Origin of the sequence: Sphingomonas rhizophila, assembly GCF_014396585.1 — a bacterium.
GTDB lineage: Bacteria > Pseudomonadota > Alphaproteobacteria > Sphingomonadales > Sphingomonadaceae > Sphingomicrobium > Sphingomicrobium rhizophilum.
In genome coordinates, this window is the sequence record NZ_CP060717.1 from 1847976 (window position 1) to 1960818 (window position 112843).

General features: G+C 66.1%; 104 protein-coding genes, 2 tRNA genes and 12 pseudogenes (1 of these 118 running past the window's edge). 62 read left to right on the forward strand and 56 right to left on the reverse strand.

All coding sequences use genetic code 11. The features are described 5' to 3' along the window. Positions 1-397: 397 nt before the first annotated feature. Both H9L12_RS09465 and H9L12_RS09470 read right to left on the reverse strand, forming a co-directional pair. Positions 398-1609: a tyrosine-type recombinase/integrase gene (locus tag H9L12_RS09465; RefSeq protein ID WP_343060342.1), complete on the reverse strand. Its 1212-nt coding sequence runs from the start codon at positions 1607-1609 to the stop codon at positions 398-400. Between the two features lie 136 nt (positions 1610-1745). Next, positions 1746-1832, reverse strand: a tRNA-Leu gene (locus H9L12_RS09470). 151 nt (positions 1833-1983) lie between these two features. On the opposite strand from H9L12_RS09470, the gene H9L12_RS09475 reads away from it, so the two are divergent. From H9L12_RS09475 to H9L12_RS09490, 4 genes and pseudogenes are all read left to right on the forward strand, one after another. After that, positions 1984-2928, forward strand: coding sequence for a complex I NDUFA9 subunit family protein (locus tag H9L12_RS09475; RefSeq protein WP_187541533.1), 945 nt, complete (start codon positions 1984-1986; stop codon positions 2926-2928). Further along, positions 2928-3748 (forward strand): annotated as a pseudogene (locus tag H9L12_RS09480) (undecaprenyl-diphosphate phosphatase). Before H9L12_RS09475 ends, H9L12_RS09480 begins: the two are co-directional and overlap by 1 nt. Positions 3749-3805: 57 nt before the next feature. Further along, positions 3806-4237 carry a hypothetical protein gene (locus H9L12_RS09485; RefSeq protein WP_187541534.1) on the forward strand — a complete coding sequence of 144 codons (432 nt, stop codon included), beginning with the start codon at positions 3806-3808 and terminating at the stop codon, positions 4235-4237. A 56-nt stretch (positions 4238-4293) separates the two neighbouring features. After that, positions 4294-4964: pseudogene (locus H9L12_RS09490) on the forward strand (glutathione S-transferase family protein). A 288-nt stretch (positions 4965-5252) separates the two neighbouring features. Here H9L12_RS09490 and H9L12_RS14485 read toward each other — a convergent pair. Next, on the reverse strand, positions 5253-5507 hold the full coding sequence (locus tag H9L12_RS14485) for a DUF6894 family protein (RefSeq protein WP_425506774.1): 255 nt from the start codon (positions 5505-5507) through the stop codon (positions 5253-5255). A 172-nt stretch (positions 5508-5679) separates the two neighbouring features. Beyond that, the gene (locus H9L12_RS09495; protein ID WP_187541535.1) at positions 5680-5862 is read right to left on the reverse strand and encodes a hypothetical protein; all 183 of its coding nucleotides are present in this window, start codon (positions 5860-5862) and stop codon (positions 5680-5682) included. A gap of 348 nt (positions 5863-6210) precedes the next feature. On the opposite strand from H9L12_RS09495, the gene H9L12_RS09500 reads away from it, so the two are divergent. Next, entirely contained in the window at positions 6211-6618 is a 408-nt protein-coding gene (locus H9L12_RS09500; protein ID WP_187541536.1) for a DUF6334 family protein, read from the forward strand. Positions 6619-6673: 55 nt separating this feature from the next. Here the strand turns inward: H9L12_RS09500 and H9L12_RS09505 are convergent, their stop codons facing one another. Beyond that, positions 6674-6973, reverse strand: a complete 300-nt coding sequence (locus H9L12_RS09505; RefSeq protein WP_187541537.1) for a hypothetical protein — start codon at positions 6971-6973, stop codon at positions 6674-6676. A gap of 232 nt (positions 6974-7205) precedes the next feature. Between H9L12_RS09505 and H9L12_RS09510 the strand changes: the two are divergent. After that, positions 7206-8245, forward strand: a pseudogene (locus H9L12_RS09510) (rod shape-determining protein). On the opposite strand, the gene H9L12_RS09515 reads toward H9L12_RS09510, so the two are convergent. Then, positions 8242-9363, reverse strand: a complete 1122-nt coding sequence (locus H9L12_RS09515; RefSeq protein WP_187541538.1) for an acyltransferase family protein — start codon at positions 9361-9363, stop codon at positions 8242-8244. The pseudogene H9L12_RS09510 and the gene H9L12_RS09515 sit on opposite strands and share 4 nt — an antisense overlap. Beyond that, a complete protein-coding gene (ubiG, locus tag H9L12_RS09520; RefSeq protein ID WP_187541539.1) occupies positions 9360-10142 on the reverse strand; it encodes a bifunctional 2-polyprenyl-6-hydroxyphenol methylase/3-demethylubiquinol 3-O-methyltransferase UbiG in 783 nt (260 codons plus the stop codon). Before ubiG ends, H9L12_RS09515 begins: the two co-directional genes overlap by 4 nt. Before the next feature lie 94 nt (positions 10143-10236). Between ubiG and H9L12_RS13950 the strand changes: the two are divergent. The 10 genes and pseudogenes from H9L12_RS13950 to H9L12_RS09565 form a co-directional block, all read left to right on the forward strand. Next, positions 10237-10509: pseudogene (locus H9L12_RS13950) on the forward strand (aspartate kinase); the annotation flags it as partial. After that, positions 10491-11456, forward strand: a complete 966-nt coding sequence (locus H9L12_RS09525) for an aspartate kinase (protein WP_281399812.1) — start codon at positions 10491-10493, stop codon at positions 11454-11456. The pseudogene H9L12_RS13950 and the gene H9L12_RS09525, both read left to right, overlap by 19 nt. Beyond that, positions 11453-12511 carry an NAD(P)H-dependent flavin oxidoreductase gene (locus H9L12_RS09530; protein WP_425506775.1) on the forward strand — a complete coding sequence of 353 codons (1059 nt, stop codon included), beginning with the start codon at positions 11453-11455 and terminating at the stop codon, positions 12509-12511. Before H9L12_RS09525 ends, H9L12_RS09530 begins: the two co-directional genes overlap by 4 nt. A 1-nt stretch (position 12512) precedes the next feature. Next, positions 12513-13094, forward strand: coding sequence for a YdeI/OmpD-associated family protein (locus tag H9L12_RS13660; RefSeq protein WP_187541540.1), 582 nt, complete (start codon positions 12513-12515; stop codon positions 13092-13094). 72 nt (positions 13095-13166) lie between these two features. Beyond that, positions 13167-15430: pseudogene (gene ptsP, locus H9L12_RS09540) on the forward strand (phosphoenolpyruvate--protein phosphotransferase). A gap of 85 nt (positions 15431-15515) precedes the next feature. Further along, positions 15516-16415, forward strand: coding sequence for a helix-turn-helix domain-containing protein (locus tag H9L12_RS09545; protein ID WP_187541541.1), 900 nt, complete (start codon positions 15516-15518; stop codon positions 16413-16415). Positions 16416-16484: 69 nt separating this feature from the next. Continuing rightward, complete coding sequence (locus H9L12_RS09550) at positions 16485-17408, forward strand: tetratricopeptide repeat protein (protein WP_187541542.1); 924 nt, start codon at positions 16485-16487, stop codon at positions 17406-17408. Between the two features lie 4 nt (positions 17409-17412). Beyond that, a complete protein-coding gene (tilS, locus tag H9L12_RS09555; RefSeq protein WP_187541543.1) occupies positions 17413-18363 on the forward strand; it encodes a tRNA lysidine(34) synthetase TilS in 951 nt (316 codons plus the stop codon). 99 nt (positions 18364-18462) lie between these two features. Further along, a complete protein-coding gene (ftsH, locus tag H9L12_RS09560) occupies positions 18463-20403 on the forward strand; it encodes an ATP-dependent zinc metalloprotease FtsH (RefSeq protein WP_246450333.1) in 1941 nt (646 codons plus the stop codon). A 68-nt stretch (positions 20404-20471) separates the two neighbouring features. Continuing rightward, positions 20472-20849, forward strand: coding sequence for a hypothetical protein (locus tag H9L12_RS09565; protein WP_187541545.1), 378 nt, complete (start codon positions 20472-20474; stop codon positions 20847-20849). On the opposite strand, the gene H9L12_RS09570 is transcribed toward H9L12_RS09565, so the two are convergent. Beyond that, entirely contained in the window at positions 20846-21898 is a 1053-nt protein-coding gene (locus H9L12_RS09570; RefSeq protein ID WP_187541546.1) for a DUF3667 domain-containing protein, read from the reverse strand. The genes H9L12_RS09565 and H9L12_RS09570 overlap by 4 nt on opposite strands. A gap of 74 nt (positions 21899-21972) precedes the next feature. On the opposite strand from H9L12_RS09570, the gene H9L12_RS09575 reads away from it, so the two are divergent. The 10 genes from H9L12_RS09575 to H9L12_RS09620 all read left to right on the forward strand — a co-directional run bounded on the left by H9L12_RS09575 (position 21973) and on the right by H9L12_RS09620 (position 30296). Next, positions 21973-22596, forward strand: coding sequence for a nicotinate-nucleotide adenylyltransferase (locus H9L12_RS09575; protein ID WP_187541547.1), 624 nt, complete (start codon positions 21973-21975; stop codon positions 22594-22596). Positions 22597-22655: 59 nt separating this feature from the next. Continuing rightward, on the forward strand, positions 22656-23012 hold the full coding sequence (gene rsfS, locus H9L12_RS09580) for a ribosome silencing factor (protein ID WP_246450719.1): 357 nt from the start codon (positions 22656-22658) through the stop codon (positions 23010-23012). A gap of 16 nt (positions 23013-23028) precedes the next feature. Continuing rightward, the gene (locus H9L12_RS09585) at positions 23029-23451 is read left to right on the forward strand and encodes a 23S rRNA (pseudouridine(1915)-N(3))-methyltransferase RlmH (protein WP_187541549.1); all 423 of its coding nucleotides are present in this window, start codon (positions 23029-23031) and stop codon (positions 23449-23451) included. Continuing rightward, entirely contained in the window at positions 23451-24629 is a 1179-nt protein-coding gene (locus H9L12_RS09590; RefSeq protein WP_187541550.1) for a murein hydrolase activator EnvC family protein, read from the forward strand. Before H9L12_RS09585 ends, H9L12_RS09590 begins: the two co-directional genes overlap by 1 nt. A gap of 40 nt (positions 24630-24669) precedes the next feature. After that, on the forward strand, positions 24670-26004 hold the full coding sequence (locus H9L12_RS09595; protein ID WP_187541551.1) for a S41 family peptidase: 1335 nt from the start codon (positions 24670-24672) through the stop codon (positions 26002-26004). Between the two features lie 17 nt (positions 26005-26021). Next, entirely contained in the window at positions 26022-26510 is a 489-nt protein-coding gene (locus H9L12_RS09600) for a disulfide bond formation protein B (RefSeq protein WP_187541552.1), read from the forward strand. Further along, positions 26507-27040 (forward strand): demethoxyubiquinone hydroxylase family protein, encoded by a 534-nt coding sequence (locus tag H9L12_RS09605; RefSeq protein WP_187541553.1) that lies wholly within the window; start codon positions 26507-26509, stop codon positions 27038-27040. Before H9L12_RS09600 ends, H9L12_RS09605 begins: the two co-directional genes overlap by 4 nt. Before the next feature lie 51 nt (positions 27041-27091). Continuing rightward, on the forward strand, positions 27092-27499 hold the full coding sequence (locus H9L12_RS09610) for a hypothetical protein (protein WP_187541554.1): 408 nt from the start codon (positions 27092-27094) through the stop codon (positions 27497-27499). Between the two features lie 72 nt (positions 27500-27571). Continuing rightward, the gene (locus H9L12_RS09615; RefSeq protein ID WP_187541555.1) at positions 27572-28816 is read left to right on the forward strand and encodes a putative DNA modification/repair radical SAM protein; all 1245 of its coding nucleotides are present in this window, start codon (positions 27572-27574) and stop codon (positions 28814-28816) included. Between the two features lie 16 nt (positions 28817-28832). Continuing rightward, positions 28833-30296: a UdgX family uracil-DNA binding protein gene (locus H9L12_RS09620; RefSeq protein ID WP_425506776.1), complete on the forward strand. Its 1464-nt coding sequence runs from the start codon at positions 28833-28835 to the stop codon at positions 30294-30296. On the opposite strand, the gene H9L12_RS09625 is transcribed toward H9L12_RS09620, so the two are convergent. Together H9L12_RS09625 and H9L12_RS09630 are read right to left on the reverse strand one after the other, a co-directional pair. Further along, complete coding sequence (locus tag H9L12_RS09625) at positions 30293-30979, reverse strand: Fe2+-dependent dioxygenase (RefSeq protein WP_187541556.1); 687 nt, start codon at positions 30977-30979, stop codon at positions 30293-30295. The two genes, H9L12_RS09620 and H9L12_RS09625, sit on opposite strands and share 4 nt — an antisense overlap. A 9-nt stretch (positions 30980-30988) precedes the next feature. Next, a complete protein-coding gene (locus H9L12_RS09630; RefSeq protein ID WP_187541557.1) occupies positions 30989-33190 on the reverse strand; it encodes a TonB-dependent receptor in 2202 nt (733 codons plus the stop codon). Between the two features lie 128 nt (positions 33191-33318). Here H9L12_RS09630 and H9L12_RS09635 point away from each other — a divergent pair, with 128 nt between their 5' ends. Continuing rightward, positions 33319-34428, forward strand: a complete 1110-nt coding sequence (locus H9L12_RS09635) for a PepSY-associated TM helix domain-containing protein (protein WP_187541558.1) — start codon at positions 33319-33321, stop codon at positions 34426-34428. A 1-nt stretch (position 34429) separates the two neighbouring features. Here H9L12_RS09635 and H9L12_RS09640 read toward each other — a convergent pair whose 3' ends face one another. From H9L12_RS09640 to H9L12_RS09655, 4 genes and pseudogenes are all read right to left on the reverse strand, one after another. Next, positions 34430-35773 carry a cytochrome P450 gene (locus H9L12_RS09640; RefSeq protein ID WP_187541559.1) on the reverse strand — a complete coding sequence of 448 codons (1344 nt, stop codon included), beginning with the start codon at positions 35771-35773 and terminating at the stop codon, positions 34430-34432. Next, entirely contained in the window at positions 35770-39189 is a 3420-nt protein-coding gene (locus H9L12_RS09645) for a chromosome segregation SMC family protein (protein ID WP_187541560.1), read from the reverse strand. The genes H9L12_RS09640 and H9L12_RS09645 overlap by 4 nt, the downstream gene beginning before the upstream one ends. A 31-nt stretch (positions 39190-39220) precedes the next feature. Beyond that, complete coding sequence (locus H9L12_RS09650) at positions 39221-39976, reverse strand: thioredoxin domain-containing protein (protein WP_187541561.1); 756 nt, start codon at positions 39974-39976, stop codon at positions 39221-39223. Then, a pseudogene (locus H9L12_RS09655) lies at positions 39973-40543 on the reverse strand (DUF721 domain-containing protein). Before H9L12_RS09655 ends, H9L12_RS09650 begins: the two are co-directional and overlap by 4 nt. 27 nt (positions 40544-40570) lie before the next feature. On the opposite strand from H9L12_RS09655, the gene H9L12_RS09660 reads away from it, so the two are divergent. From H9L12_RS09660 to H9L12_RS09675, 4 genes are all read left to right on the forward strand, one after another. Further along, positions 40571-41584: an A/G-specific adenine glycosylase gene (locus H9L12_RS09660; protein WP_187541562.1), complete on the forward strand. Its 1014-nt coding sequence runs from the start codon at positions 40571-40573 to the stop codon at positions 41582-41584. Continuing rightward, positions 41574-42437, forward strand: a complete 864-nt coding sequence (nudC, locus tag H9L12_RS09665) for an NAD(+) diphosphatase (protein ID WP_187541563.1) — start codon at positions 41574-41576, stop codon at positions 42435-42437. The genes H9L12_RS09660 and nudC overlap by 11 nt, the downstream gene beginning before the upstream one ends. An 80-nt stretch (positions 42438-42517) precedes the next feature. Further along, complete coding sequence (locus tag H9L12_RS09670) at positions 42518-43210, forward strand: c-type cytochrome (RefSeq protein ID WP_187541564.1); 693 nt, start codon at positions 42518-42520, stop codon at positions 43208-43210. 12 nt (positions 43211-43222) lie between these two features. Next, a complete protein-coding gene (locus H9L12_RS09675; RefSeq protein WP_187541565.1) occupies positions 43223-43681 on the forward strand; it encodes a DUF1801 domain-containing protein in 459 nt (152 codons plus the stop codon). Here the strand turns inward: H9L12_RS09675 and H9L12_RS09680 are convergent. Genes H9L12_RS09680 through sdhC form a run of 4 tightly spaced genes read right to left on the reverse strand, consistent with a single transcriptional unit; the run spans position 43678 to position 47169 of the window. Then, the gene (locus H9L12_RS09680) at positions 43678-44544 is read right to left on the reverse strand and encodes an LOG family protein (RefSeq protein WP_187541566.1); all 867 of its coding nucleotides are present in this window, start codon (positions 44542-44544) and stop codon (positions 43678-43680) included. The genes H9L12_RS09675 and H9L12_RS09680 overlap by 4 nt on opposite strands. Positions 44545-44585: 41 nt before the next feature. Then, on the reverse strand, positions 44586-46385 hold the full coding sequence (gene sdhA / locus H9L12_RS09685; RefSeq protein ID WP_187541567.1) for a succinate dehydrogenase flavoprotein subunit: 1800 nt from the start codon (positions 46383-46385) through the stop codon (positions 44586-44588). Then, positions 46382-46777, reverse strand: coding sequence for a succinate dehydrogenase, hydrophobic membrane anchor protein (gene sdhD, locus H9L12_RS09690; RefSeq protein ID WP_187541568.1), 396 nt, complete (start codon positions 46775-46777; stop codon positions 46382-46384). The genes sdhA and sdhD overlap by 4 nt, the downstream gene beginning before the upstream one ends. Beyond that, positions 46774-47169 (reverse strand): succinate dehydrogenase, cytochrome b556 subunit, encoded by a 396-nt coding sequence (gene sdhC, locus H9L12_RS09695; RefSeq protein WP_187541569.1) that lies wholly within the window; start codon positions 47167-47169, stop codon positions 46774-46776. Before sdhC ends, sdhD begins: the two co-directional genes overlap by 4 nt. 142 nt (positions 47170-47311) lie before the next feature. On the opposite strand from sdhC, the gene H9L12_RS09700 reads away from it, so the two are divergent. The 6 genes and pseudogenes from H9L12_RS09700 to H9L12_RS09725 all read left to right on the forward strand — a co-directional run bounded on the left by H9L12_RS09700 (position 47312) and on the right by H9L12_RS09725 (position 52021). Next, positions 47312-48670 carry a methyl-accepting chemotaxis protein gene (locus H9L12_RS09700; RefSeq protein WP_187541570.1) on the forward strand — a complete coding sequence of 453 codons (1359 nt, stop codon included), beginning with the start codon at positions 47312-47314 and terminating at the stop codon, positions 48668-48670. A 13-nt stretch (positions 48671-48683) separates the two neighbouring features. Then, on the forward strand, positions 48684-48845 hold the full coding sequence (locus H9L12_RS09705; RefSeq protein WP_187541571.1) for a hypothetical protein: 162 nt from the start codon (positions 48684-48686) through the stop codon (positions 48843-48845). Positions 48846-48890: 45 nt separating this feature from the next. After that, a pseudogene (locus H9L12_RS09710) lies at positions 48891-49597 on the forward strand (SDR family NAD(P)-dependent oxidoreductase). Continuing rightward, entirely contained in the window at positions 49587-50504 is a 918-nt protein-coding gene (bla, locus tag H9L12_RS09715) for a subclass B3 metallo-beta-lactamase (RefSeq protein ID WP_187541572.1), read from the forward strand. Before H9L12_RS09710 ends, bla begins: the two are co-directional and overlap by 11 nt. Then, on the forward strand, positions 50501-51394 hold the full coding sequence (locus tag H9L12_RS09720; RefSeq protein ID WP_187541573.1) for a 50S ribosomal protein L11 methyltransferase: 894 nt from the start codon (positions 50501-50503) through the stop codon (positions 51392-51394). Before bla ends, H9L12_RS09720 begins: the two co-directional genes overlap by 4 nt. 48 nt (positions 51395-51442) lie before the next feature. Further along, positions 51443-52021 carry a hypothetical protein gene (locus H9L12_RS09725; protein WP_187541574.1) on the forward strand — a complete coding sequence of 193 codons (579 nt, stop codon included), beginning with the start codon at positions 51443-51445 and terminating at the stop codon, positions 52019-52021. On the opposite strand, the gene H9L12_RS09730 is transcribed toward H9L12_RS09725, so the two are convergent. The 8 genes and pseudogenes from H9L12_RS09730 to yajC all read right to left on the reverse strand — a co-directional run bounded on the left by H9L12_RS09730 (position 52018) and on the right by yajC (position 60985). Further along, positions 52018-52833: a c-type cytochrome gene (locus tag H9L12_RS09730; protein ID WP_187541575.1), complete on the reverse strand. Its 816-nt coding sequence runs from the start codon at positions 52831-52833 to the stop codon at positions 52018-52020. The genes H9L12_RS09725 and H9L12_RS09730 overlap by 4 nt on opposite strands. 25 nt (positions 52834-52858) lie before the next feature. Then, positions 52859-54882: pseudogene (gene ligA / locus H9L12_RS09735) on the reverse strand (NAD-dependent DNA ligase LigA). Next, the gene (locus tag H9L12_RS09740; protein WP_187541576.1) at positions 54879-55559 is read right to left on the reverse strand and encodes a dienelactone hydrolase family protein; all 681 of its coding nucleotides are present in this window, start codon (positions 55557-55559) and stop codon (positions 54879-54881) included. Before H9L12_RS09740 ends, ligA begins: the two are co-directional and overlap by 4 nt. Then, entirely contained in the window at positions 55556-57208 is a 1653-nt protein-coding gene (recN, locus tag H9L12_RS09745; RefSeq protein WP_187541577.1) for a DNA repair protein RecN, read from the reverse strand. Before recN ends, H9L12_RS09740 begins: the two co-directional genes overlap by 4 nt. Continuing rightward, positions 57120-58010, reverse strand: coding sequence for an outer membrane protein assembly factor BamD (locus H9L12_RS09750; RefSeq protein ID WP_187541578.1), 891 nt, complete (start codon positions 58008-58010; stop codon positions 57120-57122). The genes recN and H9L12_RS09750 overlap by 89 nt, the downstream gene beginning before the upstream one ends. Before the next feature lie 62 nt (positions 58011-58072). Continuing rightward, positions 58073-59035: a protein translocase subunit SecF gene (secF, locus tag H9L12_RS09755; RefSeq protein ID WP_187541579.1), complete on the reverse strand. Its 963-nt coding sequence runs from the start codon at positions 59033-59035 to the stop codon at positions 58073-58075. A 13-nt stretch (positions 59036-59048) separates the two neighbouring features. Beyond that, on the reverse strand, positions 59049-60638 hold the full coding sequence (gene secD / locus H9L12_RS09760; protein WP_187541580.1) for a protein translocase subunit SecD: 1590 nt from the start codon (positions 60636-60638) through the stop codon (positions 59049-59051). Continuing rightward, complete coding sequence (gene yajC, locus H9L12_RS09765) at positions 60638-60985, reverse strand: preprotein translocase subunit YajC (RefSeq protein ID WP_187541581.1); 348 nt, start codon at positions 60983-60985, stop codon at positions 60638-60640. The genes secD and yajC overlap by 1 nt, the downstream gene beginning before the upstream one ends. 166 nt (positions 60986-61151) lie before the next feature. On the opposite strand from yajC, the gene H9L12_RS09770 reads away from it, so the two are divergent. Next, positions 61152-61228 (forward strand) — tRNA-Pro (locus H9L12_RS09770). Positions 61229-61245: 17 nt separating this feature from the next. On the opposite strand, the gene H9L12_RS09775 is transcribed toward H9L12_RS09770, so the two are convergent. The 4 genes from H9L12_RS09775 to H9L12_RS13665 form a co-directional block, all read right to left on the reverse strand. Then, positions 61246-63735: a glycoside hydrolase family 3 protein gene (locus H9L12_RS09775; RefSeq protein WP_187541582.1), complete on the reverse strand. Its 2490-nt coding sequence runs from the start codon at positions 63733-63735 to the stop codon at positions 61246-61248. 81 nt (positions 63736-63816) lie between these two features. Beyond that, positions 63817-64995, reverse strand: coding sequence for an MFS transporter (locus H9L12_RS09780; protein WP_187541583.1), 1179 nt, complete (start codon positions 64993-64995; stop codon positions 63817-63819). Then, a complete protein-coding gene (locus tag H9L12_RS09785) occupies positions 64992-66062 on the reverse strand; it encodes a LacI family DNA-binding transcriptional regulator (protein WP_187541584.1) in 1071 nt (356 codons plus the stop codon). The genes H9L12_RS09780 and H9L12_RS09785 overlap by 4 nt, the downstream gene beginning before the upstream one ends. Before the next feature lie 9 nt (positions 66063-66071). Next, entirely contained in the window at positions 66072-66518 is a 447-nt protein-coding gene (locus H9L12_RS13665) for a glycoside hydrolase family 16 protein (RefSeq protein ID WP_246450336.1), read from the reverse strand. A gap of 591 nt (positions 66519-67109) precedes the next feature. Between H9L12_RS13665 and H9L12_RS09795 the strand changes: the two genes are divergently transcribed. Continuing rightward, the gene (locus H9L12_RS09795) at positions 67110-67760 is read left to right on the forward strand and encodes a TIGR02117 family protein (protein ID WP_187541585.1); all 651 of its coding nucleotides are present in this window, start codon (positions 67110-67112) and stop codon (positions 67758-67760) included. Here the strand turns inward: H9L12_RS09795 and hslU are convergent. From hslU to H9L12_RS09825, 6 genes are all read right to left on the reverse strand, one after another. Then, on the reverse strand, positions 67748-69046 hold the full coding sequence (gene hslU, locus H9L12_RS09800; RefSeq protein WP_187541586.1) for an ATP-dependent protease ATPase subunit HslU: 1299 nt from the start codon (positions 69044-69046) through the stop codon (positions 67748-67750). The genes H9L12_RS09795 and hslU overlap by 13 nt on opposite strands. 8 nt (positions 69047-69054) lie before the next feature. Then, entirely contained in the window at positions 69055-69594 is a 540-nt protein-coding gene (hslV, locus tag H9L12_RS09805; protein WP_187541587.1) for an ATP-dependent protease subunit HslV, read from the reverse strand. Between the two features lie 32 nt (positions 69595-69626). Beyond that, the gene (locus tag H9L12_RS09810; RefSeq protein ID WP_187543246.1) at positions 69627-69962 is read right to left on the reverse strand and encodes a DMT family protein; all 336 of its coding nucleotides are present in this window, start codon (positions 69960-69962) and stop codon (positions 69627-69629) included. A gap of 5 nt (positions 69963-69967) precedes the next feature. Next, positions 69968-71440 carry a phospholipase D-like domain-containing protein gene (locus H9L12_RS09815; protein ID WP_187541588.1) on the reverse strand — a complete coding sequence of 491 codons (1473 nt, stop codon included), beginning with the start codon at positions 71438-71440 and terminating at the stop codon, positions 69968-69970. A 74-nt stretch (positions 71441-71514) separates the two neighbouring features. After that, positions 71515-71928, reverse strand: a complete 414-nt coding sequence (locus tag H9L12_RS09820) for a holin family protein (protein ID WP_187541589.1) — start codon at positions 71926-71928, stop codon at positions 71515-71517. A gap of 51 nt (positions 71929-71979) precedes the next feature. Beyond that, on the reverse strand, positions 71980-72546 hold the full coding sequence (locus H9L12_RS09825) for a glycoside hydrolase family 108 protein (RefSeq protein WP_425506825.1): 567 nt from the start codon (positions 72544-72546) through the stop codon (positions 71980-71982). A 116-nt stretch (positions 72547-72662) separates the two neighbouring features. On the opposite strand from H9L12_RS09825, the gene H9L12_RS09830 reads away from it, so the two are divergent. Then, the gene (locus H9L12_RS09830; RefSeq protein WP_187541590.1) at positions 72663-73970 is read left to right on the forward strand and encodes a M20/M25/M40 family metallo-hydrolase; all 1308 of its coding nucleotides are present in this window, start codon (positions 72663-72665) and stop codon (positions 73968-73970) included. Between the two features lie 150 nt (positions 73971-74120). Next, positions 74121-75968 (forward strand): autotransporter outer membrane beta-barrel domain-containing protein, encoded by a 1848-nt coding sequence (locus H9L12_RS09835; RefSeq protein ID WP_187541591.1) that lies wholly within the window; start codon positions 74121-74123, stop codon positions 75966-75968. Positions 75969-76025: 57 nt separating this feature from the next. Here H9L12_RS09835 and H9L12_RS09840 read toward each other — a convergent pair whose 3' ends face one another. Continuing rightward, complete coding sequence (locus tag H9L12_RS09840; RefSeq protein ID WP_187541592.1) at positions 76026-76586, reverse strand: hypothetical protein; 561 nt, start codon at positions 76584-76586, stop codon at positions 76026-76028. A gap of 112 nt (positions 76587-76698) precedes the next feature. Between H9L12_RS09840 and H9L12_RS09845 the strand changes: the two genes are divergently transcribed. Then, the gene (locus tag H9L12_RS09845) at positions 76699-77172 is read left to right on the forward strand and encodes a hypothetical protein (RefSeq protein WP_187541593.1); all 474 of its coding nucleotides are present in this window, start codon (positions 76699-76701) and stop codon (positions 77170-77172) included. Positions 77173-77367: 195 nt separating this feature from the next. Here H9L12_RS09845 and uvrB read toward each other — a convergent pair whose 3' ends face one another. Continuing rightward, entirely contained in the window at positions 77368-79563 is a 2196-nt protein-coding gene (uvrB, locus tag H9L12_RS09850) for an excinuclease ABC subunit UvrB (RefSeq protein ID WP_187541594.1), read from the reverse strand. Between the two features lie 57 nt (positions 79564-79620). On the opposite strand from uvrB, the gene H9L12_RS09855 reads away from it, so the two are divergent. From H9L12_RS09855 to H9L12_RS09870, 4 genes are all read left to right on the forward strand, one after another. Continuing rightward, the gene (locus tag H9L12_RS09855; RefSeq protein WP_187541595.1) at positions 79621-80232 is read left to right on the forward strand and encodes a CPBP family intramembrane glutamic endopeptidase; all 612 of its coding nucleotides are present in this window, start codon (positions 79621-79623) and stop codon (positions 80230-80232) included. A gap of 71 nt (positions 80233-80303) precedes the next feature. Continuing rightward, on the forward strand, positions 80304-80705 hold the full coding sequence (locus H9L12_RS09860) for a DUF3617 domain-containing protein (protein ID WP_187541596.1): 402 nt from the start codon (positions 80304-80306) through the stop codon (positions 80703-80705). Positions 80706-80905: 200 nt separating this feature from the next. Beyond that, a complete protein-coding gene (locus tag H9L12_RS09865) occupies positions 80906-81394 on the forward strand; it encodes a DUF3617 domain-containing protein (protein ID WP_246450721.1) in 489 nt (162 codons plus the stop codon). A 32-nt stretch (positions 81395-81426) separates the two neighbouring features. Beyond that, positions 81427-82320, forward strand: coding sequence for a diacylglycerol/lipid kinase family protein (locus tag H9L12_RS09870; RefSeq protein ID WP_187541598.1), 894 nt, complete (start codon positions 81427-81429; stop codon positions 82318-82320). A gap of 56 nt (positions 82321-82376) precedes the next feature. On the opposite strand, the gene H9L12_RS09875 is transcribed toward H9L12_RS09870, so the two are convergent. Further along, on the reverse strand, positions 82377-83093 hold the full coding sequence (locus H9L12_RS09875) for a PEPxxWA-CTERM sorting domain-containing protein (RefSeq protein ID WP_187541599.1): 717 nt from the start codon (positions 83091-83093) through the stop codon (positions 82377-82379). A 583-nt stretch (positions 83094-83676) separates the two neighbouring features. Here H9L12_RS09875 and H9L12_RS09880 point away from each other — a divergent pair. The 5 genes and pseudogenes from H9L12_RS09880 (at position 83677) to H9L12_RS09900 (ending at position 88312) form a co-directional block, all read left to right on the forward strand. Further along, a pseudogene (locus H9L12_RS09880) lies at positions 83677-85553 on the forward strand (ribonucleoside-diphosphate reductase subunit alpha). 156 nt (positions 85554-85709) lie between these two features. Then, entirely contained in the window at positions 85710-85898 is a 189-nt protein-coding gene (locus H9L12_RS09885) for a hypothetical protein (protein WP_187541600.1), read from the forward strand. A gap of 64 nt (positions 85899-85962) precedes the next feature. Beyond that, positions 85963-87027 carry a ribonucleotide-diphosphate reductase subunit beta gene (locus H9L12_RS09890; RefSeq protein ID WP_187541601.1) on the forward strand — a complete coding sequence of 355 codons (1065 nt, stop codon included), beginning with the start codon at positions 85963-85965 and terminating at the stop codon, positions 87025-87027. A 507-nt stretch (positions 87028-87534) separates the two neighbouring features. Then, complete coding sequence (locus H9L12_RS09895) at positions 87535-88116, forward strand: HNH endonuclease (protein ID WP_223177110.1); 582 nt, start codon at positions 87535-87537, stop codon at positions 88114-88116. A 43-nt stretch (positions 88117-88159) separates the two neighbouring features. Then, the gene (locus H9L12_RS09900) at positions 88160-88312 is read left to right on the forward strand and encodes a DUF1993 family protein (protein WP_246450722.1); all 153 of its coding nucleotides are present in this window, start codon (positions 88160-88162) and stop codon (positions 88310-88312) included. On the opposite strand, the gene H9L12_RS09905 is transcribed toward H9L12_RS09900, so the two are convergent. Both H9L12_RS09905 and H9L12_RS09910 read right to left on the reverse strand, forming a co-directional pair. After that, on the reverse strand, positions 88309-88464 hold the full coding sequence (locus H9L12_RS09905) for a hypothetical protein (RefSeq protein ID WP_187541603.1): 156 nt from the start codon (positions 88462-88464) through the stop codon (positions 88309-88311). The genes H9L12_RS09900 and H9L12_RS09905 overlap by 4 nt on opposite strands. A gap of 91 nt (positions 88465-88555) precedes the next feature. After that, positions 88556-88870, reverse strand: a complete 315-nt coding sequence (locus H9L12_RS09910; protein WP_246450724.1) for an HNH endonuclease — start codon at positions 88868-88870, stop codon at positions 88556-88558. A 124-nt stretch (positions 88871-88994) separates the two neighbouring features. On the opposite strand from H9L12_RS09910, the gene H9L12_RS09915 reads away from it, so the two are divergent. Next, complete coding sequence (locus H9L12_RS09915) at positions 88995-89567, forward strand: DUF1993 family protein (protein ID WP_187541605.1); 573 nt, start codon at positions 88995-88997, stop codon at positions 89565-89567. Between the two features lie 55 nt (positions 89568-89622). Beyond that, a complete protein-coding gene (locus H9L12_RS09920; protein ID WP_187543310.1) occupies positions 89623-89835 on the forward strand; it encodes a hypothetical protein in 213 nt (70 codons plus the stop codon). Between the two features lie 10 nt (positions 89836-89845). Here H9L12_RS09920 and H9L12_RS09925 read toward each other — a convergent pair whose 3' ends face one another. From H9L12_RS09925 to H9L12_RS09950, 6 genes and pseudogenes are all read right to left on the reverse strand, one after another. Continuing rightward, positions 89846-90676, reverse strand: coding sequence for a hypothetical protein (locus H9L12_RS09925; protein ID WP_187541606.1), 831 nt, complete (start codon positions 90674-90676; stop codon positions 89846-89848). A gap of 51 nt (positions 90677-90727) precedes the next feature. Further along, the gene (locus tag H9L12_RS09930; RefSeq protein ID WP_246450339.1) at positions 90728-91090 is read right to left on the reverse strand and encodes a DUF2200 domain-containing protein; all 363 of its coding nucleotides are present in this window, start codon (positions 91088-91090) and stop codon (positions 90728-90730) included. A gap of 114 nt (positions 91091-91204) precedes the next feature. After that, positions 91205-91789 carry an ABC-type transport auxiliary lipoprotein family protein gene (locus H9L12_RS09935; RefSeq protein ID WP_246450342.1) on the reverse strand — a complete coding sequence of 195 codons (585 nt, stop codon included), beginning with the start codon at positions 91787-91789 and terminating at the stop codon, positions 91205-91207. Further along, positions 91786-92737, reverse strand: a pseudogene (locus H9L12_RS09940) (MlaD family protein). The gene H9L12_RS09935 and the pseudogene H9L12_RS09940 overlap by 4 nt, the downstream one beginning before the upstream one ends. An 8-nt stretch (positions 92738-92745) precedes the next feature. Then, a pseudogene (locus H9L12_RS09945) lies at positions 92746-93567 on the reverse strand (ABC transporter ATP-binding protein); the annotation flags it as partial. Next, the gene (locus H9L12_RS09950) at positions 93564-94667 is read right to left on the reverse strand and encodes an ABC transporter permease (RefSeq protein ID WP_187541607.1); all 1104 of its coding nucleotides are present in this window, start codon (positions 94665-94667) and stop codon (positions 93564-93566) included. The gene H9L12_RS09950 and the pseudogene H9L12_RS09945, both read right to left, overlap by 4 nt. A gap of 136 nt (positions 94668-94803) precedes the next feature. Here H9L12_RS09950 and H9L12_RS09955 point away from each other — a divergent pair, with 136 nt between their 5' ends. Genes H9L12_RS09955 through H9L12_RS09965 form a run of 3 tightly spaced genes read left to right on the forward strand, consistent with a single transcriptional unit; the run spans position 94804 to position 97321 of the window. Beyond that, positions 94804-95892 (forward strand): CDP-alcohol phosphatidyltransferase family protein, encoded by a 1089-nt coding sequence (locus H9L12_RS09955; protein WP_246450344.1) that lies wholly within the window; start codon positions 94804-94806, stop codon positions 95890-95892. After that, a complete protein-coding gene (locus tag H9L12_RS09960; RefSeq protein ID WP_187541608.1) occupies positions 95889-96656 on the forward strand; it encodes an NTP transferase domain-containing protein in 768 nt (255 codons plus the stop codon). Before H9L12_RS09955 ends, H9L12_RS09960 begins: the two co-directional genes overlap by 4 nt. Next, positions 96653-97321 carry an HAD family hydrolase gene (locus tag H9L12_RS09965; protein WP_187541609.1) on the forward strand — a complete coding sequence of 223 codons (669 nt, stop codon included), beginning with the start codon at positions 96653-96655 and terminating at the stop codon, positions 97319-97321. Before H9L12_RS09960 ends, H9L12_RS09965 begins: the two co-directional genes overlap by 4 nt. A gap of 47 nt (positions 97322-97368) precedes the next feature. Here the strand turns inward: H9L12_RS09965 and H9L12_RS13955 are convergent, their stop codons facing one another. The 7 genes from H9L12_RS13955 to lgt form a co-directional block, all read right to left on the reverse strand. Beyond that, positions 97369-99258, reverse strand: a complete 1890-nt coding sequence (locus H9L12_RS13955; protein ID WP_281399783.1) for a calcium-binding protein — start codon at positions 99256-99258, stop codon at positions 97369-97371. A gap of 141 nt (positions 99259-99399) precedes the next feature. Continuing rightward, on the reverse strand, positions 99400-100692 hold the full coding sequence (locus H9L12_RS09975; RefSeq protein ID WP_187541611.1) for a cystathionine gamma-synthase family protein: 1293 nt from the start codon (positions 100690-100692) through the stop codon (positions 99400-99402). Between the two features lie 112 nt (positions 100693-100804). After that, complete coding sequence (gene pgeF, locus H9L12_RS09980; protein WP_187543252.1) at positions 100805-101524, reverse strand: peptidoglycan editing factor PgeF; 720 nt, start codon at positions 101522-101524, stop codon at positions 100805-100807. Positions 101525-101568: 44 nt separating this feature from the next. Continuing rightward, on the reverse strand, positions 101569-101790 hold the full coding sequence (locus H9L12_RS14195) for a GNAT family N-acetyltransferase (protein ID WP_343060346.1): 222 nt from the start codon (positions 101788-101790) through the stop codon (positions 101569-101571). Continuing rightward, positions 101787-102083 carry a GNAT family N-acetyltransferase gene (locus H9L12_RS14200; protein WP_343060347.1) on the reverse strand — a complete coding sequence of 99 codons (297 nt, stop codon included), beginning with the start codon at positions 102081-102083 and terminating at the stop codon, positions 101787-101789. The genes H9L12_RS14195 and H9L12_RS14200 overlap by 4 nt, the downstream gene beginning before the upstream one ends. Before the next feature lie 153 nt (positions 102084-102236). Next, positions 102237-103058 (reverse strand): SAM-dependent methyltransferase, encoded by an 822-nt coding sequence (locus H9L12_RS09990; RefSeq protein WP_246450346.1) that lies wholly within the window; start codon positions 103056-103058, stop codon positions 102237-102239. Positions 103059-103088: 30 nt separating this feature from the next. Beyond that, complete coding sequence (gene lgt, locus H9L12_RS09995) at positions 103089-103967, reverse strand: prolipoprotein diacylglyceryl transferase (RefSeq protein ID WP_187541612.1); 879 nt, start codon at positions 103965-103967, stop codon at positions 103089-103091. A gap of 68 nt (positions 103968-104035) precedes the next feature. Here lgt and H9L12_RS10000 point away from each other — a divergent pair, with 68 nt between their 5' ends. The 6 genes and pseudogenes from H9L12_RS10000 to H9L12_RS10025 all read left to right on the forward strand — a co-directional run bounded on the left by H9L12_RS10000 (position 104036) and on the right by H9L12_RS10025 (position 109915). After that, positions 104036-105703, forward strand: coding sequence for a class I adenylate-forming enzyme family protein (locus H9L12_RS10000; RefSeq protein ID WP_187541613.1), 1668 nt, complete (start codon positions 104036-104038; stop codon positions 105701-105703). 2 nt (positions 105704-105705) lie between these two features. Then, positions 105706-106959 carry a molybdopterin cofactor-binding domain-containing protein gene (locus H9L12_RS10005; protein ID WP_187541614.1) on the forward strand — a complete coding sequence of 418 codons (1254 nt, stop codon included), beginning with the start codon at positions 105706-105708 and terminating at the stop codon, positions 106957-106959. 214 nt (positions 106960-107173) lie between these two features. Then, a complete protein-coding gene (locus tag H9L12_RS10010) occupies positions 107174-107839 on the forward strand; it encodes a molybdopterin cofactor-binding domain-containing protein (RefSeq protein ID WP_187541615.1) in 666 nt (221 codons plus the stop codon). Next, positions 107836-108845, forward strand: a pseudogene (hemH, locus tag H9L12_RS10015) (ferrochelatase). The gene H9L12_RS10010 and the pseudogene hemH overlap by 4 nt, the downstream one beginning before the upstream one ends. A 31-nt stretch (positions 108846-108876) precedes the next feature. After that, the gene (gene phbB / locus H9L12_RS10020) at positions 108877-109599 is read left to right on the forward strand and encodes an acetoacetyl-CoA reductase (protein WP_187543253.1); all 723 of its coding nucleotides are present in this window, start codon (positions 108877-108879) and stop codon (positions 109597-109599) included. 73 nt (positions 109600-109672) lie between these two features. Beyond that, positions 109673-109915 (forward strand): ribbon-helix-helix domain-containing protein, encoded by a 243-nt coding sequence (locus tag H9L12_RS10025; protein WP_187541616.1) that lies wholly within the window; start codon positions 109673-109675, stop codon positions 109913-109915. On the opposite strand, the gene H9L12_RS10030 is transcribed toward H9L12_RS10025, so the two are convergent. Then, positions 109883-110737 carry an ATP-grasp domain-containing protein gene (locus tag H9L12_RS10030; RefSeq protein ID WP_187541617.1) on the reverse strand — a complete coding sequence of 285 codons (855 nt, stop codon included), beginning with the start codon at positions 110735-110737 and terminating at the stop codon, positions 109883-109885. The genes H9L12_RS10025 and H9L12_RS10030 overlap by 33 nt on opposite strands. An 8-nt stretch (positions 110738-110745) precedes the next feature. Continuing rightward, positions 110746-112843: the 3' end of an NAD-glutamate dehydrogenase gene (locus H9L12_RS10035; RefSeq protein WP_187541618.1), read on the reverse strand. 2534 nt of this gene lie beyond the right edge of the window; 2098 of the gene's 4632 nt are visible here — the last part of the coding sequence; its start codon lies beyond the right edge, outside the window; the stop codon is at positions 110746-110748.

Here is a 112843-nt window from a genome sequence, read left to right on the forward strand (position 1 = left end):
GCCAATGTCCGCAATGGGTCGAAAGCGGACGTTAGATGCCTTAGCGAAGTGACCCTGCGTCGACCTCGTCCGATCCCATATGTTTCACGAAAGCATTGCGGATGCTTCTCCGATAGCCTTGCGCAGTTACACCGCTAGGGTCCCATCCTTCGGCTCGTAACACCGCATCAACAAACTCTTCTGCGCGAACCGGTCCGTGTTGGGGAAGGTACACTTCTACCTTCGTGGGCTCGCCGTCGATGACAGACCCGCAGAACCCCAGGCCAACACAGACCTCCTGCATTAGCTTGTCGTATCCTTTGCTCATGCGGGCAGTCTAGCGTTAGCACTAATGTCCGCAATGGGTCGCTATTGGACGCGGCGGGGTTAGAGCGGAAGCAGTGTTGCGACCCCCAATTCAGTCAACTCCCACTTGAAGTCCGTCCAGGTAGTCGCTCCACCACTGCGCCATTTGAACGCGTTCTTCCCAGTGTGCCCCTCGATGGTACGCGCCCCGAATTGCATCACGGTCCTTGTGGGCCAAAGCTCGTTCAATCGCATCCGGTGACCACCGACCAGACTCATTGAGCAAGGTGCTCGCCATGGACCGAAATCCGTGCGCACTCATCTCCGAACTTTCAAATTTGAGACGCCTGAGTGCCCCATTAATTGTGTTCTCTGACAATGGTCGATCGCGTCGTGCAAATGCTCCAAAGACGTACCTTTGATTGCCAGTGAGAGCTTGCGCCTCCCGCAAGATCGCGACGGCTTGCTTGGAGAGCGGGACAGCATGATCTCGCCTCATCTTCATCTTCTCGGCTGGAATGCGCCAGACGGCCTTCTCGAAGTTGATCTCCGACCACTCGGCCCGTCGCAACTCGCCGGGCCGCAAGAAGACGTGCGGGCTCAGCTTCAATGCCAAAATCGTTGAGGGCTGTCCCGAGTATCCTTGAATTGCCCGCAGCAACTCGGCTGCGCGCCTTGGATCTAGGATTGCCGCCAAGTGCTTGGGCCTGGGGGAAGCGATGGCCTCTGCCAACAATGCAGCCGGGTCTGACTTCGCCCTTGCCGTAACAACAGCGAACCTAAAGACTCTGCTCGCAAAGGCTCGAACGCGCCGTGCTGTTTCCAGTTGGCCCTTCCGTTCCAGCGAACGCAGCACATCGAGAATTTCTTGGGGCTCGATCTGCTCAATCGGCCGATGTCCGATCGAAGGAAGGAGCCAGTCCCTTGCCCACTCTAATTTCGAGATCGTCGCGCTGGATTTTCCCGCGCGCTTCGCTTTGTCGATCGCTTCGTCCGCGATACCGGAGAAGGTCGTACCGGCCGCCGTTTTGCGAAGCGCTTTCTCTCTTCGCTTAACGGTAGACGGGTCGATCTTGACGGCGATCGATTGCCTCGCGCTATCACGAGCTTTCCTCGCATCGCCCAACGACACATCGGGGTAGCGTCCCAAGGCGAGCTTCCGCTCGATCCCATCGATCCGATACTTTAGCCGCCAGAGTCGACCGCCGGCCGTCGTGACAAGCAAGTAGAGACCGCCGCTGTCGGCAAGCTTGTACGCTCTGTCCCTTGGCTTTGCGTTCCGAACAGCGACATCCGTCAGCGCCATATCGAGCCTCTCGGTCACGAGGCCCCCACAAAGGCCCCCAGATTCAACTGACTGCTCGCGTGCGATTGCGAACGTCTGCGGTCAGCCCAAGGTGAGAATCTACAGGAATCAGGGGTTTCTGTCGACTGATGGCGAACGTCGATGAACAGAAAGATGGTGCCCAGGAGAGGACTCGAACCTCCACGGCCTTGCGACCGCCAGCACCTGAAGCTGGTGCGTCTACCAATTCCGCCACCTGGGCACAGGTGCATGATCTGCAGGTAGGCGGCGGCGCTTAGAGGGCGGCCCGTCCTCCTGTCAACGCCCCTGTTCCAAGAATCTTCGGACCCTTGCGCGCCGGTCGGGGTTGGGACAAGGACACCGCGTCCTTTCTTCCACGCAGGTCCTGTCCGATGAGCTTCCCGCGCGACACCAAGATCGTCACCGTCTTCGGCGGAGGAGGCTTCGTCGGCCGCTACGTCTGCGAAGCGCTGGTCAAGGCGGGCGTCCGAGTGCGCGTCGCCCAGCGCGACCCCCGCCAGGCCTTCTTCCTCCAACCGCTGGGATCGGTTGGGCAGATCGGCTTCGTCGCCGCCGACATGCGCAAGTCCACTTCGATCGAGCATGCGATCGATGGAGCCTCGGCCGTCATCAACCTGGTCGGGGCCTTTTCCGGTGACCTCGACAAGGTCCACGCCGCCGGACCGCGGCTCGCCGCCGCCACTGCCAGGGCCAATGGCGCTTCGGCCTTTGTCCACGTCTCGGCCATTGGCGCCGATCCGGGCTCGTCATCGGACTACGGCAGGACCAAGGGTGAGGGCGAAACGGCGGTGCGTTCGGAATTCCCCGGCGCGACGATTATCCGGCCGAGCCTTGTGTTCGGGGCCGAAGACCAGCTGACCAACCGCTTTGCGACGATGGCGCAGCTGCCGTTCATGCCGGTCGTCGCCGGGGCGCGGCGATTCCAGCCGGTCTATGTCCGTGACCTGGGCCAGGCCATCGCCATGGCGGCGCTCGATCCAGCCCGCTTCGGCGGCAAGACCTTCGACATCGCCGGTCCCGAGGTCATGACGATGCGCGAGATGCTGGAGCAAATCGCGCGGATCGCCGGCCAGTCGCCAAGCTTCGTCGACGTGCCGGACCCGATCGCGGCCCTGATCGCCAATTTCGGATTTCTGCCCGGTGCGCCACTTACCCGCGACCAGTGGCTGATGCTCCAACACGATAATGTCGCCGACGCGTCGCACCCGGGCCTCGACGCCTTCGGCATTGCGCCCACGGCCCTCGCCGCCGTTGCACCGGAATGGCTGAACCGGTTCCACAAGGGCGGGCGGTTCGCGCCGCGGCAAGCGGCCTGATGCCCGTCCTATTGCTGGTCATCATCCTCGGCATCGTCGAGGGTCTGACCGAATATCTGCCAGTTTCCTCGACCGGCCACCTGATCCTCGCGACCGAACTGCTGGGATATGACGCCGAACGGTGGGCGTTGTTCAACGTCGCGATCCAGCCGGGGGCCATCCTCGCCATCGTCGTGCTTTATTGGCGCACCTTTCGCGACGTGCTGGTCGGCATGTTCCAGCGCGAGCCAACCGCGTGGCGCTTCGTCCGCAATCTCTTGATTTCCTTCTTTCCGGCGGTGGTCCTAGGCCTGCTGCTCGGCGACCAGATCGATGCGCTGCTGGAAAATGCGACCGTCGTCGCGTGGGCGCTGATCGTCGGAGGCATTGCAATCATCGTCATCGAACGCCTGATCAAGGTCAGCCCGTCCCCCGCTGTCGAGCATCCGGCGGAAATGGTGGCCGCGGTCAGCTTGAAGCAGGCGGTGATGATCGGCCTGGTCCAGTGCCTGGCGATGATCCCGGGCGTCAGCCGTTCTGGCGCTACGATCATGGGCGCCGTCGCGCTCGGCATCGACCGCAAGACGGCCGCCGACTTCAGCTTCTTCCTGGCGGTGCCGACGCTGACCGGCGCGACGGTGCTGCAAATGGTCAAGCACCACGACCAGCTGGCGGAGGGGATGGGCACCAATATCCTGATCGGCGCGCTGGTGTCGTTCGTGGTCGCGATCGTCGTCGTAAAGCTGTTCGTGGCGTTCGTTCAGCGCCACGGCTTCACCCCTTCGGATGGTACCGGATCGTTGCCGGTGCGGCCGCGCTGGTGTGGCTTGGCCTTCGCTAGATTTGACGAAGACCGCTTGAGGCGCGATTCTGCGCAGCGAATCACGGAGTAGAAGTGATGCGCCTCTTTCTAGTCACTGGCGCGGCGCTGATGGCCGCCGCCCCGGCCCAGGCCGAACCATCCCGGGTTCCGCCGGCGCCGAAAATCCTCACCGATCCGGCGATGGCGGACCAGCTCGGCAAGATGATGGGGGCCCTGACGAAGGCGGTGATGGACATGCCGGTCGGCGAGCTTGAAGCCGCCATCGAGAACAGACCGGTGACCGGCGCGGACCGCAACCGCCGGGTGCGCGACGTCACGACCGGCGGCGATCCGGCCGTCGAGCGGCGCGTTGCCGAGGGCGCGGAGCGTTCCGGCCGCCAGGCGCAGGCGATGGGCCAGGCGATGATGAGCGCGCTGCCGTCGATCATCAAATCGCTGGATGAGGCCGAAGCGGCGGTCGAACGCGCCGTTTCCAACATGCCGGACCCGACCTACCCCAAGCGCTGAATTTCTTTTGCGCTGCCGGTGGACTGGCGGGGCACGGGCGCTAAAGCTGCCCGGCCATGTGGCAACTGTTTCAATTTCCCCTCTGCCCTTCTCCCGCAAGGTTCGCCTTGTCCTGGGAGAAAAGGGCGTCGCGCACGAACTGGTGCGCGAAAACCCGTGGGAACGCCGCGACGAGTTCCTCGACCTCAACCCGGCGGGCGAAACGCCGGTGCTGGTTGAAAAGGACGGCAGCATCGTCCTGATCGGCAGCCAGCCGATCGTCGAATATTTCGACGAGACGGTCGACAAGATGCCGATGATCCACGGCAACGCGCCGGCACGCGCCGAAATCCGCCGCCTGGTCGAATGGTTCGACGAGAAGATGTACCGCGAGGTGGTCGAGCCGTTGATGCACGAACGGATGCGCAAGCGCTTGGTCAGCCGCGAATCGCCCGACACGCGTGTGCTTCGCGAGGCGATGCGGATCGCCAACGGCCACCTCGACTATCTGGATTACCTCCTCGATAACCGCCGCTGGATGGCGGGCGCCGGCCTCAGCCTCGCCGACTTCACCGCCGCCGCCCATTTGAGCGTGATTGACTATCTCGGCGCGCTCGACTGGCGCGGGCACAAGCAGACCAAGGACTGGTACGCCGTGATGAAGAGCCGGCCGTGCTTCCGGCCCCTGCTGGGCGAGCGGATGGAGGTCATCGTCCCGCCGACCCACTACGACAAGGTGGATTTCTAAGCGGAGCGGCCGAGCGCAGCGGAGCGATTGCGCAGCAATCGGGAGGCAGCGCGGAGAGCCAGCGAACGCCGGCCGGCCTGCGCGCCAGCGACAGGACCGACGGCGCGGCTCCGCCGCGACGCCCACGCCTTAAGCTCGCAAGGGTCGTGGAAAGCGGCGCCTTTTTCGATCCGATCTGCGAACCTAAACAATCTGGACAAGCGGAAGGTGAGACGTCGCGACTTGTTCGACTTTCGAAAGGACCAGCGGGAGGGCCGCACTTCCTGCGCCTGTAGGACAGCGAATTCGCTAATGTCCGCTTTGGGTGGAAAGCGGACGCGAAGTGGACAAGCTAGCCGGTTTGGCGATGCGTGGGTTTGCTATCGTAGCAACGACACCGCTCGCATTCCGCACTCTAACTTCCGTCGGGTTCCAGCGCCCTGTTAACTGGGCGGCGACATACTGAGCAACCTCAAGCGCAGCTTGCTCGTCGCGGACCAATATTCCCTCGTGATCGTCGCTTCGATTGCCGCGTTGCGAAATGTCAAAAAAGTAGCGGGGCACGAACAATCTCCTTCACCCGCGCGGAATGTTTTGCGATGCGGCTCGTTCCCGACAGATTCAAAATCTGAGGGACTGTGCTTCAAAGTCCGCAGCCGGTGGAGCAGTCGCGGATGTGCCGCTCGCCAAGCTGGCGCGCACGAGGCGCGGTTGACGGAGCGCCTAAATGGGTTCGTTAAGCCTCAGGCTGATCCGGAACGGCGCTGATATCCTTAGGGGACAGCCGAAGCACGACTGCCTCGTAGCGCCGCGCCAGTTCCGTATGAATTTCGCGCACCCTGTCGTCTTCGGCGCCTAGCGCCCGTTCGCGTTCCGTGATTGCGCGCTGGCGACAATAGCTCGCATCATCCTCGGTCATTGCCCGCCCTAGCTTACAAGCGAGCGCGACGAATCGCGCACAAAACGCCGGGACAGTTATGACAGGTCAAACGAAAATGGCGAGACCTGGCCACTTGCACCGGTCTCGCCATTTTTACGCAACTAGGAGGAGGGCCCTCTGGGTTAAAACAGGCATAGGCCTAGATGTTTCCCCGGTTGCTCAGATGTCCCCAAACGAGACTCCATCGCTCGGTGCTCGATTGACTAGTGGGACTAGGCGAAGAGTGAGCAGTAATGTCCGATTTGGGTCGAAGTCGGACGCTAACCGCTCGTGTCTCGATCGTCGGCCTGAGGTTGGCTTCTCCCCCGGCGTTTGTAGCTACTGCCTATGGAAAAAGAGTTCACATGCTTGAGGTTCGATTGGGGAATCGTCAACGGGGAGATTGTGCGCTCTGTTGTTGGCGAGCCTGCTGACGGATGTCATTATTGGCGCGTCGCGATACCCACCGACAAAGGCACCGTCGTGATCGCGGTCGACGAAGATACGGACCAAGTGTGGGTGTCGCTGACTGACGAGGACCTCAAAACTGAAGCCTGGAAGCCCGTCCCGTTTCTGCAAGACTGGGTCAACGTCGAGTTGGGATGGTGCTGGGTCGGCATCAATTATCTAGGTTACAAGGACACTTTCTCTCTCTCCTGCGACGCCCCTTTGCCGCAATGGGCATTCGTAGGGGAAGGATCCTCGTTGACCTGCTACCAGATGAGAGGACCAAGAGAATCCGTGCGCGGGACTTAATACGAGCGTCCGCTTTGGGTCGATAGCGGACGGGACGAAGTACGGAATTGAGCCGCTATTTCGCTTCTTCGATGGCATCGGCAAATCCGGGAAGTGATCGAGCCTCTCGCTCGGCATCTTCCAACGTGGCGAAAAGCCCGGGAAGGGGATCGATGCCCTCGCCTTCATAAAGAGCCTCCCGGTCGTAATCATTATGAGTCCAGCGACGGTCTCGAACGGGCTCAACATGAAATGCAATCTGAGTTTTCAGATCCCAACGCCAATGTTCGTATAAGCAGTAGCGGCAATCATCTCGGCGAACGATGGCGATGCGCCCATACCCGTCCGGTGTAATAAGAACTTTCTGCTCGTCCACGCTGGCGAATATGCATCCTGCGCTAATGTCCTCATGGGTCGTTATCGGACATTAGCGCCCCACCCCTTCGCCCTGTTATCTCCGCCGTTGTCGCCCAACCGCCCGCGCCGTGCGCCCAGTCGAACTCGACGCTTCTTTGCGCGCCCGTTAACCCTCTTGATCGTCAGCGAAAAATCGATGCGTGACGGGTGCCGCGGGGGCTTCCGGTCGATCCTGACCATTGGGGTGGGCCATGGGTGTCAGTCTGTTCAATTTCTGGTCGCGCGACCTTGCGATCGACCTCGGGACGGCCAACACCGTCGTTTACGCCCGGGATCGCGGCATCGTCATCAATGAGCCGTCGGTGGTGGCGCTGGAATATGGCAATGGCCTGCCGCGCGTCCGCGCCGTCGGGGCCGACGCCAAGCTGATGCTGGGCAAGACCCCGGCCAACGTCCGCACCATTCGCCCTTGCGCAGCGGGGTCATCGCCGACCTCGAGGTCGCCGAGCAGATGATCAAGCATTTCATGCAGAAGGCGATCGGCGGCCGCACGCGCCTCAGCAGCCGCGCCCAGGTCGTCATCTGCGTGCCGTCGGGATCGACCAACGTCGAACGCCGCGCCATCCGTGATGCCGCGACCAACGCCGGCGCGACGCAGGTCAGCCTGATCGAAGAGCCGATGGCGGCGGCGATCGGCGCGGGACTCCCGGTGGTCGATCCCATCGGGTCGATGGTCTGCGACATCGGTGGCGGCACGACCGAGGTCGGCGTCATTTCTCTCCAAGGGCTGTCCTATAGCCGGTCCGTCCGTATCGGCGGTGACAAGATGGACGAGGCGATCATGTCCTACGTCCGCCGCACCCATAACCTCCAGATCGGCGAAGCGACGGCGGAGCGGGTCAAGAAGGACTATGGCTCCGCCCGGCCGCCAGTCAGCGGCGACGGCGACATTGCGGTGGTCAAGGGACTGGACGTCGAGAAGGGTGTCCCCAAAGAGATCAAGCTGACCCAGGCCGAGCTCGCCCATGCGCTGGCGGAGCCGGTTGCGCGGATCGTCCACGCCGTCCGCGAGGCGCTGGAGCACACCGCGCCGGAGATCGCCGCCGACATCATCGAGGAAGGCATCACCATGACCGGTGGCGGATCGCTTCTCAACGGCATCGACGCCGTCCTCGCCGACGAAACCGGCCTTCCCGTCCGGATCGCCGAAGACCCCATGCAATGCGTCGCCCTCGGCGCCGGCCAGACACTCGAAGACGAAGTCTTCAAGGGAGCGCTGCAGCCCGCCTAGGCGCGGGACATTTTGGTTCCTGTCGCGCTTCGACGTGCGCGCAGCTTCCCGGTTAGCCAGCGGCGGACGGGCTCGTCGTATAGCTTTAGCGCGATCCAAGATCCGAAGATCGTGGCGGCCGACGTCGTGACAATCAGGACAACCGGGTCATCGATGAATCTTCGGACAACGAAGCCGGTCGCGCGCGAAAGCGGGAGATGGAGCAAGTAAAGGGGATAGGACAACCGCCCTATCCAGTCGCAAACACGCCGCGTTGCGGAGGACATGCTCGCCTCTGCGCCAGCGCAGATAATCAGCGGAAACGCCACGAGGATAAAAGCCAGTTCCACCGTCGGAGATGTCGGCCGAGGGGTGAGCAGTAACAGGCTCAGGACCAGCGCGACGACCCAGAATGGTACCGGCGGAGAACGGCGATACACTGCCGTCCGGTAGAGCAGGACGCCGATGGTGAAGGGAACGAAGATCCTCAGGAAGCCGCCACAAAAGATGATGAGCCCCTGCACCCCGAGGCCGCCGATCGAGCCGTCCCAGTATGCTAAAGTCGTAATCCCGATGAGAGAGACGACAAACATCGGGACCAGCACAATCGGCTTGGCATTGCGGAGACGGGTGGCGAAAACGGCGCTCGCTACGATCTCGAAGAACAAAGACCAAACGGGGAAGTTAAACGCAAACGCATACGGCGTTCCGAACGGAAACTCGGGCTTGGCGAACAGGAGGCCGGTCGGCAGCAGTGCCAGCGCCGGAAGCAACATATAGGGCCGTTCGTCGGCGATGGGCACGCCTTCGATATACTGCTTGGTAAGAGACACCAGCGCCCCAAGCAGTATGCCGGCAAGAAGCAAGGGATAAAGGCGCACTAGGCGCATTTCCATGAATCGTCGCCAACTCAGGCCAGTGTCCAGCTTGTCAAAATAGGCGTAGGCGAGGACGAAACCGCTGAGCATGAAAAACATGTCGACAGCGAGGAAAGCAGGAATCGGCGGGTCGACATTCGGCAAGTAGAGCCCAACGAGATGCATGATCATAACCGCGATCGCCGCAACGCCGCGGAGTCCGTCGAGGCCCACGAAATGAACCTTGTCGTTCACCACCGCTCGCGTTTCACCGAGCGTCATGCGAACTGCCTCAACCCATTCAAGCGTTTGCTCCCCCTACTCAAACAAGACGTATCAGGCGGGGCGCGGCGGCAAGAGACCAGATAGTTGAGTCGGGTGTCTTCGCTGAGGTGGAGGCCGCGGGTCGGGGAGAAGGCGATGCCTTCAACGTCGATCACTTCCATGCCCGCCTTGGCGAGCAGGCCGCGCATCTGGTCCGGATCGATGAACTTGCCGTAATCATGTGTGCCGCGCGGGATCCGGCCGAGCCCCTCGGCGAGCGTGATCGTCAGCAGCTTCGACCATCCGGTGCGGTTGGGAGTCGAAAGCAGGAGCAGGCCGCCGGGCGCCAGCCGCGCGACCAGCGCTTCGACGAAGGCTTGCGGGTCGACGACATGTTCGATCACTTCCAGCGCGGTGACCAGGTCGAACTGCCCGTCCAGGTCCTCGACCCCGATCGAGCGGTAATCGATGTCGAGGTGGCCGCCGAACGCATGAGCCTTGGCGGCCTCGATCAATTCGGGCGCGGCGTCGATCGCGGTCACGCGCGCACCTAGCCGTGCCAGCGGCTCGGCCAGCAAACCAGCCCCGCAACCGACATCCAGCGCGGTCTTCCCCGCAAGCGGCCGAAGCGAATGTTCGTCCAGACCCCAAAGCTGGTCGACCTGGTCGCGGATGTAGCACAGCCGCACCGGATTGAGCTTGTGCAGCATCGCCGACGCGCCGTTCGGGTCCCACCAATCGCCGGCCATTGCACCGAAGTGCGCGGCCTCGCTTGCCACGATACTTGTCTTCGCCATGGCCCCCTCCTAACAGGGCGCCGCCCGTCAGCCCAAGAGGAAAGCGCGCTCGAATCCTATGCCCCGCATCGTGATGAAATTCGGCGGAACGTCGATGGCCGGGATCGAGCGAATCCGGGCCGTCGCCGCGCGGGTCAAGCGCGAGGCGGATTCCGGAAACCAGGTCGCAGTGGTGGTGTCGGCGATGGCCGGCGAGACCGACCGGCTGGTGCAGCTGTGCCGCGAGGCTGCCGCGCTCTACGACCCGCGCGAATATGACGTCGTCGTCGCCAGCGGTGAGCAGGTCACCAGCGGCCTGCTGGCGATCACCCTGCAGGGCATGGGCCTCAACGCCAAGAGCTATATGGGCTGGCAGCTGCCGATCCGCGCCAGCGGGCACACGGCCGCGCTGATCGAGGGGATCGACGTCGACGTGCTGGAACGCGTGTTCGACGATGGGGGATCGCGGTCATCCCGGGTTTCCAGGGCGTGACCAGCGAGGGTGCCGTGGCGACGCTCGGCCGTGGCGGGTCAGACACTTCGGCGGTGGCACTGGCGGCGGCGATGAAGGCCGACCGCTGCGACATCTACACCGACGTCGACGGCGTCTATACCACCGACCCGCGCATCGTCCCGGCGGCCAAGAAGCTCGACCTCGTCACCTATGAGGAAATGCTCGAGCTGGCGTCGGTCGGGGCCAAGGTCTTGCAGACCCGCTCGGTCGGGCTGGCCATGCGCTACAACATGCCGCTGACCGTGCTGTCGAGTTTCGAGGACAAGCCCGGCACGATGATCGTCGGCGACGAGGAAATTGAGGGAAGCACGATGGAACGCGACATCATCACGGGCATCGCCCACGACAAGAACGAGGCGATGATCACGCTGACCGGGCTGCCCAACGTGCCCGGCACGGTCGCCAAGATATTCGGCCCCCTCGCGGACGCCAACGTCAACGTCGACATGATTGTCCAGAGCGTGCCCCACGGTGGCGAGGCAAGCACCCTGACCTTCACCGTGCCCAAGGCGGCCCTGGCCCACACGACTGCGGTGCTCGACAAGTGCAAGGAAGTGGTCGGCTTCGACGAAATCCTGACCGGTACCAACATCGTCAAGGTCAGCGCCGTCGGCGTCGGCATGCGTTCCAACGCCGGCATCGCCGCGAAGATGTTCGAGACGCTCGCCGAGCGGGGCATCAACATCCTCGCCATCACCACCAGCGAGATCAAGGTCAGCGTCCTGATCGCCGAAGAATATACCGAGCTTGCGGTACGTGTTCTGCACACCGCCTACGGGCTCGATGCGCCGCGAGAGAGCGTAACGGAGGACTTGGCATGAGCGGCGAGGGAATGATTGCCGAGCCGCGCGCCGTCCACGGCGATGCCGGCCGGCTCCGCCTGAAGGAGTTGATGCACCGCGGCACCGATTTCCTCGGCACCGACCTTGCCATCCTCGGCGGCGCGATGAGTTGGGTCAGCGAGCGCAACCTGGTGTCGGCGATCAGCAACGCCGGCGGGTTCGGGGTGATCGCGTGCGGGGCGATGACGCCCGAACTGCTCGACCGCGAAATCGCCGAGACCAAGGCGCGGACGTCGAAACCGTTCGGCGTCAACCTGATTACGATGCATCCGCAACTGTCCGACCTGATCGGTGTCTGCGCCACGCATGGCGTCGGCCATGTCGTGCTGGCCGGCGGCCTGCCGCCGGGCGGCGCGATCGAGGCGATCAAGGGCAATGGCGCGAAGCTGATCGCCTTCGCCCCAGCCCTGGCGCTGGCCAAGAAGCTGATCCGCAGCGGCGCCGACGCGCTGGTGATCGAGGGGATGGAGGCCGGCGGCCACATCGGGCCGGTGTCGACCAGCGTGCTGGCCCAGGAGATCTTGCCGGAGGTCGCGCACGACGTTCCGGTATTCGTCGCCGGCGGTATCGGCCGAGGCGAGGCGATCGCGGCCTACCTCGAAATGGGCGCGGTCGGTGTCCAGCTGGGCACCCGCTTCGTCTGCGCGACCGAAAGCATCGCCCACCCCAACTTCAAGCGGGCCTTCATTCGCGCCTCGGCCCGCGATGCGATTCCCTCGGTGCAGATCGACCCGCGCCTGCCGGTGATCCCGGTGCGCGCGCTCAAGAACCGCGAGATGGAGAATTTCGCGGCCAAGCAGCGCGAGGTCGCCCAGAAGCTCGACGATGGTGCCATCGAAATGGCCGAGGCCCAGCTGCAGATCGAACATTATTGGGCGGGGGCGCTGCGCCGTGCGGTGATTGACGGCGACGTCGAAAGCGGCAGCGTCATGGCCGGCCAGTCGGTCGGCATGGTCAAGAAGGAAGAGCCGGTCGCCGACATCCTCGCCGAACTGGTGGACGAGGCAGCGGCGGCGCTCGGCAGCCGCGGCTGACGTGACCGAGCAGCGTGCCGGCCTTCCGATCCTCGCCTTCGAGGACATGGATCGCTGGCTCGATTGGATTGCCAGGCAGCCTGAGGGCACCAAGGGACTTTGGCTGAAAATTGCCAAGGCCGGCAATGCGCGGTCGCGGCTGACCAAGGCGCAGGCGATCGACGGGGCGCTGATCCACGGCTGGATCGACGGCCAGCTCAATCCGTATGACGGCGACTGGTACCTGATCCGCTTCACCCCACGCAAAGCGCGCAGCAAATGGTCACAGAAGAATCGCGAGCGAGTGACCGAATTGATCGGCCAAGGCCGGGTCACGGAGCGCGGGATGGCCGAGGTCGAAGCCGCGAAGGGCGACGGACGGTGGGACGCAGCTTATGCGCCCGCGTCCACGGCCACGGTTCCCGACGATCTCGCGGCGGCGTTGGAAGCCAACCCCGCCGCCCGTGCCTTCTTCGATGGCCTGAACGGTGCCAACCGCTACGCCATCCTCTATCGGATCGGTGACGCCGAGAAGCCGGAAACCCGCGCGGCCCGCATCGCGAAGTTCGTCGCCATGTGCGCCGAGGGAAAGACCGTCCACTGACGATCGCACGGTCCAGGCCTGGGCTGCTCTTCCCGTTGGCAAGCGCCGCGCGCTTCTGTTAGCTCAGCCTTCATGCCGACCAGCGCCGCCACCTCCGCCCGCGAAATCCTGACCGGGCTACACGAAGTCATGGCCAAGCGGGGGTCGGCGCAGGCCAAGCTGGATCGCGTCGTCGACCTGATCGCCGAGGCGATGAAGAGCGAAGTCTGCTCGATCTACCTGATGCGCGACAACATGCTGGAGCTGTTCGCGACACATGGTCTGCGCAAGGAAGCGGTTCACGTCACCCGCCTCGCGCTCGGCGAAGGACTGGTCGGCACGATCGCCGAGGAAGGGCGAATCCTCAACCTTGCCGAGGCCGCTAATCATCCAGGGTTCGTCTACCGGCCGGAAACGGGCGAAGAACGGTTTCACAGCTTCGCCGGTGTCCCGGTCATCCGCCGCGAGAGCCCGATCGGCGTCCTCGCCGTCCAGCACGCCGAGCCGCGCCGCTACGAGGATGTGGAGATTGAGGCGCTGCAGACCGTGGCGATGGTGCTGTCGGAACTGCTTGCCAGCGCGCGGCTGGTCGACGCCGCCCGCGGGCGGGGCGGGAAAGCGGTACGCAGCGCCTCGTCGGGTTGAAGCTCGTCGCCGGCATGGCCAAGGGCGTCGCCGTGTTCCACCAGCCGCGCGTCGTGGTCGAGCACACCGTCGCCGAGGACATCGAGGCCGAACGCGCCCGGGTCTATTCGGCCTTTCGCAAGATGCGCGAGCAAATCGACACGATGACTCGCGAGGCCGAATTCGGCACCGCCGGCGAGCATCAGGAGATCCTCGAGACGTACAAGATGTTCGCCTACGACGAAGGCTGGTCGCGGCGGATCAACGAGGCGATCGACAGTGGCCTGACGGCCGAAGCGGCAATCGAACGTGTCCAGCAGCGGACCCGGGCGCGGATGCGGGAAATCGACGATCCGCTGCTCCAGGAGCGGATGCACGACCTCGAGGACCTGTCCAACCGGCTGATGCGGATCGTCAGCGGCCGGTTCGGGACCGCAGCGCAAACCGGCCTTGCAAAGGACGCCATCCTGATCGCCCGCAACCTTGGGCCCGCCGAACTGCTTGAATATGACAAGCGCCGCCTGAAGGGCGTCGTCCTGGAGGAAGGATCGCTCACCGCGCACATGACGATCGTCGCGCGCGCCATGGGCGTGCCGGTCGTCGGGCGCGTGGAGGATATTCGCCACATCGTCAGCGAAGGCGAGCCGCTGTTGGTCGACGGCGACCTCGGGCTGGTGGTCGTCCGGCCGACCCGGACGATGACGCAAAGCTTCGACCAGCGCATGGCGGTGGGGCAGAAGCGCCGTGCCGAATATGCCGCGCTCAAGAGCAAGCCGGCAGAAACGCTCGACGGGCAACGCATCACCTTGATGGTCAATGCCGGACTTGCCGAAGACGCGGCAATGCTCGACGCCTCGGGCGCCGAGGGCATCGGCCTGTTCCGCACCGAATTCCAGTTCCTGATTTCCGCGTCCCTGCCGGGGCGCGAGAGCCAGCAGCGGCTGTACAAGTCGGTGCTCGATGCCGCCGCCGGAAAGCCGGTGGTTTTTCGCACGGTCGACATCGGCGGCGACAAGGCCCTGCCCTATCTGATGGACGAAAAGGACGAATCCGAAAATCCGGCCATGGGCTGGCGCGCGCTGCGCCTGTCGCTCAGCCGCTCGACGCTGATGAAGGCGCAGGCCCGGGCGCTGATCGAAGCGGCGGCCGGGCGTACGCTGTCGGTCATGTTCCCGATGGTCAGCGAACCTTGGGAATATGAGGAGGCCCGCGCCCTGTTCGACGAACAGCTGGCCTGGTGCCAGTCTTCGCGCCGGGCGGTGCCGTCGAAGATCGAGTATGGCGCGATGCTGGAGGTGCCGAGCCTCGCCGAGATGCTCGACGAACTGTTGCCGCGGATCGATTTCCTGTCGATCGGCACCAACGACCTTACCCAGTTCCTGTTCGCGGCCGACCGCGCCGATCCGCGGCTGGCCGACCGTTACGACTGGCTGAGCCCGGCTATCCTACGGTTCCTGAAACGGGTCGCCGACAAGGTCGAGGGCAGCGGCGTCACGCTTCGGCTGTGCGGTGAGATGGGTGGCCGCCCGTTGGAAGCGATGGCGCTGATCGGCATCGGCATCCGCAATTTTTCGATCACCCCCGCTGCGGTCGGCCCGATCAAGGCGATGGTCCGTTCGATCGACGCCGGTCAGGTGACCCACAAAATGACGGCGATGCTGGCCAGACCGCCGCGCGAGTTCCGCAAGGCGCTGGCCGATTGGGCGAGGCGGCATCGGGTTGCGTTGGGCTGAGCAAAGCTTGCGGCCAAGCGGTTGACAGCCCCGCCGACGACCCCGACAACGGCAGCAATCTGGTGGGGGCTCGTCGGGAAAAATCATGGACGAATTCGAGCAGCATTCGGTGCAGACTGTTGGCGAAAAGCTGCGCGCCGCGCGTGAGGCGCAAGGCCTGTCGGTCGAAGAAGTCGCGGCCGCAACACGCATTCCGACGCGGCACCTGGTCAGCCTTGAGACCAGCGACTGGGCTTCGCTTCCGGCGCCGACTTATTCGATGGGCTTTGCCAAGAATTACGCCGGTGTCGTCGGCCTCGACCGAAGCGAAATTGCCGACCAGCTGCGGGAGGAAATGGGCGGGCTTCGCCCAGCCTACATGCAGACGTCCGAAGTGTTCGAACCCGCCGATCCCAAGCGGGCCATGCCCAAGGGCCTAGTGCTTGGGACGCTCATTGCCCTTGCCATCGTCGCCCTTGGATTGAGCTGGCTCAGCAACCGGCAGCTTGCCGGCGATGACGCCGCGCCGGCCACCGCTAACGAACAGGCTCCCGTTGCGGCCGCGGCGCCGGTCGCGCCGGTGGCGGCCCCGGTCGTCATTACCGCCAATGAAGCGGCGTGGATCGACGTTCGCGACGGCGGAACCGTTCTTCGCCAGGGCGAGCTTGGCCCGGGCCAGAGCTTCGAGGTTCCGACTTCCGCCGTCGCGCCGACGCTGACCACCGCGAAGCCGGAAGCGCTGCGGATCTCGGTCGGCACCGCCGATGCGCCGTCCATCGGCCCGGCCGGCAAGCGCGTGTCGAACGTTTCGTTAAAAGCCGCCGACCTGATGCGGGCCCCAGCCGCGGTTTCCGCGCCTTCGCCGTCGCCAGCCCCCGTACCGGTCCGGCGCACGGCCCGCCCGGCGCCTCAGCCATCGACACCCGCCGCACGCACCCCCACGGCGAGCGAACCCGCGCCGACGGCTCCCGCCGCGCCTGCCCCCGCCACCAACACCACCCAATAACAGTTCAGCCGCGCGTCAGGCCGTTCGCGGCAGGATCGCGCCAGCCAAGGACCCACCCAAGGATTGACCATGCGATTCCGTCTTGCCCTCCCCCTCGCGCTGACCGGCGCGATCGTCCTCGCCACCACCCCGATCCAGGCCCAGCGCCAACAAACTCCCGAACAACGCATCGGCCGGCTGGAACGGCAGGTCCGCCAGGTCCAGCGTCAGGTTTTTCCCAAGGGCCAGCCTGCCGACACCGCCGGATTTTCCGATGACCCCGCCGCTACGCAGGCGTCGGTCGTCGCGCTCAGCGGGCGGCTCGATGCAATCGAGCGGCAGATGGCGGAGATCGTCCGGGCCAGCGAGGAGAACGGCAACCGCCTGTCGGTGATGGAAGCCGAAGTCGCCCGGCTTCGTGCCGAACAGGACCGTCGTTTCCGCGCTCTCGAGAACGGCGCGGTTGCCGCCGGCAGCGGGTCGGGGGAAGCCGCCGCGCCGGCCGATGAATTCGTGGCGCCGACCCCGCGCACGACGCCGCAGGACGGACCGCCGCCGGCGCCGCAGCCGCGTTACGAAAATGCGGCACCCGCGACACCACCCCCGGCGGCAATCCCTGCCGCCGCCGGCGACGAGGCCGCTTACGACGCCGGTTTCCGCCTGTGGGAGGCCAAGCGCTACGATGACGCGATCCGCTCGCTGAATGCGATGATCGCACAATACCCCAATTCGCGCCGGGTCAGCTGGGCCCAAAACCTCATCGGCCGCAGCCTGCTGGACAAGGGCCAGCCGCGCGCTGCCGCGGAGGCCCTGCTCGCCAATTATCGCCGCGATCCCAAGGGCGAGCGGGCGCAGGACAGCCTCTATTACCTCGGTCAGTCGCTGATGAGGCTCAACCAGGCCAGTCAGGCCTGCAAGGCCTACGCGGAACTCGAGGAGGTTTACGGATCGAACGTCCGGCCGCAGCTAAAGTCGCTGCTTCCCGCTGCCAAGTCACAGGCGAAGTGCAGCTAAACCCATGACTCCCGGCGCGGAGGAGGTCCGGCGCTTCGCCGACGACCTCGACGCGCTGCTCGCGCCCGACGCCCGGCTCGGCCTTGCCGTGTCGGGCGGTCCCGACAGTCTCGCGCTACTCCTGCTGGCCGCTGCCGCGCGACCCGGCCTCGTCGAGGCCGCGACCGTCGACCACGGCCTTCGGGCGGAGAGCGCAGCGGAAGCACAATCGGTCGCGGACCTCTGCCGTTCGATCGGCGTGCCCCATTCGATCCTGACCGCGCACTGGGACGAGAAGCCGGCGACCGCTATCCAGGCCCTTGCACGTGACGCCCGCTACTCCCTGCTGATCGACTGGGCGCGGGATCGAGGCCTCGCCGCGATCGCCACTGCGCATCACGCCGACGACCAGGCGGAAACGCTGCTGATGCGCCTCGCGCGAGCGGCGGGGGTCGGCGGCCTCGCCGGCATCCGGGCCCGCCGCGAGCAAAGCGGCATCGCCCTTTTCCGGCCGCTGCTCGACTGGCGCCGCGACGAGTTGCGCGCCGTGGTGGAGAGCGCGGGCGTGCAACCCGTCGACGACCCCGCCAACCGCGACCCGGCCCACGAACGCACCCGGGCGCGCCAGTTCCTCGCGGGAGGTGAATGGCCCAATCCCCGCCAGCTTGCCGCCAGCGCCCGCCACCTCGCCGACGCCGAAGACGCCCTCGCCTTCGTCGCCGAAGCCTTGTTCGAAGAGCGGGCTTCGCGCGCCGGCGATGGCTGGTCGATCGATGCCTCCCGCCTGCCTGTCGAGTTGCAGCGAAGATTATTGCTCCGCCTGTTTTTTGAGGCGGGAGACGTCGCGCCCCGCGGCCCCGACCTCGACCGCGCAATCGCCTCGCTGCGCGCCGGAAAGCGGTGCACGCTGGGCCGGCTAATGCTGACTGGCGGCGAGAGGTGGCGCGCCGAGCCTGTCCCGCCGCGGCGCACCTGACAAACGGATTGCCGCCGTTCCATTGTCATTAAGGCGATTGCGCCTATTTTAGGCAGCTAGAGATGGGCGCCTCTTCCCGCGCCCCGGATGAAAGACGCGATGGACGAGAAGAAGCCCGGCAATCCCTGGACCAAGTCGCTGCTGATTTGGGTGGCAGTACTGTTCGGCCTGGTATTGGTCATGCAGATGGTTGGCGGAGGCCGCAGCGCGGCTGGCGCGGCCATGCCCTATTCGCAATTCGTTCGTGAAGTCGACGAGGGCAATGTGAAGGCCGTCACCATGGCGGCCGCCTCTTCGGGCAATTCCGCGATCGCCGGGACGACCACCGACGGCAAGAGCTTCACCACCATCGCCCCGCCCGACACCAACGTCGCCGACCGCTTGATCGCGAAGGGCGTCGCGGTGCAGGTCAAGGCGGAAGAACAGTCCAGCTTCTGGATGATCATGCTCTACCAGTCGCTGCCGTTCCTGCTGATCCTGGGCATCAGCTTCTTCGTCATGCGCCAGATGCAGAAGAACGCCGGTTCGGGCGCGATGGGCTTCGGCAAGAGCCGCGCCCGCATGCTGACCGAAAAGCACGGCAAGGTGACCTTCGCCGACGTCGCCGGCATCGACGAGGCCCGCGAGGAGCTTCAGGAAATCGTCGAATTCCTGAAGGACCCGGGCAAGTTCGCGCGCCTGGGCGGCAAGATCCCCAAGGGCGCGCTGCTGGTCGGCAGCCCCGGCACCGGCAAGACGCTGCTCGCCCGCGCCATCGCGGGTGAGGCGGGCGTGCCCTTTTTCACCATCTCGGGTTCGGACTTCGTCGAGATGTTCGTCGGCGTCGGCGCCAGCCGTGTCCGCGACATGTTCGAGCAAGCCAAGAAGTCGGCGCCGTGCATCGTCTTCATCGACGAAATCGACGCCGTCGGCCGCCATCGCGGCGCGGGCCTCGGCAACGGCAACGACGAGCGAGAACAGACGCTCAACCAGCTGCTGGTCGAAATGGACGGTTTCGAGGCCAATGACGGCATCATCATCGTCGCGGCGACCAACCGCCCCGACGTGCTCGACCCCGCGCTGCTCCGTCCGGGCCGCTTCGACCGCCAGGTCGTCGTTCCGCGGCCCGACATCGACGGCCGCGAACAGATCCTTGGCGTTCACATGAAGAAGGTGCCGCTGGCGCCTGACGTCGACGCCCGCGTCATCGCCCGCGGCACGCCGGGCTTCTCCGGTGCCGACCTTGCCAACCTCGTCAACGAAGCCGCCCTGCTCGCCGCCCGCAAGGGCAAGCGGCTGGTCGCGATGCAGGAGTTCGAGGAAGCCAAGGACAAGGTGATGATGGGCACCGAGCGCCGCTCGATGGTCATGACCGAGGACGAGAAGCGGATGACCGCCTATCACGAGGCCGGTCACGCCATCGTCGCGCTTCACGAGGAAGCGTCCGATCCAATCCACAAGGCGACGATCATCCCGCGCGGCCGTGCGCTGGGCATGGTGATGCGCCTGCCGGAGCGGGACAACTACAGCTACCACCGCGACAAGATGTACGCGAACCTGGCCGTTTCGATGGGCGGCCGCGTCGCCGAGGAAGTCGTGTTCGGTTACGACAAGGTGTCGTCGGGCGCTTCGTCGGACATCAGCTATGCCACCGGCCTCGCCCGCGACATGGTCACTCGCTGGGGCATGTCGGACGAGCTTGGTCCACTGCAATATGCCGAAGCCGACGAGGAAGTGTTCCTGGGCTATTCCATGAACCGGCAGAAGAACATGTCGAACGAGACCGCACAGGCGATCGACAAGGAAATCCGCCGCATCGTCGAGACCGGCTACGATCGCGCCAAGCAACTGCTTACCGACCACCGCGACGAGCTGGAGACGTTGGCCAAGGCGCTGCTGGAGTATGAGACGCTGTCGGGCGACGAGATCAAGACAGTCCTTGCCGGCGGACCGATCGACCGCGGCGGCTCGCACAAGCCGTCGCTGCCCGCGGCGGGATCCTCGATCCCGAAAGCGCGCCGCCCGCAGGGTCTCGGCGGGCCCGCCACCGCCGGCGCCTAGCCACGATACGGCCATAATGCCCGCTCACCCACCGGTGGGCGGGCATCGTGCCCCGCGAGGAGGCACTGTTGCGATCGACCCCAATCCTTGCCGGGCTCGCCGCCCTGTCGCTGGCCGCGCCCGCGAGTGCCGCCATGAACGCTGATGTCTTCTACCGGCGCGCGCTGGCGTTGAAGGCGAAGGGGCCGATGGCCCTCTTCTCTGGCGACCTCAAGAAATTGAAAGCCGAGGGCGCAGCGGCGGGTGAGTCTGCCCGCGCCGAGCGGCTCGCGGCGGCGAGGACCGGCCGCAAGCCGCGTTACTGCCCTCCAGCCGATGTTCGCGGCATGCCAGCGACCGAATTCCTCGAACGGCTAGGCGAAATCCCCGCCGCCGACCGTCGCCGCATCGACATGAAAGAAGCGACCGCCCGCATCCTTGCCGGAAAATATCCCTGCAAGTCCTAGTCGAGGACGCCGAGTGCGACCATGCCCAAGATGAAGATGATCAGGACAATGAGCGACACGACCAGCAATGCCGACGTTCGCCAAATCGCGCCCCAGCGACCGAGCGCGTAAGCCCCGCGAAGCTGGCGGTACATGTGGATCGGGGGGATGAAGAGCAGTGGCGCCGCGATCGCGCTGAACCCGGCATAGGAAGTCGCGCTTCCGATCACGACCAGCAACGACATGAACGCGAGCGAATAGGTCACGAACACGACATGGTCGTAAAGGCGGAAACGGCGGCTGAAGGGGAATAGCAGCCATAGGAACGGGACCGACAGCGGGATCAGCGTCCAGCTCCATTTGTAGCTGTTGCTTTTCAGCTTGTAGATCAGCAGCTGCGGGTTTTCCTTGGCCTTCTTGTAGGCCTCGGCAAACGCCGGAACGTCGGTGTTGATGGTCGCGTCCGGACTGGTGAGCACTGCCGACGTGATGCCCTGGCTGCGCATGGTCCGGATTACCTGAAGCTCGGCGCGACTGTTCTTGATGTCGCTGTCAATTTCCGCCGTCGGCCGGTTCGCCGCGACCGCCGTTGCACGCTTCGCCTCAAGCTCCTTCAACTCGGCGGTCGCGTTCTGCTCCGCCTTGGCAAGGTCCTCCTTGGTGGAGAAGTTGGGATTGAGATTGCCCGTGGCACTGACGACCGCGAACATCAGGAAGACCGAAAAGAGGAACAGCGCCATCGGCGACACGAATTTTGCGCGCTCGCCGTCGATATAGCGTCGCGTCAACTCGCCCGGACGCCAGGCAAGCAACGGCAGGGTCCTCCAGATCTTCCCCTCGAAGTGCAGGACCCCGTGCGCGACATCGTGGAAAAAGGCGCTCAGCGTCCGGTGGACGTGCGCCCGCTGTCCGCAGCCGTGGCAGAACTCCCCCGTCAGCACGGTCTCGCAATTGAGACATTTGCGCTCGGTCGTGTGGCCATCGGCCCCGACTTCGCCCGCCTTGGGCTCGAGCGCACGCGCGATCATCGTCCCGCTGACCAGATCGCCGACCGCCCCGACTTCGCTCATCTTCGTCCCCCGAGACCCTTCTAATCGCCAGTGGTGGCTTCGGTCGAGGGGGGATGCTAGCCGTTCGCCGAAACATGCGGCGCATCGGTCTTCTCGGCGGAAGCTTCAACCCCGCCCATCGCGGCCACCGCCGCATGAGCCTCGCCGCGATCGACGCGCTGGGCCTCGACGAATTGTGGTGGCTGGTGTCGCCGGGCAATCCGCTGAAACCCAGGAAGGGCATGGCGCCCTTCCCTGCCCGAATGGCCTCCGCGCGGGCGATGGCCAGACGCAGCCGGATCCGGGTCAGCGATTTCGAAGCGCGGGCCGGCACGCGTTATACCGTCGACACCATCCGTGCGATCAAGGCGCGCTATCCAGCCGATCGCTTCGTGTGGCTGATGGGCGCCGATACTGTGGCCCAATTCCATCAGTGGCGGAAATGGCGACAATTGGCCGCAAGTGTCCCGATTGCGGTGCTTTCTCGCCCGGGCTATGATGGTCCGGCCCGAGCGGCACGCGCAATGGGCTGGCTTCGGCGGTTCGTCCGCCCCGTCGCCAGGGCAAGGCACTGGACGGACTGGAGTGCACCGGCGATCATCTTCCTTCGCCTGCCCCCCGACCCGACTTCCGCCACACGCCTGCGCGCGCTCGATCCCGATTGGCACCGCCGCTTCTCCGAACGGCGCGGCGCGCCCGTCACCCTTCACAAGGAATGAACTTGTCCGAACCGAATGCCACCCCTGCCGACACGCCCGCCGCCAAGACGCCGGCCGACGTGGAGGCGCTTCATGCCCTGGTGCTGAAATCGCTTGATGACGATCAGGCGGTAGAGATGGTCAGCATCCCGCTGGCAGGCAAGTCGTCGATTGCCGATCACATGGTGATCGCGTCGGGCCGTTCGTCGCGCCAGGTGGCGTCGATGGCGACCAAGCTGGCCGACAAGATCAAGAAGGAGCTGGGCCGGCTGGTCCGGATCGAGGGCCTGCCGACGGCCGACTGGGTGCTGATCGACGCGGATGACGTCATCATCCACCTGTTCCGCCCGGAGGTCCGCACCTTCTACAACCTGGAGCGGATGTGGGCGTTCGGCGACGACCAGGCGCCTTCCAAGACCGCCACCACGAACGCCTGATCCGGACCGGGCGGCGGTGCTGCTGCACATCATCGCCCGCGGCAAGATCGGACGCACCAGCGAGGCGGAGCTGGTCGACCGCTACCTGAAACGCATCAGCTGGCCGACCAGGGTCAGCGAACTGCCCGACCGCGGCGGATCCTTGCCCGAGGCCGCGTCCAACGCCGTGAGCGTCGTCCTCGACGAAAGGGGCCAGGCGCTGTCGTCGTCGGCTTTCGCCAGGAAGCTGGAGGGCTGGCGTGACACCGGCCGGCGGGAGGCGCGGTTCCTGATCGGCGCGGCCGACGGCCATGACGAGGGGCTGCGCGAAAAGGCGGACCTGCTTTACAGCTTCGGGCCCGCGACCTGGCCGCACATGCTGGCGCGGGCGATGCTGGCGGAACAGCTGTTCCGGGCGACATCGATCCTCGCCAACCACCCCTATCATCGCGAGGGGTGATGCGCGCCGTCATCATCCCCCTGATGGCGGCGCTGGCCCTCGCGACGACCGGAAGCGCGCAGGTTGCCGGTGCGCCGTCGCCGGAGAGCGCGCTCGCCCTCGCGCGGGCCGAGGCGGCGGCCGCCAACAAGCGGGTCCAAGCCCTCAACGCCGAAGTCGGCCGTGCCGAGGGCGAAGCGGCGCGGCTGCAGTCGGAGCAACTTGCCGCCGCTGCCGAGATCGAAGCCGCCGAGGCGCGGATCGCCGTGGCTGACGCGGCGCTCGCACATGCGCAGGCCGAATTGGCGCAGCGGCAGGAGGCCCTCGCCCGGAAGCGCGCGCCCACCGCGGCGCTGTTGGCCGGAGTCGCCACCATGGGGCGCCAGCCGCCCCTGCTGGCGATTGCCGACGGCACTTCGATCGACGAAATCGTCCGGGTCCGTGCCCTGCTCGACACGACCATGCCGGTGATCGCGCGGCGGAGCGCGGCGCTGGCCGCCGAGGTCCGGGACAGCGAGCGTCTCGCCAAGGCGGCAACCGAAGCTCGCGCCGACATCGCCGCCAGCAAGCGCGATCTCGCGCAACGCCAGCGACGCTTTGCCGCGCTGGAGCGGCAGGCGACGGAGCGCGCGGCGCAGCTATCGGGTAAGGCCTTCGGTGCCGAGGACCGGGTGCTCGCGGGCGGAGAGAATGTCGCCGACCTCGCCGGCGAAGCGAAGGCGGCCGCGTCTGCTCGCGCCAACGCCCGGCGCCTCGCCGTGCTCGGTTTCTCCCCGCCACGGCCTTTCGCCGGAGAAGGCCGTACCCCTCGGCCCCTCCCCTACTCCCTACCAGCCGAGGCTCCGCTGATCGAGGGCGTCGGTTCCGTCAGCCCGTTCGGCGTCGAAGCGCGCGGTATCCGGCTTGCCACCCGCCGCGGGATGCCAGTCATCGTCCCCGCCGACGGGAGGATCCTGTTCGCCGGCGCTTATCGCGACCATGACGGGGTGGTGATCATCGACCATGGCCGGGGGTGGACGACGCTGATGACTGGCGTCGTCACCTCTTTACCCAAGGGTGCCCGCGTCCGCCGCGGCGAGTCGCTTGGCCGGGCCTTGGATGAGGTGGCCGTCGAACTGCGCTCGAACGGCCGTCCCATTTCGGCAGCCCTCATCGCAGGTTCATCTGCGCCGCTGTCAAATCCCCCCGAGAATCGCTAGGATCAGCTCAATCCCTTATGCTCCAAGGACTGTCCGCATCATGAAGCGCCTCGCCAAACTCCTTCCGCCCCTCGCGCTGGTTGGCGCGCTGGCCCTGCTTCCGGTGACCACCAGCAGCGTCGCGGCGGCCGATGCCGACACCTATCGCGAACTCGAAACATTCATGTCGGTGTTCGAGCGGGTCCGCGCCAACTATGTCGACAAGGTCGACGACCATACGCTGATCAAGGGCGCGATCGACGGCATGCTGAATGCACTCGATCCGCATTCCAGCTATGCCGAAGCGTCGGACTTCACCCAGCTGAAGACCACCACCGACGGCAATTACGGGGGCCTGGGCCTCAGCGTCTCGACCGAGGACGGCACCGTCAAGGTGATCGCCCCGACCGAGGATACGCCGGCCGACCGCGCCGGGATCAAGGCCGGCGACTACATCACCCACATCGATGGCAAGTTCATCTACGGCTACACGCTGGACGAGGCGGTGGAGCAGATGCGCGGCGCGCCGGGCACGTCGGTCAAGCTGACCATCGTCCGCCCCGGCCGCGACGCCCCGTTCGACGTCGCGCTGGTGCGCGAGCGGATCGAGTTGAAGCCGGTCAAGTGGAAGGTCCAGGACCGCGTCGGCATCATCAACATCAACGGCTTCTCGGCGCAGACCGGCGCGATGACCCGCGAGGCGCTGCTCGGCATCGACAAGGCCGTCGGCGGCCGCCCGCTCGGCTACATCATCGATCTTCGTTCGAACCCCGGCGGCCTTCTTGACCAGGCGATCGAGGTCAGCGACGCGTTCCTGGAGCAGGGCGAGATCGTGTCGGAACGCGGCCGCGATCCGCGAGACATCGACCGTTTCTATGCCAAACCGGGTGACATGGCCCACGGCCTGCCGGTGATCGTGCTGGTCGACGCCGGTTCGGCTTCGGCGTCGGAAATCGTCGCCGGTGCGCTCCAGGATCACCGCCGTGCGCTGGTGATGGGCGAACGCTCGTTCGGCAAGGGTTCGGTCCAGACCGTTCTCCAGACCGGCCCACAGTCGGCGCTGCGCCTGACGACCGCGCGCTACTACACTCCGTCGGGCCGATCGGTGCAGGCAGGCGGGATCGACCCCGACATTCCCGTTCCGCAGTTGAGCGACGAAGACTACAAGAAGCGCCCGCGCTTGCGCGAAGCGGACCTTCGCCGCCACATCATCAGCCAGTCGGGCGTCAAGGACGACGTTCTGGAATCCGACAGCGCCACCGATCCGCGGTTCACGGCCACCGCCGCGCAGCTCGAGAAGCGGGGGATCAAGGACTTCCAGCTCGACTACGCAATCAAGACGCTGACCCGGCTTTCCGGGCCGGCACCGGCCAAGACCAGGGTCGCGGCGCGCTAGGCGTGCTGGCACCGGCCATGTCCGTAACCGCCCGAACCCAGGCCGCTCGTGCGCGCGCCGTCGCGCTTGCCGTTCCGCTAGCCCTCCTTGGAGGCGCGCTCCTGTCCGAACATGTCGGCGGGCTTTGGCCTTGCGAGATGTGCTGGTGGCAGCGGTACCCGCATGCAGTCGCGATCCTGCTTTCGGCGGCTGCGTTCACCGCGCCGGCCGAGACGACGCGGTCGCGCACCCTCACCCTACTGGCCGCGCTGGCGATCGCGATCTCCGGCGCGATCGGCGTGATGCACGTTGGCGTCGAGCAAGGCTGGTGGGAAGGGATCACCACCTGCACGACCAGCGGCGCGACCAGTCTTGAAGACATCATGCAGGTTCCGCTCGTTCGTTGCGACGAGGTGCAGTGGTCGTTGTTCGGGATTTCGCTGGCGGGCTTCAACGCCATTTTCTCGCTGGGCGGTGCGGCGCTGGTGGCGGTCCTGCTCGGCAAGGCGCGGAAGGCAGCACGATGAGCTGGAAGCCCGGCGACCGCCCTGCCGACACGGAATCGATGCTACGCGTGAACCAGGCCGGCGAATATGGCGCGGCCCGGATCTACGCGGGACAACTGGCCGTGCTCGGCAAGGGAACGGCGGCCGCTCACCAGGTCGCGCGGATGGCGCAGCAGGAGCAGCGCCATCTCGACCGCTTCAATGCGCTCATGGCGGAGCGGGGCGTTCGCCCGACCGTCCTGCAACCGTTGTGGGATGTCGCCGGCTTCGCGCTTGGCGCGGCGACGGCGCTGATCGGCGAAACGGCCGCGATGGCCTGCACCGACGCTGTCGAGACCGAGATCGACCGCCATTATGGCGAGCAGCTCGATGCTCTGGGCGATACCGATCCGGAACTGGCCGCCGACATCGCCGAATTTCGCGCCGAGGAGCTGGAACATCGCGATACGGCGCGCGCGCACGGCGCAGCGGACGCCCCGGCTTATCCCTTGCTGACCGGCGTTATCCGCGCCGGATGCCGGGTGGCGATCGAGTTATCGAAACGAATTTGACGGAACCCGGGCGGACGGCAAGCGCTGACCGGCCAAGGAAAGGATGAGTTGATGTCCAAGCTGTCCCTGATCGCCGCCGCCGGTGGAGCCGCAGTCATCTTGACCGCGCTGCTTCCAGCAGCACCCGCTTCCGCGCAGCGTCGCGAGATCAGCGAAATCGAGGTGTTCGGCAACGATCCCTGTCCGCGCTCGACCGATGACGAAGTCGTCGTCTGCGCGCGCAAGCCCGAGAGCGAGCGCTTCCGCATTCCCGAAAAGCTTCGCCAGGGCGGCACGCTCCAGCAGCGCCAGTCCTGGGCCAACCGCGCCACCGCGATCGAAACCTACGGCCGCACCGGCATCAACAGCTGTTCGCCGGTCGGACCGGGGGGCTGGACCGGCTGCACCGAGCAGCTGATCAACCAGGCGTTCCGCGAACGCCGCGAGCAGGATGAGGGCGACACCGCGCCCGAACAATAAGCGGGCGCGCAAGCGCAAGTCACTGAAAAATAAGCACTGGACGCGCCGCTTGCGGGAACATAGAGTGAACGCATGGCGCAACTCGACACTCGCGAAAAGCTGGCGATTCTCGCCGATGCAGCGAAGTATGACGCATCCTGCGCGTCGTCGGGAACGGTCAAGCGCGACAGCCGTGGCGGCAAGGGCGTCGGTTCGACCGAAGGCATGGGGATATGCCATGCCTATGCGCCCGACGGCCGATGCATTTCGCTGCTGAAAATCCTGCTGACCAACAGCTGCATTTTCGACTGTCACTATTGCATCAACCGCAAGAGCTCGAACGTGCGGCGCGCCCGCTTCACGGCGCAGGAGGTGGTCCACCTCACCCTCGCCTTCTACAAGCGCAACTATATCGAGGGGTTGTTCCTGTCGTCGGGGATCATCCGGTCGTCCAACTACACGATGGAACAACTGGTCGAGGTCGCGCGGGCGCTGCGCGAGGACCATGATTTTCGCGGCTACATCCACCTGAAGACCATTCCCGACGCCGATCCGGAATTGGTGCGTCAGGCCGCCCTTTATGCCGACCGGGTGTCGATCAACGTCGAGCTTCCGACCGTCAGCGGTCTCGAACGGCTCGCGCCGGAAAAGAGCGCGACGCGCATCGAAGGCGCGATGAAGGACATGAAGCTGGGCATCGAGGATGGGAAAGATGCCCGCAAGAAGTATCGCTCGGCGCCCAAATTCGCGCCGGCGGGCCAGTCAACCCAGATGATCGTCGGCGCGGACGCCGCCAATGACGGCGATATCGTCATGCGCGCCAGCCAGCTCTACGACCGCTTTGCGCTTCGACGCGTCTATTATTCCGCCTTTTCGCCGATCCCCAGCCCGAGCGCGGTGCTTCCGCTAAAGCGGCCTCCGCTGATGCGCGAACACCGGCTCTACCAGTCCGACTGGCTGATGCGTTTCTATGGGTTCAAACCCAGGGAAGTGGTCAGCGCGGCCGGTGACGATGGTATGCTGCCGCTCGACATCGATCCCAAGCTCGCCTGGGCGCTGAAGTTCCGCGACAGCTTTCCGGTCGACGTCAACAAGGCGCCGCGCGAACAATTGCTGCGGGTGCCAGGCCTCGGCACCAAGGCGGTCAAGCGCCTGCTCCAGTCGCGCCGTTGGCGGGCGATCACGCTAGACGATGTCGCGCGCCTCACCGTGTCGATCGCCAAGGTGCGGCCATTCATCACGACATCAGATTGGCGGCCCACTTTGCTCACCGATCGCGCCGACCTCAAGACGCTCGTCACCCCGCGCGAGACGCAACTGGACCTGTTCGCGGGCTGAACCGTTGCCTTTGCCGATGGCCGACCCCGCCGATATCGCCATGCTTCGCGACGGTCCCATGATCGGCGCCCACCATGTCACCTTGGCCTCCGAAGATGATTTCGACGGCTGGCGCGATGCCGCGCGTGGCCTGGCAGAAGCCGGCGTTCCGCCCAGTGCGATCGCCTGGCAGGTCGACGGCGGCGAACGCGACCTTTTCGGCGGGCCTGAAACCGAACCGCCACCGCCCGGACCGAGCTTTGCGGTCCCGCGCGCCTTCGTAGACCTTGCCCGTACCGTCATCTGCCATCGCGACCCGGAACGGTTCGCCTTGCTCTACGCCATGCTGCTCAAACTGCGGTCGAACAAGCAGGCGCTGGAGGATCGCGCCGATCCGCTGGTCGACCGGCTGGAAGGCATGGCCAAGGAAGTGCGCCGCGACGCGCACAAGATGCACGCTTTCGTCCGCTTCCGCGAGGTTGAGGATGACGAGGGGCCGCGCTTTGTCGCCTGGTTCGAACCTGACAACCATATCGTTCGCCGCGAGGCGGGCTTTTTCCAGCGCCGCTTCGCCAACATGCGCTGGTCGATCCTGACGCCAGAACTGACAATTCATTGGGACGGCCAAAATCTGACCGAAGGACCGGGCGCGACGCGGGCCGAAGCGCCTGACGGTGATCCGGTCGAGGAAACGTGGAAGACCTATTACGCGTCCATCTTCAATCCGGCGCGGGTCAAGGTGAAGGCCATGACCAAGGAAATGCCCAAGAAATATTGGCGCAATATGCCGGAGACCGCCCTGATCGGCGACCTGCTGGCGGGCGCGCAGGCGCGGGAGGCGGAGATGATCAAGCGCAGCACGACCGTCACGGCAACGACGCCCCGTCCGACCGGCAACCTCGACGCGTCCTGGGCAGCGCTGAAAGCGGAAGCGGCGCGCTGCACGCGCTGTGAGCTCCACCAATGTGCGACCCAGATAGTGTTCGGCGAAGGCCCGCTCGATGCCGCGATCGTGTTCGTGGGCGAGCAGCCCGGCGACCAGGAAGATCTGGCGGGCCGGCCGTTCGTCGGACCGGCCGGCCAGCTATTCAACGCCGCGCTGGAGGAGGCGGGGATCGACCGCACGCAGGCTTATGTCACCAACGCGGTCAAGCATTTCAAGTTCGTGCAGCGCGGCAAGAAGCGGATCCATTCCAAGCCGGATACCAGCGAGATCGAGGCCTGCCGCTGGTGGGTCGACCGCGAACGCGAGCTGATCCGTCCGCCTCTGACCGTGGCGCTGGGCGCCACCGCGGCGCGATCGCTGACCGGAAAGACGGTGACGATCAGCAAGTCGCGCGACGCGCCGCTGACCCTCGCCGACGGCGGCGAATGCTGGATTACCGTCCACCCCAGCTTCCTGCTGCGGCTTCCCGACGAGCAGGTGCGGCGGGAGGAACGTGCCAAATTTGTCGCCGACCTTCAGCGCATCCGTAAACGCGCCGAGGCGCTCGCCGCCTAGGCGTCGGCCCAGCGGCGAAGCAGGTTGTGATAGGTGCCGGTCAGCGACACCACCGCGCGATGGCCGTCTCCGACCTCGCTCGCCAGCGTCCGGATTGCGGCATCCATGTCGAGCAGCAGCGTGCGCTGCGAATCCTCGCGGACCATCGATTCGATCCAGAAAAAGCTGGCCAGCCGCGAACCGCGCGTGACCGGCTCGACCCGATGCAGCGAGGTCGAGGGGTAGAGGATCATGTCCCCGGCCTCGAGCTTGACGCTGTGCGAGCCATAGCTGTCCTCGATCACCAACTCCCCGCCGTCGTAATCGCCTGCACCGCTCAGAAAGACCGTCGCTGAAAGGTCGGTGCGTATCCGCCCGCCGCCGGGCAAGGGACGAAGCGCATTGTCGACATGCTCGCCGAAATGATGCTGCGACGAGGAGTCGTAGCGGTTGAACAAGGGCGGCACGATCCGCCGTGGCAGCGCCGCCGACTGGAACAGGGCATTGGCCGCCAGTGCCTCGAGGATGGTCCCGCCCGCCGTCAGAGCCGCGGCGGATCCATTGGCGAGCTGCAGGTTGTTCTTGGCGAGCGCCGACTGGACGCCCGCCGTCATCCGCCCATCGCGCCACTCCCCAGCTTCGACGACCGCGCGAAGGTCCGCGACCTGTGCGGGCGTGAGCAGCGCGGGAATGGCGAGAAGCATGACGGCCGCCTAGCGCCGGAACGAAATCGTCGCCAGCACCGACCGACCGGGTCCGGGAACGAAGTGGCCGCCGCCGACCTGGTCGATGTAGCGCTTGTCGGTCAGGTTGAAGCCGTTGAGGCGCAGCGTGACCTGCTTGCTGACATCGTAGGCGATCGTCGCGTCGCCGACCCAATAGCTGTCGATCCGGCGGATGTTGGCAACGTTGGTGTAGCGCATTCCGACGTAGCGGACACCGCTCCCGACCTCGACGCCAAACGGCAGCTTGTAGGTCGTCCACACGCTGCCGCTGTGGTTCGGAACGTTGGCCAGCCGGTTGCCGATCTCGCTCGGCGTGTTCGATTCGCGGACTTCGCTATCGAGATAGGTGTAGGCGGCGATGACGTTCCAGTCGCGGTTGAGCCTTCCGGTCAGGCCGAACTCGACGCCATCGACGCGCTGCTTGCCTTCCAGCACGGTCGCGGCCTCGCCCGCCAGCCCCGGCGTGCGGGCGTTGAACTTGTCGGTGCGGAACAGAGCGCCGGTCAGCAACAGCTTGCCGTCGAACCCGTCATATTTGGCACCGACCTCGAACGTCCGGCTGCGCTCGGGCTTCAGGGCCACCACCGCCGCGGTCGGCGTCGTCTGCGTCATGTTCTCGATCGACGGGTTCACCGACGTTCCCGCCCCGGCATAGAGGCTTAGGTGCCTGACCGGCTTGACGGTGACGCCCGCGCGCCAGGTCAGGTTCTTGTCAGTGCGCCCGAGCGGTTCGGCCGGCGGTGCGCCTTCGAACTCGCTCTTGTAATGCTCGTAACGAACCCCGCCGGAGAAGAGCAAGGCTTCGCTGAACTCGATCGTGTCGAACAGGTAGGCGGCCACCGTGTCGGCGCGGGCGCGGACGATCCCGCCCGGCGTGTCGGTGATGACGCCGTCGTACGGCCGCGTGGGGTCCGGATCGAACAGGTCCGTCACGGTTGGCGCGGTCGCGGTACGCAGCTGGTTGCGGCTCTTTTCCCGCGAAATCTCCAGACCGGCGATCAGGTCGTGTTCAAGCCCGCCCGTCCCAAATTTCGCGAACAGGTTCGACTGGTTGAGGAGGACGGTATCGACCGTGTCGCGCGACTGGAACTGCGCCGTGATATCGGTTGAGGTGGTGCTGGCGAAGCGCGGCGCCGAATAGATGCTGTCGCGCGTCGCATGGCCGTAGCGGGTGGTGTTGGCCACGCGGAGCGCGCTGCCGATGTCCTGTTCCAGGGCGAAGGTGACGATGTTCGACTTCAGCTTCTCGTAGTCGCGATCGAGCAGGCCGTAGTAATTGTCGTAATCGACCGGAGCCGGCTGGTTGGCATAATCCGCCAGCGGAACGTTGGTATCCGGCACGAACGGGATGCCGTAATCGGGGACGTTGTCCTGGCGAAGATAGGTGTAAGACAGGATGGCGCGGGTCGAGCTGCCAAGACCCACCGCGAGGGACGGTGCCAGGCCGAAGCGCTTGTTTTCGACATAGTCGCGGCCCGGCGTGTCGGACTTCTGGACCATGGTGTTGAAGCGGAAGGCCGTGCCGCCGCCGATCCCAAGGTCGCTTCCGGCAAGGTTGAGGTCGCCAGTGGCGCGGACGAAGGTGGGGGCGCCAATGCCGAGCGTTCCGGCGCTGAAGCTTCGGTTTTCCGGCTGCTTGGAGAAGAGATTGATATAGCCCCCGGTCGACCCGCGCCCGGTCTGGGCCGAAGCTGGGCCCTTGACCACCTCGACCTGCTCGACGTTGAACGTGTCTCGGGCGTAGCTGGCGAAATCGCGGATGCCGTCGACGAAGATGTCGTTGCGCGCGCCGAACCCGCGCAGGGTGAGGTTGTCGCCAGCCGGACCCCCGCCGCCCTCGCCCGCCGCCATGCTGATCCCCGACACGTTGCGGAGGACATCGCGAAGGGTCGAGGCCGATTGCTGCTCGATCACCTCCTTCGGGATGATGCTGATCGACTGCGGCGCGTCGCGGACGTCGGGAAGGCGGCTGTTCAGCGTGTTGATCCGATAGCGGCTGCCGTTGACGATGACGTCGCCCGGCGTCGAGGCCTCGCCTTCGGCCTTTGCCGCATTGTCCGGAGCGACCACCGGTTCGACGACCTCACCTGCCTGCGCCGTGCCGGCCATCGCCAACAGCGAGCCGGCCACCGACAAGCTGGCACGACGGCAAGCGGTGATGCCGGGATAACGGTCGACACGAGAAAACATGAAAGCCCCTATGCTAATGAGAGTCGTTCTTAGAAACTCAGCTCCTGATAATCGTTCGCAATAAGCTTGCAAGGGAAAGTTTCAGCGGTACAACGATGCCGGTCGGCAACGCGTAGGACGAATCAGGCATGGCGAAGACGGGAAAGAAGCGGCTGCGCGCCGCTTGGTTGCAGGTCCACAAATGGATCGGCCTCACGCTCGCCGTTTTGATCATTCCCATTTCGCTCACCGGTTCGGCGCTGGTCTGGCACGACGCGCTCGACGCGAAGCTGGAGCCGCAGCGTTATGCTGAGCTAGGCGCGGCGGCCCTTCCCGCTTCGGACTATGCGGCGGCGGCAACCCGGGCCCTGCAGCCTGGTGAGGCGCTCACCGCGCTACGCTTCGACAAGGGCGGTGGTCCCGTCGTCGCGACCGCGACCAGGGCGACCGAAGCCGGTGGCCGGCCGGTCCGCACAAGCCTGTGGCTCGATCCCCGCGATGCGTCGCTGATCGACCGGGCCAGCGGCAACAGCGGACTCGTTCAGGTCATGCATGTCCTCCACGGCAGCCTGATGGTGCCCGGCTGGGGCCGGACCATTGTTGGCTGGATCGGCGTGTTCATGCTGATCTCGTGCATCAGTGGACTCTGGCTGTGGTGGCCGTTGAGCGGCAGCGTAACCTCCGGCCTGAAGTGGAAGCGGCGCAACACGTTGAACGCCAATCTTCACTACATGACGGGCTTCTGGATCCTGTTCCCGCTGGCGATGCTGAGCTTTACCGGAGCGTGGATCAGCTTCCCCAAGGTGTTCGGCCAGTTCGAACCACGCCCCGCGCCCAGTGCCGCCGCCAGTCGCGAAGCCGCCGCGCGCGCCCGTCCGCTCGTGACACCGGCCAGCAGCGTCGACCAGGCGATTACCGCGGCCGAGCCCTTCGCGACCGGCGCCCTCACCGGCGTCACCTGGCCGACCGATCAGAAGGCGGAGTGGAAGGTCAGCTTCGAACGCAAGGGCGGACCGGCCGAGGTGGTCGTCGCCGACGGCTCGCTTACCGCGACCAAGCCCAAGCCGCCGCAGCCCGAAACGCTTGCCCGCACGATGCGCCGCTGGCACGACGGCACCGGCATGGGCATGACTTGGCAGGTCGTGATCTTCCTCGGCGGGATCATCCCGGCGCTGCTCTCGATCACCGGCATCATCATCTGGTGGCGCGCTCGCGGCCCGCGCCAGCGGGCGAAGGACGCGCGGCGGCTGGCGGTCTAGACTAGGCCCGCCGTTCCAGGCGGAGCGGCACGCCCGGCGCGGGGCGCAGCGTGACAAGGCCGCTCGTGCGGACCGGCGTGCCGATGGGCCGGAACCGCCACCGAGAAAGCCACGGCACCAGCAGGCCAAGCGCTTCGATCGTAGCAAATTGCGCGCCGACGCAAATCCGCGGCCCGGCGCCGAAGGGCAGGTATTGAAAGCGATGCCTTGTGCCGTGGAGGAACCGGTCGGCTACGAAGGCGTCGGGATCTTCCCACCATTTCTCGTGGCGGTGCATCAGCCACGGCCAGATCGAAACGATGTCCCCGGGTTCCACCGCGAGGCTGCCGATATTCACATGGGCGCGAGCCTGACGGTCAAGTCTCGGCACCGGCGGATAAAGCCGCATCGATTCTTGCAGGACCGCATAGATCTTCGGAACGCGGCGGACCAGACCGGGACTCAGCCAATCTACGGACGCCATCGCCGAGGCGGCCTCGACCGCCAATTCTTCTTGGAGATCGGACTGTTGGCCCAGCAGGTACATCGTCCACGCCAGCGCGTTGGCGGTCGTCTCATGCCCCGCCAGATAGAAAGTGGCGGCGTTGTCGATGGCCAGTCGCCGCCCCGTCTGCTCGCCGAATTTCTGGACCAGCTGTGCGACCAAGCCACTCAACCAATCGTCTGCCCGTCCAGCGATCCGTTCGTCGACGACTGCCGCCAGCGTTTCCCGCAGATAGCGCTGCCCCGCCGCACCGGCGCGCGCCTTGGCCCCGACCGGAAACAAAGGAAGCCCAAGCAGTGCCTGCATTCGCGGCTGCGAAAAACCTTCCAGTGCATTAGTGATGTGGCGCAACGACTGCGCGCTTGTCAGGCGGGCGTCTCCGCCGAACAGCGCGCGGGCAATGACGCTCATCGTTGCAAGCGTCGAGTCGCTGGCCAGGTCCCGGACCATGCCGTCCTGCCACCCTTGCATGATGTCGGCAGCAGCCGCATCAAACACGGGGCGCAGCGCCTCGACAGCGTTGGGGGCGAAGCTGGCGGCGACGATCTTGCGTTCGGACCTCCAGAGTTCGCCCTCGGCGGTCAGCAATCCCTCGCCGATCACGGGTGCCAGCAGGCGGCGGGCAATGTCCGGCTTCGTCAGATCGCCCTGATGGTCGAGGAGCACCTCGCCGATCCAGTCCGGGTGAGTGACGACATGGACTCGAAACCCGAAAATCTTGCGGCTGAAACCGTCGAGCTGAAACGCGCGCTCTGACCAGCCATAGACGGCCGTCCGCCCTCGTTCGCCGATAAATCCACGCCACGTCGCCACCGGGCCCGCGGGTCGCGGCGGGTGCGGCGGAACAAAGCGAGCCTTCATTCAGCAGCCAACAGTTCCTCGGCACCGCCGAGGTCGACCGACACCAGGCGGCTGACGCCCTTTTCGATCATTGTCACCCCGTAAAGCCGGTGCATGCGCGCCATCGTCACGGCGTTGTGCGTGACGATGAGGTAACGCGTATCGGTTTCGCCGACCATCCGCTCCAGCAGTTCGCAGAAGCGGTCGACGTTGGCGTCGTCGAGCGGCGCGTCGACTTCGTCGAGGACGCAGATCGGCGCCGGATTGGTCAGAAACAGCGCGAAGATCAGGGCCACCGCGGTCAGCGCCTGCTCGCCGCCGGAAAGCAGGGTCAGGGTCGACAACCGCTTGCCCGGTGGCTGTGCCATGATCTCCAGCCCCGCCTCGAGCGGATCGTCGCTCTCGACCAGTTCCAGATGCGCTTCCCCGCCCGCGAAAAGGGTGGTGAACAGGCTACGGAAATGGCCGTCGACCTTCTCGAACGCGTCGAGCAGGCGCACCCGCCCTTCGCGATTGAGGCTTCCGATCGATCCGCGCAGGCGGTTGATGGCCAGGCCCAGTTCCTCGCGTTCGGCGGTGGCCTCGGTGCGGCTCTGGTCGAGTTCGGCGAGCTCGGTTTCCGCGACCAGGTTGACCGGCCCGATCCGCTCACGCTCAGCGGTCAGCCGGTCGAGCGTCGCCTTCTCACCTTCCGGGTCGGCGCGCTCGGCGGCGTCGAAGCCGATTTTCTCGGGCAGCAACGGCGGCGGACATTCGAACAGTTCGCCGCACTGCGCCGCGAAATCGCGGCGGCGGCCGGCCTGGCCCTCGGCTCGGGCAATCGACCCGGCGCGAGCCTCGCGGGCCTGGGCGAACGCCTCGGCAGCCTCGGCCAGTGCGCGGCCCGCAATCTGGACGGCCTCCTGCGCATTGCGTTCCTCGAGCGCGGTCGCACCAATTCGCGCCTCGACCTCGGTCGTCTCTCGCTCCAGCCGCGCGATCGTCGAGGCGTGGCGCTCCGGCTCGTTGGCGAGTTCTTCCTGTTCTTCTTCCAGCGCCATTGCCCTCCCGGCGGTCTCCGCCAGCCGCTGGTCGGCGGCGAGGGAGCGGGATCGCCACTCGCCCTTCTCGCGCCCGGCGGCGGCGTGTCGTTCACGGTCGGCGGCAGTCTCGCGAGCCCGCGTCGCCGATCGGGCCCGGCAGTCTGCGACCGCCTCCCCGGCCTGACGTGCGGCAGCACGGGCGTCCTCGACCTCGCCGTGGAGCGTGGCCGGATCCGGCAATGCAGCCAGCGCGGCCGTCGCGGCGGCGACCGAGTCCTGCGCCGCACCCAGCAACGGATCGAGGTCGGCCCGGCGCTCCTGCAGGGCAGCACGCTGGCTGTCGAGCCGTTCGAGTGCAGCGCTCGCCTGGTCACCGGCGCGGGTTGCGTCACGGGCCTGACGCTCGGCAGCGGCGGCGGCGGCGCGAGCGCCCTCCGCAGCCTGGCGCTGAGCCTCGACCGCCTGGCCAGCGGTTTCGCGGGCGGCCTGCGCCCTAGCGACGGCTGACTCCAGCCCCGGCAGCAGCTTGTCGATTTCCGCCAGGCGATTGGCACGAAGCAGGCGTTCGGCGGCCGCCGCGCCGCCACCGACGCTGACGAACCCATCCCAGCGCCGCATCACGCCGTCGCGGGTCACCAGCCGCTGCCCGACAGCAAGGGGCTGCCCCGTATCGGAGTCCGCGACACCCACCTGCGCCAGGCGGCGGCGAAGCGCGGACGGCGCGTCGACATGGTCGAGCAGTCGATCGAGTCCGCCGGCGAGCGGCGGATCGCCGGCCTGCGGCTCGCTGCCCTGCCAGCGCCGGGGACCCTCGGCGCCGATCGTCGCCTCGATGTCTTCGCCGAGAGCCGCCGCGAGCGCACGTTCGAAACCCGGTGCGGCGCGAAGGTCGGCCAGCGCCGCGCCGCCGCCATGGTCCAGCGCGCGAGCAAGGGCATCGCGTTCTGCCCTCGCCGCGCTGACGGCGGCCCTAGCGCCGGCAAGCTCGCTTTCGGCCTCGTCACGGGCAATCGCCGCCGTGGCGCGACCCTCCTCCGCTTCGGACAATGCGCGCTCGGCCTCTGCAAGGGCACGTTCCGCCTTTGCAGCGTCCGATGCCGACCGATCGATCTGCTCGCGATAGTCCGCGCCGCCCCCCAGCGAGGCTAATTGCTGGTCTAGGCGGTCGCGCTCGGAAGCGACGCGCGCCAACTGGCTTCGCGCCGATTCCAGCGCGGCGTCGGCAACCCGCCGCTCGGCCCGCATCGCCGCCTCGCGGGCCAGCAGCGCGGCCAGGCTGGCCTCCGCATTGCGCGACGCGGTCTCGGCTTCGGTTAGCTCGCTGGCGATCCTCGCCGCGATGGTCTCCGCATCCGCCAGCCGCGCCTCGATCTCGTCGCGCTCGCGGTCGAGCGCGTCCATCGCCCCGGCGGCGTCCGCCTTCAGCGCTTTCTCGCGCGCGGTCTCGTTGGCCAGGTTGAGGGCCAGCCGTTCCAGCTCGGCCAACCGGCGCGAGACGGTTTCCTGCCGAGCCCGCGACGTCGCCAGGTCATGGGCCAGCGTACGCCCCGCATCGCGCGCCGCCATGGCCGCCTCGCGCCGTTCCGCCAGCGCGGCCGCCGCCTGCTCCTGTAACGCCTCTGCGGTACGGACCGCCTGTTGCAACCGTTCGACCGAGCCTTCCGCCGCCTTGGCTTCCTGCTCCGCCGCTTGCGCCGCACGATCAGCTTCGGCCCAGCGAGCAAAAAGCAGCTTGGCCTCGCTCAGACGGATCTTGTCGGTGAGCCCCCGATAGCGTTCGGCGGCGCGGGCCTGCCGCCGAAGTGCCGCGGCGCGAAGCTCCTGCTCCGCCATCAGTTCGTCGAGCTTCTCGAGGTTGGCCTCCGCGGCGCGCAGCTTCTGCTCGGCGTCCTTGCGACGGGCGTGAAGGCCGGAAATGCCGGCCGCCTCTTCCAGCATATGGCGCCGCTCGACCGGTTTGGCGGCGATCACCGCGCCGATCCGCCCCTGGCTGACCAAGGCCGGGGAATGGGCGCCGGTCGCGGCGTCGGCGAACAACAGCGCCACGTCCTTTTGCCGGACGTCGCGACCGTCCACGCGGTAGGCGGAGCCCGCACCGCGCTCGATCCGGCGGGTGACCTCGCTTTCGCCGGCGACATCATCGTCACCACCGTCGTCGCGCTCGATCAGCAGCGACACTTCGGCAAATTCGCGCGCCGGCCGGGTGGCGGTACCCGCGAAGATGACATCTTCCATCCCGCCGCCGCGAAGGCTCTTGGGGCTGCCCTCGCCCATCACCCAGCGGATGGCTTCCAGCAGGTTGGATTTTCCGCAACCGTTGGGGCCGACGATCCCCGTCAGGCCCGGCTCGATGCGCAGGTCCGCCGGCTCGACGAAGCTCTTGAAGCCGCTTAGTTTCAGCCGGCGAAAGCGCACCCCTTGCCTTCTCCTGCCCCCCGGGTCGGCCCTACTGGCCCAGGGCTTTCTTGATTTCGGGTTCCAGCGCTTCCCAGGTGCCGGGCACCTTCGACAGTTCCCCGTTGATCAGGAAGGACGGCGTGCCCGGAATTTCGGGATAGCTGGCGACCGCGTCGCTGTTCATCTGCACAAGCTTGGTCGCTGCGGCCTCGTCGGCCAGGCAGGCTTCAAGCTTCGCCTTCGGGATGCCGCGCTGGGCTGCGAAGGTCGGGAAGCCGGCGATGTCGGAAATCGCCTTGAACTGCTGCTGCGGCGGCATCGCCTGAAGCGCGGCCGCCTGCTGCGGATCGGTGGTCGCTGCCTGAAGCTTGGCGATCCAGTCGTTCTGGCTGGCGTAGAAGGAACGTGTCAGCCCGAAGAAGCTCGGCGCGCCGCCGCAGCGCGCAACGATCGACGCGGTGATGTCGTAGGGATCGCGGACGAAGTTGCGGAATTCCCAGCTGACCAGCCCCTTCTTGACGTAATTCTCGATCAGCTTCGGCGCGGCGGTCTCGTCGAACTCGCGGCAGTGCGGGCAGGTCATCGACCCGAACTCGACCAGCTTCACCTTCGCCACGGGATTGCCCATGATGAAGCCGCCCTGCGGGCTCTCGGTGGTGATTTCCGACCAGTCCCCGCTAGCCGGGGCCGGCACCGCCTTGGGTTCGGCGGCCGCGTTCCCGGTCGCCGTGCCGGTGCCCTTTTCGCCGTTGCAGGCGGTCAGCGCGAGCGCGCCCGACATCAGGATGAGAGAGATGGCTTTCATGAGACTGTCTTGCTCCGTGGAATGACGGGGATGATGGTGTCGGAAAGTTTCTGGACGGCCGGCGGACCGACCGATCCGGCGAGCTTGCCGGCGAGCGATTCGAGGCATTCGCGAAGTTCCGGGTCGGCAATGGCGCGAAGACCCTCGCCCAGTTCGCGGGGAATCGGCGCCGGGGTCGGCCGCTCGACCTTGGCGGGCTTAGGCGCGATCCGCCCTGGCGGAAAGCGATCTTGTCGACCGCCTCGTAGCCGAAGAAGCGATTGACCCGCTCGACGATCAGCGGGGTCAGGTGCTGCATCAGCGGTGCGTGCGCGCCCTCGACCACCAGGCTGAGCGTCCCGCCCGATTTGCGGCCAGCCGGGAATCGAATGGATTCAGGGGTCGACACGCGTGCGTAGCGCTCCCCGACGATTTCCGCCCAGCGGCTGACCACCGCGCCCTGGACGAAGCCGAAGCGCTTGAACGCAACACCGGAAATATCGGCGACGAGTTCCCCGCCGCGCGCGCATGACCGATGCGCGGCGCGTCCTTGTCAGCGCGGGAAGTGGAACGCGGGGACTTCGACATGGTCTTCGACCATGCCATAGCGCCCCTATGCCCGCCAGACCAGCAGACAAGCTCCTCTCGCATTACGACGCGAACGCCCGCGCCCTGCCGTGGCGGAACCCGCCGGGCTCGCCGCCGATGGACCCCTATCGCGTGTGGCTGAGCGAGGTGATGCTGCAGCAAACCACCGTGGCGACGGTCAAGCCTCGCTTCCGCCGATTCGTGGAGCGATGGCCGACGGTCGAGGCGCTCGCCGCCGCCCCGGCCGAAGATGTCATGCAGGAATGGGCAGGCCTCGGCTACTACGCTCGCGCCCGCAATCTTCACGCCTGCGCCAAATCGGTCGCCGCGACCGGCGGATTTCCGCGGACGGCGGACGGACTGCGCAAGCTTCCCGGCATTGGCGACTACACTGCCGCCGCCGTCGCCAGCATCGCGTTCGGCGAAGGCACCGCAGCGGTCGACACCAATGTCGAGCGCGTCATTGCACGTCTGCATGGCATCGATCGCCCGGTCGCCGAGGCCCGTCCCGACATCCGCCGGCTAGCGGCAGCGATGTGGCCTCGCGACCGTGCCGGCGACTTCGCGCAGGCGCTGATGGACCTGGGCGCGACGATCTGCCGGCCGAAAGCGCCGCTATGCGGGGAGTGTCCGCTGGCCGCCGACTGCGTGGCGTTTGCAAGCGGCACGCCGGAAGCTTTCCCCGGCCCGAAAGCCAAGGCAATTCGGCCACACCGTCATGGCGAAGCATGGTGGATCGAGCGCGACGGCGCGATCTGGCTGGTTCGCCGACCGGAAAAAGGCATTCTCGGCGGGATGGCGGCGCTGCCCGGGCCGGAGTGGGCGACAGCCGCGCCGACAGGGCGAGCCATCGCAATCGTCAGCCACGGCTTCACCCACTTCACACTCGACCTCCACGTCACGCACCGCGCCGCGCCGCCTGACAGCGAAGGCTGGTGGCAGGGCTTGGCGACGATCAGCGAGGCTGGCTTGCCGACGCTTTACGCTCGCGCCATCGAAGCCGCACTGGCGGCGCGGGAGGCGCGCGCCGATGCCGCCTGAGCCCTTTTTCGCCGGTCCCGGCATCGACCGCGCCGACGCCCTTCGCGCCAGGCCGGATGAAGTCGCCGCGCTGCTCGGCAACGAACGGGCCACGGCGGTCATGTGGAGCGACGGCGCGCCTGCGCTTGGCATTGATGGCCGGCTGCAATGGCAATCCGTAGCCGGGGACGAACCGTTGTTCCTCGGTCTGGACAACGGCGTACCGCGCTTTTCGACGCTGCCAGACGGCACCGTACCGACCGATTCGCGCGCTCACTTCGGCATGCTTGGCCAGCTCGCGCCGGACGATGCACCGCTGTTCGCCGCCGCGCTGAGCCTTGCCAACTGGCACCGGCGCCACGGCTTCTGCTCGGTCTGCGGCAGTCCGACGGATCCTAACCGCGGCGGCTGGTCGAGAGAGTGCCGATCCTGCAGCGCCGAGCATTACCCGCGCGTCGACCCGGTAGTGATCATGCTGGCCGAGCATAACGGCCGCATGCTGCTGGGCCGCCAACCGCAATATCCCCCGGGTCGCTATTCGGCGCTGGCCGGCTTCGTCGAGCCCGGCGAGACCATCGAAGCAGCGGTGGCCCGCGAATTGTTCGAGGAAGCCGGAATCCGGGTAACCAACGTCCGCTATCTCGCCAGCCAGCCCTGGCCCTTCCCGTCGTCGCTGATGATCGGGGCCATCGCCGATTCTACCGGCGCGGCGCTGGTCATCGACCGCACCGAACTCGACGATGCGCGCTGGTTCACACGGGACGAGGTCAAGGCGGCCCTCACCGGGGACGGGGGCGCTTCGTTCCTGCCACCGCCCCGCTTCGCCATCGCCCGCACCCTGTTGGAGCATTGGGTCGCGGGATCGGCCTCCTGACCGCTTGATGTGGGACCGCGCGCGCCCTAAAGGGCGTGGCGAAATCCACTCTTTCCTTCGGCTCGGCCGCACGGGGCATTATGATCGATCGCAACAATACCATCGCTGGCTGGGTCCTGTTCGCGGGCGTCATCGCGCTCGGCGCGTCGATCATCACCGGCGAGGTGTTCAAGAGCGAACGCCCCGAAAAGGGCGGCTTTGTCATCGAGGGCGTCGAGGTCGAGGGTGAAGGCGGCGAAGCGGCCAAGCCAATCGAATTCTACCTTGCCACCGCCGACGCGACGAAGGGCGAAGCGGTGTTCAAGAAGTGCACCGCCTGCCACAACGCCGATCAGGGCGGCGCCAACGCGCTTGGACCGAACCTGTACCATGTTTTCGGCGAACCGATCGGCAAGGGCCGCGGCTTCGCCTTCTCGCCGGCGCTGGCCGAAAAGGGCGGCACTTGGGACTGGAAGTCGATGGACGCGTGGCTCGCCAGCCCGAAGAAGTTCGCGCCGGGCACCAAGATGACCTTCGCCGGCCTCGGCAGCCCGGAAGACCGCGCCAACGTGATGGCGTTCCTCAACACCCGCAGCCCGTCGCCGCTGCCGCTGCCTGCCGCTCCGGCGGAAGGCGCGCCGGCCGACGCCGCCGCCGCTGGTGACAAGGCAGCCGCCGAAGCCAATGTCGATGGCGCGCAGAAGGCCCCGAACGAGCCGGTCGTGACCAACGAGGAAGCGGCCAAGGGCGGGCAGAAGAACACGGGCGGCGACGCCGCACCGGTCAGCCAGTAGGACGCCCCGGCGATGGTGAGCAGCAAGGCCGCCACCGTCGCCGACTATCTCGATGAACTGCCGCCCGAGCGGCGCGAGGTCATGAGCCGCGTCCGCGACGCGATGCTTCGCGCGATGCCGGACGGGTATCGCGAAGGCATGGGCTACGGGATGCTCGGCTGGGTCGTGCCGCTGGAAGATTATCCCGATACCTACAACAAACAGCCGCTGGCCTATGCCGGGCTTGCCGCGCAAAAGAACAGCTATTCGCTGTACCTGACCTGCGCCTATTCCGATCCGGCGCGAACCAAACGGCTCCACGATGCCGCTGCCGCGATGGGCAAGAAACTCGACATGGGCAAAAGCTGCATCCGCTTCAAACGGGTCGAGGATCTGCCGCTCGACGCGATTTGCGACGAGCTCGCATCCACCTCACCTGCTGAATTTATTCGCCTCTACGAGGAAGCGCGCAGCCGCAAGGGCGACTGCTAGCGCTGCGGGTTGTCGTAGTAATCGCAGACGGTGGCCCACGCCTCATCCGCGGTTTCGCACCAGGTGATGAGGTCGAGGTCGCCCGGCGAAATCACGCCTTCCTCCGCCAACCCTTCGAAATCGACCACGCGGTTCCAGAATTCCTTGCCAAACAACAGGATCGGCAGCGGCCGCACCTTGCCGGTCTGGATCAGGGTCAGCAGCTCGAACATTTCGTCGAACGTGCCGAACCCGCCCGGAAACACCGCGACCGCGCGGGCGCGGAGCAGGAAGTGCATCTTGCGAAGCGCGAAATAGTGGAACTGGAAGCTGAGGTCGGGGGTGACGTAGGTGTTGGGCAGCTGTTCGTGCGGAAGCACGATGTTCAGCCCGATCGTGTCCATGCCCTCGTCCTGGGCACCACGGTTGGCGGCTTCCATGAACGACGGTCCGCCGCCTGAACAGACGACGAAGTGGCGCTTGCCGTCCTCGTCGACCGGAAAGCGGCTGGCGGTGCGCGCCAGTTCGCGAGCGACGTCGTAGTAATGCGACTTGGCGACCAGCCGCTCGGCGACCTTCTTGTCCCAGTCGCTACGCGCGTGACCGAGTAGCGCCTCTGCCTTAGACGGCTCGGGCACGCGCGCCGACCCGTAGAAAACGAAGGTCGAGGCAATGTTTGCCTCGTTCATCAGCAGCTCGGGCTTCAGCAACTCCAGCTGGAAACGCACCGGACGCAGGTCTTCGCGCAGCAGGAAGTCGGTGTCCTGGAAGGCGAGCTTGTACGCCGCGCTTTCAGTCTGCGGCGAGGTCGGGACATGCTTGGCGGCGGCGGCATCGACCTTCGAGGTCGGAAAAATCCGCTTGGGAGGCTTGGGATCGGTCATAAGCGGGGCGGCTTAGCTGCCCCGCGCCCGTCCCGCCAGCCTCAATACACCCGCGCCTTCGGCTTGATGTAGTCGATCTCGTCGGTCAGCGTGTAGGCGTGCACCGGACGGTAGTCGATCTTCACGCCGCCGCCCTTGCCGCCCCAGCCGTCGAACCAGGCGATGGTGTGCTTCATCCAGTTCTTGTCGTCGCGGTTGGGGAAGTCCTCGTGCATGTGCGCGCCGCGGCTTTCCTTGCGGTTGGCGGCGCAATGCATCGTCACCGCCGCTTGCCCGAGCATGTTGTCGAGTTCCAGCGTTTCGACCAGGTCGCTGTTCCAGATGAGGCTGCGGTCCGACACGCGGACGTCGGCCATTTTCCGATAGACGGCGTCGATCTTCTCGACCCCTTCGGCCAGCGTCCGTTCGGTACGGAACACGGCGCAGTCGGCCTGCATCGTGCGCTGCATTTCCTCGCGGATCTGGGCGGTCGGCAGGCTTCCTTCGGCGTGGCGGAACTTGTCGAGGCGGGCGAGCGCCAGTTCGGCGGCGTCCTTGCCAAGCTGCGCCTGGTTGGCGCCAGGCTTGATCACTTCGGCAAGGCGCAGGCCCGCGGCGCGGCCGAACACGACCAGGTCGATCAGGCTGTTGGAACCGAGGCGGTTGGCGCCGTGGACGCTGACGCAGGCCGCTTCGCCGACCGCAAACAGGCCGGGGACGACGCTGTCAGGTTCGCCGTCCTTCAGCGTGACGACTTCGCCGTGATAGTTCGTCGGGATGCCGCCCATGTTGTAGTGGACGGTCGGCGTCACCGGGATCGGCTGGCGCGTCAGGTCGACGCCGGCGAAGATCTTGGCGGTCTCCGAAATGCCGGGCAGCCGTTCGTGCAGGATTTTCGGGTCGATATGGTCGAGGTGAAGGAAGATATGGTCCTTGTGCTCGCCGACGCCGCGGCCTTCGCGGATTTCCATCGCCATCGACCGTGACACGACGTCGCGGCTGGCGAGGTCCTTGGCCGACGGGGCGTAGCGTTCCATGAACCGCTCGCCCGAGGCATTGGTCAGGTAACCGCCCTCGCCGCGCGCGCCCTCGGTAATCAGTACGCCGGCGCCGTAGATACCGGTCGGGTGGAACTGGACGAACTCCATGTCCTGCAGCGGCAGGCCGGCGCGCAGCACCATGGCGTTGCCGTCGCCGGTGCAGGTGTGGGCGCTGGTCGCGGAGAAATAGCAACGGCCGTAGCCGCCGGTCGCAAGCACCACCGCCTGAGCGCGGTAGCGGTGGATCGAGCCGTCATCCATATTGAGCGCGACGAGGCCGCGGCACACGCCGTCCTCCATGATGAGGTCGAGCGCGAAATATTCGATGAAGAAGTCGGCGTCGTACTTCAGGCTCTGCTGGTAGAGCGTGTGAAGCATGGCGTGACCGGTACGGTCGGCGGCGGCGCAGGTGCGCTGCGCGGCCGGGCCCTCACCCATGTTCTGGGTCATGCCGCCGAACGCGCGCTGGTAGATCTTGCCCTCGTCGGTGCGCGAGAAAGGCAGGCCGGCGTGTTCCAGTTCGTAGACCGCGGCGGGCGCCTCGCGGCAGAGATATTCGATCGCGTCCTGGTCGCCGAGCCAGTCGGAGCCCTTGACGGTGTCGTACATGTGCCAGGTCCAGTGGTCCGGACCCATGTTGCCGAGCGACGCGGCGATGCCGCCCTGCGCCGCGACGGTGTGGCTGCGGGTCGGGAAGACCTTGGTGACGCAGGCGGTCTTCAGACCCTTTTCGGCCGCGCCCATCGTCGCACGCAGGCCCGATCCGCCGGCGCCGACGACGACGACGTCATACACATGGTCGATAACCTTGTAGGCGCTCATGCAGCGGCTCCGAAGACGATCTTGCCCAGCGCGAACAGGGCGATCGACACGCCGGCAATCCCGGCCATGTTGAGGAAGTAGTGGATGCCGATCCGCGTGCCTTCCTCATGGACATAATCGTCGACCGCGACCTTCAGGCCGTCGACGCCGTGCCGGAAGGCGAAGACGATCAGCAAGGCCATCGGGATGCCGCCGCTCGGCGCGCGGAGCCACTGGGTGAAGGTCATCTGGTCGAACACCGGCAGCATCGCCAGAGAGAAAATCAGCCACAGCGACAGGAAGACCAGCATCACGCTGGTGAAGCGTTCTTCCAGCCAGTGGCCGCCGCCATGACCCGATGCGCCAAGGCCCTTGACCCGGCCAAGCGGCGTCGCGCTGTCACCAAGGCTCATCGGCCAACTCCCATGATCACGAACCAGGTAAGGGCGGTCGCGAAGATCGCCCCGACGATCACCAGCACCGAAAACAGCCGGTTGATCTTCAATTCATAGCCCGCACCCGTGTCGAGCACGAGGTGGCGAAGACCCGAAAAGAAATGCTGCCAGAAGGCCCAGGTCAGGCCGACCAGGACAATCGTCCCCGGAACGCTCTGCGCCAGTTCGACGAACTTGGCGTAGCCATCGCCGTCGCCGGCCAGCGCGCTCATCCACCAGGCCAGGACCGCGAGACCGGCCACGGTCAGCGCACCGCCGGTGATGCGGTGAAGGATCGAAACCATCATGTGCGGCCCCCAGCGCCAGATCGTCAGGTGGGGCGACAAGGGTCGCTGGGCGGTGCGGTTCATGGGACCTCGTAAAGGCAAGGAAAAGCAGGCGTGGGTTCCCCTAAGCGGCGGTGCGGGCGGTGGCAAGATTCCCGTGCCTGACTAACCCGGTCTTAACCAATCGCATCCCATATCCGACGCGGAAACCAACAATGACGTGCACATGGGGACAATGATGGCGACGGTGATGCGGCGGACTTCGACGGGCGAATATGACCTGAAGCGCGGGCTCCACATCTATGACTCTGCCGGCGACCTGCCCGAACGTGCGCGCGCCCTGTGGGACCGCATTTCCGACAGCGAAGTGGAGATCGCCAGCGAATTCTGGCGCGCCTACGCACGCTCGCCGGAAGTTCAGGACCGGTTCGATGACAGCCGGATCGACGAGCTGGCGCACAAGATCGTTCCCTACATCCGCAACAAATTCACCGCGATCGGCCGTGACGAATGGGTGATCCAGGCCAAGAGCTATGTCGAAAAGGCGCTCGACGCCGGCCTCACCCTGTCGACCCTGCTGTCGGGCGTGTCGGCCGAGACCGAGGCCGCGTTCCGCGCGATTCGCGGTGCCGTGTCCGACAATGACGAGCAGGTCGCCTTTGCCCGCACCCTGTCCGAAGTGCAGATGCTGGAAATCGACGCCTTCATCCATCACGCGATCGTCTTCACCCGCGGCGAGAATGAGCAGTTCCAGCTTCGCCAGGCCAACGAGTTCAATTCGAAGGTGATGGGCGTGGTGCAAAGCTGCACCCGCGAAAGCGACCAGCTTCGCGCCCAGGCGTCGACCACCGCCACGTCCGCGCGCGGCATGCTGGGCAAGACGAGCGAAGTCGCCGCCGCCGCCGAACAGTCGGCGGTCGCCATGCGCGAAGCCGCCCAGACCGCCGCAGGCCTCATCCGCGCGATCGAAGACGCCCGCTCCGAGGTCGAGGTCGCCGCCGACGTCGCCGTGCGTGCCGGCGGCCAGGCCGAACAGGCGGTGAAGGTCAGCCAGGCGCTGTCGAGCCATGTCGAGGCGATCGAATCGATCCTCGGCCTGATCCGCGATATCGCCGGCCAGACCAACCTGCTCGCCCTCAACGCCACCATCGAAGCGGCGCGCGCGGGCGATGCCGGCCGCGGCTTCGCGGTCGTCGCTCAGGAAGTGAAGTCGCTCGCCAGCCAGACGGCTCGCGCCACCGACGACATTACCGCCAAGATTTCGGCGATCACCGCCGCGACCCGCCAGACGGTCGAAGCCAACAGCTCGATCCAGTCGACCGTCGAGGAAGTGCAGTCGAGCGCCGACCGTATCCGCCAGGCGATGGAACTCCAGGCGCAGACGGTGACGATGATCACCGCCGCCGTCGACGAAACCGCTCTGGCCGCCGATTCGATGTCGTCGACCATCTCGTCGATCCGCAGCGACACCGAAAATGTCGCCAAGGACATCGACAGCGTCGAACAGGGCTTCGGCCGCTTCACCCAGCAGATCGCCGACTTCCGTTCGACCACTAGCGAATTCGTGAGCAAGTTCGCTGCCTGAAGATGACCGGCGGGTGACGGGGATTGTTGCCGCCCTCGTCGCCATAGGCGGGCTGGCAATCCTGTCATCGACGCACCAGCAGCGGGCCGAGGCGGAGCGGCGCTGGGTTAGGATCGGACGCGTGCTCGGCGTGCTCACCGTGGCGATGGTCGCCTACTGGATCTATCTCGGCTGATTTCGACGGCTCGCCTTGGCGTCATGGACGCGCTAACCGGGCCTGATGAACATCCTCCTGACCGGCGCCAGCCGCGGCATCGGCGCCGCGACCCTCAAGCTTTTCCAGGAACGCGGCCACGCCGTCGTCGGCCATAGCAGCCGGGCGGCGACGGGCTGATCGCCGCCGACCTCGCCGACCCGGACGCGCCGCGCCGATTATGGGAGGAAGCGTTCGACCGCCTGGACGGACGCATCGACGTGCTGGTCAACAATGCCGGCATCTTCGAAGGCGTCGCCGACAACGCCGGTGACGACGAGTGGCACGCGGTGTGGGCCCGCACGATGGGCATCAATTTGCAGGCCAGCGCCGACCTGTGCCGTCTCGCCATCGCCCATTTCCGCTCGTCCGACCCGGGCGGCGGGCGAATCGTCAATGTCTCCAGCCGGGCCGCCTATCGCGGCGACAGCCCGCAGCACTGGCATTACGCGGCTTCGAAAGCGGGCATGATGGGCATGACCAAGTCGATCGCCCGGGCGTACGCCGTCGAGGGAATTTATGCGTTCGCGGTGTGTCCCGGCTTCGTCATGACCGGCATGGCCGACGATTATCTCGCCAGCCGCGGTGGCCAGCAGTTGCTTGCCGACATCCCCCTCGGCCGGGTCGCCACGCCGGACGAGATCGCCGAAACCATCCGCTGGCTGGCGATCGAAGCCCCGCCGAGCGCGACCGGCGCCGCGATCGACGTCAACGGAGCCAGCTATGTCCGTTAAGCTCACCCTCGCCGCCCTGCTGCTCGCCGGCCAGCAGATCGTCGTTCCGTTCGGCAAACCGCCACAGGTCGAACGCCCCAAGGCGCCGCTGAACGAAGCCGGCCCAGCCTGGGTTCGCTCCTGCCAGGGATCGGACGACTGGGACCGTCCCGCGCCGCCCGTCCGGATCCACGGCAACAGTTACATGGTCGGAACCTGCGGGATCACCGCTATCCTGATCGCAGGCAGCGACGGTCACGTCCTGATCGACGGCGGCACCGAGCGCGGCGGCGACCTGATCGCGGCCAACATCCGCGCGCTCGGGTTTCGGCTGACCGACGTGCGCATCATCCTGCACAGTCATGAACATCACGACCATGTCGGCGGAGTCGCCCGGCTGCAGCAACTGACCGGGGCGCAGCTTTACGCGTCCGAGGCGGCGGCCAAGGTGTTCGCGACCGGCACCGCCGGGGCCGACGATCCGCAAGCCGGAATCAACCCGCCCTTCCCCGCCGCGCGCGTCGACCGCGTCATCCGCGACGGGCAGCAGGTCCGGCTGGGCAACATCATGCTGACCGCGATGACGACACCCGGCCATACCGCGGGGGCGCTCAGCTGGCGCTGGATCAGCTGCGACGGCGCGGTCTGCCCGATGCTGGTCTATGCGGACAGCCTGTCGCCGGTCAGCAGCGACAAGTACCGCTTCTCCGATCATCCGGCCTTTCTCGCCGCCTACCGCGCCAGCATCGCCAAGGTCGCCGCCTCGCCGTGCGACATCGTCCTGACGCCGCACCCGTCGGCCAGCGCGATGGCGGAGCGGTTCGCGCTTAAGCAGCCAATGCGCAATGAAAAGGGCTGCCAGGCCTATGCCGCCAGCCTGACCAAGCGCCTTGATGACCGGCTCGCCAAGGAAGCCGGCAAGAAATGAGCTGGCGCGTCACGCTCGCCTGCACCCGCGCGGAGGCCGAGGCGCTGCCCGACGCCAACGACCTTTTCGCCGACAGCGAAACTCCGCCCGTCATCGTCGCCGACGAGCCCGACCCCGACAAACCCGACGAATGGCTGCTCCACGCCTATTTCGACGAGCAACCGAGCTGGGACGACCTCAAGATCCTCGAGAGCCTCGCCGCCGATTCCGATCCGCAGCTCGAGCGGCTGGAGGACGGGGTCGACTGGGTAACGATCAGTCAGGCCGGGCTGGAGCCGATCCGCGCCGGCCGCTTCTTCGTCCACACCCCGACCCACTTCAAGGACCGGCCAGCGGACGCGATCAGCTTCGAGATCGATGCCGGGCTCGCCTTCGGGACGGGCCAGCACGCGACCACCGCCGGCTGCCTCGCCGCGCTCGACCGGCTGGAGCAATCGGGCAAGCGATTCGCCAATGTCGCCGACATCGGCACCGGCACCGGGTTGCTCGCCTTTGCGGCGCTAGCGCTGTGGCCCGAAGCGCGGGCCATCGCCACCGACATCGACCCGATCAGCATCGACGTGACCGAGGACAACGCGCGGATCAACGGAATTGCCATCGGCCATGGCGAGGGGCAGCTCCTGCTCGCGGTCGCTGACGGCATGGACCATCCGATGCTGGCAACCCGTGCGCCATTCGATCTGCTGATCGCCAACATCCTCGCCGGACCGTTGATCGAACTGGCCCCCGGTTTCGCGGCATCGCTGGCGCCTGGCGCTACCGTGGTCCTCGCCGGTTTGCTCGATACGCAGGCCGACGCTGTCCTCGCCGCCTACGAGGCACAGGGCTGCTCCGTCGTGGAACGTGGCGCCGGCGAATGGTGTGTGCTGGTCCTTGAGGGTCGAACGTAAGCGCGGAACCAGCCGCCGCACCCTTTGTTGCAGAGGTGGAAGGATTTCATGGCCACTGATTCCCATTCCGCTGCCGACCACGCCGCCCGGGCGCGCGTCATTGCCTTCGCCGGCTGGTTCATCCTGTTGCTCGCCGCCGGCGCGGCCCTGCTGCCGGTAATCAGCAAGGCCCACGGCGCGCTCATCATCGGCGCGATGCTGGCGCTGTCGGGCGCGGCGGAAGTGATTGCCGGATCGCGCCGGCTCGAAACCAAAAAACTGGCGATGCTGGCCGGCGCGATCACGATGGCCGCGGGACTGTTCTTCGCGACCGAGGAAGCGACTGGCTTCCTTCCGGCACTGGTCATCATTGCCGGTTGGCTGTTCCTGCGAAGCATCGTCCTGCTCGCAGCCTTTTTCCTTGAACATGGCAGCGTCCGCCGGTGGACCGGCATCGCCGCCGCGACCGACTTCGCGCTGGCGTTGATCACCGCCGCCGGAATGTCGATCGCCACGCTCGTGGTGATGCTGTTCGCCACCCGCGAACCGTTCATCGCCAGCTTTGCCTGGCTCCTGGCGATCAGCTTCGTCGCGACCTCGATGCTGCTCCTCGAGGTCGCCAACTGCGCGCGCAGCGAAGACGTCTAGGGATCGATTTCCCCGACCCTCTGCAGGTAGCGGTGCACCGCCTCGACTTCCGCCTCGGTAAAATGGGCATAGCGGCCCCTTGCGACCTGGCTCATCAGGCTGACCTCGCGATCGCCGCTGGCCTTACCGGTCCGGAGCAGGCGGCGAAATGCGGGACCGTCGTAGCCGGCCACCATCCTGAGGTCGGGCCTGGTCTTGGCGTCCGGGGTCGGCTGCCCGCCCCGCAAGTCCATGCCGTGGCATTCGGCGCAGGTCGCGCGCACGATATAGCGGCCAAGCGCATGGTCGGCGCCGGCATCGGGCGGCCAAGCGTTTCCGGACCGGCGAACTCCCTCGGCCGATGACCACCACGAACCCTTGTCGATTTCCTTCTGCCCCGCCGGCCCGACCTCGGGCGGCGCGTGGACGGGACCCTTGGGCGGGTGCGTGCGGATGAACGCGATCACTGCCTGAACTTCATTGTCGCCAAGTTTGGTGAAGAGGTGCGAGGGCATGTCCCACAGATCGCGGTCGGGCCGGCGGCCGCCCTGGATCGCCTCCGTCAGCTCCGCATCCGATAGTCGCGCGGCGCTCTGGGTCAGGTTGGCGCTGTACATGGTGACGAAGCCGGGCGCCGACCAGTCGTTGCCCTGCAGGTCTCGGCCGTGGCAGCCGTTGCAGCCAAGGACCGTTGCCAACCGCTCGCCATGGGCGACGGGATCGGACGATGTACGCTCGAACTGGATGACAGCCTCGGCGGGGGATGGTGGCGCCTGACGCTCGCTGCATCCCGCGCTCGCCCATGCGAGTAGCAACGCGATCCCCATCCGCATGCCTGCCCCCTTTCCCGATTCCCGCTTACGCCTCCGCGACGATTCTCGCCCACTCCTCTTCGGTCGCGACCCGGACGCCCAGTTCCTCGGCCTTCTTCAACTTCGATCCCGCGCCCGGTCCGGCAACGACGAGGTCGGTCTTGGCGCTGACCGATCCCGCGGCCCGTGCCCCGAGGCGTTCGGCCTGGGCCTTCGCTTCGTCGCGGCTCATCGTTTCCAGCGTCCCGGTGAAGACGATGGTCTTGCCCGACCATTCGGTGGCGCGCGCGGTGGAAACGAACGCCGCCGGCCTTGCCAGCGCCAGCAACTCGGCAAGCTCGTCGCGGTTATGGGGTTCGTGGAAGAAGTCCGTCAGCGCTTCGGCGACGACGGCGCCGACGCCCTCCACGTTGGACAGTTCGGCCTGCGCGCCTTCGCCGGTCGCCGCGGCTTGCAGCGATTCGATAGTCCCGAACGCACGCATCAGGTCCTTGGCGGTGACGATGCCGACATGGCGTATGCCGAGGCCGAACAGGAACCGCGCCGGGTCGAACCCGACCCGAGCTTCGATCGCGGCCAGCAACTTGTCGACGCTGACCGCCTGCCAGCCTTCGCGCCCGATCAGTTCTTCGCGGTGATCCTTCAGGCGAAAAATGTCGGCCGGACCGTGAAGCCAGCCCAGCCCCGCGAACTCGACGATCGACTTTTCGCCCAGGCCGTCGATGTCCATCGCTCCGCGCGACACGAAATGCTTCAGCCGCTCGATCCGCTGGGCCGGACAGATCAGGCCGCCGGTGCAGCGGACATCGACTTCGCCTTCTTCAGCGACTGCTTCGGACTGGCATTCGGGGCAGTGGTCGGGGAAGACGTATACCTCCCGAGTGTCGTCGCGCGTCAAATTCTCGACCACTTGCGGGATGACGTCGCCGGCGCGCTGGATCCGGACGCGGTCGCCGACGCGGAGGCCCAGACGCGCGATCTCGTCACGGTTATGAAGCGTGACGTTGGACACGATCACGCCGCCGACCCCAACCGGACGAAGGCGACCGACGGGTGTCAGCTTGCCGGTGCGACCGACCTGTATGTCGATGGCCTCCAGCACCGTCTCCGCCTTCTCGGCCGGGAATTTGTGCGCCAGCCCCAGCGCGGGGCGCGCCCGACCTGGCCGAGACGATCCTGCCAGTCGATCCGGTCGACCTTATAAACGACGCCGTCGATGTCGTAGGGAAGGTCGGCGCGGCGCCGCTCAATCGTCGCATAATGGGCCAGCGCGTCCTCGACCCTCTCGCAACGGACCAGAAGGTCGCTGACCGGGAAGCCGAGTTCCCGGATCGCCTGCATCGCATCCTGCTGGGTCGGCGCGAGCGATGCGCTAAGATCGCCCCAGCCGTGGGCGAAGAAGCGTAAGGGGCGCGCGGCGGTCACCGCCGGGTCCTTCTGGCGGAGCGACCCCGCCGCGGCGTTGCGGGGGTTGGCGAAGACTTTCCCGCCGCTCGCCTCCTGCCGCTCGTTGAGGGCCGCGAAATCCTGTTTCGACATGTAGATTTCGCCCCGCACTTCGAATGTTTCGGGTGCGCCGCTGATCGTCTGCGGGATCTCGGCAATGGTCCGGACATTGGCGGTGACGTCCTCGCCAACGGTGCCGTCACCGCGCGTCGCCGCCATCACCAGGGCGCCGACCTCGTAGCGAAGCGAGCAGCTCAGCCCGTCGATCTTGGGCTCCGCGGTCATCGTCACCGGCTCGTCGGGCGGCAGCGACAGGAAGCGTCGCACGCGGCCGATGAAGTCGCGCACCTCCTGTTCGCTGAAGGCGTTTTCGAGGCTGAGCATCGGCCGCGCATGAGTGACCTTGGCGAGACTGGATGTCGGTACCGCGCCGAGCCGCTTCGACGGTGAATCCGCGCGGACGAGGTGCGGAAACTGCGCCTCCAGCTCGCGGTTCTCGCGGACCAGCGCGTCATATTCCGCGTCGCTGATCTGCGGCGCGTCCTGATCGTGATACAGCCTGTCGTGCCGCGCGATTTCCCGCGCCAGCCGCATCAGCCGGTTGGCAGCCTCGGCTTCGTTCATGCGAACAGTTCGCCCATGAAGCCGTCGAACGCGGCCCAGCTTCGGCGCGACGCGGCCTCATCGAACTGGATGCCCGGAATCGCGCCCTTGGCGCCTGGGTTGGTGAAGCCGTGGCCGACGTGGCCGTAGGCGTGGATCTGCCAGTCGCAGCCGGCCTCGGTCAGCTCCTGCCCCAAGGCGGTGACCGCATCGGGCGTGACCAGCGGATCGTCCCAACCATGGAAGGCGATCACCAGCGCCTTGCTCGGCTGTGGCGGCAGGCCCGGCGGATCGAACAGGCCGTGGAAGCTCGCCGCGCCCGCAATGTCCGCGCCGGACCGGGCCAGGTCGAGCGCGCACTGGCCCCCGAAGCAGAATCCGATGGCCACGACCGGCGCCCCCTTCGGCGTCTCGGCGAGAACCGCAGTGAGCAAGTCCCGCATGGCGGCCCGGTCGGAACGGATCGCCGCCATCGCGTCCGACGCCTGCGGGCGGTCTTCGGGTGTGAAGCGGGCACCGTACAAGTCGGCGATCATCACCGACCAGCCCTTCCCATTCAGCGTCGCCGCGAAACCGCGCTCCAGGTCGGTCACGCCCATCACGGTCGGAAAAAGCAGGATCGTCGCCCGCGCGCCTTCGGCCGCGAACCATTCGTGACGAAGGGTCTTGCCACCGTGCACCTGGTCGATCGTCGTCATGCCGCCTCCAGCAGCTTTGCCGCTTGGGCGCGGGCTTCGTCAGTGATCGCGGCGCCGGACAACATGCGCGCGATTTCTTCGCGGCGTTCGTCCTCGGTCAAGCGGCGGACGCTGGTGCGGGTGACGGTGCCGTCGCTGGCCTTTTCGATTCGGTAATGGTGGGCGGCGCGGGCCGCGACCTGCGGCGAATGGGTGACGACCAGCAGCTGCGACTTCTGCGCCAGGCGCGCCAGCCGCTCGCCGATCGCGCTGGCCACCGCCCCGCCAACGCCGCGGTCGATTTCGTCGAAGATCATCGTCGCCGCCGCGCCGGCTTCCGCCAGCGCGACCTTCAGCGCCAGGATAAAGCGCGACAATTCCCCGCCCGACGCGATTTTGCTGAGCGGCCCGAACGGGGCGCCGGGGTTGGTCGAAATCTCGAACTCGGCCCGGTCGATCCCCGCCGGCCCGGCGTCCGTTACAGTCACCGCCGTCCGGAACTGGGCAGCGTCGAGCTTGAGCGGCACCAGTTCGCCCGCAACCGCAGTGTCGAGCCGCGCCCCCGCCGCCCGCCGCTCGGCACTGATCGCTGACGCCACTTCGTCATAAGCGGCCCGCGCCGCGGTGAGGTCCTGCTCGATGCCCGCGATCCGCTCCTCGCCGCTGTCGATCGCTCCGCGCCGCTGACGAAGCTCGTCGAGCAAGCCGGGAAGCCGGTCCGGCTCGACGCGATGTTTGCGCGCCAGCCCGCGAATGTCGAACAGCCGCGCCTCGGCGTTCTCGAGCTCCGCCGGCGAATGGGCCAGTGCGCGCCGGGCTTCGGCCACCTTGTCCTCCGCCTCCGCTGTCTCGATCGTCGCCCGGTCCACCGACGCCAGCGCCTCCGCCAGCAACGGATGAGCCTCGGCGATCCGCTCCAGCCGCCGCGCCGCTTGACGAAGCTGGGCCAGCCCGCCGTCCGACCCTCCGAACAGGTCGTCGAGCGCGCCGAGATCGTCCTCGATTCGCGCCGCAGCCTTCATGTCCTGGCGAAGCGAGGCCAGCCGCTCTTCCTCGCCGACCTCGACACCCAGCGCGTCGATCTCGCCGATGGCATAGTCGAGCCATTCGCGGTCGCGGTTCGCCTCGTCGAGCTTGGCCCGCTCCGCCGCCAACTCCGCTTCCAGCACGGACAGGCGTGTCCATGCCGACCGCACCGGTGCGATATCGATTCCGGCGAACCGGTCTAGCAGGTCGCGGTGACCGCGCGGGTTCAGCAGGCCGCGATCGTCATGCTGACCGTGGATTTCGACGAGGTCGGCGGCGATGTCGCGAAGGCCGGCCGCGGCGACCGCGGCTCCGCCGGCGAACGCCCGGCTTCCGCCGTCGGACTTCAGGGTGCGTCGCAGGATAAGCGGTTCGCCCGGCTCGCGCTCGATACCCTGTTCGTCGAGCGCTGCCAGCGCGGGGTGACCGGAATCAAGTTCGAACGCGGCGCTGACGCTCGCTTGCGCCTGGCCCGAGCGGACCAGTCCGGTGTCGGCCCGCACGCCGAGCGCAAGGCCAAGCGCGTCGAGCAGGATCGATTTACCCGCACCCGTTTCACCGGTCAGCACGCCAAGGCCCGCCTCGAACTCGAGCTCGAGGGCCTCGATCAGGACGACGTCGCGGATGGAAAGCTGCCGCAACATGGGGCCGCGCTTCCCTTCCTACCCTAGCCTTGGGGGCGTGCTTCTGGATCAACTCGTAGCTGCGCTTGTACCACTTGGTGTCGGGGTAGTTGCGCCCCAGCACCGCCGCCGCCTTACGAGCCTCGCTCGGAATCCCGAGGTTGAGATAGGTCTCGACCAGGCGCTCCAGCGCCTCGGGCGTATGGCTGGTCGTCTGGTACTTGTCGATCACCTCGCGGAAGCGCGTCGCGGCGGCGAGCCATTTGCCCGACCGCTGGTAGAAGCGGCCGACTTCCATTTCCTTGCCGGCGAGGTGGTCGTTCAAGAGGTCCAGCTTCAACCGCGCGTCGGCCGCATAACGGCTCTGCGGATAGCGGCGGATCAACTCGTTGAACGAATCCGACGCCTGCTGCGTGATCTTCTGGTCGCGGGTGACGTCGGCGATCTGCTGGTAATAGCTCATGGCGACCAGGTAGCTGGCGTACGGCGCGTCCTCGTTGCCCGGATGGATCGTCAGGAAGCGTTGGGCCGAACTGATCGTCTCGGTATATTTGTTCGCCATATAGTAGCTGAAAGCGCTCATCAGCTGCGCGCGGCGAGCCCACACCGAATAGGGATGCTGCCGCTCGACCTCGTCGAACAGCTTGGCCGCCTCCTCATAATCGCCCTTGTCGAGCCGCTCCTTGGCAAGGCCGTAGAGGGTGTTCACATCGCGCGCGATGTAGGCGGTGTCGCCCTTCACCTTCTTGCCGGCGCAGGCGCCGAGCGGGAGGACGAGGGCACAGGCGGCGATGAGCATCGCTTTGCGGGAAATGGTCGACATATTCCTATCCTTATCCGCTGGTTGGGCGAACGCCAACCATGCGATCCGACTGTTTTCCCCGTTCAGGCCCGCGAGGGCTTGGCGACGGTTTCGTCCTGGTCGTCTTCTTGGCTGCGGACGAAACTGTCCGGCGTTACCCCCAACGCCACCAGCACCGGCGCCGAAATATAGATCGACGAATAGGTGCCGACAAAAATGCCCAGGAAAACCGCGATGGTCAGGCCGAAGATCACGTCCGGACCCAGCAGCAGCAGCGCACCGAGCGCGAAGAGGATCGACAAGGACGTGACCATGGTCCGGCTCAACGTCTCGTTGAGTGACAAGTTGAGCAGGGGCACGATGGCCATCTTGCGGAACTTGCGCAGGTTCTCGCGAATCCGGTCGTAGATGACGACCGTATCGTTGAGCGAATAGCCGACGATGGTCAGGATCGCGGCGACGACGTTCAGGTCGACCTGCAACTGGGTCAGCGAGAAGAAGCCAAGCGTCATCGACACGTCGTGGAACAGGGTGACGAGCGCGCCGACCCCGAATTGCCATTCAAAGCGAAGCCAGATGTAGATGGCGATGCCGATCATCGCGAACAGAATGGCGAGCGCGCCGTCGGTCGCGAGTTCTTCGGACACCTTGCCCGAAACGCTTTCCCCGGCACTGACCTGCGCCCCCGGATATTCGCGCTGGATCAGGCCGCGCAGCTGGGTGACGACCTGGTTGGCGGCCGCTTCGGGCCCCTCCGGCCTCGGCAGGCGGATCTGGTAGCTGCGGTTATTGCCGAATTCCTGGATGCTGGCATCGCCGACCTGCAGGGTGTCGACCTTGCCGCGCAGCTGTTCGATGTCGACCGGCTGGGCGAACTGGACGCGAACGACCTGGCCGCCGACAAAGTCGATGCCAAGGTTGAGGCCACGGACGCCGACCAGCACCAGGCTGGCGATCGTCGCGAGCGTCGACAGGATGAGCGCGAACTTGCGCCACTTCATGAAGTCGATGTTCGTATTGTCGGGAACGAGCTTGAGCAGTTTCATCGAATTCGTCCCGTCAGATTGTAAGCGCGCGGGGGCGCTTGGACTTGACCCACAGCGCGACCATCATCCGCGTGAGGTTCACGGCGGTGAACACCGAGGTGACGATGCCGATCAGCAGCACGACGGCGAACCCGCGGATCGGGCCCGAGCCAAAGTAGAACATCAGCGCGGCAGCGATGGTGTTGGTGATGTTGGCGTCGAAAATCGCGGTCGAGGCTTCCTTGTAGCCCGTTTCCAAGGCGTCGAGCACCCGACGCCCGCGCCGCAATTCTTCGCGGATGCGCTCGTTGATCAGGACGTTGGCGTCGACCGCGGCACCGATCGTCAGAACGAAGCCGGCGATGCCGGGCAGCGTCAGCGTGGCGTTGAACACCGCCATGATCCCGAGGATCAGGAGCGCGTTCACGATCAGCGCGATCGTCGCATAGACACCAAAGCGGCCGTAGGTGACGATCATGAAGATGACGACGACCAGCGTCGCGACGATGGCGGCAATGGCGCCTTTCTCGATCGAATCCTTGCCAAGGTCGGCGCTGACCGTGCGCTCCTCGACCGGGATCAGCTTGACCGGCAGCTTGCCCGACGCGAGCGAGATCGCCAGCGCATTGGCGCTTTCCACGGTGAAGTTACCCATGATCTGGGCCTGACCGCCCAAGATCGGCTCGTTGATGTTGGGCGCGGACAGCACCCGGTCGTCGAGGATGATCGCGAACGGCTTGTTGACGTTCTCCTGCGTCGCCCGTCCGAAACGCTTGGCGCCGGCGGAATTGAAGGTAATCGATACTACCGGCCGGCCGTCCTGGTCGAAACTCTGCTTGGCGTCGACCAGCTGGTCGCCCGACACCATCACGCGGCGCTTCACGGCAATGACGCCCCCGTCGACCATCGGCAGGATCTGGCTTCCCGGCGGGGCGCGGCCCTCCGCCATTTGCGCCGGGTCGGCAGTCTGGTCGACCAGCTTGAATTCCAGCCGCGCGGTCTGACCGATCAGCCGCTTGAGCGCTTCGGGATCTTCGACGCCCGGCACCTGGACCAGGATCCGGTTCGCACCCTGGTTGATGACGGTGATTTCCTTGGTGCCGCTGGGGTCGATGCGGCGGCGGACGACGTCGCGAGCGACGGTCATCGCCTCCTTCAGCGCGCGGGCGTTGCCATCGGCAGTCGGAGTCATGACGATCGTCGAGGAATCCGCGCGGCGAACGTCCCAGTCGCGGCTGCCCGTCAGGCCGACCGGCTGGGTCAGCGTCCGCATCCGTTCGAATGCAGCGTCGAACTGCGCCGGGCTACGGACCATGAAGCTTAATCGCCCGCCGGCGGTGGACACGTCGCCGATGTCGATTCGCGGCGTTTCACGGCGCAGGTTGGTGACGACCTGCTCTTCCATTGCCGCCAGCCGCTGCTTGTCGGCGTCGCGGGCGTCGGCTTCCAGCAGCAGGTGGCTGCCGCCGGCAAGATCGAGGCCAAGGCTGATCCGCGCGCTGGGGAAAAAGCCGGGCAACTTCTTCGCCTGGCTTTCGCTCATCAGGCTGGGAACGGCGAGGAGGATGCCGAACAGGATGAGGAGCGTGACCGCCCACACCTTCCAGCGGGGAAATTCGAACATCAGTCGTTGGCCGGCTTGGTCGCGGTCGGATTGATCACTTCGGCAAGCGTCGACTTGACGGCGGTGACCTTGAGGCCCTGGCCAAGTTCAACCTCGACCTCATTGTCCGCGACCTTGACGACCTTGCCGATGAGGCCGCCGCCGGTAACCACGCGGTCGCCCTTTTTGACCGCCGCGATCTGCGCCTGGTGAGCCTTCAGCCGGTTGCGCTGAGGACGAAGGATCAGCAGCCAGAAGATGGCGAAGACCAGCACCATCTGGACGATGAAGAACAGGCCGCCGCCACTGGCGGGGGAGGCTCCGGCCGCGGCGGCCAGGGTCGGGGCGAATAGTGTTGTTGAGGTCATCGAACCGGTCGGTCTCTTCTAGTCAGTGGCGCGGCGGAAGGCCTAGCGCCCACGATGTGGCGCGCCGCCTATCACGCTGAAGCCCGCCTTGCCAAGCGATGCGGGCAAGGATAGACGCCCGCACTCGCGCTGCCCCCTCCCTGGCGAGGCGGCAGTTCGGCACGGTCGGGGCGTAGCGCAGCCTGGTAGCGCATCACACTGGGGGTGTGGGGGTCGCAGGTTCGAATCCTGTCGCCCCGACCATTTTTCCTGAGGACAGCCTATTTCACCGCGGCCGGACAGGTCAGCGGCTCGCCGACGGGCTGGAGCTCGATCTTGCGCAGCGCGATCTCGAACGGACCGTCGCTGGTGATTCGCGTGGCGTTTCCGACGCTGGCGAAATTCACGCCCAGGTCGGCATAGCAGCGCAGTGGAACCTTCAGCGTGAGCGGGCCGGTCTTGGCAACCAGCCTGGTGATGTCGAGCTGGCGATCGCCAACCGCCAGTGTGACGCGGCCTTTCGGCGGCTGCCGGACCGCGCCGTCGACGACGATGGCGAACGCGCCGGTCAGCTGGCGGTCGAGGTTGACCGCCGGCCCGTCGATCGACATCGATCCGGCCTGCTTCCACGTCACGGCCAGCGCATTTTCCTGCGCGCCCATGTCGACGCCGCGGGTCGTGACCTTGCCGTTCGGACTGCTGATCGCACCCGCCGGCACCGGGCGGGCCCCGCCATCGTCGGAGATTGTCAGCGTCCACGGTGCCAATGCCCGGCCCCGATCGAAATAGCGTTCGACGTTGAGCGCCCGGGCGATGTCGACCCCCGGCGCTTCCGACAGGGTCCCAAGCTTGCCCGGGCGTGCATAGCTGAGGCCGTGGCCAAGCGCGAACAGCGGCTTGGCGACCGGCGCTCGCGCGTCGGCGGGCCAGGGAAACGACAGGCGGCCGGCGAAGTCGCGCTTCGCCTTGCCCGACCTGTCCGCCACCAGCACGTCGGCCACGCCGCCGCCTTCACTTCCCGGCAGCCAGGCGGCGACAAAGGCGTCGGAGGCGTTGATCTCCGGACTGGTGAACAGCGGCCGGCCCGACAGGAACACCGACACCACCGGGATCCCGGCCGAGCGCAGCTTCTTGAGCAGCGCCAGGTCGGTCGCGCCCTGCGGCTGATAGTCGAGCGTCGGGATATCGCCTTGAAACTCGGCGTAGGGTGCCTCGCCGTAGACGACGATGGCGACATCAGGCCGGGCGGAGAAGCTGCCGTCGGCCGACAGGGTCGCCGTCCCGCCGCTGGCGATGACCGCGTCGCGCAGGCCCTCGAAGATCGTCTGGCCGTTGGCGAAGTCCTTGCGGCTGGTGTCGGTCCCCTGCCAGGTTACCGTCCAGCCGCCGGCCTGCTTGGCCATGTTGTCGGCGCCGTCGCCCGCAACCAGCACCCGCGCGCCGGCCTTGATCGGCAGCACGGAGCCTTCGTTCTTCAAGAGGACGAGCGATTTGGCGACCGCTTCGCGGGCGATGGCGCGATGGGCGGCCGAACCCAGCTGGGTCGGATCGTCGCGCACCGGGCGACCATCCAGTAGCCCCATCTTGGCCTTGACGCGCAGGATCCTGCGGACGGCATCGTCGAGCCGCGCCATCGGCACCCGGCCCTGCTTCACATCGGCCACGGTGGCGTCGAACAGGCCCCGCCAGCTGTCGGGCGCCATGTACATGTCGAGGCCCGCATTGAGCGATTGCGGGCAGCGGGTGGTGGTGCATCCGTCGACCTGGCCGTGTGCGTTCCAGTCGCCGACGACCAGGCCCTTGAAGCCCATCCGGTCCTTCAACACGTCGGTCAGTAGCGAGCGGTTGCCGTGGTGCTTGACCCCGTTCCAGCTGGAGAAGGAGACCATCACGGTCAGTGCCCCGGCCTCGATCGCCGGCGGATATCCCGGTGCATGGACCGAGACGAGCCGTCCCTCGTCGAGGTCGAAGCTTCCCTGGTCCTTGCCGTCGGTAGTCCCGCCGTCCGCCAGGAAATGCTTTGCCGTCGCCGCGACCCGGTCGCTGGCGACTGGCTTACCCGCGACCAGTGTCCCCTGTAGACCACGGACCATCGCCCCGGCATAGCTGGCGACCAGCTTCGGATCGGACGAATAGCCTTCGTACGTCCGCCCCCAGCGCCAGTCCTGCGGCACCGCAAGGGTGGGCGCAAAGGTCCATTCGATCCCGCTGGCCGACACTTCGGCCGCGGTCGCCGCGCCGATCCGCTCGATCAGCGCCGGATCGTTCGCTGCACCAAGGCCGACATTATGCGGAAAGATGGTCGCGCCGGGGACGTTGCTGTGGCCGTGGACGGCATCGACGCCGAACAGGATCGCAACCTGCGTCCCGTCGGCAAGCCTCGGCGACTTGGCTCGGTATTGTTTGACAAGGTCGGCCCAGCGCGACGAACTGGCCCGCTCGTCACCGAACGGGCCGCTGTTCCCGCCCGCCAGGATCGATCCCAGCGGATATTTCTCGAGGTCGGCGGGCGTGATCGCCGAAATATCGCCCTGGATGGTCTGACCGACCTTCTGCTCAAGCGTCATCGACGCGATCATCCGGTCGATTCGCGCTTCCGTGGCCGGGTCGCTGATTGCCGCCGGGCTCGACGCCTTGGGCCAGCGATCGGGGTGCGCTTGCGCTTCGCCCTTGACCGGCGCGGCACCCTGTCGCGCTGGCTGCGCGATGGCGATGGCAGCGCTCCCGGCAAGCAAGGCGAACACGACGGACCGGCCCAACAACGCGCTCATGAATCTCTCCCCTGACCCTTATTGTTAACGTTCACACCATGTCGTTTGATGCGACCATTGGCAAGCGCGTGAGCACGAGCGTCAGGGAATGTCGGTGCGGAAGATGAGCCCCGCCGGGATGATCATGAATGCCGCAAGGCCGAGCAGTAGCGCCGAGTAACCGAACTGGGAGATGACGATTGCCGCCAGCAGGGGCGTGGTCAGCGAGGGAAGCGTATTGGTCAGGTTGAACAGGCCGAGGTCACGGCCGAAATTTCGCGGATCGCGCAATTCCTGCATGGAGAATGCCGAGTGCAGCGCAAGGAAGCTGTTCGACCCGATCAGGAACAGGCCGTAGGACAGGATTACCATGTTCCAGTCTTTCGCCACCCCCATGCCGGCCAGGCCCGCCATCAGGAAGCCGATCATCAGCAGCAGTGCAGAGCGGCGGCGACCGCTCTTGTCCGAGTAGCGTCCGACCATCAGCGCGATCGGGATCGAGAAGAGGTGAACCACGGCGTTAGTCACGGCGTAGCGGGTCAGGCTGAGGTCGCCGCCGGACACCTCGCGCAGGAAATAATAGAGGAACAGGAACAGCAGCCCTTCGGCAATCTGCACCGCAAGCCGGGCCACCCACAACTGGATCAGCACCCGCCGGTAGGCCTTGGACCGCGGCGGATGGGCGGCGCTGGCAATCGCGCCGATCGGCTTGGCGCGGCGCATCGCCATCAGCGGGAGTGCGAACAGCACGACCATCAGCACGATGACGCCCAGCTGGTCCGCCAGGTTAGGCGGCGCCAGCGAGATCGCGACGACGGACAGCGCCGCCGCGCCGGGGCCGAACGACAGCAGCCCGCCAAGAATCCCCTTTTGCTGGTTGGGAACGCTGTCCGCGGCATAGGCCGACAGCGGCGCGAGGAAGCAATTGAGCAGCAGCTGCCAGACCGCGATCAGCACGATCAGCGCCGCCGGCTCACCGACCAGCGGCACCGCCATCAGCGCCGCGCTGCTCCCGGCAAGGCCGGTCACGGCCCAGGCGCGCCGCCGGCCCCACCGGTCGCTGACCCAGCCCCAGAAGATGTGACCGACGCTGGCGAAGATCGCCCCGACCGTCGCCGACAGCCCGAGCCAGCCGACATCACTGCTGCCAGCGATCTCCGTGAAACGCAGCGGGAGCAATAAGGTCAGGAAGGCGGTGTAGGCGACGGCCCCGCCGGCCCAGGCGAGGGCGAAGGAGAACAGGAAGGCGTTGCTCTGCCGTTCGGCAGCGGCCGCGGTCACCGCGGCGCCGGGCCCGTCGATGCGCGCACGGTGAGCTCGAACGGGATGACATGCGGTTGTCCATTGGCGCCGCGGGCGACATCGCCATCGGGCTGGATCAGCACCTCGGCCGCACGCGCGGTCATCGCCGCCACGGGCTGGCTGATGGCCGTCAGGGCGGGCGTGGTCGTCCGAGCAATGGGCGTGTCGTCGAAACCGATGACGGAAAGCTGGTCGGGCATGGCGATGGCCTTATCGCGTGCAACCGCCATCACGGCCAGCGCCATCTGGTCACTGCTGGCAATGATCGCCGTCGGCGGCCTGTCCAGGGACAACAGCACCTCGGCCGCCTTGAGACCGCTGGCATAACCGAAGTCCCCTTCCGCGATCAGCGAGTCATCCGCCTCAAGCCCGGCGGCAGCGATCGCATCGCGATAGCCGGCGAGACGTTCGGTACTCAGCTGATATTCGGGGTCGCCCGCGACGAAACCGATCCGGCGATGACCGAGCGCGGCGAGATGCTCGACGCAGCGGCCCGCCGCGGCATGGTCGTCCATCCGGATGATAGTCCCGCTCGCCTGATCGAAACCGCCGATGCGGGCGCACGCCACCCCTTCGCGTTCGAGAATGTCCAGTACCTTGCGGTTGTCGCTGTGCGGCGGGGTGAGGATCACGCCATCGGGGCGAAGGGCCGCGAGGGCGTTGCCAAGCTCACCGGCGATGTTGTCACTGTGGGTGTCGACCAGTTCCAGGATCAGGCGATAGCCGTGCTCCGCACAGGTGGTGATCCCGCCAAGCAGCATTTGGTCGACCCAGTCGATGCCCTCGCGGGCGCGCCATTGTTCAATCGTACGGTCGCGGTCGTTGAGCGCGAGCAGCAGGAAGGACTTGGAGCCGCCCATCCGCCGCGCCGCGAGACTCGGCGAATAGCCGAGGCGCGCGACGGCTTCCTCGACCTTTTCGCGCGCCTTGGCGCTCACGTTCGGGCTCTTGTTGAGGACGCGACTGATGGTTTGCAGCGACACGCCGACATCGGCCGCAACGTCCTTGATCGTCACCTTTCGGCGCGGGCGGGCTCGCGTAGTCATGGGACGGGTTTAGCGCGCCGGCTGATACACGCGGACGTAGTCGACCTCCATCACGGCCGGGAACGCGGCCGGGTCGATGCCCTTCTGCCCGCCCCAGCCACCTCCGACCGCGACGTTGAGAATGATGTTCATCGGCTTGTCGAACGGCCAGCGCGCGCGGTCGTTCGGAACGCGGTCGAGGCGGAAGATCTTCTTGTCGTCGACGCCCATTTCGATCGCGTCCTTGGTCCACCACAACTGGTAGCGGTGCATCGCGGTGCAGACGTCGGGAATGGTGATCTGCTTGCCGATCTGGGTGCCGATGACGTGATTGTTCGCGGTGGTATGAATCGTCTGGTGAACCACGCCGGGGTCGAAGCCGACATGCTCCATGATGTCGATTTCACCGGCCCCGGCCAGTCGGCCTTCGGATCGCTCGGCAGCATCCACACCGCCGGCCAGGTACCGCGCCCACAAGGGATTCGCGCCCGGATCTCGTAATAGCCGTACGTCCAGGCATGGGGCGCCTTGGTGATCATCCGCGCCGACGTGTAATCCTGCCCGCCCCAGTCGCGGAAACGATCCTTCGCCAGCCGTTCGGCCCGCGCCTCGATGACCAGCTTGCCATTTTCGATCCGCGAGTTTTCGCGGCGATTGGCGGCGTAATATTGAAGCTCGTCGTTGTACCAGCCCTGGGCGTTGCGATGCGTGTCGAAGCGCCACTTGCGCGTGTCGATCTTCTTCCCGTCGAACTCGTCAGCGAAGACCAGCTTATATCCCGGCGGCGCACGGTGCGGTTCGTGAGCGTAGGCGGGTGTCATTGCCGCCGCACACAGCAGCGCCGCAGCCGGCGCCCACACGAATCGGCTTGCCATAGTAGAACCTCTTCCCCATCCGGCGGCGCGCTTTGAGGACGGCCGTCCTGCTCTCGCCCAAAACATAACAAAGCTGTGAGCGTTCACAATAGGGCGGTACGGCCGCACCCACTTCCGCTACGACCGCGCGTGTCTACAAGGCGGCATGCCCCGCCGGAAATCTCGTCGTCGCCGTCCAATCCGCTGGGGACGATTGGCTGCCCTGCTCATCGCCGGCCCGCCGCTGCTTTATCTGGTCGCCGCGCTGCTTGGTTCGCTTATGTCCGTGAACCGGCAGTGGAGCGAGCCCGACGAGGGCGTCACCATCTACCTGGCGTCGAATGGCGTTCACGCCGACCTCATCCTGCCGCGCAAGGCGCAGGGCCTCGACTGGACGCCGGTCGTCCCACCGTCCGATTTCCGCGGAGCACCTGCCGGGGCGCAGTGGGTCGCGTTCGGCGCGGGCGAGCGCGCCGTTTACCTCAACACGCCGACCTGGTCCGATCTTACCCCCAAGACCGCCTACCATGCACTCACCGGCGGCGAGCGGGTGATGCACGTCGAATGGGTCAAGGATCCTTCCTTTGCGATTCGCCAGATCCGGTTGCGTCCCGCGGAATACCGGCGCTTGTGGGCGTCGATCCGCGGCGATTTCGACCTTGATTCCAACAGCCGGCCGCAACGGCTGGACCACCCGGGCTACACCGCCGCCGACCGCTTCTATCGCGGGGTCGGCAAGACCAGCGCGGTGCAGACCTGCAACCAGTGGGTTGCCAGCCGCCTCCGTCTTGCCGGCGTGAAGGCGCCGCTCTGGACGCCATTCACCGGCGGGCTGACGGCGCGCTACCGCCCCTACAAGACGTAGCGGCTGAGGTCGGCGTTGCGGGCAATGCCCGACAGCTGACGGTCGACGAAAGCGGCATCGACCGTCACCGTCGTGCCCTTCTGCTCCTCAGCGGTGAAGCTGACATCCTCGAGCAGCTTTTCCATGACGGTCTGCAGCCGACGCGCGCCGATGTTCTCGATCGCTTCATTCACCTCGGCGGCAATGCGGGCGAGCGCGGCGATTCCGTCGTCGGCGAACTCGACCGTCACTTCCTCGGTCGCCAGCAGCGCGCGATATTGCTCGGTCAGGCTGGCGCGGGTCGCCGACAGGATTCGGACAAAATCCTCCTGGGTCAGCGCCGACAGTTCGACGCGGATCGGCAGTCGGCCCTGCAATTCCGGCAACAGGTCGGCGGGCTTGGCGACGTGGAACGCGCCGGACGCGATGAACAGGATATGGTCGGTCTTGATCGGCCCATATTTGGTCGCAACCGTCGTCCCTTCGATCAGCGGCAGCAGGTCGCGCTGGACGCCCTCGCGGCTGACCGATCCGCCGCGGACATCGCTGACCGCGATCTTGTCGATTTCATCGAGGAACACGATGCCATTGGCCTCCGCGTCAGCCAACGCAACGCGGGTGACGTCATCGCTGTCGACGCGGCGGTCGGCCTCTTCCTCGACCAGCTTGGCGAACGCCGCCGGCACCTTCAGCTTGCGCCGCTTCTTGGGCGGACCGCCCATCGCCTTCGACATCATTTCGCTGAGGTTGATCATGCCGATGCCGCCCTGTCCCGGCACGTCGAACGGCATCGACGGCGCCTCGGCGACCTCGATCTCTACCTCGGCTTCGTTGAGCGCGCCGTCGCGGAAGCGCTGGCGGAAGCTTTCACGGGTCGCCTCGCTCGATCCCTTGCCGGTCAGCGCATCGAGCAGCTTGTCCATCGCCGCGCCCTCGGCGGCATCGCGCACGCGGTCGCGGCGCCGTTCGCGCTCCAGACGCACGGCTTCCTCGACGAGGTCGCGAGCGATCTGCTCCACGTCGCGGCCAACGTAGCCGACCTCGGTGAACTTGGTTGCCTCGACCTTGACGAACGGCGCATCGGCCAGCTTCGCCAGCCGGCGGCTGATCTCGGTCTTGCCGCACCCGGTCGGGCCGATCATCAGGATGTTCTTCGGCGTCACTTCGTCGCGAAGTTCGGGCTTGAGCTTCTGCCGGCGCCAGCGGTTGCGAAGCGCCACCGCCACCGCCTTCTTGGCTTCGGTCTGGCCGACGATATGTTCGTCGAGCGCGGCGACGATCGCCTTCGGGGTCAAATTGTCGTTCATGGGTTTCCTCAGGCGCCGACGGTTTCGACGGTCAGCCGGTCGTTGGTGAACACGCACACCTCGGCGGCGATGGCCATCGCGCGGCGGGCGAGCGTTTCGGGATCAGGTTCGTAGTCGGACAAGGCGCGCGCCGCGGCGAGGGCATAGTTGCCGCCGCTGCCGATCGCGGCGATCCCGCCTTCGGGTTCCAGCACGTCGCCGTTGCCGGTCAGGATCAGCATCGTTTCCGCGTCGGCGACGATCATCATCGCCTCCAGGTTGCGGAGGTATTTGTCGGTGCGCCAATCCTTGGCCAGCTCGACCGCGGCGCGGAGCAGCTGCCCGCGGCTCGCCTCCAGCTTCTTTTCCAGCCGCTCGAACAGGGTGAAGGCATCGGCGGTGGCGCCGGCGAAACCGCCGATGACGCTGCCGTCCGCGCCAAGGCGGCGAACCTTCTTGGCATTGGGCTTGATGACGGTATTGCCCAGGCTGACCTGGCCATCCCCGGCAATGACGGTTCTGCCGTCCTTCTTCACGCCAAGGATGGTCGTTCCATGATATTGTTCCATGGCGCTGATGTGGGGAGCCGCGCCCGCAAGCTTCAAGCCCTGCCGACGAACATGAAGGCGACCGCGCCCGCCATGCAAGCGAACGCGCCGACGTAACGCCAGCCGATCGGCTCCTTCAGCACAAGCGCGGCGAAGGCGGCGAAAACGACCAGCGTGACCACTTCCTGGATGATCTTGAGCTGGCCACCAGTCAGCCCGGCCTGGAAGCCGATGCGGTTGGCCGGCACCGCCAGCGAATATTCGACCAGCGCGATTCCCCACGACGCGAAGATGACGGTTCCGAGTCGGGCCTCCGGAAATCGCAAATGTCCGTACCAGGCGATCGTCATGAAGACATTGGAGAGAATCAGGAGGCCGATCGTCGGCAGTGCGGTCACTCGGTTCCCCTTCCTCGCCGTCCGACCCAGCCGCGAAGGCCGGAAAACAGGCTTCTCCGGGTGAAGTTCTCGAACATCGCGTCCGGGCTCTTGGGGTCGAGCAATTCGGTGTCGGCGATGAATTTTTCCGGATCGCTCGGCTTCTCGAACTCCAGGAGCTTCAGGGTTCGTCCGTCACGCCTGAGGGCCTCGATTGTATCGAGCATCGAACCGGTCTGCTCGAACAGGGTTCGCACCTCCTCCGGCTCTGCGCCGAGATGCTCGGCCATCAGCCGGGTGCGCAGCGCGGCGATTTCCATTTCGATCCTGTCATCGCCCCCTGCCTCGATCGCCAGGTCGCATTCGCTGTCGAGGCCTAGCGACCGGTTGTTCATGTTCGACGAACCGACACGGAGGACATGGTCGTCGACGATCATCACCTTGGCGTGAACATAGATGTCGTCGCCGCCTTCGGTGACCGGCGTGAAAATGCGAAAGCGGTTGGCCGGATCCTGGAGGCCGATGACCTGTGCCAGCCGCACCCGCGCCGCATCCATCGCCACCTGCTCCAGCCAGCCGTCGGCGCGGATCGGGTTGACGAACACGATCTCCGGCGGCTGCAGCTCCTTCATCCGCCGGATGATCGCGTCGGCAATCCTCGGCGACGTGAAATACTGGTTCTCGGCGTAGATAAACCGCTTCGCCGACGCGATCATATCGAGGAACAGCGCCTCGACCTCCTTGATCGCGCTCAGTTCCTTGTATTCGGCACGGTTCCTGGCGACGGCAAAGTCGCGGTTCGTGAACTGCACCGGAAGGTCTTTTGGCCAGATCGGGTCGGCGCCAGTCACCGGGCCGAGCGTGCGGCCGGTGGCATTTTCCCAGCGATCGCGCGCCAGCTCGCCCAGCGCCGCCGCCAGCGGACCATCGACCGCCATCGTCGCATCGTGCCACGGGCCATAGGGTTTGCCATTGGGCCGCACCCTGCCCGGATCAAGGTCGGCGTGCGCCGGACGGTCCCAGCGGTCGCCGGTCATGTCGATTCCGCCGCACACCGCGAAGCAATCGTCGATCACCACGATCTTCTGGTGATGGCTGCACCCTGGTGGATGGGCCCCGTCCAGCTTGAACGTGATCGACCTGGTCGTCGCCAACCGCGCCACCCAGGCGATCGCGCTGCCGCGGAACAATGTCTTCAGCGCTCCGAAATTCCATTTCAATATGTCGATGGAGACTTCCGGCCTGCGGTGAGCGAGGTCGAGCAGGAAGCGGCCGAGCGAGTAGTCGGCCCCATCCTTCTCCTCATCCAGCCGGTCGAGCTTGATGCGCGGGTCGAAATCCCAGCCGATGATGAGGATCCGGTGCCGGGCCGCCTCCATCGCTTCACGGATGACATGGTAGTAATCGCACGCGTCGACGATGACGGAGGCGCGGTCGGCACGCTCGATGCGCCAGCAATTGCGGCCCGGTTCGAAAAGACTGTCACTCATCCGCCCGACGGTTTCGGGCAAGCCGGCGGGTTCGGCAAGGGGGAACGCCCCCACGGGCGATCCCCCGTCGCCGGCTAGCGCTCGACGCCCTTGGCCTTGCCCCAGGTCCGCGCCGCCGTGTAGCCGAGATAACCGGTACCGAAGAGCGCGTAGAGTTCCTCGGGGATGCCGCGAAGGTAGGCAGTCATGCCGCTGGCGATGCCGGTCGCCATCTTCGGATCCGCGGCGGCGATCAGCCCCATCGGGATCGACCACAAGATCAGCGTGTACATCATGTAGAGAAAGCTTGGCCGCGCCCGGCTGGTCCACGGGTCGGTCGATTGCGCCTCGACGACAATTGCCTGCATCTGCACCGCGATCGTCTGCATTTCCTGGTCGCCCTGCAACTTGAGCAGTTCCAGCTTGGCGCGGTCGCGCGCCGCGGGATCGGGAATGATCTTGTCGATCAGCTTCGCCACCGGGGCGATGATTGCTTCGAATAATGCCATCTTCAGTCTCCTTTGGAAGTTCGCAAAGTTCGCGCCATGTCAGCGCCACAGTCAGTCGGTAAATTCGCCAATCCGGTTCGCCAGCCAGCCGTAGAGGAACGCTTCGTTGGCCGGGCGGCGCTCGGCAAGCCGCAGGTACCGCTCGCCCTGAAGCGCTTCCAGCGCGCGGAGGAGGACGGTTTCGCCGCCACGCTTTCCGCGAGCCGCGAGAAACCCGTCGAGGGCCGCGAGCGTGCGCTGCCCGACGCGGCCATCGGGAACCAGATCGGCAAAGTCCTTGCCGTTGCGGTTGAGCGCGGTCAGTGCACGCTGAAGAAAGGTGGCCGCCACCGCCGGCCCCATGTTGACCCCGGTATCGAACAGTTCCGCGGCGATGCGCGGCGCGCGCAGGGCAACCGCGTCGAACCGCGGCCGCGACCAGTAAAGCCGGCGGTAGATCGCAGCGGCCTGCTCTCGCGGCAGGTCGCGCATGGCACCGGCATAGCCATGGGCGCGTGCCACGGCCTCGGTAATCCCGAAGCAGGTGGGCCCGCCGCGATCGGCCGGGTGGTTGCTGTAGCCGCCTTCGCGATCGATCAGCGCCTCCACCAGCATTTCCACGTCCACCGCATCATCCATCGTCGACTCCTGATCCAACCGAGCGACCATATTGGAACCATATCGGTTCGCTGTAGGACGGCATTTTGTGCCATCACGATACTGGCAATCTCAGCGGATCGGCTTAGGCTGGGCGGATGACGAAGTTTTTCCGGGCGCTGGCCATCGCCGCGCTGATCACGGCCACCCCTGCCCTGGCGGCACCCTTGACGAGGGCCGAGCAACGGATGTTGACCACCGTCGATGCGGAGCAGGCGCGTTCGCTCGCCCTGCTGGAGCGGATGGTCAACCAGAACAGTGGCACCAATAACCCCGCCGGGGTGGAGAAGGTCGCGGCCATGGTTCGCGCCGAGTTGGTGCCGCTGGGCTTCGCGGTCCGGTGGATCCCGATGAAACAGGTCGGCCGCGCCGGCCACCTTGTCGCTCACCACAAAGCGCGCGGTGGCGGGAAGCGCCTGCTGCTCATCGGTCATCTCGACACGGTGTTCGAACCGGACAGCCCGTTCCAGACGCTGATGCGGACCGGCGACAAGGCAAACGGTCCGGGGGCTGGTGACGACAAGGGCGGCATCACGGTGATGATCGCAGCGCTCCGCGCGATGAAGGCGGCGGGGACGCTCGACCGCTCCGACATCACCATCTTCCTGACCGGCGACGAAGAAGACGCCGGCGATCCCAAGACCGTCTCGCGTCGCGACCTCGTCGCTGCGGGGCGGGCCGCGGACGTTGCGCTCGATTTCGAAGGACTCAGCATCGACGCCGGCAGGGACATGGGCGTCGTGTCGCGGCGCGGATCTGTCGAATGGACGCTGACCGTCAAGGGCCGCTCGGCCCACAGCAGCGGCGTGTTTTCGGCCGCGTCCGGATACGGCGCCAATTACGAACTGGTGCGCATCCTCGACACGTTCCGGCGCGAACTGCCCGAGGACAAGCTGACCTTCAATGTGGGCCTGATCCTCGGCGGCACGACCGCGGCGCTGGACAAGGACCTCGTGCGCGGCGGCGCCACCGGGAAGACCAATGTCATCGCCGCCCAGGCCGTGGCGCGCGGTGACCTTCGCGCCCTCACCCCCGATCAGGTCCGGCGGACACAGGACCGGATGCGCGCGATCGTCGCGCAATCGCTGAACGGCGCGACCGCCAGCATCGCATTCGAGGAAGGATATCCGCCGATGGCGCCGACGCCCGGCAATCGCGCTCTGCTCGCCGTCCTCAACGGCGTCAACGCGTCGATGGGCCTTCCCGCGCAGGAGGAGCTCGACCCGATCAAGCGCGGCGCCGGCGACATTGGCTTCGTCGCCGCCGACATCGACGGGCTGGTCGGCCTCGGCCCGGCGAGCAGCGGCGACCACACGCCGGCCGAAACGGTCGACATCCCCTCGATCTGGCGCCAGGCCAAGCGGGCCGCGATCCTGATGAGCCGCCTCGCCGCCTCGCGTCGTTGACGCTACGGCAAGGCCGCTTGTGATTGAATCGATGATGAAAAATTGGCGCAGCTGTGGCTCCGCCGCACTAGAATCGCCGAAATTCGGCGCGCAATAGTCCGTGCATCGAGAGCCGCTGCGTCGAAGCGGCCAGGGGAGAGGATGCCTACCATGACGTCACGCCGCACCGCGCTTCGCGCGCTTGCCATCGCCACCGCGCTTACCGCCGTCGCCGCGCCCGCATCGGCGCAGCGCGTCGACCGCATCGTCGCGTTCGGCGACAGCTACGCTGACGACGACAATCTGCGCGGCTTCCTTGGCGGGACGTTCCCGGCGCCGCTGAGCACCTATTACCCGACCGGCCGCTTTTCGGGCGGCACCAATTACATCGATACGCTGTCGCAAATCCTCGACGCACCGGTCGACAATTTCGCCATCGGCGGCGCGCTGACCAACGGCACCAACACCTTCGGTCTGCCGCTGGGCTTCACCACCGAGGTCGGCAGCTTCCTGACCGGCGGCGCCGGCGCGACGCCCTTCCCGTCGGTGGCCGGAACGTTCGACGCGAACGACCTTTTGACCCTGTCGATCGGCGGCAATGACGGCCGCGTTTATCAGCAGAACGGGGGAACGCTCGCAGGTGCAGCCGCGGCCGGCAGCGCAGCCGCCGTCAGCGCGTCGGCCAACCTCGACCTGCTGGTCGATGCGGGCGCGCGCAACATCTCCTACCTCGCGGTCAACACCGCGACCGCGCCGGAAGTCGCGCTTGACCCCAACCCGGCCAACGCGGTTGCCGTTCGGGATGCCTTTTCGGACAGCTTCAACGCCGACTTCCGCCAAACGCTGGCCAGCTACGCCGCCGATGGAGTCATCGTCCACTACCTCGACGGCGAACTGCTCGCGACGCAGGTCAGCAACAACCTGTCGGATTATGGCTTCACTGGGCTGGTCTGCCCGGCCGACGCGACCTGCATCGCCGGGTCGGCGTCCGCCCGCAACTACCTCTTCTACCTCGACGGCCTGCACCTCACGAGCCACGGGTTCGAGATCGTCGCGCAATATGTCGCGGCGCAGCTTCGGGCGCCGCTGACACTCCAGGCGACCAGCGACAATGCGCTCGACACCGCCAACCAGTGGGGCCGCACCCTGACCACCCGCATGGACCTGTCGTCGCCGCGCGACGGCGACCTGCCCGAAGGCGTCAAGTTCTTCCTGGTCGGCGATTCGATGGTTCGCACCGTCCGCGCCGGCGAACGCAACGACCAGTTCCGCTCCTCGACCAAGGGCGTGACCGCGGGGGTCGAGTTCGGCTTCGGTTCGGGCGCGGCGGGCCTCGCCGTCAACTATTCCAAGCCCAAGGTGAACTTCGGCAACGACGCCGCGGCGGTGGACAGCCGTTCGCTGCAGGTAGGTGCCTACGCCGGGTTCGGCATGGCCGGCCTGTTCGGCCAGGCCTACCTTGGCGCCGGCCGCGACAAGCATGACATCGACCGCGTCGGCCCGTACGGCGACATGGGCGCCAAGCCCGACGGCAGCCACGTCGTCGGCGGCATCAAGGCCGGTTACCTGATGGGTGTCGGCGCGGTTCGCCTGGGGCCGGTGGTCGCGCTCGACTACGCCCGCGCCAAAGTCGACGGCTATACCGAGAACGGCGATCCCGTCCTGACCCTGAACGTCGACGACATCCGCTACAGCTCGATGCGCGGAAGCCTTGGCGCGGAAGTCCGTGGCGACTTTGGCGGCAATGGCGTCCAGCTTCGGCCCTATGCGGCGCTGACCGTCGAAAAGGACTTCAAGGGCGACAGCCGCGTCTTCGCCTTTTCGCAGACCACGGCGCCGGAAATCGTCAACAGCTACCGCGTCGATGACGCATCGAAGAAGGCCTATGGCCGCCTCACCGCCGGCGCCAGCGCCCAGCTGTCGAGCGCGGTCGCTCTCAACGTCTCGCTGTCGGGCACCGGCGGCAAGAAGCAGGGCAACGAAACCAGCGGTCACCTCGGCGTCGCCATCGGCTTCTGACGCTTCACCGGATAACAGGGGAGGAAGGGCGGTGCGGCTTCGGCCGTGCCGCCCTTTTTATTTGGCGCAGCGGGCGAACAGGTTGCGCAACTCCGGCGTCGAGGGGACGACCAGGCTCGGCGCGCCGCCCAGGCTGATTTCCACCGCGCCTGGCCGCTCGAACGTACGGCCGACGGCGATGGCGTCGTCGCCGGTCACGCTGCCGCTCCACAGCCGCGCGCCATTGCCGCCGTCCATGTCGTGCATCGGCAGCGACGCGATATGCCCGCCCCCGGTGAAGCTCATCGTTGCCATGCCGTTGCGCGGCGCGGGGCTTCCGCGGACGACGGCGATGGTCGTGCTGGAATCGCCCGGCTCGCACGCCAGCACCAGGGCCGATTGCCCACCGCCCGGCCCGTAGCTCAGCTTCAGCCGCCCGCCACTGCTCTGGTCGTGCCAGCGCTGCCCGTCGGTCGCCGGGGGCGTGTGGGCATCGACATGCGCCTCCGCGGCGGCCGCGTTGGCCGGCGCCGCCAGCCCGGTCGCCGACGCATCGCCGACCACGTCCTCGGGAATGACGATATTCTCGTCGGCGATCGGATCGTTGCCGCCGCACGATGACAGCGCCAAGACAACCAAGGGGAGCAGGCTTCTCACCCGGCATCAACGCTGGTTTGACAAAGTCGTTTCGCAGGCAGATTCTTCGCGGCAGCCCGCTGGAGACATGGCGGGACGATAGGGGAGACGTGCCATGGAAGACACCGCCGTTTCATCGGGCGACACCGCGCGCGGTCGCGCAACGCCCGTCCACCTGTGGGTCGTTGGATTGCTCGCGACGCTGTGGGACGCTTTTGGGGCGTACGACTACATCATGACCCGCACCGAGAATGTCGACTATCTGCGCAAGATGATGCCGAACGTCGATCCGGCCGTTACATTGGCCTGGGTCGACAGCATCTCCGTCATTCCGTCCGCCGGTTGGGCGCTGGGCGTGTGGGGCGGCCTGGTCGGCAGCCTGTTGCTGCTCCTGCGCAGCCGCCATTCGGTCGCCGCCTACCTGCTGTCGGCGGTCGGCGCGATCGTAAGCTTCGCCTTCCAGTTTTTCGGTCCGAACAGGCCGCCGGCGGAGCTCGCTGATCCGGTGATGCCGGTCGTCATCATCGCCGTGACAATTGGCCTGTTCCTCTATGCGCGGGCGATGCGCCAGAAGGGCGTGCTGGCTTAGTCGACCAACAGCGGCGGCGGCGCTTCGGGTGTCGCCGCCCCTGCAATCCCGGACACCAGCATCAACACCGCAAGGACAAACCCAAAAGCCTGCATCGACTCGATCCTTCTCGTGGCTGGAAGGATCACCCGGAGCTCACGAAAATTTGGTTAAGAGCCTGCCTGCCGCGAAATTGTGGGGCGAAGGGCCTTTGGCTTAGCGCCGGCCCCCACCCCACTTGCGCTGGGTCTTGCCGAACCCGGTACGGCGCGTGCCCGGTTTCCCTTGGGTCGAGTTGCCGGAGCGCGGCGCCGCGCGTTCGTGATCGGGGATGCCGAGCTCGTCTTCTTCCAGCCGGCGGATCTCGTCGCGCAGGCGGCCGGCTTCCTCGAACTCCAGGTCGGCGGCGGCCTTGCGCATCCGCTGTTCCAGATCGCCGATGTAGGCACGAAGGTTGTGACCGACGAGGTGTGGGCGGTCATCGTCACCAGTTTCCACAACGACCCCGTCGCGAGTGGAAACATGGGCAATAATGTCGGCGATGTCGCGCTTGATCGTCGCCGGCGTGATCCCGTGCTCGGCATTGTACGCCTGCTGCTTCTCGCGGCGACGGTTTGTTTCGTTAAGCGCGCGCTCCATCGATCCAGTAATCCGGTCGGCATAGAGAATGACCTTGCCATCGACATTGCGCGCGGCGCGGCCGATGTTCTGGATCAGCGAGGTCTCGCTGCGCAGGAAGCCTTCCTTGTCGGCGTCGAGGATCGCGACCAGCCCGCATTCGGGGATATCGAGCCCTTCGCGCAGCAGGTTGATGCCGACCAGCACGTCGTAGACGCCAAGGCGCAGGTCGCGGATCAACTCGATACGCTCCAGCGTCTCGACGTCGCTATGCATGTAGCGGACCCGGAGCCCCGCTTCGTGGAGATATTCGGTCAAATCCTCGGCCATGCGCTTGGTCAGCGTGGTGACCAGCGTGCGATAGCCCTTCTTGGCCGTCTCCTTCGCCTCGAAAACCAGATCGTCGACCTGATCCTCGACCGGCTTGATCTCGACCGGCGGGTCGATCAGCCCGGTCGGCCGGATGACCTGTTCGGAAAACACGCCGCCGGTCGCCTCCAGCTCCCACCCGCCCGGGGTCGCCGAGACGAACACCGACTGCGGCCGCATCGCGTCCCATTCGTTGAAACGCAGCGGTCGGTTGTCGATGCAGCTCGGCAGCCGGAAGCCGTATTCGGCCAGCGTGATCTTCCGCCGGTGGTCGCCGCGCGCCATCGCGCCGATCTGCGGCACGGTCTGGTGACTTTCGTCGACGAACAACAGCGCATTGTCGGGCAGATATTCGAACAGCGTCGGCGGGGGTTCGCCCGGCAGGCGGCCGGTCAGGAACCTGCTGTAATTCTCGATCCCCGCGCAGCTGCCGGTGGCGGCGATCATCTCCAGGTCGAAATTGGTGCGCTGCTCCAGCCGCTGCGCCTCCAGCAGCCGTCCTTCCGCGACCAGCTCCTTCAGCCGCTCGGCCAGTTCATGCTTGATCGCTTCCATCGCCTGTTTCAGCGTCGGGCCAGGCGTGACGTAGTGCGAGTTGGCGTAAACCTTGACGCTGTCGAGGCTGGCGACCTTCTTGCCGGTCAGCGGGTCGAACTCGACGATCTCCTCGATCTCGTCGCCGAAGAAGGACACGCGCCACGCGGTGTCCTCATAGTGCGACGGGAAGATTTCGAGATTGTCGCCCTTCACCCGGAAATTGCCGCGCGCGAAAGCCTGGTCGTTGCGCTTGTACTGCAGCGCGACGAGCTTGCGGATGATCTCGCGCTGGTCGGCGCTTTCGCCCTTCTTCATCGTGAAGATCATTGCCGAATAGGTCTCGACCGAGCCGATGCCATATAGGCACGACACCGAGGCAACGATGATCACGTCGTCGCGCTCCAGCAGCGACCGCGTCGCGGAGTGGCGCATGCGGTCGATCGCCTCGTTCACCGAGCTTTCCTTCTCGATGTAGGTGTCGGACCGCGGCACGTAGGCCTCGGGCTGGTAATAGTCGTAATAGCTGACGAAATATTCGACGGCGTTGTCGGGGAAGAAGCTCTTGAATTCGCCGTAGAGCTGCGCGGCGAGGATCTTGTTCGGTGCCAGGATCAGCGCCGGCCGCTGGGTCGCCTCGATGATCTTGGCCATGGTGAAGGTCTTGCCGCTGCCGGTCACGCCCAGCAGAACCTGGTTGACTTCGCCATTGTCGCGGATGCCCTCGACCAGCTCGGCGATCGCGGTCGGCTGGTCGCCGGCCGGTTCGTAATCGGACTTGATGACGAACTTCTTGCCCCCTTCCGCCTTGTCGGGCCGCGCCGGGCGATGCGGGACAAAGGCTTCGCCGGTTTCGGGCTCGGCGAGGGTGGTGCGGATCTGGATGGCCATGTTCCCTATATGGCCATCGGTTGCCATTGGTTCCAGCTTCCGCCAGCATTGCGCCCAATGCACCCCGCCGTCGCCAACCTGATGCTTCCGCTGGTTTCGGTCCTGGGCGTGATCTTCCTCATCGTCGTGGCCGCCCGCGACGTTCACGGCCGGCCCATTTCTCTGCCGGTGGCGATGTTGTGCGGTGCAATCATCGTCATCCTGGCGATGGGCATCCAGCCCGCACCGCCTTCCTCGGCATGGGGGTGGCCGGCCGGCCTCGCGCTGGCGGCGGGATTCCTGGCCTGTGGCTTGTGGGACCAGCGCGCCTTCCTGTTCGGGTCGGACGGGCCGGATCGCGGCCATGTCGCGGCCAGCGGCCTGTCACTGGCGGGGACGATGCTGGTCGGCGCGACCGAGGAATTGCTGTTTCGCGGGCTGATGCAGTCCAGCCTGCTGTCGGCCTTTTCCGGACCCGGAGGTGCGGTCACCGCGCTATTCCTTCTCAACCTGGCATTCGCAGCGTTGCATGGACGACACGGCCTGACCTTCGCCCTGTCCGCCGGCTTCTTCGGAATGATCATGTCGATGACCGTCATCTTCTCGGGTTCGCTGTGGCCGGCGGTGGTGACCCATGCGGCGTGGAACGCGATCGTCGTGACAGCCCGACGCCGCGCGGCGGCCATCTGACGCCCAGTTCCGGCATTGCGCAGCGGTCCGAAGCCCCTATCATCCGCGCAAAAGCGAACAGGGAGAAGATGATGCGGATCGCGTTGGCGATGATATTGGTGGCGGCGGTGGCCGGATGTTCAAAGCCTGCCTCGGTCGACGAGGAGAACGCCAGCGTCGAACAGGTCAGCAAGGCCATCGCGGACAGCGGCGCGGATAATCGCTTCACGCCCGGCCGCTGGGAATCGAAAGCCGAACTCACGGCGCTCTCCGGTGAGGGCGTTCCGGCCGGCGCGCTTCAGCAAGCGCAGGGCGCGCTGGCGAAGACGGGAACGGTGGCGACTTGCCTGACGCCCGAAAAGGCGTCCAAGCCGGGCAGCGATTTCTTCGCGCCTGAAGCATCGGACTGCACCTATCGTCACTTCAAAATGGCCAATGGCGTGCTCGACGCGCTGCTGGTGTGCGGTCCGGGGGCCAGACGACGTCCGAGCTGAAGGGCACCTTCGATCCGCATCAATACAGCCTTAACGTCATCAACAAGATGTCGGTCGGCGGTCGCAACATGACCATGTCGATGAAGGTGGATTCGCGTCACACGGGCGAATGCCGCGGCGATGAAAAGGCCACCTGAGCGCGGTGGCGCGAGGGCGGAAGAAAACAGGGGAGCAAGGCAATGGATGGTCCGGTTCGAGTGATGATTCTTGGCGCGGTGCTGGCGCTCGGAGCGTGCGGCGAGGCAAAAAAGCCGGAAGCACCAAAGCCGGAAACGCCGCGAACTCTTCCCGCCGGCGAATATGAACTCACGACCGAGGTGACCAAGCTCGTGTCGGCGGACCAGTCGACCCCGGCGACCAAGCTCAAGCAGGGCGACAAGGCGACCAAGCGCGGCTGCGTCGACGACAAGGGCGTCCCCGACATGGCGCTGTTCGTCGAAGCGGGCGACAAGTGCACCGTGATGGACAGCTTCACCCGCGCCGGGCGGCTGTCGATTCAGTATGAATGCCAGCGCGCGGGCCGGGGCAAGATCTATCCCAACCTCGACGGCAACACGACCGCCGACGGTTTCAAGGCGATGGTCAACGCGGCCAGCTCATTCCCCGGCGACGGCGATTACCAGCTTCGCATGGACATCGTCGGCAAGCGTGTCGGCAACTGCCCGGCGGCGGGCGCCGCCAACGGCTGAGCCCTTTCCCCGTCACCGCTCGTTGGCGGGCGATGAAGGCGATTACCCTGGTCAACCGTCGTGGCGGCCGTGCCGGCGCGGACGCGCGCGACCGCGTGTCCTTGGCGTTGACCGCGGCCGGGATCGAGGGGCCGGTCGAATTGATCGACGGCGATCAACTCGCGGCCCGCGCGCGCGCCGCGGTCGACCACGGCGCGGCGCTGGTGATTGCCGCCGGGGGAGACGGGAGCCAGAGCGCGGTTGCGGGCGCGCTTGCCGGCACCGGTTGCGCGTTGGGGATCCTCCCGCTCGGCACGCTCAACCACTTGGCCCGTGACCTTGCCATTCCGTCCGATCTCGACGAGGCCGCCGCCGTCATCGCATCGGGGCATCGCCGCCGGATCGACCTCGCCGAAATGAATGGAAAAATATTCGTCAACAACAGCGCGATCGGACTCTATCCGCTGATGGTGCTCGACCGGATTTCGCAGCAAGTGCGGCTCGGTCGTTCGAAACGGCTGGCAATGATGGTGGCCTCGGCCCGAACGCTGTGGCGGTTCCACGACCAGCGGTTGCGACTGACGGTCAACAACGGCGAACAGGAATTGCTCGACACGCCGCTGCTGTTCGTCGGCAACAATGATTACCGGCTCGCTCTTCCCGCCGCTGGTCGTCGCCAGACCCTCGACGATGGCCGGTTGTGCGTCATGGTGATGCGCAGGAAAGGCGTGCTCGGTTTGCTGGCGGCAATGGCCCGCGCGCTGGTCGGCCTCACCCGGCCTGACGACATGGTCCGGCTAGACAATGTTCGTGAATTGAGGGTCGAAAGCGTGCAATCTCGCGTGACGGTGTCGGTCGACGGCGAGACCTGCGCCCTCGATTGGCCGCTCACCTACAGAATTCTGCCCGGAGCCCTGACCGTTATCGCTCCGATACCGGGCGCCTAAGAAAAGGGAGCGGCAATCGCTTGCCGCTCCCCATCCCTTTCGCGAAAGCGCTGGGCTTAGGCGATTTGCATCGCCGAACCCATCGGGTGCCTGCGACGGCGCAAGCCGAAACCGATGGCGCCGAAGCCGAGCAGCATCATCGCCCAGGTGCCGGGTTCCGGAACAGCCGGAGCGGCGGTGGGCGAGAAGTTCAGGCGCTGCGCGACCGAACCATCCTGCGCCGTGAACGTGCCGCCAAGATTGTAATTGGTGGCGTTGGTGCGGAAGATGTAGGTTGCGCTGGTCTGGCCAGCGGCTTCGAGGCCATTCGAACCAAAGTCGGCGCGAATGATCGAACCGCTGCCGCTTCGCGAGGCGGTGGTCGTCGATCCGGCCGGACCATTCGGGTCGAGGTTCGGGTTGAATGCCGCTTCAAAACCGCCGGCGCCGTCGAAGTCGGTGGCGTCGAACAGGGCGTCGATGGTGTAGCCCATGAAGTTCGAACCGGTCAGGTTGAACACTTCATCCCCAACGTCGATCGAGCTGATCGCGATCTGGAAATAGAAGTCCAGCGTGCCGAGCGTGTTCTGATAGACGGCACTGCGCATGATACCCGAGTAGGTAAACGCAGGGCTGGTATCCGACTCGATGTAGCCGAGCAGCGTGCCGCGCGTGCTGCTATCGAATGCGCTGAACGAGACGCCCGACGCATTCTCGACAAGTTCGGTAGCAGAAGCTGGGGCCGCAAAGGTCGTTGCGGCTGCCAGTGCAATCGGAAGTAAAATCTTCTTCATCGGTAACCCCCTTATCACTGGCCCAGGGGGCCGGCAGGTTGGTACAAATTAACGGCCGGCAAGCGAGGTCCCCCTCGATTAAAGCACCGTTAACTGGCCTCTGAACGCCGAATAATTGAAATGGTTCACGAAAAGTTAGGATTTAAATCCAACACCTTGTCCCATCGCGGGACTTTCCCAAAAAGACACATGTTGGGCGATCGTTGTGGCGACCGACCAGCGCACCCATCCGCGCCCACCCCGAGGGTCATGAGCAGGCCCGAAACATTCCGTTGCGCGATCGCCACATCGCCCTCTGAGGGGCCGAATTTTTTCACGCATCGTTAATTTTGTGTCTTGCGTCGGAATCGCTTTCTGACACTATATGTCGTGTTCCGGCGGGGCCGCTCTCAATCTATTGTGGTTGGGGCTGAAGATCACTATCTTCGGCTAGGCACCTCTGCGCGCCCTGTGGATATCGGGGAAATGCGCCAGAAAGCCCACCGTCGGACGCGAAATTGGGTTAAGGCTTGGAGCCATGGCACCGAGTCGAACATTACAAGAACAGGCCGTCCTCGAGCGGCCCGAAGGACGGGGAATGACGATGGACTTTGCGAGCTCTGAGAACGTCTCGACCGACGATGTGGCGGTGGGTTCCAGCCCGCGTTCGAGCAAGTCGATCGACGCCCGCGCGTTCGACGTGAAGACCGATTCCAGCCGCGACGCGCTCTTGACCGACTTCGGCAAGGAAACGCTGAACGACCGCTACCTCCTGCCCGGCGAAAGCTACCAGGACCTGTTCGCCCGCGTCGCCTCGGCCTACGCCGACGATGCCGAGCACGCCCAGCGCGTTTACGACTATATCTCCCGCCTGTGGTTCATGCCGGCGACCCCGGTGCTCTCGAACGGCGGCACCGGCCGCGGCCTGCCGATCAGCTGCTATTTGAACTCGGTCAGCGACAGCCTCGACGGCATCGTCAACACCTGGAACGAGAATGTCTGGCTGGCCTCCAAGGGCGGCGGCATCGGCACCTACTGGGGCGCGGTGCGCGGCATCGGCGAGCCGGTCGGCCTTAACGGCAAGACCAGCGGCATCATCCCGTTCGTTCGCGTGATGGACAGCCTGACGCTGGCGATTTCGCAGGGCTCGCTTCGCCGCGGGTCGGCCGCGGTCTACCTCGACATCTCCCACCCGGAGATCGAGGAGTTCCTGGAAATCCGCAAACCGTCGGGCGACTTCAACCGCAAGGCGCTCAACCTGCACCACGGCGTGCTCATCACCGACGAGTTCATGGAAGCGGTCCGCGAAGGCAGCGAGTTCACGCTGCGCAGCCCCCGCGACGGCACCGAGCGCGGATCGGTCAACGCCCGCTCGCTGTTCCAGAAGCTGGTCGAAACCCGCCTGGCGACCGGAGAGCCCTACATCATCTTCGCCGACACGGTTAACCGGCAGATGCCGAAGCATCACCGCGACCTCGGCCTCAAGGTGTCGACGTCGAACCTCTGCTCGGAAATCACCCTGCCGACCGGCCGCGACCACCTTGGCGCGGACCGCACCGCGGTGTGCTGCCTGTCCAGCCTCAACCTTGAAACCTGGGACGAGTGGAAGGGCGACAAGCGCTTCATCGAGGACGTCATGCGTTTCCTCGACAACGTCCTCAGCGACTACATCGCCCGCGCGCCCGACGAAATGGCGCGCGCCAAATATAGCGCCGAGCGCGAACGTTCGGTCGGCCTCGGCGTGATGGGCTTCCACAGCTTCCTCCAGGCGCGCGGCCTGCCGTTCGAAGGCGCCATGGCCAAGTCGTGGAACCTCAAGATCTTCAAGCATGTCCGCGCCCAGGTCGACGAAGCGTCGATGATGCTCGCCCAGGAACGCGGCCCCTGCCCCGACGCCGCCGATATGGGCGTGATGGAACGCTTCAGCTGCAAGATGGCGATCGCGCCGACCGCGTCGATCTCGATCATCTGCGGCGGCACATCCGCCTGCATCGAGCCGATCCCGGCCAACATCTACACCCACAAGACCCTGTCGGGCTCCTTCTCGATCAAGAACCCCTACCTCGAAAAGCTGCTGGCTTCGAAGTCGAAGGACAGCGCCAACGTGTGGAACTCGATCCTGGAGCAGGGCGGCAGCGTCCAGCACCTCGACTTCCTGACGCAGGAGGAAAAGGACACCTACAAGACCAGCTTCGAGATCGACCAGCGCTGGCTGATCGAACTCGCCGCCGACCGCACGCCCTACATCGACCAGGCGCAGTCGCTGAACCTGTTCATCCCGGCCGACGTCGACAAGTGGGACCTGATGATGCTCCACTTCCGCGCGTGGGAGCTGGGCATCAAGTCGCTCTATTACCTGCGGTCGAAGTCGGTGCAGCGCGCCGGGTTCGCCGGCGGGGTCGAGGCCGACAACACCCCGAGCTCAAGGAAATCCAGCTCGCGTCGACCACCGACTATGACGAGTGTCTCGCCTGCCAATGACCGACCGCCTGCATAAGGCGGCCGCCGCGGCGGGCCAGTGGGCGCTCCCGTTCGAGCGTCCGCTCGACCTGCGCCCCCTGCACGACGAGCCGGCGCGGCGGAGCATCCCGTCGTGGGTGCGCTGGCACGACGACTGGACCAGCGAGGGCGCAAGTCGTGACCGACGCGTCGATGATCATGCTGGCGATCGGCACCGCCTTCGCCCTGATCGGCGCCAACGTCCTCGTCCGCCCCGCGGCGACCGACGCCGGCCGCTACGCCCGCCGCATCGCCGGGATCATGGCCGTCTCCCTCGGCCTGATCCTCGCCGTCTTCGCGTTCGGCCTGTCGGAGAAGCCGTCGTGAGCCGCCGCCGTCCCGTCCCTTCCCGCGGCCCGCGCCGCGCCCCATTTTCCGTGGAGTAAGTCCCATGCCCCTTCTCGAAGCCCGCAAGCAGTACAAGCCGTTCGAATACCCCTGGGCGTTCGACATGTGGAAGCGGCAGCAGCAGATCCACTGGATGCCCGAGGAAGTGCCGTTGGGCGAGGATTGCCGCGACTGGGCGCAGAAGCTGTCGGATCACGAACGCAACCTGCTGACGCAGATCTTCCGCTTCTTCACCCAGGCCGACGTCGAGGTGCAGGACTGCTACCACGAAAAATACGGCCGCGTGTTCAAGCCGACCGAGATCAAGATGATGCTCGCCGCCTTCTCCAACATGGAGACGGTGCACATCGCCGCTTACTCCCACCTCCTCGACACGATCGGCATGCCGGAAAGCGAGTATGGCATGTTCCTTCAGTACAAGGAGATGAAGGACAAGCATGATTACCTGTCGACCTTCGGCGTCGACACGGACGAGGACATCGCCAAGACGCTCGCCATGTTCGGCGGCTTCACCGAGGGGCTGCAGCTGTTCGCCAGCTTCGCCATGCTGATGAACTTCCCGCGCTTCAACAAGATGAAGGGCATGGGCCAGATCGTCAGCTGGAGCGTGCGCGACGAAAGCCTCCATTGCGAAGGCATCACCAAGCTGTTCCACGCCTTCGTCAAGGAACGCGATTGCCTGACCAAGGCGGTCAAGGACGACATCATGGACGTGTGCCAGAAGACGGTCCGGCTGGAGGACGCGTTCATCGACCTGGCGTTCGAACAGGGCCCGGTCGAGGGCATGACGCCCAAGGCGATCAAGAAATACATCCGCTACATCGCCGACTGGCGCCTGGGACAGCTCGGCTTCAAGCCGATCTACATGGTCGACGAACACCCCCTGCCGTGGCTCGCGCCGCTGCTCAACGGGGTCGAGCACGCCAACTTCTTCGAAACCCGCGCGACGGAATATTCCAAGGCCGCGACGCGTGGGAATTGGAACGAAGTGTGGGACAACTTCGACCGCCGCCAGAAAGCCAAGGGCGCCGCCAACGACGCGCCGGTGGCTGACGCTGAGGACGGCGGCGAGGACATGTTCTCGCGGGCTGGGGTTGCCGCGGAGTAAGCGCTTCTCCCTCTCCCGCTTACGGGAGAGGGTCGGGGTGAGGGCAAGTGGCCAAATTAGCCACGCCGGAATCGCTTAAGTTGCCCGAATGTTCGCGAAGATGGTGCGGGGGGCACAGTGGCTGACAGGTTTCGCATGGCAAGGCTGCGTATCGAGCGCGCGCTACTTTCCCTGCCCTCTGATATCCCGGGGCCGTCAGATCATCCTATCGATGTGGTCGTCTTAAGTCGTCTAATCATAGCCCTGAACACCGTTGCGAAGGCTTTGAACGAGGCCGACGGACAATGCGGCGCCGATGGCATTTTGCTTGAGACTGCTGACGTGCTCTGGAGCATCGGGGAGCAGGCCGCCGCAGTCGCTCCCGGATTAGAGATGCGCGAATGCAGTCGCCCCGGTTCCGCCACGGATTAAGGTCGATCGAATACAGGTGGATCGAATAGGAAGAGATGCGGGATGCGTCGTTGCCTACGAGAACCAATCCCCGAGATCTTCGAGGCGGCTTCATATTTGAAGAGCGCAATTGACGCGCATTTTGAGGGGGATCGTGTCCGGGCGTCTCAGCTCTTGCGGCGCGCAGATATACCCGCGATCGCGGCTTGGACTGACTCCGTTTGGGGCAAATACGATCCAAAAATTCACTGGAAGATTGAGCCAAAAACTGTCCTTCCGTTTTTAGCCAAAGCGGAGCGGCCGATGCCGCGAATGCCAACTGCGGCCACAAAGAGAGCCGTTATCGATCGAGATGGATATCACTGCCGCTTCTGCGGCATTCCCGTTATCACCTCCGAAGTTCGTCGACGCATTCGTGATCTTTATCCCGACGCGATCCGCTGGGGACGGCAGAACAAGGACCAGCACGCGGCTTTGCAATGTCTTTGGTTGCAGTACGATCACGTCATCCCGAATCAGCGAGGTGGCGCAAGCACTCTCGAAAACATCGTCATCACCTGCGGCCCCTGCAACTTTGGGCGGATGGAACGGTCAGTCGAGGAAATTGGATTGCTCGATCCGTCCGTCACTCGGTACTCCCCCAGGTGGGATGGACACGCGACTTGGGATGGGTTGATTCGATTGACCCAATCACTGTGACCTCATCACGGCCCTCACCCCACTCACCAACCAGCTTCGCGCCCTGTCGGGCCGGCTCGAAAAAGCGGAGGCGTTTGCCGCCTGGCGCGGGTCAGGTTCGGACGCGCTGCTGCCGCTGCGGTTGGCCCCCGACATGTTTCCGCTGACGACGCAGCCGCGCTTCGCCGCCAAACCAACGGTAGGCTCAACGCGCTAGAGCAAAAACCATCCGATCAAAGCGCCAACGGCGATCACAATCATCAGCGCGGCATACCATTGCATCGCCCGCCGTCGCGCCACCCGTGCCATGCGGCCTACAAAGTCGGGCTTCACAAATTCGTCCAGCCCGCGCAGCCGCTTGATCGGCACTGGCTCGGTCTCGCTCGGCCGCACCCAGCCCGGTCGCGTCCGACGTCGTAAGCTTTCACGCATCAGCTGACGTTATGGGCCGACTTGCGGCTCATGCGCCCAACACCTTGTTGATCTGACCGCGGATCGACGCGAGCCAGGCCTTGCGCCGCCGCTTCTCTCGCATTTCCACTTTCTTGACCAAGGATCGATTGGCGAGGCTCCGGTTGCAGGGCGGATGACACAGCGTCAGGTTCTCGAGCTTTTCCGGACCACCATGACATTTCGAAAGCAGATGCTCGATGCTCCACGCCTTCGCCGAATTCGGCTCAGCCTTGAAATCGATCGGTAACCCGCACAGCCAGCAATGGTCGCCGTCCCGGGCGCGGAGCCGTTCGAGCTTGGAGAGATTGTCGGGACCGGACATCCGGCTCACCTACATCAAGGCTCGTTTCGGAATGGTTAGTCGTCACGAAGCCCACGTCGTCACCCCGGACCTGATCCGGGGTTTCGCTTGGTAATGCCCCTCGTTCCCTGCCAAAGCACCCCCCATGACCCTCACCACCGCCCTCGTCACCCCGCTCATCAACCAGCTTCGCGCCCTGTCGGGCTGGCTCGACAAGGCGGAGGCGTTCGCCGCCGGGCGCGGGGAGAGTCCGGAGGCGCTGCTGCCACTGCGGTTGGCGCCGGACATGTTTCCGCTGACGACGCAGCTGCGCTTCGCCGCCTTCCAGGCGCAAGAGCCGCTGTACCGCCTCAGCGACACGCCGGTGCCCGAGGCGGTGCTCGACATCCGTCAGGAGGGCCGCGACGGGGAGGCGGCGCCCGGCAGCTGGGCCGACGCCCGCGCGCGCATCGCCGAGGCGATCGCCGCGCTCGACGCGGTCGCGACTGACGCCTTCGACGATGCCGCCGACCGGCCAATCGCCCACGACCTGCCGATGGGCATGATTTTCGACATGACCGGCGAGACCTATGTCCGCGACTGGGCGCTGCCGCAGGTCACGTTCCACGTGCTGATGGCCTACGCCCTCCTCCGCCACGCCGGCGTCCCGCTCGGCAAGACCGACTACGTCCCCCACATGTTCGCCTACCTCCGCCCCGGGACGATGCCGGGGGCTTGAGTTAGGCGAAGGGGCCGTCACGGAGTTAACCCTACGCCGCCCTTCCAACGATGCGTTGCATCGCTGGAACCTTTGGCGGCTCCGCCCTGACGTCGAAGCTGTCGGCTTCGCCGCAGCCCGGCCGGGCGATACCAAAGGCCACGGCAGCCATGCCGCCCGCCGCGCGAACGCCGCCGCCGCAAAGGAAGGCAAGTCGAACCCGCGCACCTCCAGCAAGGCGCAATCGATCCTCGGCAAGAAGGGCGCGCGGGCGAAGAAGAAGGACTAGGCGCCGCGGCCTACGCCGGCTGTGCCGCCGCCGCGCTCCGGATCGCCGGGCGCTTGCCCGCCTGCCATCCGGCCCAGCTGGTCAGCGCGCCGATGGCGATGCCAGTGCCGACCACGGCGCTGCTGGGCGCGTCGCCGATCAGGCGTAGCGCGGTCTCTAGCCAGGCGACATCGCCCATCACGCCCATCGTCATCAATTGCAGCGCGACGAACCCGCCCGTGACGAGGAACGGCGTCGCCCGCTCGCGAAGCCGCCACCAGGCCGCGATACAGAAGGCCAGCGCCAGCGCGTCGGACACCAGGATCGACTGGAGGATCCGGTCGAAGTCCTGCGGGCCGTTCACCGCGAACGCCGGGACCCATTCGCCGAGGATGCGGCTGAACGGGCTTTCGAACAGGATGATCGGCGTGCCGAGCATGTATCCGCTATGCAGCCACACCTGCCGCCGGTGCTTGAGCGCCCGGTAGTAGAGGACGACATAGGCCGCCATCGCGACCAGCAGGCCGACCAGGAATTCCGCGCCGAACATCGCCCGCACTGGCCCGTCCCCGGCGACGAACCCCTTGCCGGTGACGTCGATGATCGCGGCAAGCCCGCCGATCAGGAAGGGGAACAGCAGCAGGCTCGACTTGCCGACCGCGCGGTGCAGCGGCAGTTGCGGCTTGTGATGCGCGGTCCAGCTTTGCGCGAGGACCATCAGCACCCACAGGCTGGCCGCCATGCCATGCGCATGGAATTGCCAGGGCGAGACGCCGAAGACCGAGAAATAGCTCGTCCAGAACCCGGCGACGATCACCGCGATGACGAACAGCACATAATAATGAGCACGTGGATATGGCATGGCTGGCCCCCTCAACCGCTGCGCGATCCGGTTTACCATCCTTGATCCAGGTTAGCCAGCGCGGAGGATCTTCTCCATCGGCCGGCCTTTGGCCAGTTCGTCGATCAGCTTGTCGAGATAGCGGACCTCGCGCTTCAGCGGCTCTTCGATGTCCTGCACGCGGTCGCCGCAGATCGTGCCGGTGATCAGGCTTCGCGCCGGGTTGGGCCGCGGCGCGCGCTCGAAGAAGGTGCGCATGTCGGTGCCGTCCGCGATCGCCGACTCCAGGTCGGCTTGCGAGTATCCCAGCAGCCAGCGGATGATCTCGTCGACCTCCGCCTTCGTCCGGCCCTTCCGCTCCGCCTTGTTGACGTAGGCCGGATAGACGCGGGCGAAGGCCATGCCGTACAGCCGTTCCCAGGTCTCGCCGGCCAAGATGCTGCGGCCCCTACGGCGCGTTCTTGACCAGCTGGAACGCCACCCACACGATGGCCAGGATCGCTGCGATCAGGACCAGCGCGATGGTCATGTTGCGGGTGTCGCGGGTCATCAGCCGCCGATCCACCGTGCGATGTCGCTCGCAACGCGATTGGCGGCGGCGTTCAGCGCCGGGCCGACCGAACGGGCGGTACCGTCGGCAGGCACGCTAGCTTCGAAGCGGCGGGTCTCGACGCGGGTTCCCCCGACCGTCGACAGCGCGCCGTCGAAGCGCACGATCACCGTCCCGGTCTGCGCGTCATAGCCGAAGCGGTGCAGCGTCCCGCTGAGGTGAAGGCCGGGATCGAGGGTCGACTGGCGCGAATCCAGCACGACGCGGTTGGTGGTCCGGAGCACGGTCTCGCTGACCAGCCGGGCGAATTGCCGGTCGGGCGTTTCCACCCACATCAGGTCCTTGATATAGGCGACCGCCGTCGGACCGGCGTGTGCTGGCACGCGGGTCGTCGCGAGTTCCTTGGGCACCACCGGCACGTCGATCGTCACCGCATCGCCGGCATTGGCCGAGCGGACCGTGTTGGCGGGCGCGGGCGCAGACGAGCTCAGCGTGAGCAGCGTCGGCGGGACCTTCTTGCCACCGAAACAGGCGGTCAGGGACAGCGCACCGAGCGCGACGAACAACAGGCGATGGCGCATCATTTGGTTTTCCCTGGCTTATAGTCGGGCAGCTTGGGCGCGCCGAGCGAGCCGCCGATCCCGTCTTCGTTCAGGCGATCGGAAAAGCCCTTGAGGCTGGTCGACAGGTCGCGCAGGTCACGCACCAGCCGGTTCGCTTCGGGTAGCGTCGACTTGGAGAAATTCTGGATTCCCGGCCGGGCGTCGGCGATCACCGCGTCCAGGTTGTCGGCGGCATTCTGAACCGACGCGATCGCCTTGCGCAGGTCTTCCGCCGCCGGCTGGCCCTGTTCCTTGAGCAACTGGTTGGTGGTGCCGGCCACTTCGCCCCAGCGGCGTGCAGCGACCCCGGCCTCGCGCGCGGCGATCCGCGCATCGCCGACGGCGTCGGCAAGATCGGGAGCGCGCTCGGCGAGAACGCGGGTGGTCTCGTCGACATTTTCGAGGATGTCGGAGATCGCGTTCTGGTTCTTGTCGCTCAACAGTTCGGTCAACCGTTCCGTCAGGCGCTGAATTCGGTCGATCAGTTCCGGGCGCTGTTGAGCAGCGCGCCGAGTCCGCCAGAGCTGGACGGAACCACCGGGCAACCCTGCGGCCCCGGCTGGCTGATCGGACGTCCGCCCTTGACCGCGCCGTCGAGCTGGATTTCGGAAACGCCGGTGAAGCCGACGCCCTTGATCTGCGCCGTGGTGCCCTGGAGCACCGGCGTGTCCGCATCCACCTCGATCCGCACCCAGACGAATTCCGGGCGGTCGGGCAGCAGGCTGATTTCCTTGATCTCGCCAACCGGAACGCCGGAGAAGCTGACCGACGAGCCCTTGTTGAGGCCGCCAACCCCTGGCTGAAATAGATGTCGAAACATTTCGACGCCTTGTTCGACAGGCCCGCGAGCCACACCGTGAACAACAGAAGGCCGGCAAGAAGGGCAAGGACGACGGTCCCGACCAGCACATGGTTCGAACGCGTTTCCATTTATTGCCCCGGTGATCCTTCCTGGCCCCTTCGGCGGCCGCGCGGCCGCGAGGACCATTGAAATACTCTTGAATCCAAGGATGATCCAAAGCGAGCAGCTCTTCAATCGTTCCCACCGCCACGACCTTTCGATCGCTGAGGACCGCGACACGGTCGCAGATCGCCCACAACGTGTCGAGGTCGTGGGTGATGAGGAAGACGGTCAGTTCCAGCCGCCGCTTGAGGTTTTCGATGAGCTCGTCGAACGCCGCCGCGCCGATCGGGTCGAGCCCGGCGGTCGGCTCGTCGAGGAAAAGCAGTTCCGGATCGAGGGCGAGGGCGCGGGCCAGGCCGGCGCGCTTGCGCATGCCTCCCGACAGTTCGGAAGGATATTTGGGACCCGCATCGGACGGAAGTCCCGACATCGCGATCTTGTAACCGGCGATCTCGTCGAGCAGCGGCGGCTTGATGAACGGGAAGTACTCCCGGATCGGCACCTCGACGTTTTCGGCCACGGTCAGCGTAGAAAACAGCGCGCCGTTCTGGAACAGGATGCCCCAGCGGCGGCGAATGTTCTTCGCCTCGACATCGTCGCGGCCGATCATGTCCTCGCCCAGCACATGGATCTCGCCTTCGTCGGGCGTCTGCAGCCCGATGATCGAGCGCATCAGCACCGACTTGCCGGTGCCAGACCCGCCGACCACGCCGAGAATTTCCCCGCGGCGCACGTCGAGGTCGAGGCCTTCATGGACCACCTGGTCGCCGAAGCTGTTCTTGAGCCCGCGCACCGAAATGACGATGTCGTCATCGCGCTTCTCGGTGGACGCCGATGGGGCAACGGGATCGGTCATATCCACCCGACGCTGGAGAAGAACACAGCGAACACGGCATCGAGGACGATGACGAGGAAGATCGATTGGACAACGGCCGCGGTGGTCCGGAGGCCAACTTCCTCCGAATTGCCTTCGACCAGCATGCCCTGGAAACAGCCGGCGAGCGCAATGATGAAACCGAACACCGGTGCCTTGATCAGGCCGACCCACAGGTCGGTGATAGGAATGACTTCCTGCAGGCGCTGGATATAGGTCAGCGGCGGGATCCCGAGCGCGATCCAGCAGAAGATGCCACCGCCCAACAGCGACATGATCATCGCATAGAACGACAGCAGCGGCATCATGATGACAGCCGCCAACATGCGCGGCACGACCAGCGCCTCGATCGGCGAAACGCCGATGGTGCGCATGGCATCGACCTCTTCGGTGATCTTCATCGTGCCGATCTGGGCGGCGAAGGCGCTGCCCGACCGGCCGGCGACCATGATCGCCGTCATCAGCGTTGCAAGTTCGCGCACCGAAATGCGGCCAATCAGGTTGATGGTGTAGACCTCGGCGCCGAACTGCTGGAGCTGCACGGCGCCCTGCTGGCCGATGACGATGCCGATCAGGAAGGTCATCAGGCCAATGATGCCCAGCGCGCGGACGCCGACGACGTCGAAGCGCTGGACAACGGCGTTGAGGCGGAAGCGCTTCGGCCGGGCGATGACGGAGCCGAACGCCAGGATGGTCGCCCCGAAGAAGCCCACCAGTCCGACCAGCGTCCGTCCCGCCTCGATCGCCCAAGCGCCGAGTTCGCTCAGCGCGCGCATCGGCGCGTTCCGCTCCGTGGGCCGCACCTGCGCCGGATTATCGGCCTCCGCCACCTGGGCGAGCAATTGCTCGATATCCTCGGAGGCACCGACAACCTTCGCCTTGCGATCGCGCATCGCCCGGTGGACCAGGTAGGCCCCGACCGTATCCATCTTTTCAACGCCGCTGAGGTCGATGGTCAGCGGATCGGGCGCCGCTTCGAATTCCCGTTCAGTCGACGCCGCCCGCGTAATCGTGAGCGCCCCGCTGCAGCGAATGCTGCCGTCGGCCTCTTCATCTGGCGAATGTGAAGGTTTGTCCCCCATTGCCGTCACTTAAGAGCCGAAAAGCCCCACCTCGGCAAGCCACGTTCGCCGGACCCACTTTCGTGGGCGCGCGGCTGTGCTTATAGCCCCCCTTACACATGCCCGATCCGGCCGCCCCATCGACACGCCCCTGTTCGTGCCCGTTGGCAATAACGACGCGCGCGCCTTCGGCATGGAAGCCATCGATCGCGCCAATGCGCTGGCGGCACAGGCCGGGATGGAGCCCGCGTTGGTGGCACAGCCGGGCCGCGGCGTCGTATTGGCCGACATGGGGTGGGCATGGGACCCGTCCTGGGCGAAGCTGATCGCCGCGAGCCCGGGATGCGCACTGGTCAGGAACGGCCGGCCGATCCTTGCCCATCTTCCTGCCGGATCGCCGGTCGACCCCGCGATCGTCGCCATCCAGTCCGGTCTCGTTCCGCCGGCGATGGAGACGATCGACGCCGACACGGCCGAGCTCAGCAACACCCAGCTTCGCAAGCGCGAGCGGCCCTTCGCCATGCCATTGACGACCGAGACGGTCGATGCGGTGGAACGTGCCGCATACGACGGCAGCTACAAGGGCGTCACCGATGCGCTGACGTTGTATCTATGGCGCCGTCCGGCGTTTTACCTGACCCGCTGGGCCGCGCTGGCCGGGATCAAGCCGAACCAGGTGACGGCGGTGGGCGCGGCACTTTGCGTTGCCACCTTCTTCCTGTGGCTCGAAGGCTTTTTCTGGACCGGAATGGCGACCGGGTTCGCGTTCATGGTGCTCGACACCGTCGACGGGAAGCTGGCACGCTGCACCGGCCAGTCGTCGAAGTGGGGCAACGTTTTCGACCATGGCGTGGACCTGATCCACCCGCCCTTCTGGTGGTGGGCGTGGGCGGAAGGGTTGCGCGTCAGCGGACAGGGCTTCGAGCGGGTCTATGAATTGATGATCGTCGGGACGATCGTCATCGCATACATCCTGCAACGGATCATCGAAGGCATCTTCATCAAGCGTTTCGGAATGGACATCCATGTGTGGAAACGCGCGGATAGCCTGTTCCGGCTGGTGACCGCGCGGCGCAACCCCAACATGGCGATCCTGCTGGTCGCCCTCGCGCTCGGCTTGCCCGCGACGGGCCTGGAGCTGGTCGCGCTATGGACCGCGCTCAGCCTGTTGTTCCATGCGGTCCGCATCGCCCAGGCCAACGAACAGCGGCGCAGCGGCCGGCCGGTGGTCAGCTGGCTGGCATGAGCGGCTGGACGGCGATTGTCCTCGCCGGGTCGCGGCCCGGCATCGATCCATTCGCGGCGGCCAATGGCACCGACCTGAAGGCGCTGATCCCGGTGGGCGGCGTGCCGATGGTGGCCCGACCGGTGGCGGCGTTGCTGGAAGCGCCGGAGGTGGCGACGCTGCGGGTGCTGGCCCAGCAGCCCGAGCGGATCGCGGCGGCGCTGCCCAAGGATGAGCGCCTTTCGGTCGAAATCTCGGGCGCGACCATCGCATCGACCATCGCCGACCTGCTGACCGATCCTGAGACACGATTTCCATTGCTGGTGACGACCGCTGACCATGCCCTGCTGACCCCGGCGATGATCGCCGACTTCTGCGCCCGGGCGACGGGCAAGGACCTTGCGATCGGGGTCGTGGAGCGCGCCGCCTTGATGCGTCGGCTGCCGGACAGCCGGCGGACTTGGCTGAAGTTTCGTGGGGGCTCCTATTCCGGGGCCAACCTGTTTGCGTTCGGAAGCAAGCGGGCGGCAAGCGCGGTGGCGTTGTGGCGATCGGTCGAACAGGACCGCAAGAAGGGCTGGCGCGTGATCGCGGCTCTCGGGCCGGTGGTGCTGCTTGGCACGTTCCTCCGACTGCTCGGCCTGGACGCGGTGCTGTCGCGCGTAGGGCGGCGGTTGGGGATCAGCATCGCCAAGGTCGAATTGTCCGACCCGATCGCCGCGGTCGACGTCGACAAGCCGGCCGACCTCGACCTCGCCAATCGCCTGATCGCGGAGCGCCAGTGACCCAGGACCTTGCCATCTACGACATGGACCGGACGGTGACTCGCCACGCGACCTACACCCCGTTTCTGCTCCACTGCGCGGCGCGGCGGGCGCCGTGGCGACTGCTGTTGCTGCCCCTCGTCCTGCTGTCCATGCTGGCCTATGTCGCCAAGCTCATCGACCGCGGCCGGCTGAAGGAAATCAACCATCGCCTGCTGATCGGCCATCGCCGCCATGCGCACGAGTTGCAGCCGCTGGCCGACAGCTTCGCGTCGAAAACGGCCGCCGGCAACGTTCGGCCTGGCGCGCGCGATGCCATCGCCCGCGACCGCGCCGAGGGCCGCCGGATCGTCATGGCGACCGCCAGTTATCGCCTCTATGCTGAGGCGATCGCTCGCGAGCTCGGCTTCGACGACTGCATCGGAACGGCGTCGGTCATTGGCCTAGACGAGCGGGTCCATGCCAAGATCGACGGCGACAATTGCTACGGCCCGGCCAAGCTGGTGATGATCGAAGAATGGCTGAAGCGGCACGAATTGGCACGCGGCCAAGTGCGCTTCTATTCCGACCATGCCAGCGACGCGCCGGTGTTCGAGTGGGCCGACGAGGCGGTCGCGGTCAATCCGCACGAGCCGCTGCGCAAGCTTGCCCGCCGGCGCGGCTGGGACATCGTCGACTGGGGCTGACCCGTCCCCCGAAGCGGGCGAGTATGACGCCGCTCCGGAGGTTCGCGCTAAAGGATGACATCGGCCTGGCTGAACGCTTGGTACGGGTCGTTCAGCTTGATATAAACGTACAGGTCAGGCGCGGCGTCGCCAGCGATGTTGCCGTTGAGCACATAATGGCCGCTGCCGAGGTTGACGATCCACAGCTGCCCCAACGCGCCGGTCGGCGACGCGACCCAAGTGAACGCCTGGTCGTTCGCCAGGCTGAGATTGGCGTCGACATATTCGAGTTGCAGGATGTCGACACCCACTTCGAAATCAGCGATTATGTCGTACCCGTCGGGATTTGACGTCACCCAGCCTTCGACCATCGTATAGGTGAAGGTGTCGGCCCCGGTTCCGCCGCTGACGGTGTCGAAGCCAAACGACCCGGTAACACCGGCGGAATGGTAGAAGATGTCGTCGCCGGCGCCGCCGTTCATCACGTCATCGCCGGCGCCGTCGGTAAACGTATCGTTGCCGGCGCCGCCGTTCATGAGATCGTTACCGTCGTAGCCGTCCAGGTAATCCGCACCGCCATTGCCGAAGATCGTGTCGTTACCCGCGTCGGCCGAAAGGAAATCGTCGAAGTCCGAACCCGTCAGGATATTGTCCAGCTCGTTCCCGATCAGCTGACCACCGAACTTCAACAGCCCGTTTTCGACATTCGATGCCAGGTACAAAGACTGATAGTCGCTACTTGTCCCGACGATGGTGTCGGTGCCACTGCCGGGGTCTTCGACAATGAAGTCGCCGACTTCGACGTAGTAGGTGTCATCGCCCAGCCCACCGGCCATCTGGTCATTCCCGGCGCCGCCGCTCAGCGTGTCGTTACCGGCACCGCCGTTCAGCGTATCATTGCCCGCGCCACCGTTAAGGACATCGTCCCCGTCGAGACCGTTCAGCGTGTCGTCGCCCATGCTGCCGTTGAGGATGTTCGCCAGGCCGTTGCCGGTCAGCGTCGCGCCGGCATGGGTCGCAATCGTGCCGTTCTCGATGTTGGCGCCGAGGGTGTAGCTGCTTGCCTTCGACCGGACCAAGTCGATGCCACCATCGACCCCTTCACTGATCACGTCGAGAATGCTGTCGACATAGTAGGTGTCGTTGCCTGCACCGCCGTTCATGACGTCGTCACCGGTACCGCCGTCGAGGATGTCGTTGCCCTCGCCGCCGGACAGCATGTCATTGCCACCGCGGCCGTAGAGCTTGTCGTTGCCACCGGCGCCGTCGAAAACCTCGCCCGCGCTGCTTCCGGTCATCGAATTGTTCAGCGCGTTGCCGGTCATGGTCGCCCCGCTGCCGCTGCCGCTGGCCAGCACAATGAGGTTTTCGACATTGGCGCCGAGGGTGTAGCTCAACCCGCGGGCGACCTGGACGGTATCGGTGCCTTCCCCGGCCAGCTCGAGAATGGTCGGCGCTGCCAGCGACTGGACGCGATAGATGTCGTTACCGGTGCCACCGGCCAGCGTCACGCCGGCCAGGAACCGGTAGAAGCCGTCGTTGCCGGCACCACCGGCGATCGTCCCGTTGATCGCCCGTTCATAGCCGAAGAACCGGTCCGCGCCCTCACCGCCGTCGATGCTAACTCCGGTCGAGTCCGCGTAGAAGTTGACCCGGTCGTTGCCATTCCCGCCGGCAATGGTGAGCGAATTGCCACCACGGACCGTTACGAGATCGTCGTCATCACCGCCGTCGACGGTCGAGCCGGAGGTGAAGATGTGGAGTGAATCGTTGCCGACGCCGGCATAGATCGTCGAAGTGCCGCCACGCAGCAGGACCTGGTCGTCGCCCGAGCCCATGTAGGCGGTGACCGTGCCGCGCCACACGCGAAGAAGGTCGGCCCCGCCGAGGAAGTCCAGTTCGTACGTGCCCTCGGCGGTGACGTTATACTCGTCGTCAAACTCGGTGAAGCTGATCACGCTACTACTCCTCATCACTCGCCAAACGGCGGGCAAATTCCCCGGATTTCAGCAGAGCCCGTCCGACGGGACAACGCCACATCGCGACGGTCTAAGCACACTGCGTTAACAAAAATTGTATGCGCTTCAAGCGCGATTTGGTCAGACCGCGGCCAGCGCTGCGTCGAAGTCGGCGATCAGATCCTCCGCCTTTTCGACCCCGATCGAGATCCTGACGAGGTTGTCGCTGATGCCGAGCGCCGCCTTGCGCTCGGGCGGCACGCTTAGGTGCGTCATCGCCGCCGGCGCGCTGGCCAGGGTTTCGGTCCCGCCGAGGCTGACGGCCAGCTTGGCGATCTTCAACGCGTCGAGGAAGCGAAATGCCTCCGCTTCGCCGCCTTTCAGGTAAAGCGAGAAGGTCGAGCCCGCACCGGTGCAGTGACGGTCGAAGATGTCCTTCTGCCGCGATCCTTCCTTGAGGAAGCCGAGATAGCCGACCTTTTCGACCTTCGGGTGATTACGCAGGAAAGCGCAGACCTTTTCGGCGTTCTCGCCGGCGCGGCTCATCCGGAGTTCCAACGTCTCGAGGCTGCGCATCAGCATCCACGCGGTGTTGGGATCGCAGATGCCGCCCATCGGGTTGCGGATCAGCCGGACCTTGTCGAGCACCGCCTTGCTGCCGACCAGCGCCCCGGCGACGAGATCGGAGTGGCCACCGACATATTTGGTGAGGCTGTAAACGCTGACGTCTGCACCCTGCGCCAGCGGCTTGGCCCACAAGGGTCCAAGGAAGGTATTGTCGATCGCGATCGGCGGAAGCTCACCGTCGAAGGCGGCACCGCGAGCGGCATGGACCGCTTCGACGTCGACCAGCGCGTTGGTCGGGTTGGCCGGGCTTTCGAGGTAGATCATCGCCACCTTGCCGCCCTTTTCGGCCGCCATCGCCTTGGCCCGTGCCATCACTTCGTCGAGTTCCTCGCGCGATGCGCCGGCGGGGAAGTCGACATAGCCGACACCGTAGCGGGCCATGATCTTGTCGATCACCGATTCGGTCGCCGCGTAGAGCGGGCCGGAATGGACGACGACGTCATTCTGGTTGGTCAGCGCCAGCACCAACGTCGAAATGGCGGTCATGCCGCTCGAGAAGCTCAGTGCCGCTTCGGCATCTTCCCAAATGGCCAGCCGGTCTTCGAGGATTTCCTGGTTCGGCCCGTTGAAGCGCGAATAGACGAGGCCCGCTGCCTTGCCTGAACCGTCGCTCTTGCCGGTGATGCCCTCGAAGAAGCTCTTACCCTCGGCCGCGTTCTGGAAAACGAAGGTCGAGGTCAGGAAGATCGGCGGCTTGAGGGAACCTTCCGACAGCGCTGGATCAAAGCCGTGGCCCATCATCAGGGTCGACGGGTCGAGCTGGTGGTTGCCGATAAAACGGGCGGGGTTCTTCGGGGTACGGGTCATGCCAAGTCCTCATCGCCCCCAGGAAGGCGGGGGCCGATGGCGAGGAAGCCGGGGCGTTTCCGTCCTAACCTCCGCAGGACGCATCTCCGCCGGCTCGCCGGATGCGGGGCAACTACCGATTTTGCTGTGCGGTGGGAAGGCCGATGATGCTGACCTGCCGGCCGTAGTCAGCCTCGCCGCGATGGGTCGCCCGGCGGAAGCTGAAGAAGCGATCCTCGACGTGATAGGTGTCGAGGCCGAGCGCTTCGACCTGCCGGACGCCCGCGGCGGCGAGGCGGGCGACGACATAGGCCTCCAGGTCGAAATGCGGCCGGTCGCCCGGGCCACCGGCAAAGAAGCGGTCGTTGCCGGCATCGTCGTCGAGGAAGCGCTCCAGGAAGTCTTGGTCGACCTCATAGCTGCGCTGCGCGATGCACGGTCCGACCGCGGCGGCGATGTGGTCGATGCGAGCGCCAAGCCGGAGCATGGCCGCAATCGTCGCGTCGGTGACCCCGCCGATCGCGCCGCGCCATCCGGCGTGGGCGGCGCCGACGACGCCGGCCTCCGCGTCCGCCAACAGGACCGGCGCGCAATCGGCGGTCAGGATCGACAACAGGACGCCGGGCCGGTCGGTGACCAGCGCATCGGCGCGCGGGCGGTCGGCGTCGCCCCACGGCGCTTCGACCGCGACGCAGTCCGCGGAGTGGATTTGGTAGACGCCGACCAGCGGTGCTTCCGGCATGACCGCACCGGCGGCGCGGCGCCGGTTCTCGGCGACCAGCGCGGGATCATCGTTGCTGCCAAGCCCGCAGTTGAGATCGCCGCCCGCCGAAACGCCGCCGCGACGGCCCATGAAGCCGTGCGGCACCGGGAGTTGGCTTCGGACTGCCTCGACGCTCAAAGCGCGACCCGCATTACCCGATCGTCGTCGATGTGGTCCCCGACCTTGAACTGGTAATGCCCGACCTCAACGAAGCCGCGCTTTTCGTAAAACCTGCGGGCGCGGTGGTTGTCGACATAGACACTGAGCTGCATGTGCGAATTCCCGCGCCGCCGGGCTTCTTCGAACGCCCAGTCCATCAATCGTGGGGCGATGCCCTCGCCCTTCCATTCGGTCATGACGTAAAGCTGGCGAAGCTCGATCGTGTCGGGGGCGTTTCGACCGGAAGGTTCGGCGGGCCAAGCTTGATGAAACCGGCGAGTCGCCCGTCGTCCTCTTCGGCAAGGCGGAAGGCGTATCGTGGATCGGCGATCTCGCCGGCGAACGCTTCGGGTGACAATTCGTCGAGGAAAGCTTGCAGATCCTCCGGTGCATAGAGATGCCCGAAGGTGTCGGTGAAGCTGATCCCGAACAGTGCCGCGACCGACGCCGCGTCGTCTTCGGTTGCGTCGCGGTAGCGAATCTTGCTCATGCCAGCCCCGCGGGGAGCGGCCATTCGCCGCCGGCCAGGCCCATTACCTTGAACAAGCGCCCCATCTCCTCCTCGTCGCACAGCCGCCGCCGCGCGGCCGCGATTTCGCCGGCCTTGGCTGGGTTGGCAGCCCCAGCGCCATCGCGCGCGGACCTATACCAGCGTCTCCAGCCAGTTGCCCTGCGATACCGGACCGCCGACCCTGGCGCCACCGTCGCGCGCCGCCGCCGCCAAGACCGCGAAGTCGACATGGGCGGTGAGGTCGTGCTCGCCTGGCCGCTCCAGGACATAGGCGAACTGGTGTGCGTGCACGGCCTGGAGCGTGTCGCCGCTCGCGCCCTCGGTGTAGCCGTAATCGATGACCAGGGCCGCCCCGCCTTGCGCGTCGAGCCTCCGCGCCAGATCGGTCGCGACCTCGCTGCGCTGCGGCGACTGCTCGACAATCGCGCCGTCGCGATCGAAGGCCAACTGGCCGGCGGTGATCGTCACGCGCCGCTCCTGTCCGTCGACGAGCTGGCGGACCGGCAGCGCATCGAAGAATTCGTTGGCGACGAGCAGGATGGGACCATCGGTGCCGATGGTCGTCAGGTCGTCGTGGAACGTCGCGTCCGGATGCTGTTGCCGCTGCAGGTCACGCAGGACAGGGCTGGTTTCAACCAGGTCGACGGGACAGCCGAAGCCGGCCGACCGCAACACCCGCAGCGCATCGGCGGCCAATGTGCCGCGGCCCGGGCCCAACTCGACGTAACGCGTCCCGCCCGGCCGCCCAGCGCGATGCCAGCAATCCGCCAGCGCTGCGCCGACCATCTCGCCGAACATCTGGCTTATTTCAGGCGCTGTGGTGAAATCGCCCGCCGTGCCGAGCGGGTCACGGGTCGCGTAGTAGAAGCTGTTGCACGCCTCCATGTAGGCGTCGACGCCGATCGGCCCTCCCGTCCGAATCCGTTCCCGCAGCGCCTGTTCCAGCGGCGTCACGCCCACCCTCCCGCTTGCGGGAGGACCTCGTCACGCCACACTGGCGGTGCCGACCGTCGGTTCGACGCGAACACGCCGGCGCGCGGCGGTCAGCATCAGGTAAAGCCCGCCGATGATCATCGGAATGCACAACCATTGCCCCATGTGAAGCCCGGTCGCCTGCGCGAACTCGGTCAGTTGGGCATCCGGTTCGCGGATGAATTCCACCCCGAAGCGGAACAGGCCGTAAAACAGGATGAAGGCACCGACGAGCTTGCCCGGCTGGTACCGCGCATCGGTCCGCCAGAACATGAAGGCGAGGATGCCGAACAGGACGAGGCCTTCAAGCCCGGCCTCGTACAGCTGGCTCGGGTGGCGTGGCGGGCCGAGCGCCTGAACCCCGCCGATGTTTTCCGGGAAGCGCACCGCCCAGGGCGCGGTCGTCACCGCGCCCCATAGCTCACCGTTCACGAAATTGGCGAGGCGGCCGAAGAACAGGCCAAAGGGGACGCAGCAGGCGACATAATCGTGGATTCGCAGCCACTGCAGTTTCTGCTTCCAGGCGAGATAAAGGATCCCGAGCGAGGTGCCGATGACCCCGCCATGGAAGCTCATTCCGCCGTCCCACAGCTTGAAGATGCTGATCGGGTCGGCCAGATATTCGCCGAGGTTGTAGAACAGCACATAGCCGAGCCGGCCCCCGAGAATGATCCCGAGCGAGGCGTAGAAAACGAGGTCGTCGGCGTGGCGGCGGGCCATCGGCGATCCCGGCTGACGGATCAGCTTCAACAGATACCAGTAGCCGACGAAGATGCCCGCCAGGTAGGCGAGGCTGTACCAACGCAGCTCGAAAAAGCCGAGATCGAGGGCAACCGGCGACAGGCCGAGGTCGGTGTAGCTGATGGCATCGGCATTATTCGTCAGCTGCATGGATCGTGGGCTTTCCTCTTTGTCAGCCGCCTCATAGGGTGGCGGGCGGCAAAGGCAAAGGAGAGGATATGCCGGCCACGGAGCTTGATCGGAAATACGACCAGTCTTTCGCGGCACTGATCGGGCCGGGCGGCCGCATGGTCGTCGGGACGGACGATCGCGGGCGGCAACGCGTGACCAACTTTCCCGCCACCCTTCCGGCCTTCTTCAAGGCCTTCTGCATGCTCCACGGAGCGACCGAGGCGGTGGTGTGCGGTGCCGAACGGCTGACCTTCGCGGATCTCGATCGGGTGTCGGACCGGCTGGCCCACGCGCTGGTGGCGCGCGGCATTGCGAAGGGCGACCGCGTTGGCATCGCCATGCGCAACTGCACGGCGTGGATCGTCAGCTACATGGCGGCGCTGAAGGCCGGCGGGGTCGCGACGCTGCTCAACGGCTGGTGGCAAGTGCATGAACTGGAACATGCCCTCGAACTGACCGAGCCCAAGCTGGTGCTGGCCGATGCCCCGCGCGCCCACCGCATCGGCGCGACCAGCTTTGCCGGGGATGTCGTCGCGCTGGATATCGACCTGCCGATCGAGCAGGTCATCGCGCCGCTGCTCGGTGACGGCGACGAAGCGACGCCATTGCCGGAAGTCACCCCGGAGGACGACGCCACGATCCTGTTCACATCGGGATCGACCGGCGAATCCAAGGGCGCGGTGTCGACCCACGCCGCGGTCACCAGCGGGGTATACACCTACGCCGCGAGCATCCTCGTATTGCTCGGCATCCTGACCGGAGAAGGCCGGCCGCCGAAGAACCCGCCGCGCACCCTGGTCGCCGTGCCCTTCTTCCATGTCACCGGCGAAGTGCCGTTGCTGCTCAACAGCTTCGTCATCGGACGCGGCATGGTGCTGATGCCCAAGTGGGATGCAGGCGAGGCGCTGAAGCTGATCGAGCGGGAGAAGATCACCTATTTCGTCGGTGTCCCGACGATGAGCCTTGAACTGATGAACCACCCCGATCGCGACCAGTACGACTTGTCGACGATGACCGACATCGCCGCCGGTGGCGCTCCGCGTCCGGTCGCTCACGTCAAGCGGCTGCAGGATGATTTCCCCGAGGCGCAGCCGGCCCTCGGCTACGGTCTGACCGAAACCAACGCGGTCGGGTGCGGCAATTACTGGGGCAATTACGCCGCCAAGCCGGCATCGACCGGCCGCGCCCTGCCCTTCGTCGAGGTCGCCATCCTCGACGATGCCGGCAAGGCGCTGCCCAGCGGCGAGATCGGCGAGGTCGGCATTCGCGCGGCGGCCAACATCAAGGGGTATTGGCGCAACGACGCCGCGACCAGGGCCGCCTTCACCGACGACGGATATCTCCGCACCGGCGACATCGGCTACCAGGACGAGGACGGCTATCTGTTTATCGTCGACCGGAAGAAGGACATCATCATCCGCGGCGGTGAGAATATCTCCGCGGCGGAGGTCGAGGCAGCGCTCTATTCCTGTCCCGATGTGGCCGAGGCGGCCGTGTTCGGCATTCCGTCGGAGCGGCTGGGTGAAGTGCCGATCGCCGTGCTCCACCTGCGTGAGGGCAATGAGGCCGACGAGGCCGCGCTTCGCGCTCTGCTCGCCAGCAGGCTGGCGGCCTTCAAGATCCCGGAGACCTTCCATTTCTCGGAAAGCCCGCTGCCTCGCCTCGGCACCGGCAAAATCGACCGCGTCGCGCTGAAGCAGCGCTTTACCGCCTGACGATGGCATTGCCCGCCGTCGATCGACGCGGCCTGCTGGTCGGCGGCGGCGCCGTCGCGGGCCTCGTCATCGCCTTTGCGTTGTGGCCACGAAGCCCGGGCTCGCCGCTCCGTGCGGCGCGCGAGGGCGAGGAAGTGTTCGGCTCGTATCTTCGAATTGGTAACGATGGACGCGTTGTCCTGGCGGTGCCGCAAGCCGAAACCGGGCAGGGCATCTGGACCGGCCTAGCCCAGGTTGCCGCCGACGAACTGGGCGCCGACTGGGAGCTGGTGTCGGTCGAGCCCGCTCCGGTGACCCCCGGCTACGACAACGCGCTGGCGGAAGGGGAATGGGGCCGGGCGATGCGGCTGACCGCGGGATCGACCTCGATCCGCGCTTTCGAAGCCCCAATTCGCAAGGCGGCAGCGAGCGCACGTGCGCTGCTGTGCGCGGCCGCAGCGGAGACATGGGACGTTGCGGCCCACGAGTGCGACACTTTCCGAGGTGAGGTCCGTCATGGCGGACGCCGGCTTGGCTTCGGTGCGCTCGTCGAACGCGCGGCACGGATCGGGCCGATGACGGACACGCCGCTGCGACCGGTGCGCAGCGGCGGCCTGTCGGGACAGCCGCTACGGCGATTGGACCTCAACGCCAAGGCGAGCGGCAGCTGGCGTTTCGCCGGCGATGTCCGGCTGCCCAATATGGTGTTCGCGTCAATCCGCATGGCGCCGCCCCGCGGCCGTCTGCGCGCCTTCGACCGGGCGGCGGCGGAACGGCCTGACATCAAGCTCATCGTGAACGACCACTGGCTGGCGGCCATCGGGCCGACATGGTGGGCGGCCGAACAGGCCCTGAAGCGCGCCGGCCCCCAGTTCACCGGCCCGACCAACGCCGACACGCCGACGATCGAAGCCGCGCTTCACGCCACGCTGAAGCAGGGCAAGTTTAAAAGCTTCGCCGAACAGGGCGATTATGACTCGGCGACCGACGGCCTTCGTCCCATTGCCGCGACCTATATCTCCGCGCCGGCGGTGCATCTCTCGCTGGAACCGCCCGCGGCCGTTGCGCGGTTCATCAGCGGCGGGGTGGAAGTGTGGGCGCCGGGCCTTGCCCCGGTGTCGCCCGCGCTGCCGCGGCGCGCGCGGCCGGCATTGGAGAAGGATCGGTCAGCTTCTTCCCGATGGCGGCGGGTGATACGGGCGGCCGGGCGATCGAGGCCGAGGGGGTGGCGATCGTGGTCGCTCTTGCCAAGGCAGCCAACCGGCCGGTCGCGCTGACCTTTCCGGCGGCCGCCGCGCAGAACCAGGATCGCCCACGACCGCCGCTGCTGGCCCGGATGAGTGCGCTGCCCAATCCCGCCGGTGGCCTCGACAGTTGGCACGCCATCCTGGTCGGAGCCCCGGGAATCGACGCCGCGCTGGCCCGGGCGGATGGTTCGGCGATGCCGGACTTCGCGCCGCGGGGATCGGTTCCTCCCTACGCCGTCCGGCAATGCGCATCGAAAGCGCGACCGCGCGACTGCCGATCGATTGCGGATACTTGCGCGGCGATGTCGAGTCCCTGGCGACCTTCGCCACCGAGAGTTTCATCGACGAACTGGCCCGTTCGCGCGGGATCGAGCCGCTGGCCTACCGGATCAGCATGCTGGGCGGGCAGCCGCGCCTGGCTGGCGCCATGATGGCGGCCGGTGCGCTCGGCGGCTGGGACGGTGGCGGCCGCGGAAGCGCGATGGGGATCGCCTGCGCCTCGGCATATGGCAGCCATATCGGCCTGCTTGCCGAAGCGACCATCGGCCCCGACCAGCGGGTCAAGGTCGGCAAGTTGTCCGCGGCGGTCGATTGCGGCCGCGCGGTGAACCCGGAACTGGTGCGGCAACAGGTCGAGGGCGGACTACTGCACGCGCTGGTCAACGCCGCTGGCCCGGCGCCCGAAATCATTGCGGGCGTCGTTCGTGCCCGCCCCCTCGCCGCGCTCGGCCTGGATTCGCTGCGCGACGTTCCCAAGGTCGAGGTCCAGGTCATCGACAGCCGAGAGGCGCCGGGCGGGGTCAGCGGCCTCGGATCGCTGGTGTTGGCCGCTGCGGTCGGCAACGCCATTTACGCCGCAACGGGACAGCGCTTGCGCCGGCTGCCGTTCGACCCGATGAGCCCGGCATGATCGACAAGCCATCCGACCACCCCGCGATTCCAACGCCGCGCATTGGCGTCCTGCTGCTCAACCTCGGCACGCCCGACGCGCCGGAAGCGGGCGCCGTTCGCCGCTACCTGGCGCAATTCCTGTCCGACCCGCGCGTCGTCGAGATCCCGCCGATCGCGTGGAAGCCGATTCTTCACGGGATCATCCTCCGCACCCGGCCGGCCAAGAGCGCCCATGCCTACCAGCAGGTTTGGACGGAAGACGGCTCTCCGCTCGCCGCAATAACCGCGCGGCAGGCCAAGTCTCTCCAGCAGCGACTGGGTGAGGAGATCGTCGTCGATTGGGCGATGCGATACGGCAACCCGTCGGTCGCGGCCGCGCTGGACCGGCTGTTGGCGGCGGGCGCAACGCGAATTCTCGCGGCGCCGCTTTACCCGCAATATTGCGCGGCGACGACGGCGAGTGCCAACGACGCGTTGTTCGCGGCGGTTGCGGCGAAGCGATGGCAGCCTGCCCTTCGGACCCTCCCGCCATATTACGACGATCCCTCTACATCGGGGCGTTGAAGGAGGATCTCGAGCGGCAGATCGAGGCCCTCGATTTCAAGCCCGACCGGCTGCTGCTCAGCTTCCACGGCATGCCACAGCGGACGCTGACGCTTGGCGACCCCTACCATTGCAATTGCCAGAAGACCGCCCGCCTGCTCGGCGAAGCGATGGGACGGCCGGTGGACATCGCCTTCCAGTCGCGCTTCGGACGGGCGAAATGGCTGGAACCGGCCACTGACGTCGTGCTTCGCGGCTATCCGGCCGGGGGCGTCCGGACAGTCGCCATCGCCGCACCGGGCTTCTCGGCCGACTGTCTGGAAACGCTGGAAGAACTTGGCATCCGCGGACGCGAGGACTTCCTCGCTGCGGGCGGTACGCACTTCGCGCGGCTCGACTGCCTCAACGACGGCGACACCGGGATGCGGATGGTCGAAGCGCTCGTTCGGCGTGAACTTGCCGGTTGGATGGAGTCGACTTAATCCGGGATAAGAAAAGATAAGGAGAGGAATGATGGGACGAGTGGCGATCGTGACCGGCGGTACGCGCGGGATCGGCGAGGCGATCAGCATGGCGCTGAGGGACGAGGGAATGACGGTCGCCGCGAATTACGCCGGCAATGACGAGCGCGCCCGGGAATTCACCGAGCGGACCGGCATAAAGGCCTATAAGTGGGACGTCAGCGACTATGACGCCTGCCAGCAGGGCGTGAAGCAGATTGAGGCCGAGCTCGGCCCCGTCGACGTCCTCGTCAACAACGCCGGCATCACCCGCGATACGACGATGAAGCGGATGGATCATCAGAAGTGGCAGGAGGTTATCGACACCAACCTCGGCGGTTGCTTCAACATGGCCAAGGCGGTGTTCGAAGGGATGCAATCCCGCGGTTACGGCCGCATCGTCAACATCGGTTCGATCAACGGCCAGGCTGGCCAGTACGGCCAGGTGAATTACGCCGCCGCCAAGTCGGGCATTCACGGTTTCACCAAGGCCCTGGCGCAGGAAGGCGCGCGCAACGGCGTGACCGTCAATGCCATCGCGCCGGGCTACATCGACACCGACATGGTCGCCGCAGTGCCGGAAGAAGTGCTGGGCAAGATCATCGCCAAGATCCCGGTCAACCGGCTGGGCAAGGCCAGCGAGATCGCGCGCGGTGTGACGTTCCTGGTCGGCGAAGAGGCCGGTTTCGTCACCGGATCGACGCTTTCGATCAACGGTGGGCAGCATATGTATTGATGGTCCCGCCCATCGAAAATCGTTCGTCCGACGGCCCGGAGTTTTCCGGGCCGTCTTGCTTTAGGGTGGCGCAATGACCGAATACGGCAAGCCGACCAAGCGTTCCGTCACCATTGCCGGGCATGAAACGTCGATCAGTCTGGAGCCGATGTTCTGGACAGCGTTGGAAGAGGCGGCGCGGGCGGAGTCGCTTCCGCTCAATGCATTGATCGCCAGGATCGACGCGGAGCGACTGCACACGCCGGGCGGCCCCCCCAACCTGACGTCCACGCTGCGGCAGTGGTTATGGCTGCGCCGCGGCGTCCCGGACAGCTGAGGCGAAGGCGGCGCCGCGATCGGCGCTGTGGTGAAGGAACAGCGCCGGCTCGATCAGTTCCAGCTCCATGATTTTCAGGGCGCCATCGCCACTTCGGATGATGTCGACGCGCGCGTAGGTTGCCCGGGCCGGCGCCGCGGCAAGCGCCGCTCGGGCGAGCTCGACCGAGCCTGCCGGCGCTTCGCATGGCTCGTCGAAGCCGCCGAGATGTGGCTGCACCCGGAAGTCGCCGGGCTTTGGCCGCTTGATGATCGCGTGACTGAGCACGCCGTCGAACATTAGCAGCGACCATTCACCAGTGCCTTCGATCGAGCGCTCGAACGGCTGGACCAACATTCGCGTGCCCGCGACATCGTCCGGGACGACGTCATTCATTCCCAGCCGGTACGTGCCGTGCGCGCCGGCCGAGATTGGTGGTTTGACGATCAGTTCGTCCGTCGCGAACCGCGAGCGGGCGGCGGCAAGGTCGGGATCATCCAGGCGATCTACGGCAACGGTATCGACCGTCGGAATGCCTCGCTCACCCAGCTCGGCGAGGTATGTCTTGTCACTGTTCCAGCGGAGCAGCGGTGCCGGATTGACCAGCCGCCACTGCTCGCGCTCCGCCTGGTCGAGCAGCGCCATCCATCGCGTGAACTCGAGGTTGTAGCCCCAGGCGACCAACGGCAGGATCAGGTCGAAGGCAGACACATCGCCCGGTTCGGTCCAAGGTCGCGGCTCGACGACGAGGTCGACACGGCGCAGCGCCTCGGCCTGGTTGCCGTAGGCCCAATCCCAGCGTTCCGGATAGTCGGGCGCCGGAACCAGCAAGCAGACCCGCACCGTAGTTCCTAGCGCGCGAGCAGGATTCGTGCCTGGCCCGAAATCTGCGCGAGCATCGCCGCGCTGACGTTGCCCGACAGGCGTGCCCGGTCGATCAGCGCCCGGAATTGGGCGATGCGGCGCGGATTGCGCTCGACCCAGCGTTCGACGCTTTCGTCCGGATCGCCGCTACGCGTCCGGCCCAGGAATTCGATGCGGAGTTGCTCGAAGTCGCGGGTGAGTCCGGCGGTCAACAGCCGCTCCCACTGGTCGGTCGGGGTGAACCGCGCCGTCTGTTGCTGCGCCCAGTCGAGGCCGAGCACCTCGCCGAGACGCGTATAGGCACGTGTCAGGGTGAAAATGTCGAAATCCTTGGCCGCGCCGAGCGCGACCACGCCGAACGCACCGTCGAGCTCGTAAAGCCGCACCAGCGCATCCACCACCGGCTTGTCGGCCCCGAGCTTTTCATAGGCGTCGCGACGAGCGGCCGCTTCGCCGCGAACTTCGGCGCGGATCAGCGCGTCGGTCCGGTCGGAAATCCGGTCGAGACCCGGCGCCAGCACTTCGAGGATCTTCGAAACGCTCGTTTCGCCGGCGGCGGCGCGGATGATGTCGCCCAGATGCGCGCGCATCGACCGGGCGGCGGCGGCGAACAGTTCGATGCGCGCCGTTTCCGGAATGCTCGCCCGTTCGATCCGCTGCCACAGGATCGGCATGTCCAGCAGCCGTTCCGCGACGAGGAACGCCGCGACGACGCCGGGCAGGCCGACGCCCTCCTCCTCGGTCAGGTCGAGCGCGACGCTCGGCCCGAGGCGGTTGACGATGCGGTTGGCGACCTTCGTGGCGATGATCTGGTGGCGCAGCCGGTGGGCGCGGATCGCGTCGCCATGTGCCTTGACCATATCGTCGGGGAAAGCGGCGAGCAGTTCGGCTTCCATCACCGGTTCGTCGGCGAGCTTCAGTTCTTCTGCCGCGCCCTGCAGCGTCAGCTTGGCCATCGACAGGACGACGGCGAGCTCCGGCCGGGTCAGCCCGCGCTGGTCGACCGCGCGGCGAAGAAGCGCGTCGGACCCTTCCAGGCCCTCCACCTTCCGGTCGAGCCGGCCGCTGCCTTCCAGCATCTCGATGGTGCGCACGAAGCCCGGCAGGCCCTTGGCGCCCTGTGCCTCGGCGATCGAGAGGGCGAGGCTCTGCAGCCGGTTGTCTTCCAGCACCAGTTTCGCGACGTCGTCGGTCATCTTGGCGAGAAGGACGTTGCGCTTCGCCTCCGTCAGCCGCCCTTCGCGCATCTCGCGATTCAGCGGGATCTTGATGTTGACCTCGTTATCCGAGCAGTCGACGCCCGCCGAATTGTCGATGAAGTCGGTGTTGATCCGCCCACCCATCGCCGCGAATTCGATCCGGCCGGCCTGGGTAATGGCAAGGTTGGCGCCTTCGCCAATGACCTTGGCGGCCACGTCGCGACCGTCGATGCGCAGCGAGTCGTTGGCCGGATCGCCGACCTGCGCATGGCTTTGCGCCGACGACTTGATGTAGGTGCCGATGCCGCCGAACCACAGCAGGTCGACCGGCGCCTTCAGGATCGCGGTGATCAGCGACGTCGGGTCGGTTTCGGCGACGTCAAGGCCGAGCGCCTCCTGCGCCTGCGGCGTCAGCGTGATCGACTTCTGCGAGCGTGGGATGATCATCCCGCCCTTCGACAGCAGCTTGCGATCATAATCGTCCCAACTGGACCGCGGCAGTTCGAACATGCGCTTGCGCTCGGTCCAGCTTTTGGCCGGATCTGGATTGGGATCGATAAAGATGTGGCGATGGTCGAAGGCCGCGACCAGCTGGATCGCCTTGGACAACAGCATACCGTTGCCGAACACGTCACCCGACATGTCGCCGCAACCGGCAACGCGGACCGGGTCGACCTGGACGTTGACGCCCATTTCGAGGAAGTGCCGCTGGACCGAAATCCACGCGCCCTTCGCGGTGATGCCCATCGCCTTGTGGTCGTAGCCGTTCGACCCGCCCGAGGCGAAGGCATCGCCCAGCCAGAAGTTGCGGTCCAGCGCGATCGCGTTGGCAACGTCGCTGAACGACGCGGTACCCTTGTCGGCGGCGACCACGAAGTAGGGATCG

What these genes read in the sequence shown, in the direction of transcription:
- ftsH (WP_246450333.1), top strand. Translation starts at nt 18,463, where the DNA reads ATGGACGAGAAGAAGCCCGGCAATCCCTGGACCAAGTCGCTGCTGATT.
- H9L12_RS10025 (WP_187541616.1), top strand. Translation starts at nt 109,673, where the DNA reads ATGACCGAATACGGCAAGCCGACCAAGCGTTCCGTCACCATTGCCGGG.
- H9L12_RS09675 (WP_187541565.1), top strand. Translation starts at nt 43,223, where the DNA reads ATGGTGAGCAGCAAGGCCGCCACCGTCGCCGACTATCTCGATGAACTG.
- yajC (WP_187541581.1), bottom strand. Translation starts at nt 60,985, where the DNA reads ATGACCTCAACAACACTATTCGCCCCGACCCTGGCCGCCGCGGCCGGA.
- H9L12_RS10005 (WP_187541614.1), top strand. Translation starts at nt 105,706, where the DNA reads ATGGCATTGCCCGCCGTCGATCGACGCGGCCTGCTGGTCGGCGGCGGC.
- H9L12_RS14195 (WP_343060346.1), bottom strand. Translation starts at nt 101,790, where the DNA reads ATGACCGAATGGAAGGGCGAGGGCATCGCCCCACGATTGATGGACTGG.
- H9L12_RS09570 (WP_187541546.1), bottom strand. Translation starts at nt 21,898, where the DNA reads ATGAGCGAAGTCGGGGCGGTCGGCGATCTGGTCAGCGGGACGATGATC.
- H9L12_RS09545 (WP_187541541.1), top strand. Translation starts at nt 15,516, where the DNA reads ATGGACGAATTCGAGCAGCATTCGGTGCAGACTGTTGGCGAAAAGCTG.
- H9L12_RS09875 (WP_187541599.1), bottom strand. Translation starts at nt 83,093, where the DNA reads ATGAAGAAGATTTTACTTCCGATTGCACTGGCAGCCGCAACGACCTTT.
- H9L12_RS09915 (WP_187541605.1), top strand. Translation starts at nt 88,995, where the DNA reads ATGACCCTCACCACCGCCCTCGTCACCCCGCTCATCAACCAGCTTCGC.
- H9L12_RS10010 (WP_187541615.1), top strand. Translation starts at nt 107,174, where the DNA reads ATGCGCATCGAAAGCGCGACCGCGCGACTGCCGATCGATTGCGGATAC.
- H9L12_RS09475 (WP_187541533.1), top strand. Translation starts at nt 1,984, where the DNA reads ATGAGCTTCCCGCGCGACACCAAGATCGTCACCGTCTTCGGCGGAGGA.
- H9L12_RS09815 (WP_187541588.1), bottom strand. Translation starts at nt 71,440, where the DNA reads ATGAGTGACAGTCTTTTCGAACCGGGCCGCAATTGCTGGCGCATCGAG.
- H9L12_RS09855 (WP_187541595.1), top strand. Translation starts at nt 79,621, where the DNA reads ATGCACCCCGCCGTCGCCAACCTGATGCTTCCGCTGGTTTCGGTCCTG.
- H9L12_RS09650 (WP_187541561.1), bottom strand. Translation starts at nt 39,976, where the DNA reads ATGAAAGCCATCTCTCTCATCCTGATGTCGGGCGCGCTCGCGCTGACC.
- H9L12_RS09595 (WP_187541551.1), top strand. Translation starts at nt 24,670, where the DNA reads ATGAAGCGCCTCGCCAAACTCCTTCCGCCCCTCGCGCTGGTTGGCGCG.
- H9L12_RS09515 (WP_187541538.1), bottom strand. Translation starts at nt 9,363, where the DNA reads ATGACGCTCGGTGAAACGCGAGCGGTGGTGAACGACAAGGTTCATTTC.
- H9L12_RS09730 (WP_187541575.1), bottom strand. Translation starts at nt 52,833, where the DNA reads ATGCGGATGGGGATCGCGTTGCTACTCGCATGGGCGAGCGCGGGATGC.
- H9L12_RS09910 (WP_246450724.1), bottom strand. Translation starts at nt 88,870, where the DNA reads ATGTCCGGTCCCGACAATCTCTCCAAGCTCGAACGGCTCCGCGCCCGG.
- H9L12_RS09630 (WP_187541557.1), bottom strand. Translation starts at nt 33,190, where the DNA reads ATGTTTTCTCGTGTCGACCGTTATCCCGGCATCACCGCTTGCCGTCGT.
- H9L12_RS09820 (WP_187541589.1), bottom strand. Translation starts at nt 71,928, where the DNA reads ATGGCATTATTCGAAGCAATCATCGCCCCGGTGGCGAAGCTGATCGAC.
- nudC (WP_187541563.1), top strand. Translation starts at nt 41,574, where the DNA reads ATGCCGCCTGAGCCCTTTTTCGCCGGTCCCGGCATCGACCGCGCCGAC.
- H9L12_RS09845 (WP_187541593.1), top strand. Translation starts at nt 76,699, where the DNA reads ATGGAAGACACCGCCGTTTCATCGGGCGACACCGCGCGCGGTCGCGCA.
- sdhD (WP_187541568.1), bottom strand. Translation starts at nt 46,777, where the DNA reads ATGAGCCTTGGTGACAGCGCGACGCCGCTTGGCCGGGTCAAGGGCCTT.
- H9L12_RS09575 (WP_187541547.1), top strand. Translation starts at nt 21,973, where the DNA reads ATGCGGCGCATCGGTCTTCTCGGCGGAAGCTTCAACCCCGCCCATCGC.
- H9L12_RS09605 (WP_187541553.1), top strand. Translation starts at nt 26,507, where the DNA reads ATGAGCTGGAAGCCCGGCGACCGCCCTGCCGACACGGAATCGATGCTA.
- H9L12_RS09860 (WP_187541596.1), top strand. Translation starts at nt 80,304, where the DNA reads ATGCGGATCGCGTTGGCGATGATATTGGTGGCGGCGGTGGCCGGATGT.
- H9L12_RS09725 (WP_187541574.1), top strand. Translation starts at nt 51,443, where the DNA reads ATGGCCACTGATTCCCATTCCGCTGCCGACCACGCCGCCCGGGCGCGC.
- H9L12_RS09890 (WP_187541601.1), top strand. Translation starts at nt 85,963, where the DNA reads ATGCCCCTTCTCGAAGCCCGCAAGCAGTACAAGCCGTTCGAATACCCC.
- secD (WP_187541580.1), bottom strand. Translation starts at nt 60,638, where the DNA reads ATGTTCGAATTTCCCCGCTGGAAGGTGTGGGCGGTCACGCTCCTCATC.
- H9L12_RS09870 (WP_187541598.1), top strand. Translation starts at nt 81,427, where the DNA reads ATGAAGGCGATTACCCTGGTCAACCGTCGTGGCGGCCGTGCCGGCGCG.
- H9L12_RS09600 (WP_187541552.1), top strand. Translation starts at nt 26,022, where the DNA reads ATGTCCGTAACCGCCCGAACCCAGGCCGCTCGTGCGCGCGCCGTCGCG.
- sdhC (WP_187541569.1), bottom strand. Translation starts at nt 47,169, where the DNA reads ATGAACCGCACCGCCCAGCGACCCTTGTCGCCCCACCTGACGATCTGG.
- H9L12_RS09975 (WP_187541611.1), bottom strand. Translation starts at nt 100,692, where the DNA reads ATGACCCGTACCCCGAAGAACCCCGCCCGTTTTATCGGCAACCACCAG.
- phbB (WP_187543253.1), top strand. Translation starts at nt 108,877, where the DNA reads ATGGGACGAGTGGCGATCGTGACCGGCGGTACGCGCGGGATCGGCGAG.
- H9L12_RS09785 (WP_187541584.1), bottom strand. Translation starts at nt 66,062, where the DNA reads ATGACTACGCGAGCCCGCCCGCGCCGAAAGGTGACGATCAAGGACGTT.
- H9L12_RS09640 (WP_187541559.1), bottom strand. Translation starts at nt 35,773, where the DNA reads ATGAAGGCTCGCTTTGTTCCGCCGCACCCGCCGCGACCCGCGGGCCCG.
- H9L12_RS09590 (WP_187541550.1), top strand. Translation starts at nt 23,451, where the DNA reads ATGCGCGCCGTCATCATCCCCCTGATGGCGGCGCTGGCCCTCGCGACG.
- H9L12_RS10000 (WP_187541613.1), top strand. Translation starts at nt 104,036, where the DNA reads ATGCCGGCCACGGAGCTTGATCGGAAATACGACCAGTCTTTCGCGGCA.
- H9L12_RS09825 (WP_425506825.1), bottom strand. Translation starts at nt 72,546, where the DNA reads ATGGATGATGCGGTGGACGTGGAAATGCTGGTGGAGGCGCTGATCGAT.
- H9L12_RS09950 (WP_187541607.1), bottom strand. Translation starts at nt 94,667, where the DNA reads ATGGGGGACAAACCTTCACATTCGCCAGATGAAGAGGCCGACGGCAGC.
- lgt (WP_187541612.1), bottom strand. Translation starts at nt 103,967, where the DNA reads ATGCAGCTGACGAATAATGCCGATGCCATCAGCTACACCGACCTCGGC.
- hslV (WP_187541587.1), bottom strand. Translation starts at nt 69,594, where the DNA reads ATGGAACAATATCATGGAACGACCATCCTTGGCGTGAAGAAGGACGGC.
- H9L12_RS09495 (WP_187541535.1), bottom strand. Translation starts at nt 5,862, where the DNA reads ATGACCGAGGATGATGCGAGCTATTGTCGCCAGCGCGCAATCACGGAA.
- H9L12_RS09500 (WP_187541536.1), top strand. Translation starts at nt 6,211, where the DNA reads ATGGAAAAAGAGTTCACATGCTTGAGGTTCGATTGGGGAATCGTCAAC.
- uvrB (WP_187541594.1), bottom strand. Translation starts at nt 79,563, where the DNA reads ATGGCCATCCAGATCCGCACCACCCTCGCCGAGCCCGAAACCGGCGAA.
- H9L12_RS09620 (WP_425506776.1), top strand. Translation starts at nt 28,833, where the DNA reads ATGGCCGACCCCGCCGATATCGCCATGCTTCGCGACGGTCCCATGATC.
- bla (WP_187541572.1), top strand. Translation starts at nt 49,587, where the DNA reads ATGTCCGTTAAGCTCACCCTCGCCGCCCTGCTGCTCGCCGGCCAGCAG.
- H9L12_RS09835 (WP_187541591.1), top strand. Translation starts at nt 74,121, where the DNA reads ATGACGTCACGCCGCACCGCGCTTCGCGCGCTTGCCATCGCCACCGCG.
- H9L12_RS09740 (WP_187541576.1), bottom strand. Translation starts at nt 55,559, where the DNA reads ATGACGACGATCGACCAGGTGCACGGTGGCAAGACCCTTCGTCACGAA.
- H9L12_RS09680 (WP_187541566.1), bottom strand. Translation starts at nt 44,544, where the DNA reads ATGACCGATCCCAAGCCTCCCAAGCGGATTTTTCCGACCTCGAAGGTC.
- H9L12_RS09635 (WP_187541558.1), top strand. Translation starts at nt 33,319, where the DNA reads ATGGCGAAGACGGGAAAGAAGCGGCTGCGCGCCGCTTGGTTGCAGGTC.
- H9L12_RS09485 (WP_187541534.1), top strand. Translation starts at nt 3,806, where the DNA reads ATGCGCCTCTTTCTAGTCACTGGCGCGGCGCTGATGGCCGCCGCCCCG.
- H9L12_RS09615 (WP_187541555.1), top strand. Translation starts at nt 27,572, where the DNA reads ATGGCGCAACTCGACACTCGCGAAAAGCTGGCGATTCTCGCCGATGCA.
- H9L12_RS09750 (WP_187541578.1), bottom strand. Translation starts at nt 58,010, where the DNA reads ATGTCGACCATTTCCCGCAAAGCGATGCTCATCGCCGCCTGTGCCCTC.
- H9L12_RS09610 (WP_187541554.1), top strand. Translation starts at nt 27,092, where the DNA reads ATGTCCAAGCTGTCCCTGATCGCCGCCGCCGGTGGAGCCGCAGTCATC.
- H9L12_RS09720 (WP_187541573.1), top strand. Translation starts at nt 50,501, where the DNA reads ATGAGCTGGCGCGTCACGCTCGCCTGCACCCGCGCGGAGGCCGAGGCG.
- H9L12_RS09960 (WP_187541608.1), top strand. Translation starts at nt 95,889, where the DNA reads ATGAGCGGCTGGACGGCGATTGTCCTCGCCGGGTCGCGGCCCGGCATC.
- tilS (WP_187541543.1), top strand. Translation starts at nt 17,413, where the DNA reads ATGACTCCCGGCGCGGAGGAGGTCCGGCGCTTCGCCGACGACCTCGAC.
- H9L12_RS09670 (WP_187541564.1), top strand. Translation starts at nt 42,518, where the DNA reads ATGATCGATCGCAACAATACCATCGCTGGCTGGGTCCTGTTCGCGGGC.
- ubiG (WP_187541539.1), bottom strand. Translation starts at nt 10,142, where the DNA reads ATGGCGAAGACAAGTATCGTGGCAAGCGAGGCCGCGCACTTCGGTGCA.
- H9L12_RS09550 (WP_187541542.1), top strand. Translation starts at nt 16,485, where the DNA reads ATGCGATTCCGTCTTGCCCTCCCCCTCGCGCTGACCGGCGCGATCGTC.
- secF (WP_187541579.1), bottom strand. Translation starts at nt 59,035, where the DNA reads ATGAAACTGCTCAAGCTCGTTCCCGACAATACGAACATCGACTTCATG.
- H9L12_RS09830 (WP_187541590.1), top strand. Translation starts at nt 72,663, where the DNA reads ATGACGAAGTTTTTCCGGGCGCTGGCCATCGCCGCGCTGATCACGGCC.
- H9L12_RS09530 (WP_425506775.1), top strand. Translation starts at nt 11,453, where the DNA reads ATGAGCGGCGAGGGAATGATTGCCGAGCCGCGCGCCGTCCACGGCGAT.
- H9L12_RS09700 (WP_187541570.1), top strand. Translation starts at nt 47,312, where the DNA reads ATGGGGACAATGATGGCGACGGTGATGCGGCGGACTTCGACGGGCGAA.
- H9L12_RS09925 (WP_187541606.1), bottom strand. Translation starts at nt 90,676, where the DNA reads ATGCCATATCCACGTGCTCATTATTATGTGCTGTTCGTCATCGCGGTG.
- pgeF (WP_187543252.1), bottom strand. Translation starts at nt 101,524, where the DNA reads ATGGGCCGTCGCGGCGGCGTTTCGGCGGGCGGCGATCTCAACTGCGGG.
- recN (WP_187541577.1), bottom strand. Translation starts at nt 57,208, where the DNA reads ATGTTGCGGCAGCTTTCCATCCGCGACGTCGTCCTGATCGAGGCCCTC.
- H9L12_RS14200 (WP_343060347.1), bottom strand. Translation starts at nt 102,083, where the DNA reads ATGAGCAAGATTCGCTACCGCGACGCAACCGAAGACGACGCGGCGTCG.
- H9L12_RS09775 (WP_187541582.1), bottom strand. Translation starts at nt 63,735, where the DNA reads ATGAGCGCGTTGTTGGGCCGGTCCGTCGTGTTCGCCTTGCTTGCCGGG.
- H9L12_RS09865 (WP_246450721.1), top strand. Translation starts at nt 80,906, where the DNA reads ATGATTCTTGGCGCGGTGCTGGCGCTCGGAGCGTGCGGCGAGGCAAAA.
- H9L12_RS09935 (WP_246450342.1), bottom strand. Translation starts at nt 91,789, where the DNA reads ATGATGCGCCATCGCCTGTTGTTCGTCGCGCTCGGTGCGCTGTCCCTG.
- H9L12_RS09625 (WP_187541556.1), bottom strand. Translation starts at nt 30,979, where the DNA reads ATGCTTCTCGCCATTCCCGCGCTGCTCACGCCCGCACAGGTCGCGGAC.
- sdhA (WP_187541567.1), bottom strand. Translation starts at nt 46,385, where the DNA reads ATGAGCGCCTACAAGGTTATCGACCATGTGTATGACGTCGTCGTCGTC.
- H9L12_RS09660 (WP_187541562.1), top strand. Translation starts at nt 40,571, where the DNA reads ATGCCCGCCAGACCAGCAGACAAGCTCCTCTCGCATTACGACGCGAAC.
- hslU (WP_187541586.1), bottom strand. Translation starts at nt 69,046, where the DNA reads ATGAACGACAATTTGACCCCGAAGGCGATCGTCGCCGCGCTCGACGAA.